This window comes from Xanthomonas arboricola pv. populi, assembly GCF_002939945.1.
Taxonomy (GTDB): Bacteria; Pseudomonadota; Gammaproteobacteria; order Xanthomonadales; family Xanthomonadaceae; genus Xanthomonas; species Xanthomonas arboricola_A.
The window spans coordinates 57,672-170,518 of record NZ_MDEB01000001.1 but is presented as its reverse complement, the minus strand read 5'-3'; the positions used below and the strand labels follow the sequence as shown (position 1 = coordinate 170,518).

The 112,847-nt window shown below is 66.1% G+C and carries 97 protein-coding genes, 1 tRNA gene and 1 other RNA gene (1 of these 99 only partly in view); 57 read left to right on the top strand and 42 right to left on the bottom strand.

The features are described 5' to 3' along the window. Positions 1-154: 154 nt before the first annotated feature. The 5 genes from rpsF (at position 155) to zipA (ending at position 5,981) form a co-directional block, all read left to right on the top strand. The gene (rpsF, locus tag XaplCFBP3123_RS00775) at positions 155-589 is read left to right on the top strand and encodes a 30S ribosomal protein S6 (RefSeq protein WP_006451585.1); all 435 of its coding nucleotides are present in this window, start codon (positions 155-157) and stop codon (positions 587-589) included. Between the two features lie 11 nt (positions 590-600). After that, complete coding sequence (gene rpsR, locus XaplCFBP3123_RS00770) at positions 601-831, top strand: 30S ribosomal protein S18 (protein ID WP_005991243.1); 231 nt, start codon at positions 601-603, stop codon at positions 829-831. Positions 832-1,031: 200 nt separating this feature from the next. After that, positions 1,032-1,481, top strand: a complete 450-nt coding sequence (gene rplI, locus XaplCFBP3123_RS00765; protein ID WP_016904199.1) for a 50S ribosomal protein L9 — start codon at positions 1,032-1,034, stop codon at positions 1,479-1,481. Between the two features lie 208 nt (positions 1,482-1,689). Continuing rightward, positions 1,690-5,193, top strand: a complete 3,504-nt coding sequence (smc, locus tag XaplCFBP3123_RS00760; protein ID WP_104532386.1) for a chromosome segregation protein SMC — start codon at positions 1,690-1,692, stop codon at positions 5,191-5,193. Between the two features lie 56 nt (positions 5,194-5,249). Beyond that, positions 5,250-5,981 carry a cell division protein ZipA gene (gene zipA, locus XaplCFBP3123_RS00755; protein ID WP_104532385.1) on the top strand — a complete coding sequence of 244 codons (732 nt, stop codon included), beginning with the start codon at positions 5,250-5,252 and terminating at the stop codon, positions 5,979-5,981. A 181-nt stretch (positions 5,982-6,162) separates the two neighbouring features. Here zipA and XaplCFBP3123_RS00750 read toward each other — a convergent pair whose 3' ends face one another. Further along, entirely contained in the window at positions 6,163-7,287 is a 1,125-nt protein-coding gene (locus tag XaplCFBP3123_RS00750; RefSeq protein WP_104532384.1) for a pyridoxal phosphate-dependent aminotransferase, read from the bottom strand. Positions 7,288-7,464: 177 nt separating this feature from the next. Between XaplCFBP3123_RS00750 and ligA the strand changes: the two genes are divergently transcribed. The 6 genes from ligA (at position 7,465) to XaplCFBP3123_RS00715 (ending at position 19,195) form a co-directional block, all read left to right on the top strand. Further along, positions 7,465-9,966 (top strand): NAD-dependent DNA ligase LigA, encoded by a 2,502-nt coding sequence (ligA, locus tag XaplCFBP3123_RS00745; protein WP_104532383.1) that lies wholly within the window; start codon positions 7,465-7,467, stop codon positions 9,964-9,966. Beyond that, on the top strand, positions 9,963-10,925 hold the full coding sequence (epmA, locus tag XaplCFBP3123_RS00740; RefSeq protein WP_104532382.1) for an EF-P lysine aminoacylase EpmA: 963 nt from the start codon (positions 9,963-9,965) through the stop codon (positions 10,923-10,925). Before ligA ends, epmA begins: the two co-directional genes overlap by 4 nt. Positions 10,926-11,093: 168 nt before the next feature. Next, positions 11,094-11,780: a DUF3011 domain-containing protein gene (locus tag XaplCFBP3123_RS00735; RefSeq protein WP_104532381.1), complete on the top strand. Its 687-nt coding sequence runs from the start codon at positions 11,094-11,096 to the stop codon at positions 11,778-11,780. 757 nt (positions 11,781-12,537) lie between these two features. After that, positions 12,538-13,602 (top strand): S-methyl-5-thioribose-1-phosphate isomerase, encoded by a 1,065-nt coding sequence (gene mtnA, locus XaplCFBP3123_RS00725; protein WP_104532380.1) that lies wholly within the window; start codon positions 12,538-12,540, stop codon positions 13,600-13,602. A gap of 209 nt (positions 13,603-13,811) precedes the next feature. Then, on the top strand, positions 13,812-16,523 hold the full coding sequence (gene gyrA, locus XaplCFBP3123_RS00720; protein WP_104532379.1) for a DNA gyrase subunit A: 2,712 nt from the start codon (positions 13,812-13,814) through the stop codon (positions 16,521-16,523). A gap of 194 nt (positions 16,524-16,717) precedes the next feature. After that, on the top strand, positions 16,718-19,195 hold the full coding sequence (locus tag XaplCFBP3123_RS00715) for a membrane-bound PQQ-dependent dehydrogenase, glucose/quinate/shikimate family (RefSeq protein WP_104532378.1): 2,478 nt from the start codon (positions 16,718-16,720) through the stop codon (positions 19,193-19,195). Positions 19,196-19,385: 190 nt separating this feature from the next. On the opposite strand, the gene XaplCFBP3123_RS00710 is transcribed toward XaplCFBP3123_RS00715, so the two are convergent. Then, complete coding sequence (locus XaplCFBP3123_RS00710; RefSeq protein WP_104532377.1) at positions 19,386-20,114, bottom strand: hypothetical protein; 729 nt, start codon at positions 20,112-20,114, stop codon at positions 19,386-19,388. Positions 20,115-20,311: 197 nt separating this feature from the next. On the opposite strand from XaplCFBP3123_RS00710, the gene XaplCFBP3123_RS00705 reads away from it, so the two are divergent. Then, a complete protein-coding gene (locus XaplCFBP3123_RS00705) occupies positions 20,312-21,400 on the top strand; it encodes a hypothetical protein (protein WP_104532376.1) in 1,089 nt (362 codons plus the stop codon). A 150-nt stretch (positions 21,401-21,550) separates the two neighbouring features. On the opposite strand, the gene hutU is transcribed toward XaplCFBP3123_RS00705, so the two are convergent. From hutU to hutI, 4 genes are read right to left on the bottom strand one after another with little or no spacing between them, the layout of a single operon-like run. After that, on the bottom strand, positions 21,551-23,218 hold the full coding sequence (gene hutU / locus XaplCFBP3123_RS00700) for a urocanate hydratase (protein ID WP_104532375.1): 1,668 nt from the start codon (positions 23,216-23,218) through the stop codon (positions 21,551-21,553). Positions 23,219-23,234: 16 nt separating this feature from the next. Further along, the gene (gene hutG, locus XaplCFBP3123_RS00695; RefSeq protein WP_104532374.1) at positions 23,235-24,095 is read right to left on the bottom strand and encodes an N-formylglutamate deformylase; all 861 of its coding nucleotides are present in this window, start codon (positions 24,093-24,095) and stop codon (positions 23,235-23,237) included. A 13-nt stretch (positions 24,096-24,108) separates the two neighbouring features. Then, complete coding sequence (gene hutH / locus XaplCFBP3123_RS00690) at positions 24,109-25,650, bottom strand: histidine ammonia-lyase (protein ID WP_104532373.1); 1,542 nt, start codon at positions 25,648-25,650, stop codon at positions 24,109-24,111. Positions 25,651-25,663: 13 nt separating this feature from the next. Continuing rightward, on the bottom strand, positions 25,664-26,869 hold the full coding sequence (gene hutI / locus XaplCFBP3123_RS00685; protein WP_104532372.1) for an imidazolonepropionase: 1,206 nt from the start codon (positions 26,867-26,869) through the stop codon (positions 25,664-25,666). 60 nt (positions 26,870-26,929) lie between these two features. On the opposite strand from hutI, the gene XaplCFBP3123_RS00680 reads away from it, so the two are divergent. Next, entirely contained in the window at positions 26,930-28,300 is a 1,371-nt protein-coding gene (locus tag XaplCFBP3123_RS00680) for a formimidoylglutamate deiminase (RefSeq protein ID WP_104532371.1), read from the top strand. Between the two features lie 4 nt (positions 28,301-28,304). Beyond that, complete coding sequence (gene hutC, locus XaplCFBP3123_RS00675) at positions 28,305-29,078, top strand: histidine utilization repressor (protein WP_343125480.1); 774 nt, start codon at positions 28,305-28,307, stop codon at positions 29,076-29,078. 40 nt (positions 29,079-29,118) lie between these two features. Here the strand turns inward: hutC and XaplCFBP3123_RS00670 are convergent, their stop codons facing one another. From XaplCFBP3123_RS00670 to XaplCFBP3123_RS00660, 3 genes are all read right to left on the bottom strand, one after another. Further along, complete coding sequence (locus XaplCFBP3123_RS00670; protein ID WP_172453028.1) at positions 29,119-30,126, bottom strand: restriction endonuclease; 1,008 nt, start codon at positions 30,124-30,126, stop codon at positions 29,119-29,121. Between the two features lie 232 nt (positions 30,127-30,358). Next, positions 30,359-30,913, bottom strand: a complete 555-nt coding sequence (locus XaplCFBP3123_RS00665; protein ID WP_104532369.1) for a phasin family protein — start codon at positions 30,911-30,913, stop codon at positions 30,359-30,361. Positions 30,914-31,096: 183 nt separating this feature from the next. Beyond that, entirely contained in the window at positions 31,097-31,372 is a 276-nt protein-coding gene (locus tag XaplCFBP3123_RS00660) for a polyhydroxyalkanoic acid system family protein (protein ID WP_102596972.1), read from the bottom strand. Between the two features lie 174 nt (positions 31,373-31,546). Between XaplCFBP3123_RS00660 and XaplCFBP3123_RS00655 the strand changes: the two genes are divergently transcribed. Beyond that, positions 31,547-32,356, top strand: coding sequence for an FHA domain-containing protein (locus XaplCFBP3123_RS00655; RefSeq protein ID WP_104532368.1), 810 nt, complete (start codon positions 31,547-31,549; stop codon positions 32,354-32,356). On the opposite strand, the gene msrQ is transcribed toward XaplCFBP3123_RS00655, so the two are convergent. Beyond that, on the bottom strand, positions 32,298-32,954 hold the full coding sequence (gene msrQ, locus XaplCFBP3123_RS00650) for a protein-methionine-sulfoxide reductase heme-binding subunit MsrQ (protein WP_104532367.1): 657 nt from the start codon (positions 32,952-32,954) through the stop codon (positions 32,298-32,300). The genes XaplCFBP3123_RS00655 and msrQ overlap by 59 nt on opposite strands. A 152-nt stretch (positions 32,955-33,106) precedes the next feature. Further along, positions 33,107-34,075, bottom strand: a complete 969-nt coding sequence (gene msrP / locus XaplCFBP3123_RS00645) for a protein-methionine-sulfoxide reductase catalytic subunit MsrP (protein ID WP_104532366.1) — start codon at positions 34,073-34,075, stop codon at positions 33,107-33,109. 178 nt (positions 34,076-34,253) lie between these two features. Here msrP and serC point away from each other — a divergent pair, with 178 nt between their 5' ends. From serC to aroA, 3 genes are all read left to right on the top strand, one after another. After that, positions 34,254-35,339: a phosphoserine transaminase gene (serC, locus tag XaplCFBP3123_RS00640; RefSeq protein WP_104532365.1), complete on the top strand. Its 1,086-nt coding sequence runs from the start codon at positions 34,254-34,256 to the stop codon at positions 35,337-35,339. 66 nt (positions 35,340-35,405) lie between these two features. Continuing rightward, positions 35,406-36,608, top strand: coding sequence for a prephenate dehydratase (gene pheA, locus XaplCFBP3123_RS00635; protein ID WP_104533218.1), 1,203 nt, complete (start codon positions 35,406-35,408; stop codon positions 36,606-36,608). 127 nt (positions 36,609-36,735) lie between these two features. Next, a complete protein-coding gene (aroA, locus tag XaplCFBP3123_RS00630) occupies positions 36,736-38,049 on the top strand; it encodes a 3-phosphoshikimate 1-carboxyvinyltransferase (protein ID WP_104532364.1) in 1,314 nt (437 codons plus the stop codon). Positions 38,050-38,211: 162 nt separating this feature from the next. Here the strand turns inward: aroA and XaplCFBP3123_RS00625 are convergent, their stop codons facing one another. Further along, the gene (locus tag XaplCFBP3123_RS00625) at positions 38,212-38,790 is read right to left on the bottom strand and encodes an energy transducer TonB (RefSeq protein WP_104532363.1); all 579 of its coding nucleotides are present in this window, start codon (positions 38,788-38,790) and stop codon (positions 38,212-38,214) included. A 239-nt stretch (positions 38,791-39,029) separates the two neighbouring features. Next, positions 39,030-39,680, bottom strand: coding sequence for an energy transducer TonB (locus XaplCFBP3123_RS00620; RefSeq protein WP_172453027.1), 651 nt, complete (start codon positions 39,678-39,680; stop codon positions 39,030-39,032). 110 nt (positions 39,681-39,790) lie between these two features. Between XaplCFBP3123_RS00620 and serS the strand changes: the two genes are divergently transcribed. The 5 genes from serS (at position 39,791) to XaplCFBP3123_RS00595 (ending at position 46,185) form a co-directional block, all read left to right on the top strand. After that, on the top strand, positions 39,791-41,071 hold the full coding sequence (serS, locus tag XaplCFBP3123_RS00615; protein ID WP_104532361.1) for a serine--tRNA ligase: 1,281 nt from the start codon (positions 39,791-39,793) through the stop codon (positions 41,069-41,071). A 449-nt stretch (positions 41,072-41,520) separates the two neighbouring features. Next, positions 41,521-42,537 (top strand): LysR family transcriptional regulator, encoded by a 1,017-nt coding sequence (locus XaplCFBP3123_RS00610; RefSeq protein WP_016903391.1) that lies wholly within the window; start codon positions 41,521-41,523, stop codon positions 42,535-42,537. Between the two features lie 293 nt (positions 42,538-42,830). Next, a tRNA-Ser gene (locus XaplCFBP3123_RS00605) sits at positions 42,831-42,920 on the top strand. Positions 42,921-43,078: 158 nt separating this feature from the next. Further along, positions 43,079-44,155 carry a catalase family protein gene (locus XaplCFBP3123_RS00600; RefSeq protein WP_104532360.1) on the top strand — a complete coding sequence of 359 codons (1,077 nt, stop codon included), beginning with the start codon at positions 43,079-43,081 and terminating at the stop codon, positions 44,153-44,155. Between the two features lie 236 nt (positions 44,156-44,391). Next, a complete protein-coding gene (locus tag XaplCFBP3123_RS00595) occupies positions 44,392-46,185 on the top strand; it encodes a methyl-accepting chemotaxis protein (protein ID WP_104532359.1) in 1,794 nt (597 codons plus the stop codon). Between the two features lie 128 nt (positions 46,186-46,313). On the opposite strand, the gene XaplCFBP3123_RS00590 is transcribed toward XaplCFBP3123_RS00595, so the two are convergent. Together XaplCFBP3123_RS00590 and XaplCFBP3123_RS00585 are read right to left on the bottom strand one after the other, a co-directional pair. Next, positions 46,314-46,688: a nuclear transport factor 2 family protein gene (locus XaplCFBP3123_RS00590; protein ID WP_104532358.1), complete on the bottom strand. Its 375-nt coding sequence runs from the start codon at positions 46,686-46,688 to the stop codon at positions 46,314-46,316. A 124-nt stretch (positions 46,689-46,812) separates the two neighbouring features. Next, positions 46,813-47,364, bottom strand: coding sequence for a CPBP family intramembrane glutamic endopeptidase (locus XaplCFBP3123_RS00585; protein ID WP_104533217.1), 552 nt, complete (start codon positions 47,362-47,364; stop codon positions 46,813-46,815). Between the two features lie 281 nt (positions 47,365-47,645). Between XaplCFBP3123_RS00585 and XaplCFBP3123_RS21620 the strand changes: the two genes are divergently transcribed. Then, the gene (locus tag XaplCFBP3123_RS21620) at positions 47,646-47,843 is read left to right on the top strand and encodes a transposase (protein ID WP_301182387.1); all 198 of its coding nucleotides are present in this window, start codon (positions 47,646-47,648) and stop codon (positions 47,841-47,843) included. Between the two features lie 62 nt (positions 47,844-47,905). Here the strand turns inward: XaplCFBP3123_RS21620 and XaplCFBP3123_RS00575 are convergent, their stop codons facing one another. From XaplCFBP3123_RS00575 to XaplCFBP3123_RS00555, 4 genes are all read right to left on the bottom strand, one after another. Beyond that, positions 47,906-48,322, bottom strand: coding sequence for a hypothetical protein (locus tag XaplCFBP3123_RS00575; RefSeq protein WP_104532357.1), 417 nt, complete (start codon positions 48,320-48,322; stop codon positions 47,906-47,908). 400 nt (positions 48,323-48,722) lie between these two features. Continuing rightward, positions 48,723-50,834, bottom strand: coding sequence for a methyl-accepting chemotaxis protein (locus tag XaplCFBP3123_RS00565; protein WP_104532355.1), 2,112 nt, complete (start codon positions 50,832-50,834; stop codon positions 48,723-48,725). 403 nt (positions 50,835-51,237) lie between these two features. Next, positions 51,238-52,422, bottom strand: a complete 1,185-nt coding sequence (locus XaplCFBP3123_RS00560; protein WP_104532354.1) for an FAD-dependent monooxygenase — start codon at positions 52,420-52,422, stop codon at positions 51,238-51,240. Positions 52,423-52,459: 37 nt separating this feature from the next. Then, positions 52,460-52,924, bottom strand: a complete 465-nt coding sequence (locus XaplCFBP3123_RS00555; RefSeq protein WP_104533216.1) for a MarR family winged helix-turn-helix transcriptional regulator — start codon at positions 52,922-52,924, stop codon at positions 52,460-52,462. Between the two features lie 414 nt (positions 52,925-53,338). Between XaplCFBP3123_RS00555 and XaplCFBP3123_RS00550 the strand changes: the two genes are divergently transcribed. Continuing rightward, positions 53,339-56,197 carry a hybrid sensor histidine kinase/response regulator gene (locus XaplCFBP3123_RS00550; RefSeq protein ID WP_104532353.1) on the top strand — a complete coding sequence of 953 codons (2,859 nt, stop codon included), beginning with the start codon at positions 53,339-53,341 and terminating at the stop codon, positions 56,195-56,197. Between the two features lie 39 nt (positions 56,198-56,236). Here XaplCFBP3123_RS00550 and XaplCFBP3123_RS00545 read toward each other — a convergent pair whose 3' ends face one another. Then, positions 56,237-56,581: a response regulator gene (locus tag XaplCFBP3123_RS00545; RefSeq protein WP_104532352.1), complete on the bottom strand. Its 345-nt coding sequence runs from the start codon at positions 56,579-56,581 to the stop codon at positions 56,237-56,239. A 237-nt stretch (positions 56,582-56,818) separates the two neighbouring features. Between XaplCFBP3123_RS00545 and XaplCFBP3123_RS00540 the strand changes: the two genes are divergently transcribed. Both XaplCFBP3123_RS00540 and XaplCFBP3123_RS00535 read left to right on the top strand, forming a co-directional pair. Continuing rightward, entirely contained in the window at positions 56,819-58,333 is a 1,515-nt protein-coding gene (locus XaplCFBP3123_RS00540) for an ATPase domain-containing protein (protein WP_104532351.1), read from the top strand. Then, complete coding sequence (locus XaplCFBP3123_RS00535; RefSeq protein WP_104532350.1) at positions 58,320-60,392, top strand: PAS domain-containing sensor histidine kinase; 2,073 nt, start codon at positions 58,320-58,322, stop codon at positions 60,390-60,392. The genes XaplCFBP3123_RS00540 and XaplCFBP3123_RS00535 overlap by 14 nt, the downstream gene beginning before the upstream one ends. Before the next feature lie 103 nt (positions 60,393-60,495). On the opposite strand, the gene XaplCFBP3123_RS00530 is transcribed toward XaplCFBP3123_RS00535, so the two are convergent. The 14 genes from XaplCFBP3123_RS00530 to XaplCFBP3123_RS00465 form a co-directional block, all read right to left on the bottom strand. After that, positions 60,496-61,212, bottom strand: coding sequence for a tetratricopeptide repeat protein (locus XaplCFBP3123_RS00530; protein ID WP_104532349.1), 717 nt, complete (start codon positions 61,210-61,212; stop codon positions 60,496-60,498). After that, on the bottom strand, positions 61,206-61,688 hold the full coding sequence (locus tag XaplCFBP3123_RS00525; RefSeq protein WP_104532348.1) for a cytochrome c-type biogenesis protein: 483 nt from the start codon (positions 61,686-61,688) through the stop codon (positions 61,206-61,208). Before XaplCFBP3123_RS00525 ends, XaplCFBP3123_RS00530 begins: the two co-directional genes overlap by 7 nt. Then, positions 61,688-62,230: a DsbE family thiol:disulfide interchange protein gene (locus tag XaplCFBP3123_RS00520; RefSeq protein ID WP_104532347.1), complete on the bottom strand. Its 543-nt coding sequence runs from the start codon at positions 62,228-62,230 to the stop codon at positions 61,688-61,690. The genes XaplCFBP3123_RS00525 and XaplCFBP3123_RS00520 overlap by 1 nt, the downstream gene beginning before the upstream one ends. Further along, positions 62,227-64,215 carry a heme lyase CcmF/NrfE family subunit gene (locus XaplCFBP3123_RS00515; RefSeq protein ID WP_104532346.1) on the bottom strand — a complete coding sequence of 663 codons (1,989 nt, stop codon included), beginning with the start codon at positions 64,213-64,215 and terminating at the stop codon, positions 62,227-62,229. The genes XaplCFBP3123_RS00520 and XaplCFBP3123_RS00515 overlap by 4 nt, the downstream gene beginning before the upstream one ends. A 63-nt stretch (positions 64,216-64,278) precedes the next feature. Continuing rightward, entirely contained in the window at positions 64,279-64,749 is a 471-nt protein-coding gene (gene ccmE, locus XaplCFBP3123_RS00510; protein WP_104532345.1) for a cytochrome c maturation protein CcmE, read from the bottom strand. Then, positions 64,746-64,955: a heme exporter protein CcmD gene (gene ccmD, locus XaplCFBP3123_RS00505; protein ID WP_104532344.1), complete on the bottom strand. Its 210-nt coding sequence runs from the start codon at positions 64,953-64,955 to the stop codon at positions 64,746-64,748. The genes ccmE and ccmD overlap by 4 nt, the downstream gene beginning before the upstream one ends. Continuing rightward, positions 64,952-65,710: a heme ABC transporter permease CcmC gene (ccmC, locus tag XaplCFBP3123_RS00500; RefSeq protein WP_104532343.1), complete on the bottom strand. Its 759-nt coding sequence runs from the start codon at positions 65,708-65,710 to the stop codon at positions 64,952-64,954. Before ccmC ends, ccmD begins: the two co-directional genes overlap by 4 nt. Positions 65,711-65,720: 10 nt before the next feature. After that, positions 65,721-67,043 carry a S8 family serine peptidase gene (locus XaplCFBP3123_RS00495; RefSeq protein ID WP_104532342.1) on the bottom strand — a complete coding sequence of 441 codons (1,323 nt, stop codon included), beginning with the start codon at positions 67,041-67,043 and terminating at the stop codon, positions 65,721-65,723. Next, a complete protein-coding gene (locus XaplCFBP3123_RS00490; protein ID WP_172453026.1) occupies positions 67,040-67,693 on the bottom strand; it encodes a zf-HC2 domain-containing protein in 654 nt (217 codons plus the stop codon). The genes XaplCFBP3123_RS00495 and XaplCFBP3123_RS00490 overlap by 4 nt, the downstream gene beginning before the upstream one ends. After that, a complete protein-coding gene (locus tag XaplCFBP3123_RS00485; protein ID WP_104532340.1) occupies positions 67,690-68,271 on the bottom strand; it encodes a sigma-70 family RNA polymerase sigma factor in 582 nt (193 codons plus the stop codon). The genes XaplCFBP3123_RS00490 and XaplCFBP3123_RS00485 overlap by 4 nt, the downstream gene beginning before the upstream one ends. Before the next feature lie 63 nt (positions 68,272-68,334). Continuing rightward, positions 68,335-69,024 (bottom strand): hypothetical protein, encoded by a 690-nt coding sequence (locus XaplCFBP3123_RS00480; RefSeq protein ID WP_253254108.1) that lies wholly within the window; start codon positions 69,022-69,024, stop codon positions 68,335-68,337. 337 nt (positions 69,025-69,361) lie between these two features. After that, positions 69,362-69,751: a c-type cytochrome gene (locus tag XaplCFBP3123_RS00475; RefSeq protein WP_172453025.1), complete on the bottom strand. Its 390-nt coding sequence runs from the start codon at positions 69,749-69,751 to the stop codon at positions 69,362-69,364. A 25-nt stretch (positions 69,752-69,776) separates the two neighbouring features. Continuing rightward, positions 69,777-71,129, bottom strand: a complete 1,353-nt coding sequence (locus XaplCFBP3123_RS00470; RefSeq protein ID WP_104532339.1) for a cytochrome C — start codon at positions 71,127-71,129, stop codon at positions 69,777-69,779. 71 nt (positions 71,130-71,200) lie between these two features. Next, positions 71,201-71,815, bottom strand: a complete 615-nt coding sequence (locus XaplCFBP3123_RS00465; protein ID WP_016902089.1) for a cytochrome b — start codon at positions 71,813-71,815, stop codon at positions 71,201-71,203. Between the two features lie 297 nt (positions 71,816-72,112). Here XaplCFBP3123_RS00465 and XaplCFBP3123_RS00460 point away from each other — a divergent pair, with 297 nt between their 5' ends. The 14 genes from XaplCFBP3123_RS00460 (at position 72,113) to XaplCFBP3123_RS00395 (ending at position 85,745) form a co-directional block, all read left to right on the top strand. Beyond that, entirely contained in the window at positions 72,113-72,550 is a 438-nt protein-coding gene (locus tag XaplCFBP3123_RS00460; protein ID WP_016902088.1) for a sugar 3,4-ketoisomerase, read from the top strand. Beyond that, complete coding sequence (locus XaplCFBP3123_RS00455; protein ID WP_104532338.1) at positions 72,547-73,218, top strand: acetyltransferase; 672 nt, start codon at positions 72,547-72,549, stop codon at positions 73,216-73,218. The genes XaplCFBP3123_RS00460 and XaplCFBP3123_RS00455 overlap by 4 nt, the downstream gene beginning before the upstream one ends. 2 nt (positions 73,219-73,220) lie before the next feature. Continuing rightward, positions 73,221-74,174 (top strand): hypothetical protein, encoded by a 954-nt coding sequence (locus XaplCFBP3123_RS00450; protein ID WP_104532337.1) that lies wholly within the window; start codon positions 73,221-73,223, stop codon positions 74,172-74,174. Positions 74,175-74,181: 7 nt separating this feature from the next. Continuing rightward, positions 74,182-75,093 carry a GNAT family N-acetyltransferase gene (locus tag XaplCFBP3123_RS00445; RefSeq protein WP_104533213.1) on the top strand — a complete coding sequence of 304 codons (912 nt, stop codon included), beginning with the start codon at positions 74,182-74,184 and terminating at the stop codon, positions 75,091-75,093. Then, positions 75,093-76,205: a DegT/DnrJ/EryC1/StrS family aminotransferase gene (locus XaplCFBP3123_RS00440; RefSeq protein ID WP_104532336.1), complete on the top strand. Its 1,113-nt coding sequence runs from the start codon at positions 75,093-75,095 to the stop codon at positions 76,203-76,205. Before XaplCFBP3123_RS00445 ends, XaplCFBP3123_RS00440 begins: the two co-directional genes overlap by 1 nt. Beyond that, a complete protein-coding gene (locus XaplCFBP3123_RS00435; RefSeq protein ID WP_104532335.1) occupies positions 76,202-77,455 on the top strand; it encodes an O-antigen translocase in 1,254 nt (417 codons plus the stop codon). The genes XaplCFBP3123_RS00440 and XaplCFBP3123_RS00435 overlap by 4 nt, the downstream gene beginning before the upstream one ends. After that, on the top strand, positions 77,452-78,402 hold the full coding sequence (locus XaplCFBP3123_RS00430; RefSeq protein WP_104532334.1) for a glycosyltransferase: 951 nt from the start codon (positions 77,452-77,454) through the stop codon (positions 78,400-78,402). Before XaplCFBP3123_RS00435 ends, XaplCFBP3123_RS00430 begins: the two co-directional genes overlap by 4 nt. Further along, entirely contained in the window at positions 78,399-79,532 is a 1,134-nt protein-coding gene (locus tag XaplCFBP3123_RS00425) for a hypothetical protein (RefSeq protein WP_104532333.1), read from the top strand. Before XaplCFBP3123_RS00430 ends, XaplCFBP3123_RS00425 begins: the two co-directional genes overlap by 4 nt. Positions 79,533-79,576: 44 nt before the next feature. Further along, the gene (locus tag XaplCFBP3123_RS00420; protein ID WP_104532332.1) at positions 79,577-80,428 is read left to right on the top strand and encodes a Wzz/FepE/Etk N-terminal domain-containing protein; all 852 of its coding nucleotides are present in this window, start codon (positions 79,577-79,579) and stop codon (positions 80,426-80,428) included. A gap of 158 nt (positions 80,429-80,586) precedes the next feature. Next, complete coding sequence (locus XaplCFBP3123_RS00415) at positions 80,587-81,429, top strand: class I SAM-dependent methyltransferase (RefSeq protein ID WP_104532331.1); 843 nt, start codon at positions 80,587-80,589, stop codon at positions 81,427-81,429. Positions 81,430-81,441: 12 nt separating this feature from the next. Beyond that, complete coding sequence (locus tag XaplCFBP3123_RS00410) at positions 81,442-82,674, top strand: amidohydrolase family protein (RefSeq protein WP_104533212.1); 1,233 nt, start codon at positions 81,442-81,444, stop codon at positions 82,672-82,674. Beyond that, the gene (locus XaplCFBP3123_RS00405; protein ID WP_104532330.1) at positions 82,671-83,369 is read left to right on the top strand and encodes a class I SAM-dependent methyltransferase; all 699 of its coding nucleotides are present in this window, start codon (positions 82,671-82,673) and stop codon (positions 83,367-83,369) included. The genes XaplCFBP3123_RS00410 and XaplCFBP3123_RS00405 overlap by 4 nt, the downstream gene beginning before the upstream one ends. Before the next feature lie 136 nt (positions 83,370-83,505). Further along, positions 83,506-84,636 carry a glycosyltransferase family 4 protein gene (locus XaplCFBP3123_RS00400; protein ID WP_104533211.1) on the top strand — a complete coding sequence of 377 codons (1,131 nt, stop codon included), beginning with the start codon at positions 83,506-83,508 and terminating at the stop codon, positions 84,634-84,636. Next, positions 84,633-85,745, top strand: coding sequence for a glycosyltransferase family 4 protein (locus tag XaplCFBP3123_RS00395; protein ID WP_104532329.1), 1,113 nt, complete (start codon positions 84,633-84,635; stop codon positions 85,743-85,745). Before XaplCFBP3123_RS00400 ends, XaplCFBP3123_RS00395 begins: the two co-directional genes overlap by 4 nt. A 290-nt stretch (positions 85,746-86,035) precedes the next feature. On the opposite strand, the gene XaplCFBP3123_RS00390 is transcribed toward XaplCFBP3123_RS00395, so the two are convergent. Both XaplCFBP3123_RS00390 and XaplCFBP3123_RS00385 read right to left on the bottom strand, forming a co-directional pair. Beyond that, positions 86,036-87,250 carry a nucleotidyltransferase family protein gene (locus XaplCFBP3123_RS00390; RefSeq protein ID WP_104532328.1) on the bottom strand — a complete coding sequence of 405 codons (1,215 nt, stop codon included), beginning with the start codon at positions 87,248-87,250 and terminating at the stop codon, positions 86,036-86,038. 57 nt (positions 87,251-87,307) lie between these two features. Next, positions 87,308-88,861, bottom strand: coding sequence for a B12-binding domain-containing radical SAM protein (locus tag XaplCFBP3123_RS00385; RefSeq protein WP_104532327.1), 1,554 nt, complete (start codon positions 88,859-88,861; stop codon positions 87,308-87,310). A gap of 156 nt (positions 88,862-89,017) precedes the next feature. On the opposite strand from XaplCFBP3123_RS00385, the gene XaplCFBP3123_RS00380 reads away from it, so the two are divergent. Further along, entirely contained in the window at positions 89,018-90,079 is a 1,062-nt protein-coding gene (locus XaplCFBP3123_RS00380; protein ID WP_104532326.1) for a serine kinase, read from the top strand. Between the two features lie 111 nt (positions 90,080-90,190). Continuing rightward, positions 90,191-91,888: an ABC transporter ATP-binding protein gene (locus XaplCFBP3123_RS00375; RefSeq protein WP_104533210.1), complete on the top strand. Its 1,698-nt coding sequence runs from the start codon at positions 90,191-90,193 to the stop codon at positions 91,886-91,888. Positions 91,889-91,920: 32 nt separating this feature from the next. On the opposite strand, the gene XaplCFBP3123_RS00370 is transcribed toward XaplCFBP3123_RS00375, so the two are convergent. After that, positions 91,921-93,324 (bottom strand): MFS transporter, encoded by a 1,404-nt coding sequence (locus XaplCFBP3123_RS00370; RefSeq protein WP_429001610.1) that lies wholly within the window; start codon positions 93,322-93,324, stop codon positions 91,921-91,923. Positions 93,325-93,707: 383 nt separating this feature from the next. Here XaplCFBP3123_RS00370 and XaplCFBP3123_RS00365 point away from each other — a divergent pair, with 383 nt between their 5' ends. The 3 genes from XaplCFBP3123_RS00365 (at position 93,708) to XaplCFBP3123_RS00355 (ending at position 95,421) form a co-directional block, all read left to right on the top strand. Then, complete coding sequence (locus XaplCFBP3123_RS00365) at positions 93,708-94,709, top strand: LLM class flavin-dependent oxidoreductase (protein WP_104532325.1); 1,002 nt, start codon at positions 93,708-93,710, stop codon at positions 94,707-94,709. 60 nt (positions 94,710-94,769) lie between these two features. After that, on the top strand, positions 94,770-95,270 hold the full coding sequence (locus XaplCFBP3123_RS00360; protein WP_104532324.1) for a pyridoxamine 5'-phosphate oxidase family protein: 501 nt from the start codon (positions 94,770-94,772) through the stop codon (positions 95,268-95,270). A 75-nt stretch (positions 95,271-95,345) separates the two neighbouring features. Beyond that, positions 95,346-95,421: non-coding RNA, sX9 sRNA (locus XaplCFBP3123_RS00355), on the top strand. 26 nt (positions 95,422-95,447) lie between these two features. Here XaplCFBP3123_RS00355 and XaplCFBP3123_RS00350 read toward each other — a convergent pair. Next, on the bottom strand, positions 95,448-96,119 hold the full coding sequence (locus tag XaplCFBP3123_RS00350; protein ID WP_172453024.1) for an exopolysaccharide biosynthesis protein: 672 nt from the start codon (positions 96,117-96,119) through the stop codon (positions 95,448-95,450). Then, positions 96,103-97,443 (bottom strand): hemolysin family protein, encoded by a 1,341-nt coding sequence (locus tag XaplCFBP3123_RS00345; protein WP_104532322.1) that lies wholly within the window; start codon positions 97,441-97,443, stop codon positions 96,103-96,105. Before XaplCFBP3123_RS00345 ends, XaplCFBP3123_RS00350 begins: the two co-directional genes overlap by 17 nt. 274 nt (positions 97,444-97,717) lie before the next feature. Here XaplCFBP3123_RS00345 and XaplCFBP3123_RS00335 point away from each other — a divergent pair, with 274 nt between their 5' ends. The 3 genes from XaplCFBP3123_RS00335 to XaplCFBP3123_RS00325 all read left to right on the top strand — a co-directional run bounded on the left by XaplCFBP3123_RS00335 (position 97,718) and on the right by XaplCFBP3123_RS00325 (position 100,364). Further along, entirely contained in the window at positions 97,718-98,344 is a 627-nt protein-coding gene (locus tag XaplCFBP3123_RS00335; protein ID WP_104532321.1) for a DUF47 domain-containing protein, read from the top strand. A 9-nt stretch (positions 98,345-98,353) separates the two neighbouring features. After that, positions 98,354-99,481, top strand: coding sequence for an inorganic phosphate transporter (locus XaplCFBP3123_RS00330; protein WP_104532320.1), 1,128 nt, complete (start codon positions 98,354-98,356; stop codon positions 99,479-99,481). A 121-nt stretch (positions 99,482-99,602) separates the two neighbouring features. Next, on the top strand, positions 99,603-100,364 hold the full coding sequence (locus tag XaplCFBP3123_RS00325) for a YdcF family protein (RefSeq protein ID WP_104532319.1): 762 nt from the start codon (positions 99,603-99,605) through the stop codon (positions 100,362-100,364). Positions 100,365-100,590: 226 nt separating this feature from the next. On the opposite strand, the gene XaplCFBP3123_RS00320 is transcribed toward XaplCFBP3123_RS00325, so the two are convergent. Further along, on the bottom strand, positions 100,591-102,093 hold the full coding sequence (locus tag XaplCFBP3123_RS00320; protein ID WP_104533208.1) for a S10 family peptidase: 1,503 nt from the start codon (positions 102,091-102,093) through the stop codon (positions 100,591-100,593). A gap of 403 nt (positions 102,094-102,496) precedes the next feature. Then, positions 102,497-104,386 carry a DNA topoisomerase IV subunit B gene (parE, locus tag XaplCFBP3123_RS00315; RefSeq protein ID WP_104532318.1) on the bottom strand — a complete coding sequence of 630 codons (1,890 nt, stop codon included), beginning with the start codon at positions 104,384-104,386 and terminating at the stop codon, positions 102,497-102,499. Between the two features lie 162 nt (positions 104,387-104,548). On the opposite strand from parE, the gene XaplCFBP3123_RS00310 reads away from it, so the two are divergent. From XaplCFBP3123_RS00310 to truD, 8 genes are all read left to right on the top strand, one after another. Continuing rightward, complete coding sequence (locus XaplCFBP3123_RS00310) at positions 104,549-104,797, top strand: hypothetical protein (protein WP_172453023.1); 249 nt, start codon at positions 104,549-104,551, stop codon at positions 104,795-104,797. 176 nt (positions 104,798-104,973) lie between these two features. Continuing rightward, positions 104,974-106,638 carry a CTP synthase gene (locus XaplCFBP3123_RS00305; RefSeq protein ID WP_104532317.1) on the top strand — a complete coding sequence of 555 codons (1,665 nt, stop codon included), beginning with the start codon at positions 104,974-104,976 and terminating at the stop codon, positions 106,636-106,638. A gap of 295 nt (positions 106,639-106,933) precedes the next feature. Then, complete coding sequence (gene kdsA, locus XaplCFBP3123_RS00300; RefSeq protein ID WP_104532316.1) at positions 106,934-107,767, top strand: 3-deoxy-8-phosphooctulonate synthase; 834 nt, start codon at positions 106,934-106,936, stop codon at positions 107,765-107,767. Between the two features lie 287 nt (positions 107,768-108,054). Continuing rightward, on the top strand, positions 108,055-109,347 hold the full coding sequence (gene eno, locus XaplCFBP3123_RS00295; RefSeq protein WP_104532315.1) for a phosphopyruvate hydratase: 1,293 nt from the start codon (positions 108,055-108,057) through the stop codon (positions 109,345-109,347). Positions 109,348-109,350: 3 nt separating this feature from the next. Beyond that, a complete protein-coding gene (ftsB, locus tag XaplCFBP3123_RS00290) occupies positions 109,351-109,707 on the top strand; it encodes a cell division protein FtsB (protein ID WP_016904016.1) in 357 nt (118 codons plus the stop codon). Beyond that, on the top strand, positions 109,704-110,477 hold the full coding sequence (gene ispD / locus XaplCFBP3123_RS00285; RefSeq protein ID WP_104532314.1) for a 2-C-methyl-D-erythritol 4-phosphate cytidylyltransferase: 774 nt from the start codon (positions 109,704-109,706) through the stop codon (positions 110,475-110,477). The genes ftsB and ispD overlap by 4 nt, the downstream gene beginning before the upstream one ends. A gap of 146 nt (positions 110,478-110,623) precedes the next feature. Further along, positions 110,624-111,115: a 2-C-methyl-D-erythritol 2,4-cyclodiphosphate synthase gene (gene ispF / locus XaplCFBP3123_RS00280; protein WP_104532313.1), complete on the top strand. Its 492-nt coding sequence runs from the start codon at positions 110,624-110,626 to the stop codon at positions 111,113-111,115. Between the two features lie 241 nt (positions 111,116-111,356). Continuing rightward, positions 111,357-112,466, top strand: a complete 1,110-nt coding sequence (truD, locus tag XaplCFBP3123_RS00275) for a tRNA pseudouridine(13) synthase TruD (RefSeq protein ID WP_104532312.1) — start codon at positions 111,357-111,359, stop codon at positions 112,464-112,466. A 142-nt stretch (positions 112,467-112,608) separates the two neighbouring features. Here truD and XaplCFBP3123_RS00270 read toward each other — a convergent pair whose 3' ends face one another. Then, positions 112,609-112,847 carry the final stretch of a Smr/MutS family protein gene (locus tag XaplCFBP3123_RS00270; protein ID WP_172453022.1) on the bottom strand. It continues 301 nt past the right edge of the window, so the window shows 239 of its 540 coding nt (coding positions 302-540); its start codon lies off the right edge, out of view — the gene reads right to left on this strand; the stop codon is at positions 112,609-112,611.

Below are 112,847 nucleotides of genomic sequence, written 5' to 3'. Positions count from 1 at the left end.
GGCAGTACGCCCGGTTGCGGCTAAGCGCCTGAACTGCCATACTTTCCTGCTTCCTGCCAGGTTCCGGGCGGGAATCCTTGCTCCACCGGCCGCCTCGCGCGGTTCACCGGGGAGCTGTCCGGCCCACGTGGCCACATCCGAAAGGTAATACAACATGAGTCGTCATTACGAAGTCGTGTTCCTGGTCCACCCGGATCAGAGCGAACAGGTCCCGGCCATGATCGAGCGCTACAAGTCGCTGATCGAGGGCGGTAACGGCACCATCCACCGTCTGGAAGACTGGGGCCGTCGTCAGCTGGCCTACCCGATCCAGAACCTGGTGAAGGCGCACTACGTGCTGCTCAATATCGAAGTCGACCAGGCCGTGCTGAGCGAGCTGGTGGAAAGCTTCCGCTTCAACGATGCGGTGCTGCGTCACCTGGTCGTCAAGCGCGATGGCCCTGACACCGAGCAGTCGCTGATCATGAAGAGCAAGGACGAGAAGGGCGACAAGCCCGAGCGTAGCGAGCGTCGTCGTCGTGATGACGATGAGGGCGATGCTGCACCTGCCGCCACCGATACCGACGGCGACAACGCCGAAGCCGCTTAAGGAGCGCTGTCATGTCCAAGTTCTTCCGTCGTCGCAAGTTCTGCAAGTTCACCGCCGAGGGCGTCAAGGAGATCGATTACAAGGATCTCAACACCCTGCGTCAGTACCTCACCGAGAACGGCAAGATCGTGCCGAGCCGCGTGACCGGTACCAAGTCCAAGTACCAGCGTCAGCTGGCTACGGCCGTCAAGCGCTCGCGTTTCCTGGCGCTGATCCCGTACACGGACAACCACGACGTTTAATCCGAGTCGTTGATGTGAGTCCCTCACAAAAGCCCGCACATCCGTGTGCGGGTTATTAAAATATAGAGGCCGGTCATTCGAGATGCGGTGTTGATCGTGCTTTTGCGATTCCCAAATCCCGATTCCCGAATCCCGTCTTTTCGGACAGCAAACGTTGCGTCGGCCAAAGCGCCGGCGCTAACGAATAACGGAGCACCACCATGGATCTGATTCTTCTGCAGAAAGTGACCAACCTCGGCGGCCTGGGCGACAAGGTCAGCGTCAAGCCGGGTTACGGCCGCAACTTCCTCGTGCCGCAGGGCAAGGCCGTTCCGGCCACCGCCGCCAACGTCGAAGCGTTCGAAGCCAAGCGTGCCGATTACGAAGCCAAGGCCAACACCATCCTGGCCGATGCACAGAGCCGCGCCGGCAAGTTCGAAGGCGCCAGCGTCACCATCGGCGCGCATGCGTCGACCGAGGGCAAGCTGTACGGCTCGGTCGGTCCGCGCGACATCGCCGAGGCGTTCACCGCCGCCGGCCTGCCGCTGGAAAAGAGCGAAGTGATCCTGGGCGAAGGCGCATTCCGCAATGTCGGCGAGTACGACGTTGTGCTGCACCTGCACGCCGATGTGGAAACCTCGGTCAAGGTCATCGTCGAATCCGACGCCTGATCCACGCTGTACGCTGTACCCGAAGGGCGCCTGGTTAGGCGCCCTTCGTCTTTCTGCGGCCACGCCAGCGATGGCAGGCCCGCTATACTCGTGCTCCATTGCCGGTTCCACGGCCCACAGATCTTGTGGATCAAGGGCTTAGGTGCCGGCTTCACAGGAAAAAGCGCCTGCCGGCCTCGCCCGTGCGGTGCCCGGAACCTTCAGCCCCATGCGCCTGTCCACGATCAAACTGTCCGGTTTCAAGTCGTTCGTCGACCCGACCACGTTGCACCTGCCCACCAACATGACCGGCATCGTCGGTCCCAATGGCTGCGGCAAGTCCAACATCATCGATGCGGTGCGCTGGGTGATGGGCGAAAGTTCGGCCAGCCGCCTGCGCGGCGACTCGTTGACCGACGTGATCTTCTCCGGTTCCTCGGCGCGCAAGCCGGTGTCGCAGGCGACGGTGGAGCTGATCTTCGACAACTCCGATCACACCATCAGCGGCGAGTTCGCCTCGTTCAACGAGATCTCGGTCAAGCGCCTGGTCAGCCGCGACGGCAACAGTGCCTACTATCTCAACGGCACCAAGTGCCGGCGCCGCGACATCACCGACCTGTTCCTGGGCACCGGCCTGGGGCCGCGCAGCTACTCGATCATCGAGCAGGGCATGATCAGCCAGATCATCGAGGCGCGCCCGGAAGACCTGCGCGTGTACCTGGAAGAAGCCGCCGGCATTTCCAAGTACAAGGAGCGCCGCAAGGAAACCGAGACGCGTATCCGGCATACCCGCGAGAACCTCGATCGCCTGGGCGACCTGCGCGAGGAGATCACCAAGCAACTGGCGCATTTGCAGCGCCAGGCGCGCCAGGCCGAGCAGTATCAGGCCTTGCAGGAAGAGCGCCGGATCAAGGATGCCGAGTGGAAGGCGCTGGAATACCGCGGCCTGGATGGCCGGTTGCAGGGTCTGCGCGAAAAATTGAATCAGGAAGAGACCCGGCTGCAGCAGCTGATCGCCGAACAGCGCGATGCCGAGGCGCGGATCGAAACCGGGCGCGCGCGTCGCGAGGAAGCCGCCGAAGCGGTGGCCAAGGCGCAGGCCGATGTGTATCAGGTCGGTGGTGCGTTGGCGCGCATCGAGCAGCAGATCCAGCATCAGCGCGAACTCTCGCATCGCCTGCACAAGGCGCGCGATGAGGCGCAGAGCCAGTTGCAGGAGCTGACCCAGCACATCAGCGGCGATTCGGCCAGGTTGGCGGTGCTGCGCGAGGCGGTGGACGCGGCCGAACCGCAACTGGAACAACTGCGCGACGACCACGAATTCCGTCAGGAGTCGCTACGCGAGGCCGAGGCGCGCCTGGCCGACTGGCAGCAGCGTTGGGAAACCCATAACCGCGACACCGGCGAAGCCTCGCGTGCCGGCGAGGTGGAGCGCACGCGCGTCGATTATCTCGACCGCCAGTCGCTGGAAGCCGAACGCCGCCGCGAAGCACTGGTCAACGAGCGCGCCGGGCTGGATCTGGACGCGCTGGCCGAGGCGTTCGAGCAGATCGAGCTGCGCCACGAAACCCAGAAGACCTCGCTGGACGGGCTGACCGAGCAGGTCGAAGCGCGCAAGCACGCGCTCGGCGGGTTGCAGGAACAACAGCGCGCAAGCCAGGGTGAACTGGCCGAGGTGCGCAAGCAGGCGCAGGCCGCGCGTGGCCGGCTGTCGTCGCTGGAAACCCTGCAGCAGGCCGCACTCGGCCAGGAGCAGGGCGCGGCGGTGGCGTGGCTGACCTCGCGCGGGCTGGATTCTGCGGCACGTGTCGGCGAACGCATCACGGTCGAAAGCGGCTGGGAAAACGCGGTCGAAGGCGCATTGGGGCAGTTGATCGAAGGCGTGCTGGTGGATGCGCCCGAACAACTGGTCGATGCGCTGGGCGAATTGGGCGATGGCCGCATCGCGCTGGTGTCCAGTGTCGGCGACAGCGCGAGCTTCGCGCCGACCTCGCTGGCGGCCAAGGTGCAGGGGCCGATCGCGATCCGTCGCCTGCTCGCGCGCCTGCACGCGGCCGAGGATCTGGAGGCGGCACGCACGCTGCAGCGCAGCCTGCCCGAGGGCGATTCGGTCATCACCCGCAGCGGCGAGCGGCTGGGCGAGGGCTGGGTGCGGGTATCGCGTTCCGGCGCCGCCAAGCAGGGCGCATTGCTGCGCGAGCGCGAGATCCAGGAGCTGCGCGCGCAGATCGAAACGCTGCAGGAGCGCGAAGCCGAACTTGAGCAGCGCCTGGGCAGCTTCCGCGAGCAGCTGCTGGCGGCCGAACAACAACGCGAAGATGCGCAGCGCCAGTTGTACATGGCGCATCGCAGCGTGTCCGAACTGGCCGGTCAGCTGCAGAGCCAGCAAGGCAAGGTCGATGCCGCGCGCACGCGCATCGAACGCATCGAAAACGAATTGTCGCAGTTGCTGGAAACGCTGGACGCCAGCCGCGAGCAGGCACGCGAAGCGCGCGCCAAGCTCGAAGACGCGGTGACCCTGATGGGCGATCTGCAAGGCACCCGTGAGGCCCTGGAGAGCGAACGTCGTCAGCTCACCGATGCGCGCGATCAGGCCCGCGATGCCGCACGTGGCGTGCGCGATGCGATGCACGCATTGGCGCTCACGCTGGAATCGCAACGCACCCAGATCACCTCCCTGAGCCAGACGCTGGAGCGCATGGACAGCCAGCGCGGCCAGCTCGACACGCGCCTGGAGGATCTGGTCGCCCAGCTCAGCGACGGCGACTCGCCGGTGGAAACGCTGGAGCACGAGCATCAGGCCGCCTTGAGCGAGCGTGTGCGTACCGAGCGCGTCCTGAGCGAAGCGCGCACCATGCTGGAGAGCATCGATGGTGAGCTGCGCAGCTACGAGCAGACCCGCCAGCAGCGCGACGAACAGGCGCTGGGCCAGCGCGAGCGCATCTCGCAGCGCAAGCTCGACCAGCAGGCGCTGGTGCTCAGTGCCGAACAGCTGTCGGCCGCCGTGGTGAAAGCCGGCTTCGTGCTCGAAGACGTCGTCAACGGCCTGCCCGAGGCGGCGAATGTGGCCGAGTGGGAAGCGGCGGTCGGCCAGATCGACGGGCGCATGCGGCGGCTGGAACCGGTCAACCTGGCCGCGATCCAGGAGTATGGCGAAGCTGCGCAACGTTCGGAATATCTGGACGCACAGAACCTGGATCTCAACACCGCACTGGAGACGCTGGAAGAAGCGATCCGCAAGATCGATCGCGAAACCCGCGGCCGCTTCAAGGACACCTTCGACCGGGTCAATTCCGGCGTCCAGGCGCTGTATCCACGCCTGTTCGGCGGTGGTCATGCGTACTTGGAACTCACCGGCGAAGACCTGCTCGACACCGGCGTGACCATCATGGCGCGCCCGCCGGGCAAGCGCGTGTCCAGCATCTCGCTGCTGTCCGGTGGCGAGAAGGCGATGACCGCGGTGGCGCTGGTGTTTGCGATCTTCCAGCTCAATCCCGCGCCGTTCTGCCTGCTCGACGAGGTGGACGCGCCGCTGGACGAAGCCAATGTCGGCCGCCTGGCCAACATGGTGCGGGAAATGAGTGAGAAGGTGCAGTTCCTGTTCGTCAGTCACAACAAGGCGACGATGGAGGCCGCGCGTCAGCTCTCCGGCGTGACCATGCGCGAGCCGGGCGTCAGTCGCCTGGTCAGCGTGGACCTGGAAGAAGCCGCACGTTTGGCGGGTGCGGCATGACGTGCCATGCTTGTCGGAATATCGACACCTGTCACTCTTATACGGAGGCACGCTGAATGTCCGACATGGCCATGATCCGGATCGGGATCCTGATCGCTGGACTGCTGCTGGTCGCGGCCATTTTCCTGTTCGGTCGCCCGAAAAAATCGCCGCAAGGGCGCCGGGTCGACAAGGACGACGGGCAGCCGCGCGAGCGTCGCGAGCCGGTGATTTCCGGCGAACCTGGCGTGGACGGCGACCCGTTCGAGCGCAATGAAGGCGCCGAGCAGAGCGAACTCAACCTGGACGGTGCCGATGCGGCCGGCGGCAGCGATGTCGGCAAGCGGCCGAACCAGGATTTCGACAAGATCGTGTCGCTGTTCGTGGCCGCCAAGGCCGGCCAGGTCCTGCGCGGCGAAGACGTTGTCGTCGCTGCCGAGAAGACCGGGCTGGTGTTCGGTCACATGAATGTCTTTCACCGTCTGGTGGAAGGGCATCCGGAGCGCGGGCCGATCTTCAGCATGGCCAGCATCCTCAAGCCCGGCAGCTTCGACATGGCCAACATCCGCGAGATGCAGACCCCGGCGATTGCGTTCTTCCTCACCTTGCCGGCGCCGATGACCGCGCTGGATGCCTGGGAAAAGATGCTGCCGACCGTGCAGCGCATGGCCGAACTGCTCGACGGTGTGGTGCTGGACGACAGCCGCAATGCGCTGGGCCGTCAACGCGTGGCGCATATCCGCGACGAGCTGCGCGCCTACGATCGCCAGCACCAGGCGCCGCCGCTGACCAAGTCGCCGCGCTGGTGATTTCCCTCTCCCGCAGGAGAGGGAATCAACGCCACGCTCCTGCGGGAGAGGGGTTGCGGTGAGGGTCCGGGGCGAAGCCCTGGCGTAGTTGGACGGCACGCGGCTTCGCTCGCACCCTCATCCGGCGCTGCGCGCCACCTTCTCTCGAGGGGAGAAGGGATTATCACTCAGTGCTTAGTGCTCAACGCTTCGCCTTGGCAAACGCCTCGCGAAACCGCAGCATCTCCGCCTCGGTGCCGACGCTCACGCGCACGCGTTTGGGCCAGATCGGCCAACTGCGGCCGACGATGACGCCTTGTTTCTGCATCGAATCGGCGAACACGCCGGCGTCGCGCTTGACGTCGAGCAGGAAGCAGTTGGCCTGTGTGGGCAGGCAGGTGTAGCCCTTGGTCTTGAGCCAGGCGATGGTGTCGTCGCGCACGCGAGCATTTTCTGTGCGACGGGTCTGCACCAGTTGCGGGTCGCGCAGGCTGGCGATGCCGGCAGCCATTGCCGGGACCGACAACGGATTGCTGCCCAGGCTGGCGAGCTTGGTCTGCAACCCCGGCGGCGCCAGCGCCGCGCCCAGGCGCAGGCCGGCCATACCGTAGAGCTTGGAGAAGCTGCGCAGCACGATCAGGTCCTGGCGCTGACGCACCAGGTCCGCCACGGACGGCTCGTTGCTGTAGTGGATATACGCTTCGTCGATCACCAGCACCGCGCTGGCCGGCTTGTTGGCCAGCAGCCACTCGATGTCGGCGCGCGGGGTGATGGCGCCGCTGGCGTTGCCAGGATTGCACAGATAGATCAGGCCGGCGGTCGCATCGGCCTTGGCCATCGCCTTGACGTCGTGCGCGCCATCGGCCCGTAGCGGCACCTTGCGCACCGGCACGCCGCGGGCGGCGGCGCTGTCGACGATCGGGTCGAAGCTCGGGTCGGCCACCACCAGCCCGGCACGTGCCGAGGTGAACAGGCTGCCGGCACGATGCAATGCGTCCCTGGAACCGGGAAAGAACGCCAGATGGTCGCCGGGCAGTTGCAGCTCGCCGGTCATCAGATTGCGCAGGTCCTGCTCCATCTCGACCAGATAGCGGCCCGCGCGTGCCAGCGAGCGGGTTGCGGCATCCAATGCGGCCGGTGCGGGGCCAAGCGGATGCTCGTTGAGATTGAGAAACACAGCGCCCGCTGCCGGCGCCACACCGGGCTTGGCCGGCGCAGCCGCGCGCTTGCGGGCTGCCTCGGCCGCAGGGGCCAGGCCCAGTGCGGAAACTGCCACGCCAACGCTGGCGAGGCTGAGAAACGAACGACGCGAGACGGGCAACGGCACGGGTGAGCTCCAGGCGAGCAGGCAAAGAGGGCGCCACGCTAGCGGGTTTGTGCCTGTCTGCCTATCGGAAAATCGCTGCCGGGCTCGCTGTCGCGCGGTTTGGTCGGCTGTCGGGCGGCACTTGCACATCGGCACGGCCCGTTAGAATGGGCGGCCCAGAGCCAGCCCAGCGATCGTATGACTGTCAGCCCGGATCCCGCTCAGCGCATCGACGCCCTGCGTCACCGTATCGAGGACGCCAACTACCGCTATCACGTGCTCGACGAGCCGCAGATGGCCGACGTCGACTACGACCGCCTGATGCGCGAACTGGAGGCCCTGGAGGCTGCGCACCCGGAGCTGGCCAGCGCCGATTCGCCGACCCAGCGCGTCGGCCATCTGGCCGCGTCGCGCTTTGCCGAAGTGCGGCATGCCATGCCGATGCTGTCGTTGGGCAATGCCTTCAGGGACGAGGAGGTGGCCGAGTTCGTGCGGCGTATCAGCGAGCGGCTGGAGGTAAGACAGCCGCTGTTCTCGGCCGAGCCCAAGCTCGATGGCCTGGCGATCAGCCTGCGCTACGAAAACGGCGAGTTCGTGCAGGGCGCAACGCGGGGCGACGGCGCCACCGGTGAGGATGTCAGCGCCAATCTGCGTACCGTCAAGGCGATTCCGCTGCGCCTGCGTGGCGAAGGCTGGCCGCAGGTACTTGAGGTGCGCGGCGAGGTGTACATGCCGCGCGCCGCCTTCGAAACCTACAACGCGCAGATGCGTCTGCATGGCGGCAAGGTGCTGGCCAATCCGCGCAATGGCGCCGCCGGCTCGCTGCGTCAGCTGGATGCGCGCATCACTGCGCAGCGGCCGCTGAGTTTCTTCGCATACGGCGTGGGCGAAGTGAGCGAAGGTACGTTGCCACAGACGCATTCGGCGATCCTGGCGCAGTTGCGCGCGTGGGGTTTCCCGGTCAGCGCCCTGGTCCAGGTGGTGCAGGGCAGCGACGGCCTGTTGGGGTACTACCAACGCATCGGTGAAGCGCGCGACGGCTTGCGCTTCGATATCGATGGCGTGGTCTACAAGCTCGACGATCTGGCCGGGCAGCGCGAGATGGGCTTTGTCGCGCGCGCGCCGCGCTGGGCGATCGCGCATAAATTCCCGGCGCAGGAGCAGTCCACCACGGTGGAGGCGATCGAGATCCAGATCGGCCGCACCGGTGCGGCCACGCCGGTGGCGCGATTGAAGCCGGTGCACGTGGCCGGGGTGATCGTCACCAACGCCACGCTGCACAACGCCGACCAGATCGCGCGGCTGGATGTGCGCGTGGGCGATACGGTAATCGTGCGACGTGCCGGCGATGTGATTCCGGAAGTGGCCGGCGTGGTCGCCGACCAGCGGCCGCCCGGCACCCAGCCATGGCTGATGCCCACGCAATGCCCGGTATGCGGGTCGGAGATCGTGCGCGAGGAAGGCGAGGCGGTGTGGCGCTGCTCCGGCGAGCTGACCTGCCCTGCACAGCGCAAGGAAGCGTTCCGGCATTTCGTCTCGCGCCGCGCGATGGATGTCGACGGCCTGGGCGAAAAATTCATCGAGGTGCTGGTCGACAGCGGTGTGGTGCAGGGCGTGGCAGATCTGTATCTGCTCAACGTGGACCAGCTGCTGCAACTGCGCCTGATCAGTACCGCCGAGAGCCCGCATGCGTTTTTGCGCGAGGCGCGCGAGCATCTGGCCAGCGGTGCGCACGGTCAGCTGGAAACCACCGTGGTCGGCATCGGTGTGGATCTGGCCGGCGCGCGCGAGGCGCCGCACACCTGGCAGGCGGATCTGTTGCGCGCCGGCCTGCCGACGTTCGACTGGAACCGCAAGAAGATCGCCACCAAGTGGGCGGAAAACCTGATCGCGGCGATCGCGCAATCGCGCGATACCACGCTGGAGCGTTTCCTATTCGCGCTGGGCATCGAGCATGTCGGCGAGAGCACCGCCAAGGCCTTGGCGGCGTGGTTCGGCGATCTGGAACTGATCCGCCATCTGCCGTGGCCGCTGTTCAAGCGCGTGCCGGACATCGGCGGCGAGGTGGCGCGCTCGCTCGGGCACTTCCTCGACCAGCCCGGCAATCAGCAGGCCATCGACGACCTGCTGCAGCGTGGCGTGCGCATCGGCGATGCGCATCCGCCATCGCCCAAGCTGCGCGAGGCGCTGAGCTTTGCCAGCGTGCTGGAAGACATGGACATTCCCAAGGTGACCCCGGTGCGTGCGCAGCAACTGGCGGCCGCGGTGGCCTCGTTCGATGCGCTGCGCAACGCAGGGTCCGATGCCTTGTTGCAGGCCGGCGTTCCCGCGCCGGTGGTGGCGTCGCTGCTGCAATGGCTGCAGCGGCCGGAAAATGCGGCCTTGGCAAGCGCCGCGCAGCAGGCGATGGAAACGGTGCTGTCGCGTCTGCCCGCAGCCGATGCGCTGCAGGCCGGCCCGCTCGACGGCCAGACCGTGGTGATCACCGGGACCCTGGCCGCGCTCACCCGCGATGCGGCCAAGCAGCGCCTGGAGGCGCTGGGCGCCAAGGTCGCTGGCAGCGTCTCCAAGAAAACCGCGTTTCTGGTGGCCGGCGAGGAAGCCGGGTCCAAGCTGGACAAGGCGCAGTCGCTGGGTGTGGAGATCTGGGATGAGGCGCGTCTGCTGGCCTTCCTCGGCGAGCACGGCCAGCAGCCATGAGCACAGTGCAGGTCGATCTGGACGCGCTGCGGCTGCGCGCGCGGCTCAATGCGCTGATCCGCGATTTCTTCGCAGAGCGCGACGTGCTGGAAGTGGAGACGCCGGTGCTGTCGGAGGCCGGCAATACCGAGCCGAACATCGACAGTTTCAGCACGCGCTTCAGCGGCCATGTGGATGCCGGCGCGCCGGTGCGCTGGTTGCGCACCTCGCCGGAATATCCGCTCAAGCGCCTGCTGGCGGCCGGGGTGGGCGATTGCTATGAGCTGGGGCGGGTGTTCCGCAATGGCGAAGCCGGCGGCCGCCACAATCCCGAGTTCAGCATGCTCGAGTGGTACCGGGTGGGCTGGGACGATCGCGCCCTGGCGCAGGAGACCGTTGCGCTGGTGCGCCGCGCGCTTGCGCTGGTCGGGCGCCAGGCGCAGGTGCGGGTGCTGAGCTATCGCGCGCTGTTCGTGCAGGCGCTGGGCATCGATCCGTTGCGCGATCCGATCGCAACGCTGCGCGCACCGCTGCACGATATCGCGATCGATCCAGAGGGCCTGACCCGCGACGATTGGCTGGACCTGCTGATGACCCATCGTCTCCAGCCGGGCTTTGCCAGCGACACGCTGACCGTGGTGCACGACTGGCCGGCCAGCCAATGCGCGTTGGCGCGCATCCGCCGCGACGACCCGCCGGTGGCCGAGCGCTTCGAGCTGTATCTGGGCGCCTACGAGGTGGCCAACGGGTATCACGAGCTCAACGATGCGCAGGAGCAGCGTGCGCGTTTCATGCGCGACAACGCGGTGCGTGCGGCGCGCGGATTGCCGCAGCTGCCGGTGGATGAGCGCCTGCTGGCGGTGTTGTCGCAACTGCCCGATTGTGCCGGGGTGGCAGTCGGTGTGGACCGGCTGTTGATGGCCATGCGCGGCACCACGCAGATTGCCGATGTGCTGGCATTCGCGTTCGCCTGCGCCTGACCTTTGCAAAACCTGCAGCGACCCATACGTGACGTCGTCGCGCATGGCGCGTGTCCGCTGCCATCCCGCTGTCATCGCCACCGTATTGCTATCTTCACATCGATGATGCTCTCATCGTGGCGTCCACGGGGGCGCGGCGCAGAGTGTGTTTGGGTGAGGATTGTCGGCATGAAGTGGCTGATCAGCTTATGCGGTTTGTGGTGCTTGCCGCTGCTGATGCTCGCCGATGCGCGTGCGGCGGATCGCGCCTCCGGCGTGGTGCCCTGCGAATCCAAGGAGATGGCGCGCGTGCATTGTGCGATGGATACCGAACATGGCGTACAGCTGGTACGCCAGCTGTCCGAGACCAGCTGCATCCGCGGTAGCGAGTGGGGTATCGAACGCGATGGCGTGTGGGTCGAACAGGGATGCCGTGCCGAGTTCGCGACCGCGCGGGCGCTGAGCGCTCCGCAGATGCGCCGCGTGGTGCGCTGCGATTCCAACGGCGGCAAGGTGGTATGCCCGGTGGTGCTGCGTGGTGCGCCGGTGCGCTTGCTGCGCCAGCGCTCGGTGTGGCCGTGCAGGGAAGGCCGCAGCTGGGGCACGCGCCGCAACGAAATATGGGTCTCGCGCGGCTGCGATGGCGAATTCGAAGTCGCTGCCGAGGACGGTTCCGGCTTCGTGGCCATGCCACGAATGGTGACCTGCGAATCGAAGAAGGGCGCACGCCGCACCTGCGGGATCTCGGTGGAGCGCCAGGTGCGTGTGGGCCGGCAGATCTCCAAAAAGGAATGCGTGGAAGGCCAGACCTGGGGCTGGAGCCGCGACGGCGTGTGGGTCAACGACGGCTGCCGCGCGGAGTTCATCGTCGACTGAGAGCGGCTGAAGAAACTGCTGCTCTCCATCGCATAGGTGGGCGTAGCCGGCTTTGTGGTTCCCGTCAGCATGCGACCAAGTTGGTGCGGGTGTCGCGCACTCGAGCAGCTCGGCTTGAGACATCCAAACGACGCTGAAGCTCAAGCTCTCGGTTGTCTTGAGAAGTGATTGAACGGTTGCGGATGCGTCGGTTGTAGAGCGGACGATCTGCGGTTTTGCTGCAGGCCCTTGCCCGCCCACCATCGCGGGACACGTCGCAAGGACGTCCTTGTAGACTCTTACGCGGCATCCATGCCGCGTAAGGTCCCGCGGCGGTGGGCGGGCAAGGACCAATCGAGATGGTCGGTGTGCATGGTAAGAGCAGTGCTGGATGCGCCTGGTTCCATCCTGAAGCATCGGCTCCACGTCTGATGCACACCGCACGACAGACAGCTTTTCAGATGAGCGCCGGCCAACTGTCTGGTGCGGTGTCCTCGCCGGTTGCGGGACCGTGTGGCGGCATGGATGCCGCCACCGAGCCCCCAGGGACGGGTTCACGGCGTGTCCCGCAAGCGGTGAGGGCACCGCGCCCTCGGCGCTGTGAGTTTTTGCTGCAGGGCCCGCCCGCCCACCATCGCAGGACACTCCGCAAATACGTCCGTGTGGGATTCTTGCGCGGCATCCATGCCGAGTACGGTCCCGCGACGATGAGTGGCAAGGATCAGTCACGACGGTCGGCGTGCGTGGTTGCAGGCAGGGCATGACTTACAATGTCAGCATGAACGACAGCGCCCATATCGATTACGCCCGCTACGACCATATCCGCCCGCTGCTGTGGACCGGCGATGCCCTGGAGCTGCTCGACCAACGCAAGCTGCCCTTCGTGGTCGAGCATGTGCGTTGCGACAGCAGCGATGCGGTGGCCGAGGCGATCCATTCGCTGGCCGTGCGCGGGGCGCCAGCGATCGGTATTGCGGCCGGATGGGGCGTTGTGCTGGCGGCGCGCGACATCGCTGCCGATGACGGCAGTGCGGCCTTGCAGAAACTCGAACCGGCACTGTTGCGGCTCAATGCCGCGCGTCCGACCGCGGTCAACCTGGCCTGGGCGCTGATGCGCATGCGTCGCGTGCTCGGCGCTGCCGGCGCCGACTGGCGCGAGGTGATCGCGCACGAGGCGCAGGCCATCGCCGACGAAGACCTGGCGGCCAACCGGCAGATGGGCGCGCTCGGCGCGTCGTTGATCGATGCCGGCAGCAGCGTGCTGACCCACTGCAATACCGGTTCGCTGGCCACCGCCGGCTTCGGTACCGCGCTGGGCGTGATCCGCGCCGGGGTGGCGCAGCAGCGTATCGCCAAGGTGTTTGCCGGCGAGACCCGGCCGTGGTTGCAGGGCGCGCGCCTGACCGTGTGGGAACTGCAGCAGGATGGCATCGACGCGACCCTGATCGCCGATTCGGCCGCCTCGCATCTGATGAAGTCCGGGCTGGTGCAGTGGGTCATCGTCGGCGCAGATCGCATTTGCGCCAACGGCGATACCGCCAACAAGATCGGCACCTATCAGCTGGCGATCGCCGCGCGCCACCACGGCGTCAGGTTCATGGTGGTGGCGCCGTCGTCCACGGTGGACATGGACACCGCCAGCGGCGATCAGATCGAGATAGAGCAGCGCGATCCGGGCGAATTGTTCGGGGTCGGCGGCGTGCGCACGGTGGCCGATGGCATCCATGCCTGGAACCCGGTGTTCGACGTTACCCCTGGCAGCCTGATCGATGCGATCGTCACCGAACGCGGGGTGATCGCGCAGCCGGACCTGGCGCGCATGCAGGCGGCGTTCGGCGGCTGAGGCCAGTGCGGCGCGTTATCGCCGCATCGCCCCGCCAAAATCCTGCAAGTGCTTGTTTCTGGCCGGTAAACCGGCGGCATCGTGGTGCCCCTTCGTGATACAATCCAAGGCTTGAATCGATCGGCGGGAGCGTGGGGTCGGCAGCCTGTTGCCAGTGCGCCCCCGACGCGGCTTTCCGGCTCGCCCGCCACCTCACTTACGGAACCCGAATGGCAGAAACCGCCAAGGAAATCATCCAGGTCAATCTGGAAGACGAGATGCGCAAGAGCTATCTCGATTACGCGATGAGCGTGATCGTGGGCCGCGCACTACCCGATGCCCGTGATGGCCTCAAGCCTGTGCATCGCCGCGTGCTGTTTGCGATGCACGAGCTGGGCGCACACAGCAACAAGGCCTACTTCAAGTCGGCGCGTATCGTCGGCGACGTCATCGGTAAATACCACCCGCACGGCGACCAGTCGGTGTACGACACCCTGGTGCGCATGGCGCAGCCGTTCTCGCTGCGCTACATGATGGTGGACGGCCAGGGTAACTTCGGTTCGGTCGATGGCGACTCCGCCGCGGCGATGCGTTACACCGAGTCGCGCATGTCGCGGCTGGCGCATGAGCTGATGGCCGACATCGACAAGGAAACCGTCGATTTCCAGCCCAATTACGACGAAAAGGAACTGGAACCGACGGTGATGCCGACCCGGTTCCCGAGCCTGCTGGTCAACGGCTCGGCCGGTATCGCGGTGGGCATGGCCACCAATATCCCGCCGCACAATCTGACCGAGGCGATCAACGCCTGCATCGCCTTGATCGACACGCCGGAGCTGGATGTCGAAGGCCTGATGGAGTACATCCCCGGCCCGGATTTCCCCACCGCCGGCATCATCAACGGCACCGCCGGCATCGCTGCCGGTTACCGCACCGGCCGTGGCCGCGTGCGCATGCGCGCCAAGGCAGACGTGGAAGTGGCCGACAACGGCCGTGAAGCGATCATCGTCACCGAGATCCCGTACCAGGTGAACAAGGCGCGGCTGATCGAGAAGATCGCCGAGCTGGTCAAGGAAAAGAAGCTCGAAGGCATCAGCGAGCTGCGCGACGAGTCCGACAAGGACGGCATGCGCATCTACATCGAGGTCAAGCGCGGCGAGTCGGCCGAGGTTGTGCTCAATAACCTGTATCAGCAGACCCAGATGGAGTCGGTATTCGGCATCAACATGGTGGCGCTGATCGACGGCCGCCCGCAGTTGATGAACCTCAAGCAGATGCTGCAGGCGTTCATCCGCCACCGCCGCGAAGTGGTGACCCGCCGCACCATCTATGAACTGCGCAAGGCGCGTGCGCGTGCGCATGTGCTGGAAGGTCTGACCGTCGCGTTGGCCAACATCGACGAGATGATCGAGCTGATCAAGACCTCGGCCAACCCGCAGGAAGCGCGCGAGCGCATGCTGGCCAAGACCTGGGAACCGGGTCTGGTCGGCGCGTTGCTGGGCGCCGCCGGTGCCGAAGCCTCCAAGCCGGAGGACCTGGCGCCGGGCGTGGGCCTGGCCAACGGCTTCTACCAGCTCAGTGAAGTGCAGGCCTCGCAGATCCTGGAAATGCGCCTGCATCGCCTGACCGGGTTGGAGCAGGAAAAGCTGACCGACGAGTACAAGCAGTTGCTCGAGGTGATCCAAGGCCTGATCCGCATCTTGGAAAACCCCGACGTGCTGCTGCAGGTGATCCGCGACGAGCTGATCAATATCCGCGAAGAGTACGGCGACGAACGCCGCACCGAGATCCGTCACAGCGAAGAAGATCTGGACATCCTGGACCTGATTTCGCCGGAAGACGTGGTGGTGACGCTCTCGCATGCCGGCTATGCCAAGCGCCAGCCGGTGAGCGCGTATCGCGCGCAGCGCCGTGGCGGCCGTGGCCGGTCTGCGGCGGCGACCAAGGAAGAGGACTTCATCGATCAGTTGTGGCTGGTCAACACGCACGACACATTGCTGACCTTCACCAGCAGCGGCAAGGTGTTCTGGCTGCCGGTGTACCAGTTGCCGGAAGCCGGATCCAATGCGCGTGGCCGTCCGATCATCAACTGGATTCCGCTGGAACCCGGCGAGCGTGTGCAGGCGGTGCTGCCGGTGCGCGAATATGCCGACAACCGCTATGTGTTCTTCGCCACGCGCAACGGCACGGTCAAGAAGACCCCGCTGAGCGAATTCGCGTTCCGTCTGGCACGCGGCAAGATCGCCATCAACCTCGACGAGGGCGATGCGTTGGTCGGTGTGGCCTTGACCGACGGCGACCGCGACGTGTTGTTGTTCGCCTCCAACGGCAAGACCGTGCGCTTCGGCGAATCCACTGTGCGTTCGATGGGCCGTACCGCCACCGGTGTGCGCGGCATCCGTCTGACCAAGGGCGAAGAGGTGGTCAGCCTGATCGTGGCCGAGCGTGCGGGCGGCATCGAAGGCGATGTCGAGGACGAGGGTGTCGAGGATGTGTTGGAGAGCACGGACGGCGTCGAGGCGGAGGTGATCGACGTCGCCGAGAGCGACGACATGGCCTACATCCTCACCGCCACCGAGAACGGCTACGGCAAGCGTACCCCGCTGACCGAGTATCCGCGCAAGGGTCGCGGCACGCAGGGCGTGATCGGCATCCAGACCACCGAGCGCAACGGCAAGCTGGTGCGTGCGGTGCTGCTGGGCGCCACCGACGAAGTGTTGCTGATTTCTGATGGCGGTACGCTGGTGCGTACCCGCGGTTCGGAGATCTCGCGCGTGGGTCGCAATACCCAGGGCGTGACCCTGATCCGCTTGTCCAAGGGCGAAAAGCTGCAAGCGGTCGAACGCCTGGATGCATCGCTGGATGAAGCCGAGGACGTGCCGGACGATGCAGCGGCCGCACCGGCAGCAAGCACGGGTCAGCTGCCACCGACCGAAGCGTGATCGCGCCTGGCGTGCAACGCAGTTGAAGAAAAACGCCGGCGCACAGCCGGCGTTTTTTATTGCACGCAGTGACATCTGCAACGCAGTGTTTTTCGACGGCGGTCGCAAAGAACGCGGTTTTTTCACCGCAGCGGGTCGAAGGTTGTTGGTGGTGCGGCGGCGTTGCGTCGCCGCAGATCGAAGAGGAACAACTGATGACGACATTGCATCGTCCTTCCCGTCGCGGCCATTGGGCGCTGGCGACGTTGGGAGGCGTGATTGGAGTGCTGGGCGCCGTATTGCTGGCAGGCGGCGTGTGGCTGGACGCGCTGGGCGGCTCCTGGTATTACGCGCCTGCGGGTGCGGCGTTGCTGATCGCCGGCGTGCTGCTGTTTCGCGGTCGCAATGCGGGCGCGTGGTGGTTTGCCGCAGTGGTGGCAGCGTCGTTGCTGTGGACATGGTGGGAGTCGGGCAGCGACTACTGGCGTTGGGTGCCGCGGCTGGGCTTGATCGTCGGCCTGGCGTTCGTGCTGGCGCTGCTGCTGCCGAAGTTGGAGCGCCCGGTGTCGCGTGCGGTATCGCGCAGCGTGGCCGGCGTCTTGGCAGCGGTGTTCGTGGTGGCCTTCGCGCTCGCCTTCGTGCCGTTTGGGGTGACCGAGGCCGATGGTGCGTTGGCACACGCCGCCGGCATGGCCGCGAGTCTGGTCAAGCGCAGCGCGTCTGCAGCGCCGGCCACCTCCGATGGACAGCCGGGCAATGCGCCTGCCGACGACGATTGGGCCGCGTATGGACGCAGCCAGGCGGGGCTGCGCTATTCGCCGCTGCAGCAGATCAACCGCGATAACGTTGCGCAATTGAAGCAGGCCTGGGTCTTCCACACCGGCGACCTGCCGAGCAAGCGCTGGGGTGCGGAAACCACGCCGCTGAAAGTAGGCGATAGCCTGTATCTGTGCACTGCGCGCAATCAGGTGATCGCGCTGGATGCATCCAGTGGCAAGGAGCGTTGGCGCTACGATCCCAAGGTCAAGGACGAGGCGATTCCGTATACGGCCGCCTGCCGTGGCGTGTCTTACTACCAGGTGCCGGCGGCAGCCAACGACGCCGCAGCGGCGGTGGCAGCGGAGGGGGCGCCGCTGTGCCGCACGCGCATCATCGAAGGCACGCTGGATGGCCGCCTGATCGCATTGGATGCGCGTAGCGGCAAGCCGTGCACGGACTTCGGCAACAACGGCCAGGTCGATATCACCGTCGGCATGGGGCAGACGCCGCCGGGCTATGTGTCGATCAATTCGCCGCCCGCCATCGTGCGGGGGGTGGTGGTCACCGGTCATCAGGTGCTGGATGGGCAGCAGCGTTACGAGCCGTCCGGCGTGATCGAAGGCTTCGATGCGGTGACCGGCCAATTGCGCTGGGCCTGGGACATGACCCACCCGGACTGGAACGGCGCACCGCCGCCTGGCCAGACCTGGACGCGTGGCACGCCAAACATGTGGACCACCGCCGCGGCCGACGAACAGCTGGGCTATGTGTATCTGCCGATGGGCAACTCCACCGCCGATTACTGGAGCAGCTCGCGCACGCTGCAGGAGAATCGTTATGCGACCTCGCTGGTGGCGCTGGATGTCACCACCGGCAAGCCGGTATGGAATTTCCAGACGACCCATATCGATGCCTGGGATTACGATCTGGGCTCGCAGCCGAGCCTGATCGACTTCCCCAAGGACGGCGTCAACGTGCCGGCGGTGTTGTTGCCGAGCAAGCAGGGCGAGTTGTACGTGCTGGATCGGCGTACCGGCAAGCCGCTGGTGGGCGTGGAAGAACGGGCAGTGCCAGGCGGTGGTGTGGAGCCGCAGATGCGTGCCAAGACGCAGCCGTTCTCGCTGTATCACAGCTTGCGCAAGCCGGATCTGACCGAGCGCGACATGTGGGGGATGACGCCGATCGATCAGCTGGTGTGCCGCATCCAGTTCCGCAAGGCCAGCTACAAGGGCATCTACACGCCGCCGGAAGCCGACCGCCATTCGATCGAATATCCCGGCTACAACGGCGGTTCGGATTGGGGCAGCGTGTCGGTGGATCCGCAGCGCGGCGTGATCGTGGCCAACTACAACGACATGCCCAACTACAACCTGCTGGTGCCGCGCGCCAAGGCCGACAAACTGGGCTGGGCGCCGCGCGATGAGGTGCGTGGCGATGCGGGTGGCGCAGAAGGTGCGGGCGATCCGCAGACCGGCACGCCATATGCGATCAACGTCAACGCCGGCTGGCGTTTGCCGTTCACCAAGCTGCTGTGCAAGCAGCCGCCGTATGGCGGCATCCGTGCAATCGATCTGGCCAGCGGCAAGACGCTATGGGACCGCCCGTTCGGCAGCGCGCGCGGCAATGGGCCGTTTGGCATCCACTCGGGTCTGCCGATCGAGATCGGCACGCCCAACAACGGCGGTTCGGTGGTGACGGCCAGTGGATTGATCTTTATTGCCGCAGCCACCGACGACCTGATCCGCGCCATCGATCTGGCCACCGGCAAGGAGCTGTGGCATGCCAAGCTGCCGGCCGGCGGCCAGGCCAACCCGATGGTCTACGCCTACGGCGGCCGCGAGTATCTGGTGATCATGGCCGGCGGCCACCATTTCATGGAGACGCCCGCAGGCGATGCCGTGGTGGCCTACGCGCTGCCGCAGAAGGCACCATGACGCACGCAGCGAGCGAACGGCTAGCTGAGGCTTGTTAGCCGTTCCCGACGCCTGAAACAAGAAAGCGCACCGCAAGCGGTGCGCTTTTTTTATGGGCAATTGCATCGTCGCCAGACAACGTACATCCACCTGTTGACCCAACAGAACCCCGCACCCGCGCTCTTACGATTCCCGATTCCCGATTCCCGAATCACCCGACCTTCGCGACGACCGCATCCTCCATCACGGCATCCCGCACATCCTGCGCCAGCGTCGCCTTGACGATGATCGAGCGGATGGCATCGGTGGCATCCGAGAGCGGCACATCGCTGCTTAGGCGCTGGAAGGTATCGCGGCTGTTGTAACCGGACCCGTCCTTCAGATAATGGTCGTACATCGACAGCAGGTCCTGGCAGGCGGTGATCAGCGCTGCGACGTTGCCGCGCAGCAAGGCATAACCGATCTGGTCGAAGCTGTGCAGGCAATCGGCCAGCCAGTGCAGGTCGTAGCGGGCCGTAGCCGGTTCCGGCGCAGTGTGGCCGCGGCTGTAGGCGCTGTAGCGGCGCAGGCTGCGTGCCACCCGTGCGACGTGCGCGAACAACGTACCGATCTCGTTGGCGATATCCAGCCGCTGCACCATCACCATCGGAATCACCTGGCTGTCAGCGGCAGGCGTCTGTTCGGCTGCCGTCTGTTCCTGCTGCTCCAGCGTTTGCTTGAGAACGGTGTAACTGCGCTGCAGCGACTCCAGTTCCAGCGCAATGGCGGCCGCGCGCGCCTTCGCCTGCGAGAGCGCGGCCCGGTAGCGGGCAAGACTGTCCTGCGTGCTGGCGAGCTGGCCGGATTCGGCGCGCAGCTGCCGGCCACGCACGAACGCCAGCACCGTGGCAATCAGTGCCCAGAGCGCGAATGCAGGCACCAGGTAGATCAAGATGCCCATGGAAATTCCTCGAAACGTTGCATACCTTGTCGGCCTGCACGCCGCGGACTTGAGGGCACTCGTCGAGAATGAGATGGGCGGCGACGTCCTCGCTTGCAACCTGAAGCCGGAAGGTTTCGCGCCCCCTGACGAAAGGCACGTGGCGAGCGATGTCCCGGCATGCTCAAATCAGCTCACTCGCCAGCCCGGAGCCTTGCATGCGCAGATGGATCGATCGCTGGCCGCCAACGCTGCGTAGCGTCCGCTCAGTCGGACTGATCTGGTCGTTGATGTGTGCCACTGTGCATGCCGCGCCCTCCATGCCGCCATCGACACCCGTGCAGGTGGCTTACAGCGAAGCCACGGATCTGTTCAACCTGTTGGATAACCTGTCGGACTGGTTGCCGGGCTTTACCGTGCCCGTGTATCGCAGTTATTTCGAAACCCATGGAGGGCTGGACCAGGCCGATCGTGCAGCACTTGTGGCCTATGCAGATTTCCGCCGCCGCACGTCGGGGCTGGCAAAGGACGACGATCTGGAGGTGCTCGACCGTGTGTTTGCGCCAGACGCCACCCGTGATGTGGATCCTTTCGCCCGGCATTTCCTCGGGAATGCGGGATTTGAGGCATCAGCGACTGCCGCCATTGCGGAGCAGGCGGCAGACGACCAGGCGATGTTGCGCGCGTATTTTGGCCGCTTCGTTCCGCGCGCCAGGCGGTTGGTCACCGTTGCACCGCGTTTCGAGCAGCAGGCGCGCGTGCTGAGCGAGGAGCTGTCCAACCCCGCCGTTTCGCGGTTGGCAGCGCAGATGCGGGATTTCTTTGCGGTGCCGGAGCCTGCGGTGTTCCAGGCAAGATTCGTCTGGTGGCCGGAACCGGACACCACCCAGGCCAAGGTACGCGGACGCACCATGCTGCTCTATTCGCAGCATGATGCGCTTGCCGGCACGGCCTCGATGGACTGGGCGCCGATCGTGTTGCACGAATTGAGTCACTACCTGTCTGCGGGGCAAGCATCTGCGCGTAAACGCATGCTCGCTGCAGACTTCGTGCGGCTGTGTCCGGGTGCGGCCAGCTTGCGTAACCCGCTCAACGCGCTGGAAGAGCCATTGGCGATCTATTGGGGACAGTATCGATTCGAGCAGGCGGTGCGCGGGCGTTCGCTGCCGTTTTCGTCGCAGTGGTATATCCAGGCCGACGGCGATCGCGCGGCGAAGGCGATCGCGGCGGCCTATCCCGCAAGCGGGGCAGCGCCGGTGCTCGATGACAGCGCATTGCTGGCTGCTGCTGCGTCGGCCTGCAGGTAGACAGTCATGGAACTGGAAGCCGCTGACGGACCGTAGCGGACAGTCGTCGCCTGCTGCGGACGATGCGCCCGAGACCGGTGATGTCCGCCTGCTAGATGCCGACAGCGTGCGGCGTGCACGCTGTCGGCGAGAGAGCTCGGCCGGGAATCCTCAGCCGAGAATGCCCGGCAAATCCAGGCCTTTTTCCCTCGCGCAGTCGGTGGCGATGGTGTAGCCGGCATCGGCGTGGCGCATCACGCCGGTGGCCGGGTCGTTCCAGAGCACGCGCTCCAGGCGCTTGTCGGCCGCCTCGCTGCCGTCGCAGACGATGACCATGCCGGCGTGCTGCGAGAAGCCCATGCCGACCCCGCCGCCGTGGTGTAGCGACACCCAGGTGGCACCGGAGGCGGTGTTGAGCAGCGCATTGAGCAGCGGCCAGTCGGAGACCGCATCCGAGCCATCGGCCATGGCTTCGGTTTCGCGGTTGGGCGAGGCCACGCTGCCCGAATCCAGGTGGTCGCGGCCGATCACCACCGGGGCCTTGAGCTCGCCGCTGCGCACCATCGCATTGAAGGCCAGGCCGAGCCGGTGGCGGTCGCCCAGGCCGACCCAGCAGATCCGCGCCGGCAAACCCTGGAAGGCGATCTTGTCGGCGGCCATGTCGAGCCAGCGGTGCAGATGCGCATCGTCGGGAATGAGTTCCTTGACCTTGGCATCGGTCCTGGCGATGTCGTCCGGATCGCCGCTGAGCGCGACCCAGCGGAACGGCCCGATCCCGCGGCAGAACAGCGGCCGGATGTAGGCGGGCACGAAGCCGGGAAAGTCGAACGCGTTGTCGACGCCTGCTTCCAGCGCCATCTGCCGCAGGTTGTTGCCGTAGTCGACGGTGGGCACGCCCAGGGCGTGGAAGGTGAGCATGGCGCGGACGTGGTTGGCCATCGCCTCGTGCGCAGCCGCTTCCACCTCCTTGGGTGCGGACACGCGCTTGGCGTCCCATTGCTCCACCGTCCAGCCCTGCGGCAGGTAGCCGTTGATCGGGTCGTGCGCGGAGGTCTGGTCGGTCAACAGGTCCGGCTTGACCCCACGTAGCAGCAGTTCGTCCAGCACGTCTGCGACATTGCCGAGCAGGCCGACCGATAGCGGTTTCTTCGCGCTGCACGATTCCTCGATCAGGCGCAGCGCTTCGTCCAGGTCGTCGGTCCAGGTGTCCAGATAGCCGGTGCGCAGGCGCATGTCGATGCTGGAACGGCGGCATTCCACCGCCAGGCACGAAGCGCCGGCCATCACCGCGGCCAGCGGCTGCGCGCCGCCCATGCCGCCCAGGCCTCCGGTGAACAACCAGCGCCCGGACAGATTGCCGCCGTAATGCTGGCGGCCCATCTCCACGAAGGTTTCGTAGGTGCCTTGCACGATGCCTTGCGCGCCGATGTAGATCCAGCTGCCCGCGGTCATCTGGCCGTACATCGCCAGACCCTTCTGATCGAGTTCGTTGAAGTGGTCCCAGTTGGCCCAGCGTGGCACCAGGTTGGAATTTGCGATCAGCACCCGTGGTGCATCGGCATGGGTGCGGAACACCCCGACCGGCTTGCCGGATTGCACCAGCAAGGTCTGGTCGTCGTCCAGGCGGGTGAGCGCGGCGACGATCGCATCGAAGGATTCCCAGTCGCGCGCGGCGCGGCCGATGCCGCCGTAGACCACCAGTTCCTGCGGACGCTCGGCCACATCCGGGTCCAGATTGTTCATCAGCATGCGCAGCGGCGCTTCGGTGAGCCAGCTCCTGGCGGTGAGCGTGGTGCCGGTGGCGGCGCGGATGACGCGGGTTGCATCGTGACGGGTCATGCCGGTTTCCTTGCAATCAACGGTGCGCCGCAGGCGGCGTGGTGTCGGAGGAGTGATCGGTGGCGTTGGCAAACCGCAGGCAGGCCAGCAGCACGTGACGCAGGACCGCACGCAGCGCGACCGCATGTGCGGGGAGCCATGGCGTGGGCCAGTTCTGCGGGGTGATCGCGTCCGGCTCGCGCATATAGCCGCGGCACGCCAGCTCCATCTGCAGCGCATGCACGCCATGCTCGGGCTGCGCGTAATGGCGGGTGATCCAGCCGCCCTTGAAGCGCCCGTTGCGCACGGTGCTCGAGCCGCTGCTGCGGCACAGCTGCTCCACGGCATCGGCCAGCGCCGGATCGCAACTGCGATCGTCGTTGCTGCCGATGTTGAACTGCGGTAGCTCGCCATCGAACAGATGCGGAATCTGCGAGCGGATCGAATGCGCGTCGTAGACCACGATCCTGGCGTGCTGCTCGCGCAGGCGTGCGATCTCGGCAGCGAGCGCAGCGTGATACGGGTCGAACCAGCGCGTGCGGCGCCAGGCGATCTGCGCCGGGTCCGGTTCGGCGCCGTCGGCATACAGCGGCTGGTTGTCGAAGGTGGTCAGCGGACACAGCCCGGTGGTGTTCTGGCCCGGATACAAGGACGCACCGCTGGGGTCGCGGTTGACGTCGACCACCGAGCGCGAGATCGCGGTGCGCACGGTGGTGACGCCCAGCGATTGCGCGAAGTCGTACAGCTGATGCACCCACCAATCGGCATCGCGGCGTGCCAGCCAGGGCGAGACGAACTGACCGACCACCTCGTCGGGCAGCTCGGTGCCGGTATGCGGGAAGCTGAGGATCAACGGCGCATCGCCGCGGTGGATGTCGAGCCAGGGCAGGGTGCTCATGCGGCGTCTCGCGTCATGCGTGCTGCTCCACACCTGGCAATGCCATGGCGACCGCCTGCGCGAGTGCGCCCGAACGCACCAACGCGCTGGCAGCCAGCATGTCGGGATGGAAATAGCGGTCGTCCTGCAAGGTGGACACCTGCGCGCGCAGCAACGCGCGTGCGGCTTCCAGCGCTGCGCTGGAGCGCAGCGGTGCATGGAAATCGCAGCCTTGCACGGCCGCCAGCAGTTCGATGCCGATCACGTGCGCGGCGTTTTCGGCCATCGCCAGCAAACGCCGCGCGCCATGCGCTGCCATCGACACGTGATCTTCCTGATTGGCCGAGGTCGGAATCGAATCGACACTGGCCGGATACGCGCGCTGTTTGTTCTCCGACACCAGCGCCGCAGCGGTGACCTGCGGAATCATGAAGCCGGAATTCAGACCCGGGCGCGGGGTGAGAAACGCCGGCAGGCCCGACAAGGCCGGGTCGACCAGCATTGCGGTGCGGCGTTCGCTGATCGAGCCGATTTCGCAGACTGCCATCGCCAGCATGTCGGCCGCGAAGGCCACCGGCTCGGCATGGAAGTTACCGCCGGACAAGGCCTCGCCGGTGTCGCTGAACACCAGTGGGTTATCCGAGACCCCATTGGCTTCGATCTCCAGGGTGCGTGCGGCCTGACGCATGATGTCCAGTGCCGCGCCCATCACCTGCGGCTGGCAGCGCAGACAGTACGGATCCTGCACGCGCACATCGCCCAGCCGGTGCGATTCGCGGATGCCCGAATCGGCCATCAGCGCGCGCAGTGCGGCAGCGGTGGCGATCTGCCCAGGCTGGCCGCGCAAGGCATGGATGCGCGCATCGAATGGCGTGTCCGAGCCCTTGGCCGCTTCCACCGACAGGGCGCCAGTGACCAGCGCGGCCTGCAGCACGGTTTCGATCTCGAACAAACCGGCCAATGCGCAGGCGGTGGAGAACTGGGTGCCGTTGAGCAGCGCCAGGCCTTCCTTGGCGCCCAGCACGCGCGGCTGCAACTGCGCCTGCGCAAGCGCGTCGGCCGCAGGCAGGCGTTGCCCGCCGACGAAGGCTTCGCCGACACCGATCATCGCCGCGGCCAGATGCGACAGCGGTGCCAGGTCGCCGGAGGCACCGACCGAGCCCTGGCAGGGCACCACCGGCGTGATGCCCAGGCGCAGCATCGCGTCCAGCAGTGCCAGCGTCTGCGGCTGCACGCCGGAGGCGCCCTGGGCCAGGCTGACGAGCTTGAGCGCCATCATCAGCCGCACCACCGGCACCGGCGTGGGCTCGCCGACGCCGGCGGCGTGCGATAGCACGATATTGCGCTGCAGGGTCTGCAGGTCGTCGCGCTCGATGCGCACGCTGGCCAGCTTGCCGAAGCCGGTATTGACACCATAGACCGGCTCGCCGCGCGCCACGATGGTCTCCACCGTCTGCGCGCTGCGCAGCACCGCGGCCGTGCAGGCCTTGTCCAGCACGACCTCGGCGCCGCGATACAGCGCACGCCACTGCGCCAGCGTGACCTGGCCGGGCTGCAAGACGATAGATGCACTCATGACGACTCCGGATTCAGCAGGAATGCCCGCGCCAGACGCGGGCATGAAGAGGATTGAAGCCCATGCGGTAGACCAGGTCGGCCGGCGCATCGATGTTCCAGATCGCCAGGTCGCAGTGCATGCCGACGCGCAGCCGGCCGAGTCGTTCGCTGCGCCCGAGCGCGCGTGCGGCTTCGCGGGTGAAACCGGCGATGCACTCGTCCACGGTCATGCGGAACAGCGTGGCGGCCATGTTCATCGCCAGCAATGGACTGGTCAGCGGCGAGGTGCCCGGATTGCAGTCGGTAGCCAGGGCCAGCGGCACGCCGGCGGCGCGCAACGCCGCGATCGGCGGCAGCTGGGTATCGCGGGTGAAATAGAACGCGCCCGGCAATAGCACCGCGACCGTGCCGGCGCCGGCCATCGCGGCAACGCCGGCGTGATCCAGATATTCGACGTGATCGGCCGACAATGCGCCATGGCGTGCGGCCAGTTGTGCCCCATGCCGGTTGCTCAGTTGCTCGGCGTGGATCTTGATGTCCAGGCCGTGTGCCTGCGCGGCGATGAAGACCTGTTCGGCCTGCGCGGGCGAGAACGCCAGATGCTCGCAGAACACGTCCACCGCCTCGGCCAGGCCTTGCGCGGCGATCGCCGGAATCATCTGCGTGCAGACGGCGTCGATATAGGTCTGCGCATCGCCGCCCGGCGGAACCGCATGCGCACCGAGGAAGGTCGGCACCACTTCGACCTTGCGCAGCGCAGCGAGCTGACGTGCCACGCGCAACTGCTTGGTTTCGTCCTCCAGCGTCAGCCCGTAACCGGATTTGATTTCCAGCGTGGTCACGCCCTCGGCGAGCATGGCGTCCAGGCGCGGCAGGCTGGCGGCCAGCAGCGCTGTGTCATCGGCGGCGCGGGTGGCACGCACCGTGGCCAGGATGCCGCCGCCGGCTGCGGCAATCTCGGCATAACTGGCACCGCGCAGGCGTTGCTCGAACTCGTTGGCGCGGTTGCCTGCGTACACAAGATGGGTATGGCAATCGATCAGGCCGGGGCCGATCCAGCGGCGCCGGCAATCGTGCGCAACGTCCGGCTTCAGTGCCGGGGCTTGCGTGGCCGGGCCGGCATAGACGATGCGGCCGTCCTGGCAGGCCAGAACGCCATCGTCCACGATGCCCAGGCCGCCATCGGGCGCGTCCAGGGTCATCAGCTGTGCGTTGTGCCAGAGGACGTCGCAATGCATGGCGCAGGCTCGTGGTGTCTGATATGTATATACAATAGAACCGGCAATCGAGGGTGTCCAGTGGCAGACCAACAGGTGCAGGCGTTGTGGGCAGCGCGGGCTCTCTTGCCCGATGGCTGGGCTGGTGATGTGCGGATCACGCTGGCGCAAGGGCGCATCGCCACGGTGCAGGCCGATCGCGCACGCGCTGCCACCGATACCCCGGTCGAGCTGCTGCTGCCTGGGCTGGGCAACCTGCATAGCCACGCGTTCCAGCGCGGCATGGCCGGCCTGTCTGAAGTGGGTGGGCGCAGCGGCGACAGTTTCTGGAGCTGGCGCGAGTTGATGTACCGCTTCGTCGACCGGCTCGATCCGGACAGCCTGCAGGCGATCGCCGAACAGGCCTATGTGGAGATGCTCGAAAGCGGCTTCACCCGCGTCGGCGAATTCCATTACCTGCACCACAGCCCCGGCGGCGCGGCGTATGCGCATGCCGGCGAAATGTCCGAGCGCATCGCCGCTGCCGCCGCCAACACCGGCATCGGGTTGACGCTGTTGCCGGTGTTCTATGCGCATTCGGATTTCGGTGGCGTCGCGCCCAGCGCAGCGCAGCGTCGCCTGATCCACGACATCGACGGTTTCGCGCGGTTGCTGGACGACTGCACGCGCAGCCTGAAAACATTGCCCGATGCCGTGCTTGGACTGGCGCCGCACAGCCTGCGCGCGGTCACGCCGGAGCAGCTGGCTGCGCTGGTGCCGCTCACCGATGGCCCGATCCATATCCATATCGCCGAGCAGCAGCGTGAGGTCGATGCCTGCCTGGCCTGGTCGGGCCAGCGCCCGGTGCAGTGGTTGCAGGCCAACGCGTCGGTGGATGCGCGCTGGTGCCTGGTGCATGCCACGCATGTGGACGCGAGCGAGCTGCAGGCCATCGCCGACAGCGGCGCGGCGGTCGGGCTGTGCCCGATCACCGAGGCGAATCTGGGCGATGGCGTGTTCCCGATGCAGGCATTTGCCGCTGCGGGCGGGCGCTTTGGCGTGGGCTCGGATTCGAATGTGTTGATCGACGCAGCCGAAGAACTGCGCTTGCTCGAATACGGCCAGCGTCTGCGGCTGCAGGCGCGCAATGTGCTGGCGCAGGCGGGCACCTCCAGCGGACGTTGGTTGTTCGACCGGGCGGGCGAGGGCGCGGCGCAGGCCTTGGGTATTGCCCGCAGCGGCATCCGTGTCGGTGCATCGGCCGACCTGCTGGAGCTGGACCCAGCCCATCCGGCGCTGCTGACGCGCAACGACGATGCGCTGCTGGATAGTTGGCTGTTCGCCGCGCGCGGCGGTGCCGTGCGCACCGTCTGGCGCGCCGGGCAACCGGTGGTGCGCGACGGGCGCCATGTGGATCGCGCGCGGATTGCCGCACGTTTTGCCGGTGTTCTGCGATCGCTGCTGAGTAAATGAGCGGATGCGCGCACAATGCGGGTCTGACCGGAGACCTGCTTTGACCGCCCCCCCCATCGCCGCGCCCGGCACCCTGCACCAACGCATCCGGCAGGATCTGGAACGCCGCATCCACAGTGGCGACTGGCCGCCCGGTCACCGCGTGCCGCCCGAACACGAACTGATGGCGCAATACGGCTGCTCGCGCATGACCGTGAACAAGGTGCTCGGCCTGCTCGCCGACGCCGGCATGATCGAACGCCGCCGCCGCACCGGCTCGTTCGTGGCGCGGCCGCATCCGCATCTGGAGCAGGCCGCGTTGTCGATTCCCGACATCGAAGTGGAAATGACCACGCGCGGCCACGTCTATCAGTTCTCGTTGTTGTCGCGGCGACTGCGCAACCTGCGCCTGCGCGTGCCACAGGAGCGTGTGCTGGGCAGCAGCGGCAAGGTGCTGGCGCTGGAAAGCGTGCACCTGGCAGACGGCAGTCCGTTCGCGCTGGAACAGCGGGTGATCGACATCACCACCGTGCCCGAGGCACTGCTGCAGCCGTTCACCGACGTGTCACCGGGCAGTTGGTTGTTGCGCAACGTGCCGTGGACGCGCGCCGAGCACCGCATCAGCGCCGTCAGTGCGGACGCCGCGCAAGCCGAACGCCTGCGGGTGGACGATGGCGCGGCCTGTCTGGTCATCGATCGCCACACCTGGCGCGGCGACCAGCCGGTTACCTACGTGCGTCAGTTGTTCCTGGGCGGATCCTACGACCTGGTGGCGCGGTTCGCGCCGGGAATGCGCTGACTCTCAAACGCCGCGCGCAGCGCATGGGGCGATGCGTGAATCAGATCGTCGTGCACTGCCGCCAGTGCACCGGTTCGTCCACGCCGGGGCGTGGATTGAGTTGCACACGCACGGTGCGCAGGTACGGGTAGCGCTGCAGTTCGCGGCAGATCAACGGCCACGCCGCAGCATCGTCAACCGAGCGATCCACCGCCAGCGTTGCCTGGGTGATCCAGATGCCGCGCACCAGGCCGGGCGTCTGTGCCAGTGCCTTTGAAACCTCGCGTTGAAAGCCCTGCATGGTCGCGGCATCCGGTTCGGCACCGCCTGTCAGTGGCATCGATGCGGGTGGCGCGGCTGTCGGCCGCGCCGCCTGCTGCGAAGTTGTGCCCTGCGCTGCCGGTGTCACAGCGACCGCTGCGGCAACGCGCGACGTTGCCACTACGGCAGCTGGTTGCTGCATTGGCGAAGGCGGCTCCGCCGGCTGCAATGCCAGCACAGCAACCAGCGCCAGGGTCGCCAGCGCTGCACCGGCAATGACGCTGTGACGGATGGCGCGACGGCGTGCCATGCCGACCACGCCGGTTTCCACATCGCCCGGCAGATACGGTTTGAGCAAGGGCCACAGGCGCACGCCATCCAGCACTTCGATGGACTGCCTCTTGGCGGCCGCCAAGCCTTCGCGCTCCATGCGGCCCTCGGTCACCATCACGCCGCCGCCTGCGCCGGCCAGCCGCGCCATTGCGCCCAGCTCGTTCACCGCTGCCACGCCGATGCGGTACCCGCGCCCGTGCTTGCAGGCCACCAGGCGCGTGCCTTGCTCGGTCTGCATCATGAAGTCGGTCGTCGGCAGGCCGTCCTGCGGCAGCTGGGTGGGGTGCCAGCCGCGTTGATCCTGCAGCATGCGCAGCACCACGGCGGAAAAGTCGCGCCAGTGCATGCCCGCCAACGCACTTATGCCTTCGCTGGCTTCGTTGGCACGGCGGCGCACCAGCCACACATAGACGCACACCGCCAGCCAGAGCAGCAGGGAAGCCACAAGCGCCACGATCCAGGAAGGCATGAGCATCGAGCGAAGGGATGGCGCGTATGACGAAGCGGTGCGCCTAGAAGAATCCTTCGCGGCAGATCCGTCAATGGATCGCGGGCGGCGATAACACGAGCCGTGATCCAGATAGCGAAAGACCCGCCAGTCCGAAGCCGTGAGGGGAGGGGAGCAAACGGACTTCGTATTACAGGACTGGCGGGTCCTTCCCGATTGTCTATAAAATCATGTTGCTTTGCAACATTACCCGGCTGGTTTATTCACCATCGAACGCGGTGCTGCTTGGACTGGAGCTGCTGCCGGCCGAGCCTGCGCCGGTGGTGTCACTGCTGGCGGCCTGCGCTGCCTGATTGGCGGTGCGGTTGGCGCGCTTGGTCGCGGCGGTATTGGCGCGCACCTGGGCCTTCAGCGATTCCACCTCGCGACGCAGGTTCTCCAGTTCGTCCTGCTCGGGGATGTTGAGCGTACGCAGCACGCCCTTGACGCGTTCGTCGAAGGCCTTGCCCAGCTTGTCCCAGCCGCGAACTGCAGTGTCGCGTGCCTGCTCGAATTGCGTTTCCACCTCCTCGCGCAGCTCATCGACACTTTCGGCCGCCTTGCGCTGGCCGCTGCGCTCGTAGGCTGCGCCTTCGCGCACCAGCGAATCGAACAACTTGCCACCCTCGCTCTGCACCCGTCCCAGTGCACCGAGCCCGGCCAGCCACACCGTCTGCGCCGATTCGCCGAGCCGGCGCGAAATCTGTTCCGCCTGCGCCTGGAAGCCGTGTGCTGCATCGTCGCGCTTGCCGTTCTGATCGTATCCGGTCGTCATGGAATGCTCCTGTGGGTTGCCAAAGTGACGTGGCCTTCACCCTAGTCCCGGCACTGCATCGAGCAGGTGAAGCACCCCCAGAGCATCCCCCTGCGATGAGCCACGCGGGTGACTTGTGGCTGAAGCACTGGCGCGGTCAAATCCAAACCGCGCGATCAGGCCCGCACCAACGACACCGCAGGCTCAGGCGAGTTTTTCGGCCAGCAGGCGACGGATCTCCGATTCCACCATCGGCTGCATCGCCGACAACAGGAAGCCGAGCTCGGCGGTGACATGGACCTGCTGCGGCAGCAGGGCGATCGCCCCATCCACGCCGGCACGTGCGATGCGCAAGGTATCGCCTTCCCAATGCGAGGCGACGCCGTAGCGATCGGTCAACTTGCGCGCCGCCGCGTCGATCGCTGCGCGGGCCTGGGCCGGCGACAAGGCATGGTCGTGGCGGATATCGATGCTGGACATGGGTTCCATGGGAAAGACGAAAGGAGCGCGCATTGTGCGCATGCGCGGGCCAGGCTCCAAGTGCGGCGCGCGCATGGCCGCGCAGCAACGACGCGTCGGCACTGTGCATGCGTCGGCTGGACGCCGGTCACGTTGTTGGCCGCTGCGCGGGACAAACCTGCTAGGCTGCGGCGGGTGCGCGATCTGCAAGTTCATTTCACCCACCGGCAGCAGCCGGATCATTCCCTCAAACCCGGCGTCCACCGGATCGTCCGTCATGCCTCCGGCAGCGTGCGGGTGGTTGCCGATGCGCAGGGTGCGCTGCTGTTGGCGCAGTTCTGCCTGGACCAGCGCGGGCTGTGGCTGCAGGTGGCCAACGGGATCCGCGGCATCCACGTCAACGGACGTCCGGTGCGGCGCATGGCGCTGCTGCGCCCCGGCGATGCGATCTACGCCGACGGCGTGGAGATGCTGCTGCGCAGTGCGCCGTCGAGCGCGCCGGCCAACGATGTTCCAGACGACGATGCCGGCCTGAGCGAGGTCTGCCTGCTGTTGCGCGGGCTGGGCGGCCGCCATCACGGGCGCAGCTTCACATTGGACCGCTCACGCCTGGTCGGCAGCGACCCGGCTGCGGACATCGTCATCGACGACCCGGCCTTCGCGGCGCAGCATGCGCGTCTGGAACGTCACGGCGACCGCGTGCTGATCCGCGATCTGGGCTCGGAAGAAGGCAGCTGGATCAACGGCGTGCAGGTGCGCGACGGTTGGCTGCAGGCCGGCGACCAGGTCGTGTTCGATGCGCGCCACCGCTTTGTCGTCGAAGTGCCGCGCACCCATCACGGCACCACCTGGGACATCCCCGAATCGGAGCCGTTGCCGCCACCACGCCCGCCCGGCGAACCGGCGCGTGTGCCGGTCAAGGTCGCGCGCTGGCCATGGCTGCTGCTCAGCGCGGTGTTGCTGGCGGCGGCGTTGAGCGCCTTGCTGTGGTTCGGCGCGCGCTGAGTTTTTTCCAGATCCGCCAGCCCAGCAGCACTGCCAGAATGCCGGCATACAGCGCCGGTTCGCGGATGTCGGATTTCACCAGCCACCAGAAGTGCAGCACCGCCAGCAGCCCGATCGGGTAGATCAGCATGTGCAGCCGGCCCCAGTTGCGCTTGAGTCGACGCATCCAGCCCTGGGTGGAGGTGATCGCCAGCGGCACCAGCAGCAGCCATGCCGCAAAGCCGACCGTGATGTAGGGACGCTTGAGGATCTCCTCGAAGATCTGCGTCCAGAAGCCGCGCAGATCCAGGCTCAGGTACGCCGCCAGATGCACGCTGGCGTAGAAGAACGCATACAGCCCGAGCATGCGCCGGAAGCGGATCAGCGTCGCCTGGCCGGTGAGCTGGCGCAGCGGCGTGATCGCCAGGGTGATCAACAGCAAGCGCAGCGCCCACAGCCCGGTGCGGTGCTCGATCTCGGCCACCGGATCGGCGCCCAGCGCGTCGCTGCCGGTTTGCCATACCTGCCAGAACTGCCAGCCGAGCAATGCGATCGGCGTCAGCGCGGCGACATGCACCAGGGTCTTGGCGGCGATCAGGGATGCGGACGTCTTGGCCATGCGATCTCGAAGAAGGAAGCGATGCCGCGCGGGCATGAAGCGCGCGCGGACATGAAACATAGGAGCGCACCCGGGCGCGACGGGCTTTGCTGGTAATGCCCGTCGCGCCCGGGTGCGCTCCTACGACAGGGCGATATCAGAGTGTTTGCGGCCTAGAACCACTTCTTCAGATCCATCCCCGCGTACAGCGAGGCGACCTGATCCGCGTAGCCGTTGAACGGCTTGGTCGCGATGCGCTCGGCGAACAGCTTGCTGGCGGTGCCGGCGATCCGGCGCTCGGTCTTCTGGCTCCAGCGTGGGTGATCCACCGCCGGATTGACGTTGGAAAAGAAGCCGTACTCGGAGGGCTGCAGATCGTGCCACGCGGTCTCGGGCATCTTCTCGACAAAGCGGATTTCCACGATCGACTTGATGCTCTTGAAGCCGTACTTCCATGGCACCACCAGCCGCAGCGGCGCGCCGTTCTGCTGCGGCAGCGGCTTGCCGTACAGGCCGGTGGCCAGCAGGGTCAGCGGATGCATCGCTTCGTCGATGCGCAGGCCCTCCCGATACGGCCAGTTGATCGAGCGGTAGCGCACACCCGGCATCTGCTGCGGATCGGCCAGCGTGGTGAACGCCACGTACTTGGCCTTGGAGGTCGGCGCGAAGCGCTTGAGCACCTCGCCCAGCGGCACGCCCGTCCACGGGATCACCATCGACCAGCCTTCCACGCAGCGCAGCCGGTAGATGCGTTCTTCTGCGCTGACGCCCTTGAGCAACTCGTCCAGCGACAGGCTACCGGGCTTTTCGCACTCGCCGCCGACCTTCACCGACCACGGCGACAGCTTCAGGGTCTTGGCGGCCTTGGACGGGTCGGTCTTGTCGGTGCCGAATTCGTAGAAATTGTTGTAGCTGGTGACGTCTTCCAGCCGGGTCAGTTCCTCGGCGGTACGGAAGCCGCTGCGCGCCTGCGCCGGCGTCACCACGGTCTTGGGCGGAGGCGGCGGATCGGCCTCGGCGCAGCCGGCCACGCCCAGCGCCGGGGTCAGCGCAAACAGCTGCAGCAGCCGGCGTCGGTCGCGGTAGACGGCCTCATCGGTGATCTCGCCGGACGGCGTCTTCAAGGCATCGCGAAGGGACATGGCTCGCTCCTGACAGTTGCTGCTGATGAGAATAACGGACCACGGTGATGGCGCTGCCGATGGCCTACGCGAACCATACGTCGATGCGGGTGAGAAGGATGCACATGCAACTTTTCTGCAGCGCTGCCAAGGCCGGTGCGCTGCGGCATACTAGAAGGCTAGCTCGACAAGGTGTGCCATGACACGCGCGTTCAATTTCAGTGCCGGCCCTGCGACATTGCCGGAATCGGTCCTGCGCCAGGCGCAGGAAGAGATGATCGAATGGAACGGCGTCGGCGCCTCGATCGTGGAAATCAGCCACCGCAGCGCCGATTTCATGGCCGTGGCGGCCGCGGCGGAAGCCGATCTGCGCACCCTGTTGTCGATTCCCGACGAGTACGCGGTGCTGTTCACCGCCGGTGGCGCCACGACCATCCAGGCGCTGCTGCCGCTGAATTTCGCCGCACCCGGCCAGGCCGCCGACTACGTGATCACCGGCCACTGGGGCAAGACCGCGATCAAGCAGGCGGCCACCTATGTGGATGCGCGCATCGCCGCAGACGGCCAGGCGGGCGGCTTCACCGACATTCCGCCGGTGGCCAGCTGGACCTTGTCACCGCACTCGGCCTACGTACACATCACCGCCAACGAGACCATCCACGGCGTCGAATTCCGCGATACGCCGGCGGTGGGCACGTTGCCGCTGTTTGCCGATTTCAGTTCGTCGATCGCCTCCGAACCGCTGGATGTGTCCCGCTACGGGCTGATCTATGCCGGCGCGCAGAAGAATCTGGGCCCGGTCGGTATCTCGGTACTGATCGTGCGGCGCGACCTGCTCGAACGCACCGGTCAGCCGCGCGCGGACATCTTCAATTACGCCTCGCATGCTGCCCGCGATTCGATGCTCAACACACCGCCGACCTGGAACTGGTATCTGCTTGGACTCACTGTGAAGTGGATGCTGGAGCAGGGCGGGGTGGAAGAGTTCGCCCGCCGCAACGCCGAAAAGGCCGCGCTGGTGTATGGCGCGATCGATGGCTCCGGCGGGTTCTACCGCAATCTGGTCACCCCTGCGGTGCGCTCGCGCATGAACATCCCGTTCTTCCTGGCCGATGAGCAGCTGGATGCCTTGTTCGTCAGCGAATCCAGGGCGGCCGGCCTGCTGGCGTTGAAGGGGCACAAGGCGGTCGGCGGTATCCGCGCTTCGCTCTACAACGCGATGCCGGTGGCGGGTGCGCAGGCGCTGGCGAGCTTCATGCACGACTTCCAGCAGCGTCACGGCTGAGTCTTCATTCGACCGCGGCGCATGCCGCGCAGGCGCACGCGCCGCAATTTCAAGGAATGCCGAGCGATGGCTCCCAAGTCCAACAAGCCCAGTGCCGCCACCGGCGGAAAGACCAAACCGGCAGGCAGGTCCGCCGCCAAGGCTGCGGCCAACGCTGCAGACAAGCGCGCGATCAAGCCGGCCACGGCGGCGCCGGTGCTGGCCGATGTGCGCGCCAAGATCGACGAGATCGACCGCACCATCCAGGCGTTGATCGCCGAACGCGCCAACTTCGCCCATCAGGTCGGCAAGGCCAAGGGCAAGCTCGCCGCGGCGGTGGATTACTACCGGCCCGAGCGCGAGGCGCAGGTGCTGCGCATGGTGGTGGACCGCAACGAAGGCCCGCTCAGCGATGAAGTGCTGGTGCACGTGTATCGCGAAATCATGTCCGCGTGCCTGGCCCAGCAGGAGCCGTTGAAGATCGGCTATCTCGGCCCGGAAGGCACCTTCAGCCAGCAGGCGGTACTCAAGCACTTCGGCCGTTCGGCAGTCGGCCTGCCGATGGCCACCATCGAGGAAGTCTTCCAGGAAGTGGAAGCCGGCAATGCCGATTTCGGCGTGGTGCCGGTGGAAAATTCCGGCCAGGGCACCATCCAGGTCACCCTGGACATGTTCCTGACCTCCAATCTGAAAATCTGCGGCGAAGTCGAGCTGCGCGTGCACCAGTACCTGCTCTCGCGCAACGGCCGGCTGGAAGACATCGAGCGCATCTATGCGCATTCGCAGTCGTTTGCGCAGACCGCCGGTTGGCTGCGTTCGCACCTGCCCAAGGTCGAGAAGATCGCTGTCTCCAGCAATGCCGAAGGCGCACGCCGCGCCCGCAATGCCGAAGATGCCGCGGCAATCGGCGGCGAGAGCGCCGCGCATGTGTACGGCTTGAAGAAAGTCATCATGAAGTCGATCGAAGACGACGACGACAACACCACGCGTTTTCTGGTGATCGGCCGGCAGATCTTCCCCACCTCCGGGCATGACCGCACCTCGGTGCTGGTGTTCATCCACGACAAACCGGGTGCGTTGTTCGACGTGCTCAGCCCGTTCGCGCGGCATGGCATCAGCATGAACCGCATCGAGTCGCGTCCCTCGCATCAGGCCAAGTGGGAATACGGCTTCTTCATCGACCTGGCCGGCCACGTGGAAGACGAGGCGATGAAGCAGGCGCTGGCCGAACTGGAAGCGCACTCGGCGCAGATCAAGGTGCTGGGCTCGTACCCGGTCGCTATTCCCTGAGCGCCGGGCGTCCCGCAAGCGCAGTCCTGACTGGCGCGCCGTCACCGGCCGAGGTGACTGCGGCGCCACGACACTCTCCAACGCGCACCGCCCAACAGGGCGATGCCGCAGCAATCGGATCACACGCATGAGCAGCAGCACGCACCACTGGATCGCCCGGCAGGGCAACGCATTGCAGGGCAGCCTGGCCATTCCCGGCGACAAATCGGTCTCGCATCGCGCAGTGATGTTTGCGGCATTGGCCGATGGCGTCTCGCAGATCGACGGCTTTCTCGAAGGCGAAGACACGCGTTCCACCGCGGCCATTTTCGCCCAGCTCGGTGTGCGTATCGACACGCCGTCGGCGTCGCAGCGCATCGTGCACGGCGTCGGGGTGGATGGTCTTCAGCCGCCCAGCCAGGCGCTGGATTGTGGCAACGCCGGCACCGGCATGCGCCTGCTCGCCGGCCTGCTGGCGGCGCAACGCTTCGATAGCACGTTGGTCGGCGATGCGTCGCTGTCCAATCGCCCGATGCGGCGCGTGACCGGCCCGCTGGCACAGATGGGCGCGCGCATCGACACCGAAGACGACGGCACCCCGCCGCTGCGTGTGCACGGCGGTCAGGCCTTGCACGGTATCGACTTCGTTTCGCCGGTCGCCAGCGCGCAGGTCAAATCCGCCGTGTTGCTGGCAGGTCTGTATGCGCAGGGCGAAACCTCGGTTACCGAGCCGCATCCCACCCGCGATTACACCGAGCGCATGCTGTCCGCGTTCGGCGTGGAGATCGATTTCTCGCCCGGCAATGCACGGCTGCGCGGCGGTCAGCGCCTGCGCGCCACCGATATCGCGGTGCCTGCAGATTTCTCCTCGGCGGCGTTTTTCATCGTGGCAGCCAGCATCATTCCCGGCTCGCACGTGCTGTTGCGCGCGGTGGGCCTGAACCCACGTCGCACCGGGCTGCTTGCGGCACTCCGGCTGATGGGCGCGGATATCGCCGAAGAACAGCATGCCGAGCATGGCGGCGAGCCGGTGGCCGATCTGCGCGTGCGCTATGCGCCGCTGCAGGGCGCGCAGATTCCCGAAGCGCTGGTGCCGGACATGATCGACGAGTTCCCGGCCCTGTTTGTGGCCGCTGCTGCCGCAACTGGACAGACCGTGGTCACCGGCGCTGCCGAGTTGCGGGTCAAGGAATCCGATCGCCTTGCAGCGATGGCCATCGGCCTGCGCGCGCTGGGCGTGCAGGTGGACGAAACCCCGGATGGCGCCACCATTCATGGCGGCAGCATCGGCAGCGGCGTGATCGAAAGCCATGGCGACCACCGCATCGCGATGGCGTTTGCCATTGCCGGGCAGCTGTCCACCGGCAGCGTGCGGGTCAACGATGTGGCCAATGTCGCAACCTCGTTCCCGGGCTTCGACAACCTGGCGCGGGGTGCCGGTTTCGGGCTCGAAACGGCCTGAGTAGCGAAACGGCTTCGGTAGGAAAGGCGGGCAGTTCTCTTACCGGTTGAGGACTGCTCGATCGAAAGCGTCGTGAGTGGATAACGCCTGTCAGTCGACGCTCGGATGCCGCATCGCAGCTAGCACGGCGCTACTGCGATCCAACTTTGTCGATGATCCCACTCAGCGCTCTGCGGTGAACTCCACCGGCACCTGCACGCTACTGACGACTGCATGGCCATCGCGGGTGGCTGGCTCGAAACGCCACTGACGCAAGCTGTCCATCACCGCTGCGTCCAGACGCGGGTCGTTGCTGCCGCTGCGATCGACAATGGTCACAGCGCTCACCTGGCCTTGCACATCCAGCTGCAGGCGCGCGGTGCGGCTAGCTTCGATCCCGGCGTGCGCGATGTCTGATGGATAGCTCGGCATCGCATTGCCCGGCAGCGGAATCGCTGCTTCGGTGCTGATCGGCGCGCGCACGGGTGGGTGCGCGATCATGGTCATTGCACGCGGGCCCTCCGATGTCGGCAGGATCTGGCGACTGGCCACCGGCGCGGGGCGCGTGTCGGTCGCAAACGATTCGTCGCTGTGTCGGGCCCACCACCAGGTCGGCACTACCACCAGCACCGCCAGCAGGGTCGCCCACAGCCATGGCGAAGCGCCATCGACAGTGTCGTCGCGCACCTGGTCGTCAGCGTGCACGGGCCGATGCGGCAATGCCTGCGTGGGGTGTGACGAGGGATCGGTGATGAAGGACATGGCCGGCCTCCTGGCACATCTTTGGGATGACGTGGCCAGTCTGGTCGGCCCTGCCTGAGGCCCAGCTAAGGCAGGGCACCCAGGAAGGTTTAAACGGCGGCAGACATTCAGCTTGGTCAAGCCGACGCCGGGTCTGGTTCGACCCGCTTTGTCCGGTTAACGCGCAGTGATGTTCGTCGATTGCGGCAGTCCGGCCGTCGTCGGTTTGCGGTGCGCACGACGCGGCTTATCGTCCGCGCTTACTGCGCCGGCTTGAACTCGAACGGGATATCCAGGCTGCCGGCAATCGGCTGGCCGTTGCGCTGGGCCGGATGGAAGCGCCAGTGACGCACCGCTTCCATCGCGGCGCGGTCCAGATCGCGCGAACCGCTGCGTTGAACCAGCGTCACCCCGCCCGGGTTTCCTGCTGCGTCCACGTCCACCCGCACCACCACATCGCCGGCATCGCCGCGACGCAGGGCAGCCGAGGGATAGCGCGGCGGCGGCATCTGGCCCTGCATCGGCACCGGGCGATCTCCGCCTGCGGCTGCCGAGGCGTTTGCCGGTGCTGCGCCCGGCGCGCCGGGAACCGCGTCTGTCGGCGCGGGCGGGGCTAGCGGCGCGGTTTCCACCAGCGTTGGGGCTTCTTCCTGCGGTTTGGCCTGCGGCATGTCGCTGGCGCCGTCCTGGGCCGGCAGCGGCGCGGGCAACGGCTGGATGCTGTCGTCGGCTTGCGCACCTGCAGCCGGTTGGGCCGGCGAGGCCTTGTAGAAGTCGTCCTTGCGGCCGGTGGCCCACACCAGCAGGAACAACAACAGGCCGGCAACGAAGGCGATACCGGCAATTTTCAGTGTGTGGCGGGGCAAACGCAGGACGATCTGACGATCGGACGCAGGGCGGGGCGCGGGCATAGGGCTCACCTGAAGGATCGGGCCAATTCTGGCATAGCGGCGGTGAATCGATCGCAGCAGGTGGCGGAACAGGCGATAATCTCGCGCTCCCACTGACTCACAGACTCCCGATGCTAGATCCGGCCCTGCTTCGCCAACATCCCGCCGACCTTGCCGAGCGCCTGCGCAGCACGCGCAGTTTCTCCCTGGACACTGCGGAACTGGAGTCGCTGGAAAGCGAGCGCAAGCGCATCCAGGTGCGTACGCAGGAGCTGCAGAGTCAGCGCAATTCCAAATCCAAGGCGATCGGGCAGGCCAAGGCCAAAGGCGAGGATGTCAGCGCGCTGATGGCCGAAGTGGCCGGTTTCGGCGATGAGCTCAAGGCCTCCGAAGACGCGCTGGAAGTGATCCGCGCCAAGCTGGAGACCATCGCGCTGGGCCTGCCCAATCTGCCTGCCGACGATGTGCCGCAGGGCAAGGACGAGAGCGAGAATGTCGAGCAGTCGCGCTGGGGCACGCCGCGCCAGTTCGATTTCCCGGTCAAGGACCATGTGGAACTCGGCGCGCCGCACGGCTGGCTGGACGGCGAAACCGCCGCCAAGCTGTCGGGCGCGCGCTTCACCGTGTTGCGCGGGCCGGTCGCGCGGCTGCACCGCGCGCTGGCGCAATTCATGCTCGACCTGCATGTCGGCGAGCATGGCTACGAAGAAACCAACGTGCCGCTGCTGGTCAATGCCGAGTCGATGCGTGGCACCGGGCAGTTGCCCAAGTTCGAGGACGATCTGTTTCAGACCGAGGTGGGCGAATCGCGCCGCTATCTGATACCTACCTCCGAGGTGCCGCTGACCAATATCGTGCGCGAGGAGATCGTCGATGCCGAGCGTCTGCCGCTGCGCATGACCGCCCACTCGATGTGCTTCCGTGCCGAAGCCGGCAGCGGCGGCCGCGACACGCGCGGCATGATCCGCCAGCACCAGTTCGAAAAAGTGGAGCTGGTCACCGCCTGCGCGCCGGAATACAGCGATGCCGAACATCAGCGCATGACGCGTTGCGCCGAAGTGGTGTTGGAAAAACTCGGCCTGCCGTACCGCAAGGTGCTGCTGTGCACCGGCGACATGGGCTTTTCTGCGATCAAGACCTACGATCTGGAAGTGTGGCTACCCTCGCAGGACACCTATCGCGAGATTTCGTCGTGCTCGAATTGCGGCGATTTCCAGGCGCGGCGCATGCAGGCGCGCTGGCGTAACCCGGCCAGCGGCAAGCCGGAGCTGCTGCACACGCTCAACGGCTCCGGCACCGCGGTGGGCCGTGCAATGATCGCGGTGATGGAGAACTACCAGAACGCCGATGGCTCGATCGATGTACCCGAGGCGCTGCGTCCGTACATGGGCGGGATCGAACGGATCGGGTAGGAGAGGTCAGCGAGCTTGTCGCGCTGCCGCCAGGCGGGCGCGGCCGATGCGTGGAATTTGCGTGCATCTTTCATGTTCGATTCTGAGCGCGTAGGCAATCTCGACTGGCGAACGCTGGCGACGTTGGTCAGCCACTTTAAGCACTGTCGCCAACGCGGCTGCGTGGTTGCCAGATGTGCGGTGGCGTGATTGACAAAACATTGAACGGAAACGGGGCCATTACTGGCCCCGTTTGCATTCCCGAGGTGGACGGCTTGTTGCATCGTTTGGACGACCCTGGCGGATCTTACGAGCGCTACCTGCGCTGGTTGCCGCGCGTTGCCGGGGCAAAACGATGGAGCTGCGTGCGCAGGAGTTCGATATCTGGCTGCACGGAACTACATTTCTGGTGTATCGGGTCGTTGCTCTGTTGGGATAAAGGTGATTAAATGTCACTTATCGTTCTATCCATGGATGCATGCGCCATGCACGACCTGAATGACCTGTATTACTTCGCGATGGTGGTGGACCACGGCGGCTTTGCCGCAGCCGAGCGTGCGCTCGGGATCCCCAAGTCGCGCCTGAGCCGCCGTATCAGCCAGCTCGAGACCGACCTGGGCGTGCGCCTGCTGCAGCGCTCCACGCGCCGCTTCGCGGTCACCGACGTCGGTACCAGCGTGCATCGGCACGCGCAGACCATGCTGGCCGAAGCCCAGGCCGCGCGCGAGGTGGTGGACCGTCTCAGCGCCGAGCCGCGCGGTCTCGTGCGCGTGAGCGTTCCGGTTTCGCTGGCACAGATCCAGTTGCCCAAGCTGTTGCCGGAATTCCTGGCCAAGTATCCCAAGGTGCGGCTGCAGCTCAACATCAGCAATCGCCGCGTCGACGTCATCAACGAAGGCTACGACATCGCGCTGCGCGTGCGCTCGCGCCTGGACGACGACGGCAGCCTGGTGATGCGCAGCTTCGGCCAGGTGCAGGAGTTGCTGGTGGCCAGCCCCAAATATCTGGACCGTGCCGGGCGCCCCAAGGACCCGAGCGAGCTGGCCAACCACACCACCATGAGCACCAGCGAAGACGAAGCGCACCAGCGCTGGGAGCTGCACGGCCCCAACGGCGAGATGCGCCGCGTTGACCTGCAGCCGCGTCTGGCCGGTTTCGATTTCCCGCTGCTGCAGTCGATGGCACGCGATGGCTTCGGCATCACCATGCTGCCGGAAACCGTGTGCGCCCAGGCAGTGCGCAGCGGCGAGCTGGAAGTGGTGCTGCCGCACTGGTCGCTGCCGCAGGGCATCTGCCACGCGGTATTCGCCTCGCGCCGCGGCCTGCTGCCGGCGGTGCGGGTGTTCATCGACTTCCTGGCCGAACACCTGCCGCAGGAAATCGAACGCTCGCGTCTGGATTGCGGCGGCAACTGCGCCGAGCTGGCCGAAAAGCTCAAGCGTGCGGCTGCAACTGCACCGCGTCTGGCCGTGGCCGAAGCCGGCTGAGCGCTGTGCTTGGTCGTCGATGTCGGCGCAGCAGCGCGACGTCGCTTCAGCAGCGCTGTGTGATGCAGTAAAGCCGAGCCGCTTGGCAGAGATTTGCAACCCAGCAAGGCAGCAGCGCTTAGCAAAGCGCGCCCGGGCATGCGAGAATGCGCGCCCGGGAGCAATCCTGGGTCGATGGCACCGCGCAAGGCAGCATCTGTCGAAACGCAGCGTCTATCGACATACGTCACCCGCACCGCGCGTGGCGCAAGCGTGATCACCCGATGCCTTCGGTGATCACGCAAGGCAGCATCGGAGAGATGGCCGAGCGGTTTAAGGCACCGGTCTTGAAAACCGGCGAAGGGTCAAACCTTCCGTGGGTTCGAATCCCACTCTCTCCGCCATATGTCTTGAGCTGGATCGCCTGCCTGTTAGCTGTTGCCGTTGCAAGGGCAGGGCGGAGTAGGCGTGCGGCCTCGACAGCTGAGTCTCCTCGGCTTCGACGTAGCGTAAACAGCGGGCGTAGCACATTGGCCTCACCAGCCATCACGCCAGGAAACGCATGAACGCGCCCGTCGAATACCGCCCCGATCTGGAAACGCCCAGCGTCAGTGAGCAGGAAACCATTCGTTCCCTGGAATCGTTGTTCGTTGACATGGCAACGACCGTGGCTGAGAAGGAGGGGCATGCGCACCGCGCAGTCCACGCGAAAGGGCAGGGCCTGTTTACCGCCAGACTCACCGTATTCAACGATCTTCCTGAAGAGCTACGACAAGGCTTGTTCGCAGGGCCCGGGCAATACGATGCGTATATCCGTCTGTCATCGCCACCTGCCGAACAATTGAGCGATGCTGTCTCAACTCCGCGTGCCTTGGCGTTGAAGGTGTTGGGTGTGATTGGTGAGCGCGTCGAGGGGGGAGACGAAAAGCACAGTCAGGATTTCTTGATGGTCAACGGCCCTTCCTTCACCACTCCGGGCCCTGAAGGGTTTTTGCGTAATTTCCGCATTCTTGCGACCACCACTGAAAAGGCGCCACGTGCCAAGGCGGCACTTTCGAAAGTGCTCCGGGGGGTGGAGAACAGCCTTGAAAAGATCGGCGGGGGAAGCGGCAGCATCAAGCAGATGGGCGGACAGCCGCAAATTCATCCACTGGGCGAGACGTTTTTCTCGCAGGTACCGTTTCTCTACGGGCGTTACATCGCCAAGTTCTCGCTTGCGCCTGTATCCAGCAATCTTGTTGAACTGGATGGGCAGGACGTTGGCGACTCCCAGGACGCGCAGCGCGAGGCCGTTCATCATGCCATCAGCACCCTCGACAGCCCGGCCGAGTGGGAGCTGCGCGTGCAACTGTGTCGAGATGTGGAAAAGATGCCGGTTGAGGATGCGTCGATAGAGTGGCCGCAATCCATCAGCCCCTTTGTGGCGGTCGCGCGTGTGGTCGTCGAGCGCCAGGCCGGCTGGGACGGAAAGAACTCGCAGCAGTTGGAAGACCGCATCGCTTTCTCGCCGTGGCATGCGTTAGCGGCCCACCGGCCGCTAGGCGCCCTCAACCGGGCGCGCCGTATCGTGATGGCAGCTTCGCGCCGGTTCCGCGCCGAGTTCAACCGCTGCCCGATCCACGAGCCGGCCGGCGTGTAGCCGTCCTCGCTGCTTGCCCGTGTCGTGCAGCATGTCTGTCTCCGCGGGCCGCAGTGCCCCCGGAGCCGCCCCGTTTGGCAAGGAGTAGCAGACGGCAGGCCCGATCCACCAGGACTGCTGCTCGTGTCCAGCTGAATGCTCGACTCACCCAGACTGTTGGATCGACAAGGGACTATCAAGAAAGGCAGATCGCCGCCGTTAGGGACGCATCCCCAACGCAAGCAGCAGAGGTCGCTATGTTCTTCTCCGACAGCCACAAGGTGGACACGCTGACCAAAGCGGTTGATGCCACGTTGAATGGCGGCACTGCGCAGTGGCCGAACAACGGGCCGGCGCTGCTTCTCAAGAAGCTGGCCGAGTCCTTGTACGCGGCGCAACAGGAGCGCGATCTGGCCAAGGCCCGGGCGGAAGACGCAACGATCGCGTTACGCCATCTGGAGGGCCGCTTCGAGCTGGTCGCCAGCGGTACGACTGACGGTCTTTGGGATATTGGTGTCATTGCCGGTGATCCCAGTCATCCCGACAGCCCTGTGTGGTGGTCGCCGCAGATGCGTCGGCTGCTGGGCTTTGCCTCTGAACAGGATTTTCCCAACGTCCTGGACAGTTGGGTCGCGTGCCTGCACCCGGACGACAAGCAGCCGACGCTGGATGCCTTTGCGGCACACCTTGCCGATCGCAGTGGTCGGACTCCCTACGACGTGGAAAATCGCTTGCGTTTGAAGTCCGGTGAGTACCGCTGGTTCCGGGCATTCGGCACGACCGAGCGCGATGCGCAAGGCTTACCGCTCCGTGTGGCGGGTTCGCTCACCGATATCACCGAGCGCCGTGAACGGGACCAGTTCCTCGATATCACCCTGACCCGCTTCGAACTCGGCTCACAGATGCTCAGCGATGGCTTGTGGGACATGAGCGTGATCGCGGGTGACCCGATCAATCCGAACAACGAGTTCTGGTGGTCCCAGCAGTTCCGCCACCTGCTTGGCTTCGAATCCGAGCAGGAGTTTCCCAATGTGCTGGATAGCTGGGCGTCGCGGCTTCACCCGGAAGACAAGGAGCGTTCTCTGAATGCGTTCGCAGCGCATTTGAACGACCGCAGTGGCCGCACCAACTTCGATATCGAGTATCGCCTGCAGCTCAAGAACGGCCAGTACCGATGGTTCCGCGCACGCGGTCTGACCAAGCGGGCCGCAGATGGCACGCCATTGCGTGCGGTTGGAGCATTGATGGACGTGGAAGCCGGACGTCAGCTGGGCGAGGTGGCAAACACGCTCAGCCATGCGGCAGGCGATATTGTGCGCAGCAACGATGACCTGTCGCGGCGCACGGAACAGCAGGCGGCCGCCCTCGAGGAGACTGCAAGTTCCATGGAAGAAATGACCAGCATCGTTCGCAAGAACGCTGAGGGTGCGCGTCAGGCCAACTCTCTGGCGAGCAAGGCCGCAGAAACCGCATTGCACGGCGGCGAGCTGGTCAATGGTGTCGTCAGCACAATGGCGGCGATCCAGGCGTCATCGCGGAAGATCGGCGAAATCATCACCGTCATCGACGGCATCGCGTTTCAAACCAATATCCTCGCGCTGAACGCGGCTGTGGAAGCGGCGCGGGCCGGCGAGCAGGGGCGTGGCTTTGCGGTCGTTGCTTCCGAGGTGCGTAGCCTTGCTCAGCGCTGCACCATGGCCGCCAAGGAGATCCGCGACCTGATCGCCGATTCGGGTGCGAAGGTGGGCCAGGGAGCGGAGCAGGTCAACGTGGCGGGCAAGGCCATGGAAGAGCTGCTTTCCTCGGTGAGGCAGGTCAACGACATCATGAGTGGCATCGCGGCGGCCAGTCACGAGCAGAGCGCCGGCATCGAGCAGATCAATCAGACCATTTCCCAGATGGATGCAGCGACACAGCAAAATTCCGCGCTCGTTGACACCATGGCATCGTCGGCCCGTGCACTCGAAGATCAGGCGACCGCGCTGGTGGAGAGTGTTGCCAGCAGCTCACGCAGCGTCGGTGTCAAAGCGAAGCTCGCATTGGCTGCATAACGCTGCGCCACCCTGCAACTTGGTGTTGCCGAGAAGCAGGGTGGTGCGCTGGAAACCAGAATGCGTTCAATGGCTTTTCCGCGCTCAGCCGGAAAGGTGCTCGGCACGCACCGAGCACCTGGGACGTTTCATGGAGTAGATGCGTTGCCAATGCGTGAGCCCGTAGCGAATGAGGCTTTTTGGATTTTTCCATCGACCACTTCGTAGATGCAGAGCATCTCAACAAGGCTGATCCCGTCAGGAAAGTTGCGGGTGATGAGCTCCGAGTCGGCGACGATGCTGCCGACGACGATTCGCGACACGAGCCGCGCATGCAGGTCCGGCTCTTGAAAACGGGCGAGAAACCGCTCGCGAAGCATGGCATGCCCCTTTGCCAGCCGTGGCCCGTGCAAGGTGTAATGCTCGGCATCGTCAGCATAGGTAGCCAGCAACGCATCCATATCTTTGGCGTTGTAGGCCTCCAGCTGTGCTTGAACGATTGAGAGCACGCTATCAGTGGTCATGTCTGGACTATCTGGTCATGTAGGGTAGGGAGGGCAAGTCGTTATCCCACAGCATCCGCGGACAACGTGCCAGGCATGTCCTGGCAGTCAGGCACCGGAGCAAGCGGATCATGGTGGGTACTTGCTAGTACCAACCCAGATACAACGTCGCAATGCCCCAGGTATCGACCAAGCCATGCGCCAGGATCATCGCCCAGAGGTTACGTCCTGATCGCAGATAGACATAGCCAAACAACGCGCCGACAAGCCCGGTCAGCAGCACCCCCGAGATGCCTTGGCTAAGGTGCATCGCGCCAAATAGTGCTCCCCCTGCCACTGCCGCCATCACGTTTCCTCCACGATAGCGGCCCAGCAAGTGATCTAGGTGGTGCATCAAGAAGGCACGGAAGACCAGTTCCTCGCCAAGCGCGGCGCTGAGCCAGGCGCCGCCTGCCAGGTGGGCGGCAGCGTTGAAGTTGCCAAGCAGTGCACCGTAGCCGCTGTAGTCGGCCTTGGTCCCGGTCAGAGCATCCAGCAGCGGTTGCACGAACGGGTTGATGAAGCCGATGACGAGCGCGAGCAGCAGCAGCGTCCAGCCGAACCAGGCGCGAACTCGCTGGCGCTGCAGTCCGCAGGCACTAAGCGAGCGTGTTTCGAGCCAAACCAACGCGATCCCTAATGCGCCGACCAGCGGCATACGCCAGGGAAACTGCAACCAGCGGAAGTGCACCAGCGCGAGGATGACTGCGATCGCTACGATGCGTGCCAAGGGATGTCCCAGTGCAGAAATGCCTGGGCGGGGATGTGCGCTTGAGTGGCCTTGTTGAAACATGCTGGACGAAGGATCGAGTAAGTCCTCGAACGGTAACAACACGAGCGACAAGCGTCCTGTGCCATAGGGCATGTTGAACCTGTCCCGCTGAAACGGGCGCCAGGAAGCGATAGTTTGATCGCCCCCTGTAGGTTTCCACGCAACGTATTACCCGTCGTCGCTACACGGACGACCTCAAGGCCCAGGCGATTGCCCTGGCCGAGCCCATCGGTCGGGCCAAGGCCGCCCGGCAGTTGGACATGTCGGTCAAGACCCTGGGCAACTGGGTGGACGCTTCGCATGCCGGCGTTGCAACTCGAAGAAGCTTACGCCTCGGTTCAACGGCTACGCGCAGCGCTGGATGAGGTGTTGGCGCCTGTAGTGCCTCGTGCTCGTACTGCATCGTCTCGGGTCTGAAGTACTTTGATTAACGGCCGCCCTGGAAGTTGAAGGTGAAGCGGATGTCGGATGCGGGGGCCGGTGCTGAGTCTGCTGCTGGGGGAGTGGCGGCGACCAAGGTCAATTGGCCATCGGCCACAGGCACCGGAACGCCAAACGTGAGATCGATCTGTTTGGACCAGCCGCCGCCGAGCACGGTTGCCCTGACGATCAACCAGCCCGCCACGACGCATTGCACATCGGCCGGGCAACGGCTGTCTTCGATGACGCGGTCGGGACGTACCTTGGGGCCATCGACCGCTGCGATTTCTCCCAGCCGCACAGGGCCTTCGATGGGCTGGCTGGTGACGGGGCCTGCCGCCGCGCACGCGGCAAGCGAGACGACCCAAAGCGCTGCAAGCGCTTGCGTACGGAAGGGGCGGATACGGTCCATGGCGGCGGTCATGCTCGTGTGTTGTAGAGATGCTAGCTGATGTCCCCGGCGCTCTGCGCGGATGTGGTGAGTACGTCAATGTAATGCAGCGTCTCAATGTGACGTAGCGTCACTTCGCCATGGTGCGCGCGCGCAAGCGCCAGCAGTGCGCGAGCGCTGGCAGCGATAAGGCGAGTCAACTGATCTGTGCACCTGGGAACGACACTGCGTGACCAGGCGAACCAGGCTTTCGTGAACCAGCGCATCAGTGGCTGATCCACCTCGTCCAGGAATCCCAACGCGACCGCTGCCACTGTGTTCTCCCTCACTCGAGCGGGAATCCGGAGCCAGGCAACGCAGGTTGGCGGATCACCGATCGCCCCAAGTCAGTCCTGGTCCGAATCACCGGAAGGTGGTCGCGCTACCCGGTCAGTCAGATCACCGACGCGTTGACCTTGAACACCTCGACCGCCCGCGTCAGTTGCATCGAATGCGCTTCGAGCGAACGTGCGGCGGTGCTTGCCGCTTCGACAAGGCTGACGTTTTGTTGGGTGGTTTCGTCCATCTGGGCGATGGTCCGATTGACCTGTTCGATGCCGCCGGCCTGTTCCAGCGAGGCGGCGGAGATGTGGCCCATGATGTCGGTGACGTGCTGGACGCTGGTGACGACGTCGCCCATGGTGGTGCCGGCCTTGTGCACCAGCGTTGCACCGTCGGCGACGCGTTGCACGGAGTCGTCGATCAGGTGTTTGATTTCCTTGGCGGCGTCCGATGAGCGATGCGAGAGGGTGCGCACTTCCGAGGCGACCACGGCGAAACCGCGGCCTTGTTCGCCGGCGCGTGCGGCCTCGACGGCGGCATTGAGGGCCAGGATATTGGTCTGGAAGGCGATGCCGTCGATGACCGAGATGATGTCGGCGATACGCCTGGATGAAGCCTCGATGCCGGACATCTGTTCGATGACCTGGCCGACCGCATCGCGTCCTTCCGAGGCGATGGCGGCGGCGCCCAGCGCGAGCTGATTGGCGCGGCCGGCGTGCTCGGCATTCTGTTTGACGGTGGAGGTCAGCTCTTCCATCGAGGCGGCGGTTTCTTCCAGGCTGGCGGCCTGCTGTTCGCTGCGGCGGGCCAGTTCCTGGTTGCCGCTGGCGATGTCTTCGGCGGCAAAACCGATGCTGTTGGAGGTGGTCTGGATATGCGTGACGATGTCGGTCAGGCGATGCACGGTGCTGTTGGCATCGTCGCGCATGGAGGCGAACACACCGTGGAAGTTGCCGGTCATGCGCACCGTCAGATCGCCATCGGCGATGCAACGCAGCAGGTCGGAAAACCTGGCCAGGTTGGCATCGGATGTGGCCATCATGGTGTTGAGGTTTTCGACCATCAGGCGGAAGTCGTGTTCGAACTTTTCCGGCTGGCCGCGCAGCGCGAAGTTGCCGGCGCACGCAGCCTGGGTGAGCTGCTGGATCTGCGTGTTGATGGCGCTCAGGTTCTGCTTGACCTGCTGCATGGTGGCGGTGATGGCGGCCTTTTCGCCAGGGTATTGCTCGATTTCGGGGGCCAGGTCGCCGACGGCATAGCTGCCCATGACCTCGGTCATGCGCAGCTGGGTCTGCACGTGCGCATGCACCAGTGCGTTGGTGTCCTGCACCATGTGCCCGTATTCCCCGGGAAACTGCTGGGCATCGGTGCGATAGCTGATCTCGCCGGCATCGTGGCGGGCCGCCATGCTGCGTTGGGCGGAGATCACGTCCTGCAGGCGCCGCTGCATCTGCTGCATGGCGCGCAGCAGCTGGCCGGATTCGTCCTTGCTGGTGGGCTGGTCCTGGCTGCGCAGATCGCCGTCGTTGATGCGCTCTGCCAGCCGCAGCGACTGCCGCAAGGGCAGTACCACGCTACGGGTCAGCAACAACGCAATCGTTGCACCCAGCAGCAAGGCGATGACGGTGGAGACCACCATCAGCATCGCAAAGCCACGCGCGGTGGTCACCGCATCTTTGGCAGCCGCGCGGTTCTTGGCTTCCTGCAGATCGATGAAGGCGTTGATGCTGGCCAGCCAGGCGACGAAGGCGGGGCGCGCCTGCTGTAGCAGGCGTTGTTCGGCATGCGGCTTGTCGTCGCCACCGCGGAACGCGCGCACCTGCGCGATCAACGGCATGGTGCGCTGCTCGATGGCCTTGATCCGCTGGAGGATGGCCTTTTCTTCTGCGTCGGTTGAGGCCGCGATCATGTCGTCCAGCGGCTGTGCGGAGCGTGCGTAGTCCGCGGCGAGCTTGTCGATCGACTGTTCTGCCGTGTGCCGGTCTGCCGGGTCGTTCACCAGCACGACATCGCGCAGGGCGATCGCGCGGTCGTGCACGCTGCCGCGGAAGTTGATCGCATAGCGTTGCTTGACGCTGTTGACCTCGTTGATGGCGGTGAGCTGCTGGTCGATGCTGCGCACGCGCTGGATGCCGACGATGGTGAGGATCACCATCAGGACAATGATCGCGAGGAAGCCGAGGGCCAGGCGCTGACCGATACGCAGATTCGAAAGCAGGGGCATAGGGAGTTCGATCGGTGATCAGAGCGGGGAGAATCCCAGCAAAAGCTGGGAGGCGATGCGCCCGGGACACCGATGGCGTCAGCAGCGTGACCGCTGCACGAAGGATGTCTCGACGTGTTCGTTAGCGGCTTCGGTCATCGGAAATGAAACCACCTGCCCGGAGCGATTCATCCACGGTTGGCTTCGCGCTGGCGCCAGGCCAGAGTGGTCGAAGTTGCAAGCCACCGGGTACGGCTGCAGAGCCGCGCTGTGGTGCCCATCAGCGCCCGGAGATAAGCCGATTCAGCTCGGTGGGTTCTCGGGCGGGGAGACGGCCGCTGCAAGGGAGCTGCGGCCCTTTGCGGGCGTCGATGCCAGCACGCATCGTGCCGCCACCGCAGTACAGCCGCCGATCTCTTTGAGTTCAGTCATAGCGCGACAGGTCCGGCGCCTTCATCGACGGCGTCATCAGCTTGGCGGCGATGTTCTGGATGCTGGGTTGGCTGGCGAATTTCAGTGCGCCGTGCAGCAGCTGGATGCCGAGCCGGCTGTGCGGATTCATCAGCCGTGGGCCGATCTTCGGCACGCCCTGGCCTTGTTCGACCATCGGCCGCATGGCGTCGGCGTAGGCGGCAAAGGCCTGTTCCAGCGTCTCGGCGCGTGCGATCTCGTTGGCCAGAACATGGCCGCCGGTGACCGCCAGGGTGGCGCCGATACCGGCCAACGGCGTTGCGCACCAGGCGGCGTCGCCGGTCAGCACGACGCGGCCGGCGTGCCAGCGCGGCATGCGCACCTGGCGCAAGGCGTCGAAATAGAAATCGTCGGTGCTGTCCATGCCGTCCAGCACCCGCGCAGCCTGCCAGCCTGCATCGGCGAAGCGTTCGCGCAGATAGGCCTTCTGGGTCGCCACGTCCCAGTCTTGCTCGCCCTCGGAGGCTTTCTGCAGCGAGAGCATGGCGCGTGTGGTGCCGTGCCGGTCCGGACGCAACGAGATGCTGCGCCCGCCGGTGGTGTGATACCAGCGCCACAGGCGGTCATCGTCGGCGGTGCGTGCGATGGTGAAGTAGGCGATGGTCAGATCCATCCAGCGCGGGTCGTTCTCGTCGGGGAACACCAGCTCGCGTGTGGCCGAGCCGACCCCTTCGGCGACGATGACGGCATCGAAGCGGTCGCTGTGTCCGCTCTGGAAGCGGACGGTGGCAGCATTGCCGTCGTCGTCGATGCTGGCAATGCGGTCGCCGAACCGATACTCGGCTTTCTGGCGGGCCGCCTCGTAGAGCAGGCGGGCGAGGTCGCCGCGCAGGATTTCCAGTTCGGCGGTCGGGCCATCGCCGTCGATGTCGTCGGTCTTGAAGGTCGCCACCGCATGGCCGTCTTCGTCGACCCAGGCGGTGCCTTCCTCGCCGGTGCCGTGATCGAGTGCGGCCTGCTCCAGCCCCATGCGCTGCAGGACCGCGCGGCCGACGCCGCGCACGTCGATGTTCTGACCGCCATCGCGAAATTGTTCAGCCTGCTCGACGATGGTCACGTCGAACCCCTGCTGGGCGAGCGCCCAGGCCACGGTGTTGCCGGCGACGCTTGCGCCGGTGATGAGGATGCGACGCGGCATGACAGATCACCCGAAAGAATAAATATCAGGAGTGATATTACATGTCCTGGTCGCGCTGCTCCAGGTTGGCGATCAGGCGCTGCATGAACGCGACAGTCTGCTGCGCCTCCTCGGAGGAGAAGTCTTTCAGCGCATCGGCATTCAGATCGATCAGTATCTTGCCGCCGATCTCGGCGATCCTGCGCCCGCGGGGCGTGAGCGAGACCACCGCGGCGCGGCGGTCCTGCGGCGTCGGGGAGCGCTTGATCAGCTTCAGGCCCTCCAGCTTGTCCAGCAGCGCCACCATTGCCGGCTGCTTCACTGCCGAGGCGATCACCAGGTCGCGTTGCAGCATCGGCCCTTTCCAGGACAGCAGCATGATCGGCCCGATCAGTGCCAGCGACATGCCATGCGGCCGCAGTTGCGCATCCACCAGACGATTGAAGACCCGCGCGGCATGGTTGGCCAGATACCCCGGTGCCAGCGCAGCCAGAGGGTGAATGAGTACGTCGCGATCCTGCATCTGCATCACCGTGCCACGCCTTTCGGCCAGCTGGCGATTTTATCCGGGCGCGCCCACCACAGGTATCGCCTGCGCGCCGCGGCGAGGGGTCCATGCCGGCTGCCGTGCAGCAACGCGCGCCGTGGTGGGGCGGCGCGCAGTGCGCAGGCATCGTCACGTGAGTGTTGTAACGTAGGCGGGCGCTGCACGCCGCGCAGGGCGCCAACGGCGACGCCGGATGGCGTTGGTGGCAGGTCAGGCCGGCATGGCGGCATGTGCGATCCTGTCAACAGCGATGCGCGGCGTTGGCCCCTGGTTTCTCTTCAATGGTTCGTCAAAGATGCTTGGTTGGGTGATTGGTAGGTTGGCCGCGCACCATGTCGCGCATTGGACGCATGACGACTGCCGCTGGACGGCAGCGTGCCCGGGCGCCGCATGAACGCGCCGTTTCCTTATGGCGACAGCGCCATGGCGCAGGCCGTGCGTGTATACGACTGGGCCGCAACATCGCTGGGGCCGAGTGCGCAGTGGCCGTCGCCGCTGCGCAATGCCGTCAGCCTGATGCTCGGCTCGCCGGAAAGCATGTATGTGGTGTGGGGCGATGCGCTGACCTTTTTCTACAACGATGCATATGCGCCGATTCTAGGGCCGCGGCAGCCGCATGCGCTGGGTGCGCCGCTGCAGGAACTGTGGGCCGATGCGTGGGAGGCGGTGCGCGCGCCGATCGAGGCCGCGTTCGCGGGGAGCGCCTCGCGCTTCGAGGAAGTGCCGATCGGCATGAACCGCTATGGCACGCCTGAAGACACTTGGTGGACGTTCTCGTTCTCGCCGATTTATCTGGACGATGGGCGTGTGGGAGGCGCGTTCTGCGTCACCAACGAAGTCACAGACCGCAAGGTGGCGCAAAACCGTCTTGCCGATGAGCACGAGCGGCTGATCCGGTTGTTCGAGCAGGCGCCGATGTTCATGGCGTTCCTGAGCGGTCCGCAGCATCGATTGGAATTTGCCAACCCGTGCTATTCGCGCCTGATCGGCCACCGCGACGTGATCGGCAAGCCACTGGCCGAGGCCTTGCCCGATCTGGTCGAGCAGGGGCATCTGCGTCGCCTGGACGAGGTGTATCAGTCCGGGCGCGCCTATGCGGCCAATGCGCTGGCGTACAACGTGCAGGTCGAGCCGGGCGGCGCGGTGGAGCGGCGCCTGCTGGATCTGGTCTACCAGCCGATCGCCGGCGCCGACGGCACCGTCTCCGGCATCTTCGTGCAGGGCCTGGACATCACCGATCGCATTGGCCTGGAACGCGCGGTGCGCGAGGCGGAGGTGCGCAACCGGCAGATCCTGGACAGCGTGATGGACTACGCGATCATCGCCACCGATCTGCACGGGTTGGTGACGTCCTGGAACGAGGGCGCACAGCGCATTCTGGGCTGGAGCGAGGCCGAGATGCTGGGCCAGTCGCTGGAGCGCACCTTCACGCCGGAAGATGTAGAGCGCCGGCAGATCCTGATCGAGGCGGCAGCGGCGCTGGAAAGCGGCAGCGGCATGGACGAGCGCTGGCATGTGCGCAAGTCCGGTCAACGTTTCTGGGCGAATGGTTCGCTGATGGTGCTGCGCGACGAAACCGGTGCGGCGATCGGCTTTGTCAAGGTGTTGCGCGACCGTACCGCCGAGCGGCTGGCCAGCGAAGCCTTGCGCAAGAGCGAGCGCCGGCTGGATGCGTTGGTGCGCGCGTCCTCGCAATCGATCTTTTCGGCCACGGCCGATTGGCGCGAGCTTCGCCAACTGGTTGGCGAGGGGGCGCTGAGCGATGCGCTCTCGTCGAGCTTGAACTGGCAGCAGGAGATGGTGCACCCGGACGATCGCGCGCGGCTGTCCGAAGCCATTGCGCATTCGATCATCAACAAGACCGGGCTGGATCTGGAATATCGCGTGCTGGATGCCGATCAGCGGGTGGGCTGGACCCTGATGCGCGCGATCCCCTTGCTGGACGAGCGCGAGCAGATCGTGGAGTGGTTCGGCACGGCTGCCGACATCACCGACAAGCGGCTGGCCGAACAACAGCTGCGCCAGCTGACCGAAACGCTGGAAGAGCGCGTGCGCGAACGCAGCGCGGCCCTGTTGCTGGCCGAAGAGAAGCTGCGCCAGAGTCAGAAGATGGAGGCGGTCGGCCAGCTGACCGGTGGGTTGGCGCACGACTTCAACAATCTGCTGACGGCGATCAGCGTCGGCCTGGAGCTGTTGCAGACGCGGATCGAACAGGGCAAGTACGACCGTCTGGAACGCTATGTGGAGATGGCCCAATCCAGCGCCGCGCGTGCCACCGCGTTGACCCAGCGGCTGCTGGCGTTTTCGCGCAGGCAGACACTGGCGCCCACCGCGCTTGAGGTGCAGGCGCTGGTGCATGGCATGCACGACATCATCGCGCGCACGCTGGGGCCGTCGATTGCCTTGCAGCTGCGTGATGCAACCGACGCCTGGAAAGTGCTGGTGGACGCGCCACAGCTGGAAAATGCGCTGCTGAACCTGTGTATCAATGCGCGCGATGCGATGCCCGATGGCGGCGAGCTGACGATCGGTATCGCCAACCGGGTGGTGGAGGCCGGCGCCGCCCAGCAGCTGGATCTGCCGATCGGCGAGTACGTGTGCCTGAGCGTGCAGGACACCGGCACCGGCATGAGCGCCGATGTGATGTCCAAGGTCTTCGAGCCGTTTTTCACCACCAAGCCGATCGGGCAGGGCACCGGTCTGGGGCTGTCGATGATCTACGGATTCACCCGCCAGTCGGGCGGGCACGTGCGGATCGACTCGGAGGTGGGCGTTGGCACCACCATGGCGTTGTACCTGCCGCGCTTCCATGGCGTGCTGGCACAGGACGAGGTGGTGCCGGCGACCGAGCAACCGCAGCGCTCGGCGGCGCAGAGCTGCACGGTGCTGCTGGTGGAAGATGAAACCGCGATCCGCGTGCTGATGTCCGAAGTGCTGGGCGAAGCGGGCTACCGCGTCATCGAGACCGCCGAAGGCAGCGCAGCGGTGGAACGCCTGCGCTCGCAGGAGGCGATCGATCTGCTGGTGACCGACGTCGGCCTGACCGGCGGGTTGAACGGACGTCAGGTCGCCGACGCGGGCCGGCAGTACCGGCCGGCGCTGCCGGTGCTGTTCGTCACCGGTTACGCGGCAACCGCTGCCGTGGGCGCCGGGCAACTGGAGGAGGGCATGGAGGTGCTGACCAAGCCTTTTCTGGCAGTGGACCTGGAGCGCCGCGTCGCGCAATTGCTCGAGCGCAAATCGCACTGAAGCGTGCGTGCAGGCGTCGCGGCGGCTCGGTCGGGGTACTTACAGCGCGGTCTGCACGATGCCCAGCAGATCGCGTAGCGAAAACGGCTTGGTCAACAGGCGCATGCCGGTATCCAGAAAGTCCGCGCGCCTGGCAATGGAGCCGGCGTAGCCGGTCATGAACACAATCGGCAGCGCGGGATACAACCGGCGTGCGTTGTCTGCAAGGTCGCGCCCGTTCATGCCCGGCAGGCAGATATCGGAGAGCAGCAGATCGAACGGGCTGGCCTGATTGAGATGTTGCAGTGCCTGCTCGGCATCCGACGACGCGGTGACCTGGTAGCCCTCGTCACCCAGGATATCTGCTGTCATCGCACGAATGGCATCGTCGTCTTCGACCAACAAGATACGGGCGTTGCATGATGCGTGATTCACCGCTGTCCTCGATCGATCGCAACCATGCGATGCACTTCGAGTGCGACGCTACGCCCGCGCGCGTGACGAATGTGTCGGAACTGCCATAAAGCGCGGCATCGGTCACGACACGGCGCCGGTATCGCGGGCGCTCAGGTCGCGCCAAGCAAGCTGATCGATTCACGGACGCGCAGCGGTGCATGACGCGCCCGTGATAAATTTGGGTCTATGGGGAATCTGAAGCCGATGATCGCGAACCGTATTACGACTGGTACGACAGGGCTTGATACCATCCTGCGCGGCGGCCTGCCGCCCAATCGCCTCTACTTGCTGGAAGGCCAGCCGGGTTCGGGCAAGACTACCGCGTCGCTGCAGTTCCTGCTCGATGGCGCTGCCAGGGGCGAGAGCTGCCTGTATGTGACCTTGTCGGAGACCATCGACGAGCTCAACGAAGTGGCCACCTCGCACGACTGGTCGCTGGAGGCGCTGCATATCTTCGAGCTGGCATCGGCCGAGGCGTTTCTGGGCGATGGACGCCAGCAGTCCATTCTGCACCCTTGGGAAATGGAGCTGGACGGCACCATCAAGCTGATCCAGGCCGAGGTGGATCGGGTCAAGCCGACGCGTGTGGTGTTCGACTCGTTATCCGAGTTGCGGCTGCTGGCACAGGATTCGCTGCGCTACCGGCGTCAGGTGCTGTCGCTCAAGCAGTTCTTTGCGCCGCGCAACATCACCGTGTTTCTGGTCGATGACCTCACCGGCGAGAACGGCGAACGCGATGCGCATCTGCACAGCCTGTGCCATGGAGTGATTTCTCTGGAACGCATGACGCTGGATTTTGGTGCGGCGCGTCGGCGCATGCAGGTGCAGAAACTGCGCGGCGTGGATTTCATCGCCGGCTATCACGACATCACCATCACCACCGGCGGCATGCGGATCTATCCGCGTCTGATCGCCTCCGATCACCACGTGCCGTTCATTGGCGATGCGGTGTCCAGTGGCGTGGAGCGCATCGATGCGCTGTTGCACGGTGGGCCGCTGCGCGGTACCAGTACGCTGTTGACCGGGCCCGCCGGTTCGGGCAAGACCAATATCGCGCTGCAGTACGTGACCGCCGCCTGCGCGCGCGGCGAACATTGCTGCATCCTGGAGTTCGACGAGCGCACCGGCACCTTGCTGACGCGTGCCGAGAGTCTGGGCATGGATCTGCGCAAGTATCTGGACGCGGGCCTGCTGGAACTGCATCAGATGGATCCGGCCGAACTGACCCCGGGCGAGTTCGCCTGGGCGGTGCGCGCCAGTGTGGAAGAGCGCGACTGCCGCGTGCTGGTGATCGACAGCCTCAACGGCTATCTCACCTCGATGCCGCAGGAAAAGCAGTTGATGCTGCAGATGCACGAGCTGCTCTCATACCTCAACCAGAGCGGCGTGACCACTTTCCTGGTCAATCCGCAGCACGGTCTGGTCGGTACGATGTCCACCGGCAACCTCAACATCTCCTACATGGCCGATACCGTCATCCTGTTCCGCTTCTTCGAAGCGCAAGGGCGCATCCGCAAGGCCTTGTCGGTGATCAAGAACCGCAGTGGCGCGCATGAGGATTCGATCCGCGAGTTGCGCATCGGAACGAGCGGTATTCATCTGAGCGAGCCGCTGGAGAAATTCCACGGCGTGTTGACCGGGACGCCGCATTTCGTTGGGGACGACACGCCATTGCTGGATCGTCCACTTGACTACCTGTGACCCGGATGGATCCATCGTCCACATCATCGCCCCGTTCGGCCGCGATGCGGAGAGCATTGCCGGCATCGTCGGACAGCGCGGACTGACGCGCCGGGTGTATGGTTCGCTGGCTGCGCTGGCGGACGACCTGCTCGATGCCTCGGGTGTGGTGGTGCTGACCGAGGAGGCGGTCGGCGGCGATCTGCAGCGGCTCTCGCAGATCCTACGGAGCCAGGCCGCATGGTCGGATATTCCGTTCGTGCTGCTGCGTGCACCACGCGGCACCCACGGCGGGCGCCAGGCCACGCTGCCGCCGGACGTGACCAATGTCATCGAGCTGGAACGGCCGCTGAGTTCGTCGTCGTTGCTGAGCGCGATTTCCACCGCATTGCGATCGCGACAGAAGCAGTTCGTGATCCGTGACCAGATGGCGCAGTTGGCCGAAAGCAAGACGGCACTGATGTCGAGCGAGGCCGAACTGCGCCGCGTCACCGACGCGTTGCCGGTGCTGATCGCCTTCATCGACAAGGATCTGGTGTACCGCTTTGCCAACCGCTCGTATGAAGACTGGATTGGCATCCCGCCTGCCGAGGTGATCGGACAGCCATTGGTGGACGTGGTGGGGCCTGCGGTGGTGCAGGAGCGTCGCGCCTGGATCGAAGCCGTGTTGGCCGGGCAGGCATTGACGGTGGAGGCGAGTTGGCCGCATGCCGATGGGCGCCGGCGGGATGCCGAGATCCGCTACATGCCGCGCCTGGATGCGGACGGCAAGGTGGACGGCTTTCATGTGTTTGCCACCGACATCACCGCGCGCGCGCTGGCGCTGGAATCGATCCAGCAGCAGGCCAGCCTGCTCGAGGTCAAGGTGGCCGAGCGTACCGCCGAGCTGCAGCAGCAGATGCTGGCGCGCGAGTCCAGCGAAGCGGCATTGCGCCAGGCGCAGAAAATGGAAGCGGTGGGACAGCTGACCGGCGGCATCGCACACGACTTCAACAACATGCTGACCGGCATCCTGTCGGCGCTGGATCTGGCGCGCCTGCGCATCGATCAGGGCCGCACCGAAGGCCTGGGCCGCTTTCTGGATGTGGCGTCGGCATCGGCCCTGCGCGCGGCCGCACTGACGCAACGGCTGCTGGCGTTTTCGCGCCGGCAATCGCTGGAAGCGCGGCACCTGCATCTGAACGATCTGGTGGTATCGCTGCAGGAGTTGCTGGCGCGCACGCTGGGCGAGTCGGTGCATCTGCAAACCGATCTGCAGGCCGACCTGCCGCAGGCGTATGTCGACGAAAACCAGCTGGAAAGTGCGCTGCTCAATTTGGCGATCAATGCCCGCGATGCGATGCCCGCTGGTGGGCAGTTGCGCATCGCCACCCGGCAGTTGCAGGTCGAAGGACAGCCGCTGGAACTCGGGCGCGGGGTGACGCTGGCGCCGGGCAATTACGCGGTGGTGTCGGTGACCGACAGCGGCGTCGGCATGCCCGCCGATGTGCTGGAGCGTGTGTTCGAGCCGTTCTACACCACCAAGCCGATCGGGCAGGGCACCGGCCTGGGCATGTCGATGATCTACGGCTTCATGCAGCAGTCCAACGGGCAGGTGTGGGTGGAGTCCGCGTTGGGAAAGGGCACCACGGTGAGCCTGTATCTGCCCGCCGGCCTCCATCCGCAGGCGCTGTCGCCGCAACCGCAAGCCGGTGCGGTGGTGGCCGGGCGCGGCCAGCAGGTGCTGGTGGTGGAAGACGACGAACAGGTGCGGCTGCTGGTGACCGAGCTGCTCAACGAGTTGGGCTATGAGGCCGACGTGGTCGCCGACGCCGATGCGGCGCTGCCGATCCTGGCCTCACAGCGGCGCATCGATCTGCTGGTGACCGACGTCGGCCTGCCCGGACTCAACGGGCGCCAGCTGGCAGAGATCGCGCGGCAGTCGCGGGGGGATCTGCCGGTGATCTTCATGACCGGCTATGCGGAAACCGCGCGCGATCGCGGCGAGTTTCTTGCCGAAGGCATGAGCATGATCGCCAAGCCGTTCACGCTGGGCGAGTTCAGCGCAAAGCTGCACGAGGTGCTGGGGCCGTCGGCCTGAGTGCGTTACGCGGTCGATCGCACCGCACCCGCCGCCAGGGCGGCGCTGCCGTTGGCTGGCGTCGTGGTGTCTTTGAATACGGATGCAGCCTGCGCGGTTGGCTTCAGGGCGCTGCGCGCCCGGATTGCCGCGCGCTTGCCAGCGCTTCGGCCACGGCGATCTTGTCGGCCACCGCTTTCTGCATCGGCGAGCCGGCGTCGAGCAAGCCATGCAGATGGCGCCAGTGCGCGCTGGCGGCGCGGTAGTCCTGCTGCTGAAAGTCGCTGATGCCCAGCAGCCACAGGCCGCGTTGATGATCCGGCTCGCGTGCGACCACCCGTTGCAGGCGGGCGCGTGAGGCGGCGTCGATGGCGAAATCACTGCGCGTGGCCATGTCCGCAGCCACCCAGCCGACGATGGCGGCGCTGAGGTCTGGCGCGATTTTGAGCGCTTGCGCATAGGCCTCGCGCGCGTCGGCCGGGCGGTTGTCCTGCTCGTGCGTTTTAGCTTGCTGCATCCACGCTTCCAGTGCCTGCTCCTGCGCAGTGTCGGCGCCGTTGGCGGACCCGGCGTGCTCACCCGCGGCGGTGGATGGAGGCGCGGCTGCCGGTTGCGCCAGGGGCTGCGCCGTTGCGTACACACGCCGTGCGATCGCATCCGGCGCGCCGACCAGCCGATACAGAGCGGCCGTGGCGATCGGCAGGCCGAGCACCAGCAGAATCGGCAAGGTGTAGCGTGCGTTGCCATTACGCGTCGGCTGGCGCAGCAACGGCACCAGCAACGACAGCAAGGCGACGCCCACCAGCGCGGCGCTTGCGAGATAGAAACCCGTCATCACCATTCTTCCCCGGCCTGCGGCGCCACCGGTGTGCCGGCGCGCGCGCGTTTGCGCACCGTATGGATCACCACGCCCGCACCGGCACCCAGCAGCAGCAACGGACCGAACCACAGCAGCCAGGTGCCGCGCTTGACCGGCGGGTCGTACAGCACGAAATCCGAATAGCGATCGACCATGTACTGCTTGATCTGCGCATCGCTCCTGCCGGCCTGCAGTTGCGCGAATACCTGGTGGCGCAGGTCGCGCGCCAGCGTGGCGTTGGAGTCGGCCAGGTTCTCGTTCTGGCAGACCAGGCAGCGCAGCTGCGCGGTCAGGCGCTGATAACGCGCTTCGTCGCTGCGGTTCTTGAACGGCAAGGGGTCCACTGCCTGCGCTGCCAGCGGCGGCGCAAGCAGCACGCCAAGCAGCAGCACCAGCAGCAGACGCAGTTGCCGGCCCTGCATGCGCCAGTACCAGCGCCACGCGCCGCGCGCCGCCATCACCGCATGCCCTTGGGCAGTGCGGCGATGGCGGGCAGCAGCTCGTCGTCGATGACCTCGGGCGTGAGCACGCCGATGTGCTTGTAGCGGACCACGCCTTGCGCATCGATCAGGAAACTTTCCGGCGCGCCGTAGACGCCGAAATCGATCGCGGTCTGGCCGGCTTCATCGGCGATCACCAACGCATACGGATTGCCATGTTGCGCAAGCCAGGCCCTGGCCTCGGTGGGTGCGTCCTTGTAGTTGTAGCCGATCAACGGCACCCCGAGCCGGCTGGCGCGGGCCATCAGCAGCGGATGTTCGTGCACGCACTCGGCGCACCAGCTGCCGAATACATTGAGCACGTAGGGCCTGCCCAGCAGCTGATCGCGGTTGACGCGTTGCTCGGGCCGATCCAGCCGCGGCAGCGAGAACGCCGGCGCCGGCCTGCCGATCAACGGCGAGGGCACCTCGCGCGGGTTGTGCTGCATCGTCCAGTAGATGCCGAAGCCGAACAGCGCCGCCAGCAACAGGAAACCCAGCAAGGGCAGCAGACGGTTCATGCGTGCGATTCCTGTGCAGTGACACTGGTGCCGTGTAGCGGTGCCATGGCCGCCGTCGTGGCGAGAGCCGGCGCCCGGAAACGGCGGGCACAGGCGCTGACGAATCCGCCCAGCATCATCAGCAGGCCGCCGGCCCAGATCCAGCGGATGAAGGGTTTGTAGTACAGCCGCAGCGTCCAGTCGTATTCGATGTGCTCATCGTCCAGCGGCTCGCCGAGCGCGACATACAGGTCGCGGGTGATGCCGGGGTCGATCGCCGATTCGGTCTGGATGCGCTCGCTGCTGTACAGGCGCTTTTGCGGATGCAGTTGCGCAACCACCTGGCCGTCGCGGCTGACCTGCACGCTGCCTTGTTCGGCCTTCCAGTTCGGCCCGTCGATCAGTTGCACGCCATCGAAGCGGAAGGCGTAACCGGCGATCTCGGCGGTCTGCCCGGGCGACAGCCGCACGTCGCGTTCGACCGACAGGCTTTCGGACACCAGCACGCCGGCCACGAACACCGCCACGCCCGCATGCGCGAGCAGCATGCCGGCCATTTCCGCCGGAAAACGCCGGCCGCGCGGCATCTCGCGCCAGCGCTTGTGCATGTACAGCGCGGTGCCGGCCGCCACCCATGCGGCGACGCCGATCCCTGCAATCGCCTTGGGTTGGCCATCGGCAAACAGGCTGCCGACCACCGCACAGGCGATCGCGGCGATGCCGGCGCGCGTGCCCAGTGCCTGCAACGGCGCCGCCTCGGCCTTGCCCCAACGCAGGTATGCGCCGAACGGCAGCAACAGCATCACCGGCAACATCAGCAGCGGGAACAGCAAGCCGAAGTAGGGCGGCCCCACCGACACCTTGCCCAGGCCGAAGGCATCGGCCACCAGTGGAAACAAGGTGCCCAGCAATACCATCGCGGCGGCCACGGTGAGCAGCAGATTGCCGATCAACATTGCGGTCTCGCGCGAGGCGGCGGCAAACGGTTTGCCACTGGCGATCTTCGGTGCGCGCAAGGCGTACAGCAGCAATGAGCCGCCGACCACGGCGATCAGGAAGATCAGGATGTACAGGCCGCGGCGCGGGTCGGCGGCGAACGCATGCACCGAGGTCAGCACGCCCGAGCGCACCAGGAAGGTGCCCAGCAACGACAGCGAGAACGCCAGGATCGACAACAGGATGGTCCAGGCGCGCAGGCTGCCGCGTTTTTCGGTGACCGCCTGGGTGTGGATCAGCGCGGTGCCGACCAGCCACGGCATGAAACTGGCGTTTTCCACCGGGTCCCAGAACCACCAGCCGCCCCAGCCCAGTTCCGCGTATGCCCACCAGCTGCCGGCGACGATGCCGGCGGTGAGGCAGGCCCAGGCCACATTGGTCCACGGCCGTGCCCAGCGCACCCAGGCCTGTTCCAGTTCGCCGCCCAGCAATGCCGCCACCGCAAACGCGAACGCCACCGAGAAGCCGACATAGCCGGTGTACAGCACCGGCGGGTGAAAGGTCATGCCCGGGTCCTGCAGCACCGGATTGAGTTCGTTGCCATCCAGCGGAATCGGCGACAGCCGCCCGAACGGATTGGAGGTCAGCAGGATGAAGGCCAGAAAGCCCACCGAAACCAGCCCCAAGACCGCCAGCACGCGCGCGGCGAAATGCTGCGGCAGATGCCGGCTGAAGGCGGCCAGCAACACCGTCCAGGTCGACAGGATCGCGATCCACAGCAGCAACGAACCTTCGTGCGCTCCCCACACTGCGGCGAAGCGGTAGTACCAGGGCAGGGCGATATTGGCGTTGTCGGCGACATAGCGCACCGAAAAATCCAGCGACAGCAGCGACCAGGCGAGCAGGCCGAACGCCATCCACACGAACAGCGCCTGACCGATCGCGGCAGGCCGCGCAATGCCCATCAACGCGCTACTGCGGCGCCATGCGCCGATCAACGGCAGTACGCCCTGGGCAAGCGAGAGCAGTAACGCCAGGATCAGTGCGATCTGGCCGAGTTCAGGCGTCATGGGCGAATCGCATCGTTGCAGCGAAGAAGGACCATCGAGGGGAAGAACAGCGTGCGCGCCGCATCAGCGCGGCGCAGACAGCGGCGCTGCGGCGGCGGGAATCGGCTTGCCGACATGGCCTTCGGCCATCGCGTCCTTCAATTCTTTCGGCATGTAGGTTTCGTCGTGCTTGGCCAGCACTTCGTTGGCGACGAAGCGCCCGCCCTGCATGCGTCCGTTGGCGATCACCGATTGGTTGTCGCGAAACAGGTCCGGAAGAATGCCGGTGTATTCGACCTGCGTCGCGGCATGCTTGTCGATCACGGTGAAGTTGACTTTCAGGCTATCGGTTGCGCGCTGGATCGAGCCGGCCTTGACCATGCCGCCGAGGCGGAATTGCCGGTAGCTGGCCGCTGCGCCGGCATGCACCTGGCTGGGTGTGAACAGGTAGCTCATGTTCCGCTGCAGCGCAAGCACGATCAGCGTGACCGCCAATGCGGCGGCGGCGAGTGCGCCGAGCACCAGCCACAAGCGTTGTTTGCGGGTAGCATTCATGGGGCGTCACGCTCCAGCGGCGCGGTTGCCGACAACTCGCGTGTGCGCCGCGGCGTTTGCCGTTGCAGCTGGCCGCGCAGCTCGCGCGGCAGGCGGCGACGACGCAACCAAGGCGATGCCAGATCGGCCAGCAGCACCAGCACGAACACGGCGTACGCGGTCCACACGTATTGCCCGTAACCGCCCATCGCCAGCAGGGTCCTCATGCGGTGCGCTCCGTCAACACGATGCGGCGCGCCCAGTCCTTGCCGCTTTCCAGTGCGAGCAGGTCCACACGCACGCGGCCGAACAGGCTGGCCATGTAGTAGCACTTGGTGGCCAGCGTCATCGTCAGCAGCGGCCACAGCATGTCCGCGCTCATCGTGGAGGGGCCGAGCAGGCGCACGGTGGAGCCCTGGTGCAGCGTGTTCCACCACACCACCGAGTAATGCACGATCGGCAGATTCACCAGGCCTACCAGCGCCAGCAACCCGGCCGCACGCATCGCCTGACGGCGCTCTTCCACTGCGTGGTACAGGCCGAGCACGCCCAGATACAGAAACAGCAGCAGCAACTCGGAGGTCAGCCGCGCATCCCAGGTCCACCAGGTGCCCCACATCGGCTTGCCCCACAGCGCGCCGGTGCACAAGGTGATGAAAGTGAAGGCCGCGCCGATCGGCGCCGAGGCCATGGTCACCACCTCGGCCAGCTTGATCCGCCATACCAGCGCGATGAACGCCGCCACGCCCATCGTCGCGTAGATGAAAAGGCTCATCCAGGCGCTGGGGACGTGGATGAAGATGATGCGGTAGGCGTCGTGCTGCTGATAATCCGGCGGCGCCAGCACCAGCCCACCGTAGGCGGCCACCGCGGCAAGCAGTAGCGCCAGGCCCAACACCCACGGACGCACGCGTCCGGCGAAGCGATAAAAAGTAGGTGGCGAGCTGAGTTGATGCAGCCACAAGGGAATCCACTTGGCCATGCCGGTGTCGTCAGTTGGAATGTCTGGCGGGAGGCGCCAGTGCCTGCACGGCGGCACCGGCGTTGACCTGCAACTGGCCGTCGGAGATCTTGCTGGTGCGCTGCATCAGCTCGCGCAATGCCGTGGCGTCCAGCGAGGGCGACAGCGACAACAGCAACGCGACCATGCCGCTGACATGCGCGGTGGCCATCGACGAGCCGGAGGTAAAGTCGTAGCGGCCGTTCGGCTGGGTGGTCAGGATGTCCTTGCCGGGGGCGCTGAGCACGCCGGGCATGGCCGCGGTGGGGCTGCTGCTGCGCACCACCAGCACGCCCGGCACATCGTTGGGAAAGCCGTCCAGCCGCCCGTTGGGCGGCATCGCGGCCACCACGATGCGGCCTTGCTGCACTAGGTGCTGCAGCATCTTGTTCAGCAGCGGGTCGGCCGGGCCGCCCAGGCTCAGGTTGATCACGCGCGCGGAGCTGTTGTTGATCGCCGCCAGCGCCTTGGCCAGGGTGAAGGTGTTGCAGCGTGCGGTGGCGCCGACGGTGGGCGCATACCAGCACGCCTTGTAGATGCTCAACATGGCCTTGGGCGCCATGCCGACGATGCCTTGATGGTTGTTGCTGCCGGCGGCGATGATGCCGGCCACTTCGGTGCCGTGCGAGTCGCTGCTGGTCATTACCGGCGAGTCGTCGACCAGATCGTGCACATCGCGGATGCGCGCCTTCAGGTCGGCATGCGTGGTGTCCACACCGGTATCCACCACCGCCACCACCACGCCGCGGCCCTGGGTGACGGTCTGCGCGCTGGCCGCATCGGTGGCGATGAAGCCGCGCTGCAGATCCACGTACGGGTCGTTGTAGCCGGACAGTGCGGTGGTCTTTTCCGATGCGTCGGCGGAAAACACCGAGAAATCCTGCACCGGTTGCACCAGTTCCACGCCTTCGTCGTCGGCCAGCGCGCTGACCAGCTCGTCGCGCGAGACGCCCGGCGGTGGCTGCAACACGGCACAGTACAAACCCAGCGAGGTAATCGGCCAGCCGGCCACTTCGCGCAGCTTGTAGCGCTGCTTGATGGCTTCCATACGCACGGCGGCCTTTTGACCGGCGCCGTAATAGCTGGAGGCGTAGCCGATCAGGCTGGAACCGGCGCGGGCCGGCGGCGCGCTGAGCGGGTTGGCCACTGCCAGCAGGATGTCGCGGCTGCTGTCGGGTGTATGCCCATCGGCTGGCGGCGGCGTACTGCCGCTGGCGGCGGCATGCGCCGGCTCCTGCGCTGCGGCCTGCACGCTGGCGTGCGTGCCAAGGCCGAGGCACGCGGCGATGATGCCGATGGCGAGCATGCGCTTCATGGGGCGGACACGATCTCGGCCATGCGGATGCCCGGGTTGGCGCGCAGCTGTTGCACGGTCTGATGCGGCTGGGCCGGCGGTTGCGGTGCGGTCGGCACCACGGTGTAGGCGCCCATGTCGTTGGGCCCGCCGATCACCTGCAACTGCTGCGCATGCAGCAGGCGGTCCCAGTCGGCCACGGTCATCTTGGCGTCCGGCACCACCCGGATGGCGCCTTGCGGCACCGGCAGGGCGGCGGCGCTGCTGAGCGTGCGGTAGTCGTGCGAGGGCGCCGGCGAGGCCAGCCTGACGCCCATGACGCCCAGGCCGATCGCCTGCACCAGCGCGGCGGCGGCCAGGGCGCGCACCGTCCAGCTACCGGAGCGGCGTGCTGCAGGCGGCGCTGGCGCGCTGGCCTGCTCCGGCGCATCCAGGCGGCCGAGCAGGCGCTGCAGGCCGGCATCGGCGTCCAGCTTCACCGCCGACGGCAGCGCCAGTGCCTGGCGCAGGCGGTTCTGCTGGGCAAACTCGGCACTGCACGAGGCGCACCTGGCCACGTGCGCGATCAGCCAGGTGTTCTCTTCCTCGGTGGCGCTGTCGAGCAGGACCGCGGGCATCAATTCCCAGGCGTGCGAGCATTCCTTGCCAGGCGCGATGAAAAACGTCTTCATTGCATGGTCTCCGTATAGGGGGCGCCGCCGGCCAGGCCGGGCAGCACATTGCGTAATTTGACCCGTGCATGGAACAGCCGGGCTTTGATGGTGCCCACCGGGCACTGCATGATCTCGGCGACTTCTTCCAGCTTGTGGCCGACGCCATAGACCAGTTCGATCACCAGGCGCTGGTCCGGCGACAGCCGTTGCATGCCCTTGTCGAGCCAGTCGCGCAGCTCGCGGTCGTCGTTGTCGTCGGCGCTGGGGGCGTGGTCTTCCACCACCGCGGTATCGTCGATGGCGTCGCCGTCATGCTGGCGCAGGCATTTGAGGCCGCAGCGATAGGCAATGCCCATGATCCAGGTCGAGACCTGCGAATCGCCGCGGAAGTCGCCGGCCTTTTGCCAGGCGATCCAGAAACAGTCGTTGATGGCTTCCTCGATGATGTCCGGGCGCCGGGTCAGGCGCGACAGGAAGCGGCACAGCCGGCCGTGATAGCTGGTGTACATGGTGGACAACGCGGCGCGATCGCCCGCCGCCATGCGGCGCAGCAGCATGCGATCGGTGGCATCACCCAGGGTGTCGGAATCATTCATCAAGGCAGGCACGGCTTAGGACGCATGTCAGTGCCCGCTGGCGGGCGAAAGGTTGCGTGGGAATCAGAACGTGACCGACGCGGTGCCCAGCCAGGGCGTTTCGCCGGGGCCGCCCTGCAGGCGTGGGGTGGTGTCGCTGGTGACGATGCGTTCCAGCTTCAGCGTCCATCGGTCCCGACTCCAGCGCAGGCCGAATTGCCCGTACTGATAACGGCCGGACCGGGCGGCACCGTAGGCCATCGCCGGAAAGCGCGACGAGCCGGCGCCGACCGTCAGGCTGAGGTCGGCGCGCAGCGGGATGTTGGCGGTGACGTCGATGGCGATATTCCACGGCGACTGGTCGACACGCGGAAAATTGAAGGTCGACACCGAAAAGGTCAGGACGTCGCGATAGGACCAGGCCAGGCTGGCCTCCCGACGGTCGAAGGTGCGCGTGGCCTGGTTGGTCGGGTAGCCGTAATACAGCGCGCTGGCCTGCATCTGCCAGCGGTCGCCCAGCATCCAGGCGCGTGCGGCCTGGGCGGTCACCGCCACCGGCTTGCTCAGCGAGGGCGATTGCAGCGCGACCGATGTGGAGACCGACCAGCCGGGCGCGGGCAGCCAGTAGCCGGCGGTCTGCAGGGTGGCCTTGTTGGGGGCGATCGAGATGCCGCGGTCGATCAATTGCGAGGTCACCGCCACCGCGCCGCCGACCGTGCCGGCCATGGCATTGCATGTGACCAGGACCAGCGCCAGCAGCAGGCAGTGGCGCAATGCGGGGTGGCGTCGGCTGGCCCGGGCCTGCCTGCAGCGTCGCCTGCCCGCCCAGTAGCCGCTCGCGATCCACGGCTGCCCGTTGCAGGCGCAGCTGCGTCGCGTCCTGAGCGGGTAAGGCCTGGCAGTCAAGGCATTCGGCAATGGGGTGAGCGTCTACATGGAACGGGGGCGCGATAGTGACCGATCGCGCCAGGCGAGACCGCTGCGACGGCGGCTGTTCCGTTCGTATACGCGAAGGAACCGGCACAGGCAACGCGCACCTGCGCCGGTCTGGGTCGGCGATCGCGCTCCCGGATGCCGACCGGCAGCGCTGGCGCCAGCGCGCCGGTGGCGATCAGTGCAGGGTGTTGAGGTAGGCGATCAGCGCGTCGAGCTCCTTTGGATCCTCCAGCCCTTCGTACTTCATCTTGGTGCCCGGCAAGGCCTTGGAGGAGGACTGCGACAGATAGGTCTTGAGCTGGGCCGGCGTCCACTGCCACTTGCTGGCCTTGAGCGCATCGGAGTAATTGCTGTAGTCGGCCAGGCTGGCGGCCGGGCGCCCGGCCACGCCGAACATGGACGGGCCCTTCTTGTTCTTGCCCTGGGCGGCGCTGTGGCATTCGGCGCATTCGGTCATGAAAACGCCTTTGCCGTCGGCCGCGCGCGCGGGTGAGGCAAACAATGCGCCGGCCAGCAGCAGGCCGGCCAGCGGTGCGCACAACAGGGTCTTGTGGAATGACTTCATGGGGGTCCTTACGCGTGCGGAGGAATCAGAACGAGACATTGACCGACAGCGCGAAACTGTCGAGATCGCGCGGGTTGGTGATCGGAATGCCGCCACCGAACACATTGGTGGTGCTGCCGTTGAACTTGTCGAAACGGAACCAGGTGGCCGCGAACCGCACGTTTGCGTTGGTGGTGTAGGTGCCTTCCTTGCCGAACGGGGTCCAGTACAGCAGGATCAGATTGGCGGTGGTGTCGGGGATGCCGTAGGGCTGATAACGCGCCACGTCGAACGAGCCGCTGTTGATCAGATGCGCCGCCAGCACGCCGTAGGTCTGCTTGAACGCGTAGTTCATGCTGATGTTCTGATCGCGCACGCTGCCGCGATCGCGCGGGGACATGCTGGGGTCGGTCGGCAGCAGCGGGCTGCCGTATTTGCGGCGCTCGTAGATGTTGACGTAGGCCAGCGACAGCACGTGCTCGCGGGTGCCGAGGAACTGATAGGTCAGGTCGTAGCCCAGATCGGTGAGGTCATCGCTGGGGCCGCCGCTGCGCAGCCGCTGGCGGCGGGTGGTCATGGCGGTCAGGCCGGCCGAGAAGAACTGCCGCTTCATGTCCTTCATATAGGCAAGGCGCGCATAGCCGGTGTCGCTGAGCTTGCCCGGGTCGCCGTTGGGGTTCCAGCCCAGGTGGTCCTGCGCGTCGGTGGACAGTGCGCTGTAGCTGCCGACTTCGCCGTACCAGTTGCGGTCGAACAGGCCATACACGGTGGCGCCGATCACGCGGTTGGACAGCGCCGACGAGCTGAGCATGCTGGCCGAGCCGGCATTGGACACCGGGCTCAACGTCGATGCATTGGGCAGCACCTGGATCGGATCGGACACGCCGGGATTGTTGTTGACGCTGACGCCGACCATCGCGTCCTTGCCGGCCAGCTGGAACGGCTTGCTGACAAAGCGCAGATCCACATCGTCCAGCTGGGTACTGAAGGTGTCGTTGCCGCCGTTGTTGGAGCGGATCTTGGAGTAACCGCCGACGTGGTCGTTGACCCGTCCGGCCAGATACAGGTCCGCTTCGTTGATGCGTGCGCTGCTGTCGCCGCGGCTGGGATTGCGCCGGGTCCAGGTGACCTGACCGGAGGCCGGGATCTTGGTGCCGTTGCCGTCGGTGTCGGTGAAGCCGCCGAGCTTGAAGCGCATGCCGTACGGCGTTAGCGACGGACCGTAGGAGCCGACATGACAGTCCGCGCACGACGAACCGGTCTGGCGTGCGAACGAGGGAATCGCCTGCGCCTGGGTGCTGGCCAGCAGCAACAATGGGCCGGACACGCACAACAAGGAGGTCAGGGAGGCGGTGCGCGTGGCAGTGGTGCGACGCGGAGCGGGCTGGGGAGTAGGCATGGAAAGTCCTTGTTCGACGGTACGGAGGTCGGAGCTGCGGGAGCGGGGGACAGCGGGCAACACGGCGGAGCTCATCGGCGTTTTCCCGGCAGCACGCGGTGCAGCAGGCCATCGCGCAACACCAGGTGGTGCCAGAGGGCGGCGCCGATATGCGCGATCACCAAGGCCAGCAACACCCAGGCGGCATTCAAGTGCCAGGTGCTCAGGGTGTCGGCCAGGTCTTCATCCGGCGCAACCAGATTGGGCAGCGTCAGTCCGAACAGATAGACCGGTTTGGCGTAGGCGTTGCTCAACGACCAGCCGATCAGTGGCAACGCGACCATCAAGCCGTACAGCGCGAGGTGGGTGGCGCCTGCAGCCAGCCGCATCGGCAGCGGCGATGGCGGGCCAGGCGGCAACGCGCGCAGGCGGATGCGCAGGCCCACCCGCAGGACGAACAGCAGCAGCACCATCAAACCGAAGTGGCGATGGCCTTCCATCAGCCACTGCCGCAGGGCGCGTCCTTCCAGCTCGGCGCGCAGCAGGATCAGCGTGGCTGCCATGGCCAGGCAGAACACCGTCAGCCAGTGCAATACGCGCATCGGTCTGGGCAGCGGAATGACGCGCGCCGGCAGTGCGGCCTGCTCCGGCAGCGCACTGGCACTGTCGGCTGCAACCGCATCGGGCGCGTGGGGGGATGAACTCATCGATCGGTGTCCTGCGCTGGTGTCGTTGGATCCGGCAGTGCGCGATGCGCTGCCAGGCCTGGCTCCCCACGCCGGCCGAGCTGCGGCCACGTGAACGTGCACCGATATGTGCGGTGCGGCCGCTGAAAGGTTGCATCGCCGTGCAGTGATGACGTGCCTGGGCACGGTGTTGGCGGCAGCGACTGCGCTTGCGCGCACCTGGGTTCGCAGCGCCGTGACGCCGCGCAACCTTTCGCGCATGCCGGCGCACTCAGGCATGTCGCACTACGTGCAGTCAGCGGTTACGCCCTTCCGATCATGGCCATCGAACGCATCCAGTTGCATACCCACGGCGACGATCGCGGGCTGCTCATCTCATTGGAGCAGCAGCGCAACGTCCCGTTCGAGATACGTCGTGTGTATTACCTGTTCGGCACCCGCAACGGCGTCCATCGTGGACAGCATGCACACCGGCGGCTCAACCAGCTGGCCGTGGCATTGCATGGCTCGGTGACGATCCTGCTGGATCAGGGCGACGGCCACGGCCAGCAGGAAGTGGTGCTGGACGATCCATCGCAGGGCCTGCTGCTCGGCCGCATGGTGTGGCGCGACCTGCATCGCTTCAGCCCCGACTGCGTACTGATGGTGCTGGCCGACCAGTTCTACGATCCCGCCGACTACATTCTCGATTACGACCAGTTCCTCAGCGAAGTGCGCGCTGGCAGCGGTCTGGACGCACGCAGGTTGGAAGCATGAGCGTGCACAAGCCCCTGGTGATCGTGGGCGCAGGCGAATTTGCGCAGATCGCCTGCGAGTATTTTCAGCACGACAGCGACTACACCGTGGTGGCCTTCAGCGTGGAGCGCGACTTCCTGTTGCGGCCCACGCTGGCCGAACTGCCAGTGGTGGCCTACGAGGAGCTCGAACAGCGCTATCCGCCCGAGCAGTACGAGGTCTTCGTCGCCATCCCCGCCACGCAGCTCAATCGCCTGCGGACGCGCTTTTTCCAGGACATGCTGCGGCGTGGCTATCGCTGCGCCAGCTATGTCAGCTCGCGTGCGTTCGTCTGGCGCAATGCGCAGATCGGCGCCAACTGTTTCCTGTTCGAAGGCAACGTGATCCAGCCGTTCACCCGCATCGGCGACAACTGCATCCTGTGGAGCGGCAACCATATCGGCCACCGCACCGTGGTGCAGGACAATGTCTTCATCGCCTCGCACGCGGTGATTTCCGGCTATTGCGAGATCGGGCGCGGCAGCTTCATCGGTGTCAACGCCACGCTCAGCGACAAGGTGCGCATCGCCGCCGACAACATCATCGGCGCCGGTGCGCTGGTGACCCGGCATACCGATGCCGAGCGTGTCTACGTCGGCTCGCCGGCGCGCGCGGTGGCCAGCAGATCCAGCTTCGACGTGGAGCTGTGAGCATGTTTGCCTGGACCAAGCGCGGCCTGGTGTTCGACGTCGCACGCGATGGCGTGGGCGGCTGGATGCAGCACGCCGCGCTGACGCCGACGCCCTATCGGTTGTCTGCGCAGGTGCTGCGTGTCTATGCGGGCTTTCGCGATGCGCAGGGCGTGAGCCGGATCGGCTATGTGGACGTGCGCGCCGACGCACCGACGCAGATCGTCGGTGTCAGCTCGCAGCCGGTGCTGGACATCGGCCGCGCTGGCTGTTTCGACGACAACGGCATGATTCTCGGCGATGTGGTGGCCGGGCCGGATGGGCTGTACATGTTCTATGTCGGCTTCCAGCGCGTGGCCAAGGCCAAGTTCCTGGCCTTCACCGGGCTTGCGCTGTCCCGCGATGGTGGCGAGCGTTTCCAACGCGTGCAGGACACACCGCTGCTGGATCGCGCGCCCGGGCGCAGCACGATTGCCGCGGTGCATTCGGCACGTTTCGAGGATGGGCGGTGGCGGCTGTGGTACGCGGTGGGCGACGATTGGGAAAGCATCGGCGGCCAGCCGTATCCGCGCTACCACATTCGCTATGCGGAGACCGACGATCTGCGTTGCATCCCTGCCGACGACGCGGTGTGCCTGCGTCCGCAGGGCGACGAATACCGCATCGGCCGTCCACGCGTGTATCGCCTGGGCGATCGCTATCTGATGTATTTCACCCGCGGCGATACGCACGGCGGTTATTTCCCGGGTTTCGCATCCAGTCGCGACGGTGTGCAGTGGCAGCGCGATGACAGTCAGCTGGGGCTGCAGCTGTCCGAGCAGGGCTGGGATGCGCAGACACTCTGTTACCCGGCCTTGATCCAGCAGCATGATCGGGTGTTGATGTTCTACAACGGCAATGCGATGGGGCAGGCCGGCTTCGGCCTGGCCGATGCCGCGTTGCCGCCGGATCTGCAGGGGCGCCATGTTTTCGGTTAGGCCGTATCTGCCCAGCGATGCGCCTGCCTGGGATGCGTTGGTGGCGTCCTCGCGCAATGGCAATGTGTTGCATCGGCGCGGCTACATGGACTATCACGCCGACCGCTTCGTGGATGCGTCGTTGCTGATCGAGCGCGGTGGTGAGGTGGTGGCGGTGTTGCCGGCGAGCGTGGACGGCGACTGCGTCAGCAGCCACGCCGGTCTGACCTATGCGGGCCTGCTGTCGTCCAGGGCCTTGCGCGCGGGCGCCACCTTGCAGGTCTTCGAACAGATCGCCGCGCACTATCGCGCGCATGGGGTACGCGAGCTCGTGTACAAGCCGGTGCCGCATATCTTTCATGCGTATCCGGCCGAAGAAGATCTCTATGCCTTGCATCGCGTGGGCGCGCAGCTGTACCGGCGCGATCTGTCGTCGGCGATTGCATTGCGCGAGCCGTTTGCGTTCAGCGCCGAACGTCGACGGTCGCTGGTCAAGGCGCGCAAGGCCGGTGTGCAGATTCAGGTCGGTACCGGGCTCGACGAATTTCATGCCCTGCTGACCCAGGTATTGCAGCGCCATCACGTGGCGCCAACCCATCGGCTGGACGAGCTGCAATTGCTGCAACGCCGGTTTCCGCAGCAGATCGTGCTGCATGAGGCGCGTGCCGAAGGCGAGCTGTTGGCGGCAGCGCTGGTGCTGGATTTCGGTCGCAGCGTGCATACCCAGTATCTGGCGGTCTCCGCGCGCGGTCGCCAGCTGGATGCGCTGAGCCTGCTGTTGGCCGAACTGATCACCCAGGTGTATGCGCAGCGCCATTACTTCAGCTTCGGTATTTCGACCGAACAGGCTGGCCAGGTACTCAATGACGGTCTGGTCGAACAAAAGGAACGCTTCGGCGCGCGCGCCGTGGTACAGGATTTTTATCGGTGGATGCTGTAATGGATGTGCCGTTCTTGGATTTACGCGCGGTCAACGCGCGCTATGCGGATGAGCTGAAGGTCGCTGCGGCGCGGGTGATCGATGCCGGCTGGTATGTGCTTGGACAAGAGCTGGCCGCCTTCGAGGAGGAATTCGCCAGCTACTGCGGCGCCGCGCAGACGGTGGGTGTGGGCAACGGGCTGGATGCGTTGTCGCTGATCCTGCGCGGCTATCGCGAGCTGGGCGTGTTGCGCGAGGGCGACGAAATCATCGTGCCCGCCAATACCTTCATCGCCACCTTTCTTGCGATCAGTCAGAACCACCTGGTGCTGGTGCCGGTGGAGCCGGACCCTGCGACCTTCAACATCGACCCGGCCAGTGTGGAGAAGGCGATCGGCCCGCGCACGCGCGCCATCATGGCGGTGCATCTGTACGGGCAGTTGGTGGATGTGGCGGCGCTACAGACGCTGGCGCATCGCTACGGGCTGCTGCTGATCGAAGATGCCGCGCAGGCGCATGGTGCCAGTGCGAACGGGCGACGTGCCGGCGCCTTTGGCGACGCGGCAGCGTTCAGTTTTTTCCCGACCAAGAACCTGGGCGCACTCGGCGACGGCGGCGCAGTGGTGACCTCGGATGCGCGCCTGGCCGAGCGCATCCGTGCGCTGCGCAACTACGGTTCGCAGGTGAAGTATCACCACCTCTGCCAGGGCGTGAATTCGCGGCTGGACGAGATGCAGGCGGCGTTCCTGCGGGTCAAGCTGGGCTATCTGGACGATGAGATCGCCCGTCGCCGCGCAGTGGCGCAGCGCTACCTGCACGGCATCGACAACCCCCTGATCACCTTGCCGACGGTGGTAGCTGAAGCGCAGCACGTCTGGCATCTGTTCGTGGTGCGCAGCGCCCAGCGCGATGCCTTGCAGGCGCATCTGCTGCGCTCGGGCATCCATACCCAGATCCATTACCCGGTGCCGCCGCACCGGCAGCCGGCTTACACCACCTTGGGCGATGCCTGCCTGCCGGTAAGCGAGCGGCTGCACCGCGAGGTACTGAGCCTGCCGATGGGGCCTGCGCTGGACGATGCGTCGGTTGCGCGCGTGATTGCCGCATGCCAGTCGTTTGGCACCCCCGCATGAATGTCGTGCGCAGCAGCGTCTACACCGGCGTTGCGACGCTGGCCAAGCTGCTGGCCGCGCTGGTGGTGGTGAAAGTGGTGGCGGTCTACGCCGGCCCGCAAGGGGTCGGCCGGCTGGGCCAGTTCCTCAATCTGATGTCGGTGCTGGCGGTGCTGGCAGGCGGCGGCATCAGTGCCGGCATCGTCAAGTACGTGGCCGAGTATCGCGACGATACGGCTGCGCTGGCACGTCTGCTCAGCGCGGCGCTGTGGTACGCGTTCTGCGCGGCCTGCGTGATGGCGGTGCTGGTGTTGCTGTTCAGTGGCGCCATCGCCGAGCGCCTGCTTGGCGATGCGGCGTACCGGCCGCTGATCTGTGTGGTGGCGGTGGCGCAGGTGGGCATCGCACCGGTCAACTACATCCTGGCGGTGATCAACGGCTTCATGGACGTGCGCCGCCTGGCATTCGTGCAGGTCAGCGGTGCGGTGCTGAGCACGGCACTGGTGGCATGGCTGTCCAGCCGGGCACAGCTGCAGGGCGCCTTGCTGGCGCTGGTACTGGGTCAGGTGCTGTGGTTGCTGGCCGGCGTGCCGGCGCTGCGGCGCAGCGGTTATTTTCGACGCGAGATGTTGCGCATGCGCTTCGATGCGCAGATGACGCGCAGGCTGGCGACGTTCTCGGTGATGACACTGACCTCCACGCTGGTGCCGCAGCTGGTGGCCATGCTGGTGCGCGACCATTTGGCGCTGCAGTTCGGCTGGCAGCAGGTGGGGTACTGGCAGGCGGTGAGCCGGGTGTCGGATGCGTATCTGCTGTTCTTCACGACTGCGATCAACGTGTATTACCTGCCCAAGCTGGCATCGCTGCAGGAGCGCGCAGCACTCGGGCGCGAGCTGCGGGCCGCGTATCGCCATGTGCTGCCGGCGGTGATCGTGATGGCGCTGGGCGTCTACCTGTGTCGCGATTGGCTGACCTGGCTGTTGTTTGACGCCCGGTTTGCCCAGGCCACCCCGCTGTATGCCCCCCAACTGCTGGGCGATGTGATCAAGATCGCCGCCTTCGTGCTGTCGTACGTGATGCTGGCCAAGGCGATGACGCGGCTGTTCGTGATCTCCGAATGCGTGTTTGCCGCCAGCTATCTGGCGCTGGTGTATCTGTTCACCGCGCAATGGGGGCTGATCGGTGCGATGTATGCCTTCGTCGCCAACTACGTGCTGTATCTGCTGTTCAACATCGTGGTGGTGCGGCGCTATCTGGTGCAGCCGGCATGAGCGATTCCACCCAACCCCTCGGGCGCGCACGCTGGCCGCTAGTGTCGGTGCTGATTCCGGCCTTCAACCACGAGCGTTTCGTGCAACGCTGCCTGGACAGCGTGCTGGAGGACCCGTACCCGTGCAAGGAGCTGGTCATCATCGACGATGGCTCCAGCGACGCGACCGGCGAGAAGATTGCGCAGTGGATCGCCAGCCATGGCCATCGGCTGCCGGTGCAGTTCGTACAGCGCGCCAATCGTGGGGTGGCGGCCACGCTCAACGAGCTGGCGCTGCGTGCGCGCGGCGAGTACCTGCGGCTGGGCGCAAGCGATGATTATCTGCTGGCCGGCGGGCTGGATGCGCAGGTGCGCTACCTGCGTGCGCATCCGCAGAAACTGGCGGTGATCGGCGATGCCTGCGTGGTCGATCAGCATGGGCGACTGCTGCATGGCAGCGCCATGCGCGACCTGCATCGGGTGGATGTGGATCTGTACCGCTCTGAGTCCGGCATCTGCCGCGCGGTGATCCAGCAGTGGGCAGTCAGTGGCGCAGTGGCGTTGCTGCGCCGCAGTGCCTTCGATGCGCGCGCCGGCTGGGACGAGTCGCTGCGGATCGAAGACTGGGACTTTTTTCTGCGCCTGGCCGCGCGTGATGCGCTGGGCTTTGTCGACGTGCCGGTGTGCGCGTATCGGTTGCATGGCAGCAATCTCAGCAAGACCGTGGACGTGCGGGCGCGGATTGCCAATTTGAGCGAGTCGCGTCAGGTGGCGATGCGCTGTGCGGCGTTGTTTGACGCGCCCGAGCGCAGCTTGCTGCACGCGCAGTCGCACTACATCGCGGCCAAGGTGGCGTTCCTGCAGCGCCGGCCGCACAGGGTGATCGGGCATCTGCTCGCCTATGCCTGGTCGTCGCTGCCAGCCAGGTGGCGGCCCGGGCAGGCGCGCGGCGCAGTAAAACCGGCATGAGCACGCTGCTACGCCGGCCGGCGACCTATCTGGCACTGCCGATGCTGCTCAGTTGCGCGCTGACGCTGCTGACCTACAGCTTGCCCGGCGGCTATGCGGACGGCATCGCGCTGCTGGCCGTCGCCGCCGCCGCGACCTGTGTGCTGGACGCCGTGCTGCGCGTGCAGCTGCCTGCGGTGGAGCGCTTTCGCGCCTACCGTTACGCCGGCACCCGCGACGCCTTCCTTGTGATGGCGCTGGCGGCGGCGGTGACGCTGTTCTGCATCGTGGATGTGGTGCTGTTTCCGATTCCGCTGTTCAGCGATCCGTCCTCGTATGCCACTTTGAGCCCGCTGCGCGCGCATGTGCGGCACATCTCCAACATGTGCTGGATCCTGCCGCCGATCGCGCTGCTGTGCGTGCGTCATCGCGGGCTGCGCGTGGCGATGGTGACGCTGGGATTCGTGTTTCCGATCGTGGTGATCGACCGCAACCGCATCTTTGCCGGCCTGTTTTCGTTCGTGCTGGTGATGCTGTTGCGCCGCGACCCGGCACGTCGACTGCCATGGAAGACCATCGGCCTGCTGGTGCTGGCTGGCGGCGGGGTGTTTTCCATCCTCGGCGCACTGCGTTCCGGCTCGCTGGCCACGGTCGCCCTGCCGTTCAGTGCCTTGTATCGCGCCATGCCGCAGGGCGTGCAGTGGTTATTGCTGTACATCAGCGCCGGGCCGTACAACTTCGGCGCGATCCTGGCCAAGGGTTACGTCAATGCCAGCTTCCTGGTCAATCAGCTGGTGCCGTTCAGTGGCTCGATCGCCACCGCCGGCACCAGCATCCCGCTGGATGCGCCCAACATCAATGTGGGGACCGAGTTCTTTCCGTTCCTGATGGCCTGGGGCGCACCCGGTGCGTTGCTGGCGCTGCTGGCGTTGTATGCCGGCCTGTTGTGGAGCGTGCGCTTGCTCAACAGCTGCCTGTCGATCTTCCATGTGTTGATCTTCCTGCGCATCGCCTATGCCTGCCTGATGTCGCCGTTCGCGCCGCAGGCCTTCACCTGGACCAACTTCGGCTTCATCGCGCTGTGCCTGGTGTTGCATGCCTGCACGGTGTTGTTGCCCACCCGCAATGCCGCTCCCAACGCTGCTGCGTAATACGCGGCAGCTTCGTTTTCACCCTGTTCCAGAGCCGGTGCACCATGACTCAACACGACGACATCTATCTGATCGACCTGTGGCGCATCCTGCGTCGCGAATGGCGCTGGGCGCTGGCTGCGCTGGTGGTGGTGCTTGCACTGACGTTCGCCTTCACCCGCCTGGCCAGGCCGCAGTGGGAAGCCACCGCCTGGATCCAGGTCGGCGAAATCGGCCCCACGCCGGCCGGGCGCGATCCCAAGGTCGAACCGTTCCAGCGCGTGATCGACCGCATGAAGACGCGGTTGTTCCAGGATGCGGTGCTGCGCCAGGCCGGCGTACCGCTGAAAAGCCGCGGCGCGCAGTTGTATCGCGGCAGCCTCAAGCCGGACCCTGACCCGTATGCCAATCTGATCGGCGTGACCATCCGGGCCGAATCGTCCGCGCAGGCGCGCAGTCTGGCGTTGGCGACGGTGAGCGCATTGCAGGGCCTGCACGGCGACACCAATGCGGTTGCGCTTGAACTGGCGCGTACGCGCCTGCAAGGCCTGACCGACGATCTGCGCGCGGCAACCCGCAACCGCGATCAACTGCAGCAGCAGGTGCAGGCCGGGCAGGGCGCCGCTGCGGCCACGCCCGCCCAGGTTCTGGCAGGCGTGCTGCTGACCGACAGCAACACCACCGTGCGCGCATTGAAGAGCGAGCGCGACGATCTCATTGCCCGGCTGACCACGCGCTACACCTATCAGACCTCGCTGGCATGGCCGTTGTACGTGCCCGAGCAGCAGGCGTTTCCCAGTGCCGTCACCGCCTGGGCCGCCGGTCTGCTCGGTGGGGCGGGGCTGGCGGTGCTGGCTGCCGTGTTGCGCAATGCATGGCGGCGTCGCACAGGCGCCGCGCCGCACGCTGCCGGCTGATCCGCGCCGCGTCGTGCGGCACGGTGGACATCGCTGCGCAACGCTGCAACCAAACCGCCAGCGCGTGGCACTCACCGGTCAATCAAGCGATGCCGCGTTGGCGGTGTCGCGCCTGGAGAGTGTCGTGAGAACAGCTGGATCGGTGTGGGAGGCTGCGCATGTCGGTGGTCAATGAGCATGCGGCGCGCGGTGGCACGGTGGCCCCGGAGCGCTTGCTGGAGACGCAACGCGCGTTCGACAGCGTGGCGCCGGACTACGACGGCCCACGCGGCAACAACGCGCTGATCCAGCGCATGCGCACCACGTTGTGGGACACGGTCGCGGCCGAGTTGCCGGTGGGCTCGCGGCTGGTGGACCTGGGCTGCGGTACCGGCCTGGATGCCGGCGAATTCGCACGTCGCGGTTACCGCGTGCTGGCCACCGACTGGTCGCCGGCGATGGTCGAGCGCACCCGCCATCGCGCGGCCACGCAGGGCCTGGAAGAGCGCCTGAGCGCCGCCCATGTCGGCATCCAGCAGCTCGACCAGCTGGAGGGCAGCTTCGACGGCATGTATTCCAACTTCGGCCCGCTCAATTGCGCGCCGGATCTGCCGGCGGTGGCGGCCGAGTGCGCGCGTCTGCTGCGCGCCGATGGTTGCCTGGTGTTCTCGGTAATCGGGCGCATCTGCCCGTGGGAAATCGGCCATTACACTGTGCGCGGGCGGTTCAAGCGCGCCGCGGTGCGCGCCGCGCGCGGGGTGACTGCCGTGGGCATGAACGGCCATACCATCTGGACCTGGTACCACCTGCCGCGCGAGTTCTATCGCGCCTTCGACAAGCACTTCGTACTGGACCGCTATCGCGCGTTGAGCCTGTTCCTGCCGCCGCCGTATCTGGTGGATTTTTGCGAACGGCATCCGCGCCTGTCCGCGCGTCTGGGCCGGTGCGACGACCGGCTGGGCGGCCTGCCGCTGCTGCGCGACATGGGCGATCACTTCCTGATCGTGATGCGCAAGCGCTGAGTGGAGATGCCGATGTCCATGGCCGATGTGTGTCTGCAGGGCGCGCGCTCGATCACCCTGGCCGGCCCCTCGCGCGCGCCGCTGACCATCCGCGCGGGGCGCTTCGGCGGCACGCTCGGCACGCGCAGCCTGCGCCTGGACCTGCAGGGGCATGTGCTGGCGCCGGGCCTGATCAACGCGCACGATCATCTGCAGGTCAACTGCGTGCCGCCGCTGCCGCAGTGCGCGGCGTTTCCCAACAGCTATGCATGGATCGAGGCATTCCAGGCGCATTTCCGGCATCCCGATGTGGCGGTCGCCCTGCGTGTGCCCAAGGCGGTGCGTCTGCGTCACGGCGGATTGAAGAATCTGCTGGCGGGCGTCACCTGCGTGGCGCAGCACGACCCGTGGCACGCCACGCTGGACGAAACCAGCTTTCCGGTCAGCCTATTGCGTGCGTTCGGCTGGAGCTATGCGCTGGGGTGGACCGGCTATGGCCCACCGGTGCAGGGCAGCTTCGCCGCGACCTCGCCCGAGCATCCCTGGATGATCCATCTGGCCGAAGGCACCGACGCGGTGGCGGCCGCCGAGCTGGAGGAACTGGACCGGCTCGGTTGCCTGGCCGCCAACAGCGTGCTGATTCATGGCGTGGGCATGGGCGAGCGCGATATCGAGCGGGTGATCGCACGCGGCGCAGCGGTGGTGTGGTGCCCATCGAGCAATCTTGCGCTGCTGGGTCGCACGCTCGACCCCTGGCGCCTGTGCATGGCGGGCCGGCTCGCGTTGGGCAACGATTCCCGCGTCAGCGGCGCGCGCGATCTGCTCGAAGAACTGCGCATCGCTACCAGCAGCGGGTTGGCTGCGGATCTGTTGCTCGGCCTGGTCACCCATCAATCGGCGCGCATCCTGCGCATGGCCACGCGTGGACGCCTGGCGCCGGAGGCGGCGGCGGATCTGGTGATCGTGCGCGACCGCGGTGGCGACCCGGCCAACAGCGTGGTGGGCTGCGCACGCAGCGATCTGCGTGCGGTGATACGCGATGGCGCCCCGCGCATCGCCGACCCGGATTTTGCCGACTGGTTCGATGCGGCCGGCATCCGGACCGTACCGGTGCTGCTGGACGGCCGCCCCAAGTTGCTCGACGCCACGCTGGCCGATCCGGCGGTACTGGCACTGGAACCCGGCCTGCAGCGCGTGCCCCGGCCTGCACACCAGCCTGTGCGCCAGCCCGGCGTTGCCATGGCCGCCAGCGGTGCGGTGTCGTGAGCGCAGTACCGATCCTCGAGCCGGCAGCGGCGTATGCGTTGTGGGCGCAGGCGTATCCGCCGCACGCGCACAACCCGGTGATGCTGGCCGAAGAGCGCGCCATGCTCGCGCTGATGCCGAACGTGTTGCAGGGCCAGCACGTGCTCGACGCCGGCTGCGGCAGCGGCCGCTACATGCTGCATGCTTTGCGGCGTGGCGCGCTGCAGGTCACCGGCGTGGATCTGTCGCCGCAGATGCTGCAGCGTGCGCGCGCCGAGCTGGCGCAGGACTGGCCATCGGCGCGCATGCGCCTGCAGCAGGGCAGCCTGGAGCAGCTGCCGCTGGGCGACGCAGTGGCCGATCTCAGCGTCTGCGGTCTGGTGGTCGGCCATCTGCAGCAGCTATGGACGGCGCTGGAAGAACTGCACCGCGTCACCCGCGTCGGCGGCATCGTGCTGTGCAGCGACGTGCATCCGATCGGCCATGCGCTGGGCTGGCGACGCGACTTCAAGGCCGATGGCCGGCAGTACGCGGTGCGGCATACGCAGCATCTCTACAGCCATTGGCATGCGGCCTGCGTTGCGTTGGGCATGGAGATCGAAGCGGTGGCCGAGCCGATGCTGGACCCGGCCGACATCGCGCCCGGTGCGCGCTTTGATCAGGCCGCGCTGCGGGTGCCGGTTGCGCTGGTGCTGCGGCTGCGGCGCATCGCGTGACCAACGTACTGTCCATGGTGGCGTGTGCATGCAGCACTCCAGTCGCGGACAAACCGTGCTGGTGGCGCGCGGTGCAGTGCGCGGCACGTGGCCTGGTCGCCATTGCAGGGCGTGCAATCCGGGCGCGGTCGGTGCCATGAGCCTGCAGGTGGCGCAGCTCAATCTGGTGCCGACTCCCGCCGGCCTGACTGCCGAGCAAGTGTTCGCGCAATGGCCATCGCTGGCCGACATCGCCGAGGCCGTCGCCAGCGCCGGGGTCCGCGTGTCGGTGGTCCAGGCCTCTGCACTGAAGTTGCGGCTCAGCCGCCAGGGCGTGAATTACCGCTTCGTCGAGCTGGGCGCGCGCGACAGTGCGCAGCGCGCAGCGCTGCTTGCGGCGACGCTGCGCGAGATCGGCGCCGATGTGATCCATGTCCACGGTCTGGAATTTGCCGGCGATGCACGCCGTCTCGCCCGCCTGCTCCCGCACACGCCGATCCTGCTGCAGGATCACGCCAACCGCCCGCCGCGCTGGTGGAGCCGGAGTGTGTGGCGGGTTCGCTACGCCGCTGCCGCCGGGATCGCGTTCACCTCGCAGGAGATGGCGCAGCCGTTTGTACGGGCGCGCCTGTTCAAGGCCAGGACGCAGCTGTTTGCGATTCCCGAATCTAGCAGCCGCTTTTCGCCGGGCGATCGCCTGCAGGCACGCGAGCAGACGCGTCTGCATGGCGATCCCTGCATATTGTGGGTCGGGCATCTGAGCGCGGCCAAGGATCCGCTGTGCGTGCTCGATGCCGTCGCCCTGGCCGCACGCGTGTTGCCCGGGCTGCGGCTGTGGTGCGTGTTCGACCAGGCGCCGTTGCTGGAGCGGGTACAGCAGCGTCTGCGCGCCGATCCGTCGCTGGCGCGCTGCGTGCAGCTACTGGGCAAGGTGCCGCACGCACGCGTGGAAACCCTGTTGCGTGCCTGCGACCTGTTCGTCTCCGCCAGTCATGCAGAGAGCTGCGGTTACGCCGCAGTGGAAGCGTATGCCTGCGGCACCTTGCCGCTATTGACCGATATCCCGTCTTTCCGTGCGCTCAGCGATGGCGGGGCGGTCGGCGCGTTGTGGCCGGTCGGCGATGCCTCGGCCTTGGCGGAACTGCTGTTGCGTGTCTTCCGGCAACGCCCCGATCGCACACAGGTGCGCGCGCATTTCGATGCACGGCTGTCGTTCGCCGCAGTGGGGCAACGCTGGGCAAGTGCGTACACCCAGTTACTGGCGACCGCGCCGAGGCGAACCGCATGAAACTGGCCCTGGTGGTCCCGGGCGGCGTGGATCGCAGCGGCGAGGTCCGCGTGATCCCGGTGTTCCTGACCCTGATCGAATGGCTGGCGCGCCATCACCAGGTGCACGTGTTCGTGCTGCACCAGGAGCCGCTGCCCGGCACCTGGGCATTGCGCGGCGCCACCGTGCACAACATCGGCGCCAGGCGCACCCGCACGCGCGCGATCGCCGCCATTGCCGACGAACATCGTCGGGCTCCGTTCGATGTGATCCAGGCCATCTTTTCCGGCTATTGCAGTCTGATCGCTGTCATAGCGGCAAGACTGTTGCGACGCCCAAGCGTGGTGCATATCGCCGGTGGCGAGCTGGTCGCGTTGCATGGCATCGGCTACGGCGGCCGGCGGCGTTGGCGCGGACGTCTGCGCGAAGCGGTGATCCTGCGCCTGGCCGATCGCGTCACCGCGGCCAGCGCGCCCATCCTCGCGTCGCTGACGGCGCTCGGCATTCACGCACAGCGGGTGCCGTTGGGCGTGGATCTGCGTGCCTGGCCGCCGACCGCGCCACGCGCACGCACGGGTGGCATCGCCCGCTTGCTGCATGTGGCCAGCCTCAATCCGGTCAAGGACCAGACCACCTTGCTGCAGGCGATGGCGGCGCTCAAACGCGCCGGTGTCGCCTTTACCCTGGACATGGTCGGCGTCGATACCCTGGATGGCGCCATGCAGCGCCTGGTGCAACAACTGGATCTGGGCGGGCAGGTGCGTTTTCTCGGTTTCAAGAGCCAGCACCAGTTGCGCCCGATCATGCAATCGTCCGACCTGCTGGTGCTGTCGTCCTTGCACGAAGCCGGCCCGCTGGTACTGCTGGAAGCGGCGGTCGCCGGTGTGCCCACCGTTGGCACCGCAGTCGGGCATCTGGTCGAGTGGGCACCGGCGTGCGCACTTGCGGTGCCGCCGGGCGATTGGGCCGGGCTGGCAGAAGTCGTCCGTCAGGTATTGGCCGATGACGAGCTGCGCTTGCGCCTGGCCTGGGCAGCGCAGTGCCGTGCGCTCCGCGAAGACGCGGCGCTGACCACGCGGTTGTTCGAGCAGCTGTATCGGCAACTGTGCGAGGCGCGGCCGCTGCGCTGAGTGCGCCTGCAAAGGACGCAGATTGCATCAGCCGCCAGGCCACACGCGTGGTGCATCAACGGGATTGTAAAGCCAGGCGTGGGGAGCTGATCGCAAGGGTAATCCGCTCAAAAAGCCGGCAGCTTGCGCACGCCTGTTGCCGGCCTGGGATGGCCAGCAAGGCGCGGCGAGCAGCCGATAGATGGGTGCGGACGGCGCTCCCAGAATCGGATTTTGCGGCTGACACACGCCGACCTCAAGCGCCGGCCGCGCCGGCCTGACGGTAAGCGCGGCAGTGGTGTCAGCCGCGCTCAGGCTGGCTGCAGGTAGCCGTCCAGCGCCGCACGCACCACATACAGCATGTCGGTGCGCGGCACCGGCCGGGTCAGGCGCGTCATCACCCGGCGCAACTGGGTCTGCCGCACCCATGGCTGGCCCTGGAGCCACAACTGGGTCTGCAGCATGTCCGCACGTTCCTTGCGGCTCTCGGCCGTCGGGACCACCCGGTTGCGCAGGTATTCCCGCGCATCGCCCAGCGAGCGTGACCATTCGATGCCGGGCAGGGCCGACAACCACAGGTTGGAGCACGAGGCACTGGTCAGGGTCTGGCGGGCCGCACGCATGCGCAGCACGTGCGGGCAATCGGCCTGCAGCCGCGCCATCACCGCCGGTGGCACCACGCTGCGGTAATAGCGTTGCAGCAGCAGCAGCGGCGGCAGCGCCCACCACGGCGCCACGGCCGGGTCGTCCCACAACTGTTCCCAGTCACGCGGCCCCATGCGCGTGGCCAGCAGTGCGAGGTCATGCAGATGCATCAGGCGGATGCTGCGGTGGCAGATGCCGCCGGCCGCATGCAGCAGCAGGTGGCACATCAGCGCGCCGACCGACGGGTAAGGGTTCAATCCCGGCTGCGGACGCTCCGGCAGGATGCGCGCGGTGATGTCCACGCTGCGCAGCGGCAGGCGTTCCTGGATGCGGGTATGCAGCTCGAGATTGATCGGCGCATCGCGATGCTCGCCCAGTCCCGCGACCGCCTCGCCATGCAGCGGCTTGAACACCTGGTGCTTCCATTGTTCGAAGCAGGCCACGTAACCGAGTTCGCACAACAGCGCCGCCGCCGCGGGCGCATCCTCCGGCGCCACCAGCAGATCGATATCGGCCATCGGCCGATCGCCGGGCAGATAGACGCCGAGCCGATGCAAGGCGGTGCCCTTGAGACCGACCAGGGCGATGCCGGCCGCACGCGCTGCCGCGTCGATGCGTGCCAGCAACAGCGCGATGCGCCGATGGCGGTCTTCGACATGGCTGCGTTGCTCACTCAGAAACGCGGTCCAGTCGGCGTTCTGCCACAACGAGCGGCGTTGCAGCAGCGGCGACACGCCATGCGCTGCCGCCGTTGCCGCGGCCAGTTGCCATTGCAGCCGGTCCCACTGCGGCACCGCTTCACCGGGCTGCGCCAATTCCCGGGCCAGCCGTTCGGTGGCCGTGCGCAGGCCGTACTTGATGGTGCGAAGGGAAGGCTGCATGCGGCTGTGATCCGAAAGGCGAGGTGAGGGTGGGAAGCGAGATCGGCGCGTTGCGCGCTAGCCGACCAGCACGCTGCCCAACTGGCGCGGCTGCCGTGCGGCAGCGCTGACCAGCGGCTCGGTGCGATGCTGCCGTTCGCTGGCGATCAAGGCGGACCAGCGCGCTTCCAGCGTGTACGAGCCCTGCGCAAACGCATCGGCGCCCAGCGTGGCGCGCGCCTGTTGCAGGTCGACCTGCGTATGTAGCAGGTCGCGCACGCTGCGGTAGAACTCCGAGTCGTAGGCGCCATGGAACATCATCGCCAGGTCGTCGCTGTCCTGCCAATGGGTCTTGCCGCCCAGCTGGTTCTTCACTTCCTCGTAGAACTTGGTGCCGGGCAGGGGATAGGACACGCTGACGCCGATGATGTCCGGGTTGGCCTGCGTCACCAGTGCGCGCGTGGCCAGGATGTCCTCGAGTTCTTCGCCCAGGTAGCCGAGTTGAATGAACAAGCCCACGCGGATGCCGTGCGCACCCAGGCGCTGGCGTGCGGCGATCACCTCGCCAACCTCGGTGCCCTTGGTCATCTTGTCCAGGATGCGCTGGCTGCCGCTTTCGGCGCCCAGCCAGGCCTCGGCGCAGCCGGCGCGCGCAAGCGCAGCGGCCATGCGTTCGCTGGCCAGGTCGGCACGGGTCTGGATGGTGAACGGGATCGCGCCATCGGCCTCGCTCAGGCGTTGCGCAAAGGTTTCCACCCAATCGATATGGAAGCCGAAGATGTCATCGGCCATCCAGAGGTGATCGGGCTGGAAGCTGCGCTTGAGATGGATCATTTCGGCAGCCACGTCTTCTGCATCGCGGCGCTTGTAGTGATTGCCCCAGATTGGTTTGGCGCACCAGTTGCAGCGAAACGGGCAACCGCGCGAGGCGGCCATGTTCAGGCTGAAATAGCCGTGCCGTTGCTGCCAGAAACGCTGATAGCGCGGCATATCGACCAGGTCCCAGGCCGGCAGACCGCTCAGGCGCGCATCCGGCGGCTGCGCGCCGGGATGCACGCGCGTTGCGGCAGGCTGTGCGGTGGCGATACGTGCCACGCCTGCCAGCCAGGCGTCGACGTCGATATCCGGCGTCGCTTCCAGTCGCTCGATCAGTTCGATCAGCGGTGCGATCCCTTCGCCGACCAGCACCGCATGCGCGCCGGCGTCCAGGAATACGTCCGGGTTGTCGGACGCATCGGAGCCGGCGACCAGCACGCGGCAACCGGCAGCACGCGCCTGCGCGATCATGCGGCAGGCGGCCTCGCGCATCCGGCTCAGGCACATCTTGGTGAGAAAGTTGAAGTTGTCTTCGTAGAACACCACCACATCCGGCTGCGCCTGGTGCAAGGCGCCGGTGTAGTCCTGCACGTCGTCGGCCAGCATCGCGTCGAACAGACTCAGTGCATGGCCACGTTCGCGCAGCAATGCCGCGACCTGCAGCGTCGCCAGCGGTGGATATGGCTTGCCGCGCTCCCATTGCTTGGGATCGTAACGCAGGAAATACGAATGACTGACCTGGATCTTTAGCATCTGCACAAGGCTCTCGTTCTGTCGCCAGGTGGGCGCAGCGGCGGCGTGCGCAGACACCGGCATTCGGCTCGGCAGTAGGTGCGGATGCGGGCGGCTTTGGTTGCGCCGATTCGCGCCCGGTCGTTGGCTTGCATTGGGCATGCGTGCCGATGCGCGCGGGGCAACCTTTCTCTTGCCGATCGGCACATACCGGCTGATCGATGCAATGGATGGAAAGGCATGCCGCAGTCGGCTGCGTTGGCGCAATTGATGCCGGTGGGCAATGACGCACGCTCCGGCGCGCCGGATGCGGCGGCAGCGGCAGCAGATCCCTTCGGCGAACATCGGCCGCGTCGGCATTGCGTGCGCCGGCAGATCCTCGGCGCGCTGTTTCACTTCGAAAGCGACAGCGAGGCGCTACTGGCGTTGGTGGACCTTGCCTACGCAGGCCTGCCCGCACATCGCCTGCCGGGTGCGCCGGAGTTCCATGTCACGCTGGATCTGCTGTCGCGTGGGCATGCGCCACCCAGCGCAGAACCGCCACCGGTGCGCACCCACGCCAGCGGCGGCCTGCTGTGCGGCGTCATGGATGCCTGCAATTACCTAATGCTGTCGGTGCCCGCGCGCCGCGCCATGCTGGTGGTCTCCGACGACATGCTCGCCCACGCCTATCACGTGCGTTATGAGCTGATCGAATTTGCCGTGTTCCTGCTGGCCGCACGCGGCATGGGCCTGGTGCCGTTGCATGGCGCCTGCGTGGGCCGACAGGGACGCAGCGTGCTGTTGCTCGGCGCCAGTGGCGCCGGCAAATCGACCCTGGCGCTGCACAGCCTGTTGCATGGCCTGGACTTCATCGCCGAAGACGGCGTGTTCGTGGCGCCGGAGAGCCTGCTCACCACCGGCGTCGCCAATTTCCTGCATCTGCGCGCCGGCGCGCTGGGCCTGGTCGACGCGCAGACCCGCGCGTGGATCAGCGCCTCGCCGACCATCCGCCGCCGCAGCGGCGTGGAAAAGTTCGAGATCGATATCCGCCACGGCCGCGCGCAGCTGGCGCGCGCGCCCCTGCAGTTGTGTGCGGTGGTGATGCTGTCCGCAACGCCGGCGAGCGATCCCGCACAGCCGTTGCTGGCGGTGCCGGCCGAACGCATCGCCGATTGCCTGGCAGGCGACCAGCCATATGCGGCCGGCCAACCGGGCTGGCAGCGCTTTGTCGAACAGGTACAGCGCATCGGCATGTTCACCCTGCGCCGCGGGGCACATCCGCAGGCCTCGGTGGACGCGCTGTTGCAGGTGTTGCGGTGAGCGCACACGCAACGCGGCAGCGGAGCGTCGCCTGCCGGGTCAACGCCATGCCGCATCCCACAGTGCGCGTCAGGCGTGACTGAGATGCGCGCCGCTGCGGATCTCAAGCCCATGCGCGCGATGTGGCGCGATTTCGTCGGCACGCTGGTGCCGGCGGATGTGTCGACCATCGCGCTCTACGTCGGCCTGTCGCTGCTTGCGGCTCTGGCCGGCAGCATCGTTGCGGTCAGCCTGGTGCCGCTGGTGCAGCCTGGGCACGCCGTCCGCCTGACCGGCTACGCGCTGGCGTTACCGGATGGTCTGGCGATGCCGGTGGCGCTGTTCGTCGCTGTCAGCCTGGTGTTTGCCGCATTGCGTTGGCATAGCGCAGGGCTGGCCGCGCGGCTGACCAGCCGCTACGCGATCGGGCTGCGGCAGCGTGTGCATGCCGCCTTGATCGATGCGCCGCTGCCGGCCTTGTCCGGCGCCAGCTCGGCGGAAATCGCCAATGTGCTGACCTACAACATCGAAATCGCCACCCAGGGGTTCAGTGCGGCCTTGCAGCTGCTGGTGGCCGGCACGACCGCCCTGGTGAGCATCTGCATCGCGGTCATGATCGCTCCTGCGTTGCTGATGGCGGCGCCGCTGCTACTGGGGCTGGCGTGGCTGGGCTTGCGCATCTCCAGCAGCGACAAACAGGCGCGCATCAGCCGCGATTACGTGGCCGACATGACCCGGCTGTTCTGGTTGAGCGAAGACTTTCCGCGTCGCCTGCGGCATGTGCGCTCGTTCCAGCGCGAAGCGCTGGAAACCCGCCATTACGAGCGCATTTCCGCTCGGCTGGGGCAGGGCTATGCGCAGCAGCAGGCGCTGGTGGCGGGCAGCCGGCTGCTGCTCGAAGCCACTGCGGTGGCTGCAATCGCCTGCATCCTGGTGCTGGCCAATCTGTGGCAGGGCGCGGACCGCGCTGCGCTGATCACCGTCAGCCTGCTGCTCGGGCGCCTGCTGCCGTATCTGGTCAGTACCCGCCAGAGCGTGCAGCAACTGCGCTCGGCCTGGCCGGCGCTGCAGTTGTGGCGGCGCTATGTGGAGCTGGGCACGACGCGTACGCACACGTCGGCCGCGCCGGCACAACCGTTGCCGGCAGCCGTGCATCTGGAACATATCGGCCTGGCACCGCCATTGCCCAGGCTCGATTTCGAGCCGATGCTGCTGCTGCCCGGCGAACTGACCTTGGTCGTCGGGCCCTCCGGCATCGGCAAGAGCAGTCTGATGGACGTGCTCTCGGGTCAGACCCCGCCCGCGCAGTTCACCGCGCACATGGCCGGGCGCCGGCTGGATTTTGCCTCTTATCGCGCCCTGGTACGGCATAGTGCCTACCTCGGCCAGGGGGTGCGGCCGTGGCAGCGCACGGTCCGCGCGTGCCTGGACTGGGCGTTGCCCGGCACCCCCGATGCGCGCATGTGGGAGGTGCTCGGAGACGTCGGCTTGAGCACGCGTCTGCGGCGCGACGGGCAAGGCCTGGACAGCTTGATCAACGGCCCGGACGGGCGGCTGTCCGGCGGCGAAGCGCAGCGCCTGCTGCTGGCCCAGGTGCTGTTGCGCCAGCCGACCCTGGCGGTGCTGGACGAGGCCACCAGCGCACTGGATGCGGAGGCCGAACACCAGGTGTTGTGCATGCTGCGGCAACGCCTGCCGCAGACCGCGCTGGTGGTGGTCTCGCATCGCACCAGCCTGGCTGCGGTGGCCGATCGCACGGTTGTCTTGGGCATTGCGCTAGGCGCGCAGACCGCTGTCCGCGCCGATGCGGGTGCAAGCTCAGGCGCGTGATGCCACGTGGCGTGGTCGCGTCGGCACCGCGATCAACCGGCAATCTCCTCCAGCGCCCGATTGCGCGTGCGCGGGCCCAGCAGCGCAATTACGCTGGCCACGATCGACATGCTGATCACGATAAAGGCCAGCACACCATGGCTGCCGACCTGTGCGAGCAGCCAGCCGATCAGCACGCTGCTCACCGCGGTGGAAAGACGGCTGAAGGAATAGCAAAAGCCCACCGCCCGCGCGCGCAGCCCGGTGGGGAACAGCTCGGCCTGATAGCCGTGATAGGCAAAGCTCATCCAGGCATTGCAGAACGCGATCGTCGCCCCGCACACCACCATGCCGATCGCCTGATGCTGTTGCGAAAACAGCACGCCGAACAGCACTGCGCCCAGGGCCGATGCGGTGATCTGCCATTTGTTTTCCCAGCGCTGCGCAAAGCGCAGCAACAGCAGCGGTGCCAGTGGGTAGGCCAGCGAAATCGCAAAGGAATAGCCCAGGCTCTTGGTCACGCCGGTGCCTTGCGCCGAGATCAGTGCCGGCAGCCAGTTGCCGAAGCCGAAAAAGCCGATCGCCTGAAAGATGTGGAACACCACCAGCATGCCGATGCGCCCGCGATACGGCGTACGCCACAGCACTGCTGTCTGCATGTCGCCGGCCGGCGAGGGGGCAAGCAACTGCGGTGCGGCCAGGGGCGCGCCCAGATCGCGCGCGCAGCGCGCTTCGAGCTGGCTCAGCACCGCATCGGCGTCGGCATGGCGTCCTTGCGCCGCCAGCCAACGGGCGGATTCCGGCAAACGGCTGCGCAGCCACCAGATCGCCAGCGCAAACACCCCGCTCAGCAACACCACCCAGCGCCATCCGCTCACCCCCAGCGGTGCGTGCGGCACCAGCAACCAGGCGGTCAGCGCCACCGCAGGCACCGCCAGAAACTGCACGAAGAACGCGAACGCGAAGGCCGCGCTGCGCATATGCCGCGGTGCCAGCTCAGACAGATAGGTGTCGATGGTGACCAGCTCGATGCCCAGGCCGATCCCGACCACCAGGCGCAGCACGATGACGCCGGTGGCGGTGTCCTGCAGGCCCATCGCCACGGTCGCGGCGGTGTACCAGATCAAGGCGAAGGTGAACACCGGCCGGCGCCCGAAGCGGTCGGCGAGCGGACTCAACAGGGCGGCGCCGACGAACAGGCCCAGAAACGTCGCCGCCGCGAACGCGGCCTGGTCGGACATGCCGAACGCGCCATCGGTACCGCTGGCGAAGATGCCGTCGCGGATCAGCCCGGGGCTGATGTAGGCGGTCTGGAACAGATCGTACAACTCGAAAAATCCGCCCAGCGCGAGCAGGCCGACCAGCCGCCACAGCGTGGCGCTGGCCGGCAGCCGATCGATCCGCGCGGCGATGTGCAGGGTGTCGGAAGCGGAGTCAAGCGAAGCGGTCGAAGCCATCGTCATGCGGGCGCTGCCAGTGCGATGTCCATCATAGCTAGCCATCTGATCGGTCAGCAGCTGTGCTTCGCGACGCGCTCGACGCATTCGCGCACCAGCAGCCACAGGCATCTAAAAGCCTCTCTCCTGCGGGAGAGGGATTGGGGTGAGGGTACGGGGGCAAAGCCGCATGTTTACTCAAACTCCCCCAAGCTTCGCACGTACCCTCATCCGCCCCTGCGGGGCACCTTCTCCCGGGGGGAGAAGGGAGTAACGCCTCCATAAACCATCCCCGTTGTTCGACCACTGGAATGCTGTAATCCCCCCAGCGCCGCCTGGGCAGGTGGCAAAGCCGCCAGGTCAGCCCCATCTGTTGCACATCATTCATTCCCCGGAGTCATCCGATGACGCCCATTTCCGTGCTCGACCTGGCGCCGGTCTGCGAAGGCAGCGACACCACCCACGCCTTCGCCAACATGCTCGACCTGGCCCAGCACGCCGAGCGCTGGGGCTACCAGCGTTACTGGCTGGCCGAGCACCACAACATGCCGGGCATCGCCAGCGCCGCCACCGCGGTGCTGATCGGCCACGTGGCCGGCGGCACCAAGACCATCCGCGTCGGTGCCGGCGGCATCATGCTGCCCAACCATGCGCCGCTGCAGGTAGCCGAACAGTTCGGCACGCTGGCCTCGCTATATCCGCAGCGCATCGACCTGGGCCTGGGCCGCGCACCCGGCACCGACCAGCCGACCGCGCGCGCCCTGCGTCGCTACTTCGACAGCGCCGACCATTTCCCGCAGGACGTCGCCGAGCTGTTGCGCTACTTCGCGCCGGTCGTGCCGGGGCAACTGGTGCAGGCGGTGCCGGGCGGCGGCCTCGACGTGCCGGTGTGGCTGCTGGGTTCCAGCCTGTTCAGTGCACGGCTGGCCGCAGCGATGGGCCTGTCGTTCGCGTTCGCCTCGCACTTTGCGCCCGATGCGATGGACGAGGCGGTGGCGATCTACCGCCGCGAGTTCCGCCCGTCCGCGCAGTTGGCCAAGCCACACGTGATGCTGGCCTTGAATGTGGTGGCCGCGGAGACCGAAGCACAGGCACGCCGTCTGTTCACTACCCAGCAGCAGAGCTTCGTCAACCTGCGGCGCGGCAAGCCGGGCAAGATTCCCGCGCCGATCGACGACATCGACAGCTTCTGGCAGCCGCACGAACGTGCCGGCGTGGAGCGTGCCTTGGCCTGCACGGTGCTGGGCGATGTCGAGCAGATCGCGCAAGGCGTGGCCGAGTTCATCGAGCGCCACACTCCGGACGAGCTACTGTTCACCGCCAACATCTACGACCATGCCGCGCGTTTGCGCTCGTTCGAAATCGCCGCCATGGCCTGCCGCGAGCTGGATGTGACCTCTGTGTGATTCACGTCGCTTTGCGCGGCGATCCGCTCAGATGCGTGCACCTCCATTGGGAAGACCAGCATGCAATTTCAGGAACGCAGCGAGAGCATCAAGCAGTTGGCGGAATTGATCCGTGGCGTGGACATCGCGATGTTCACGACCGTATCGGCCGACGGCAAGTTGGTGAGTCGGCCGTTGGGCACGCAGGAAGTCGAGTTCGATGGCGACCTGTGGTTCGCCACCGCTGCCGACAGCCCGAAGGTGGCAGAGATTGCCGCCGACCCGCGCGTCAATGTGGCATACGCCTCGGCGTCGAAGAACAGCTATGTGTCGGTCGCCGGTACCGCACGCGTGGTCAATGACCGCGCCAAGATCGAGCAGCTGTGGTCGCCGGCAATGAAGGTGTTTTTTCCAGGCGGCAAGGACGATGCGAACCTGCGTCTGATCCACGTGCGCGCCGAATCGGCCGAGTATTGGGATGGCCCGAGCGGGCTGCTGGGCAAGGCGCTGTATTTCGTGATGGCGGCAGTCACCGACGATACCGGCAGCCTGTCGGATAACCGCGTGGTCGATCTGAAGTAATTGCGCTCAACGAAGAGCGGTTAACAACACTACTGCGCAGCCGCCAGGCGGGCGCGGCCGATGCTCGGTATCCTCATGTACCACGCGTACACTGCGGTTCCTGTGCGTCGTCCGCACCCACCTGATGACCGCTCGCTACGTTTTGTCAGCCGCTCTAGTGCGCCGGTCGTTGTGCGCTCAGCGCCAGGCGACCGGCCACCAACCGCCGATCAGGTCCAGCAACTGATCCGAGGTGACGCCGAACACCGCCACCGAGATCAGCGCAGCGGCCCAGCCCACCAGCAGCAACGCGCCGTCGCGTTCGAGCAGGGCCAGCGCAAACAGCAGCAGGATCAGCCCGAAGATGTAGTTGGTGAACGGGATCGGCAGCGTCAGCAGGATGCCGACCAGCACCAGCAGCACGCCGGTGAACATCTGCGCCGGAATCCGGTCCAGCATGCCGTGCAGGCGTGGTTTGAGCAGCCGGTCCAGGCGCTGCAGCGTCGGCGCAAGCCGCGCGACGAAACGTTGGCTGGTGCTGCGGCGCGGCCCGCGGTCGCCGATGAAACGCGGCACCCACGGCTTGCGCAGGCAGCACATCATCTGCAGCCCGATCAGCACCGTCAGCGGGCCGCTGATACCGCCGGCGACGCCGGGAATGGGAATGAACGACGGCAGGATCGCCAGGAACAGAAATACCCCGAACGCGCTCTGCTGCAGATCGGCCAGGATCTCGCGCACCCGCAACACATGCGCCGGATCGCCCTCGCTGAAGGCCGCCAGCAGGCTGCGGATGCCTTCGTTGCGGTAGCGCATCTGCTCGCCGTCGGCCGCATCCGAAGGCGGTACGCCCTTATCCGACGATGTCATCGCTGCCCTCGTCGCCGACACGGCTCAGCAGCAGCTTGTCCACGCGCGCGCCATCCAGATCGACGATCTCGATGCGCCAGCCGGCCCAATCGAAGAATTCGCCCGCCTGCGGAATGCGCCCGAAGTAGTAGATGCACAGGCCGGCCAGCGTGTGATAGTCGCCTTCGTCGGCTTCCGGCAGTTCGGCGCCCAGCACTTCGCGCAGTTCCTCCACCGGCAGCGAGCCGTCGATCAGCAGCGAGCCGTCGGCACGCGTGACCACCAGCGCATCCTCGTCGGTGTTTTCCACCGCCTGCAGACGGCCGACCACCGCGCCCATCAAGTCGCTGATGGTCACCAATCCGCGGATTTCGCCGTATTCGTCGACCACCAGGGCCATCGACTGCTGTTCTTCGCGGAAGATTTCCAGCAGCTTCATCGCATGCGTGGATTCGGACACGAACAAGGTGTCGCGCAGCGCATGGAACAGGTGCGCGCCGTGTCCATCCATGCGCGTGACCAGCGATTTGACTTCCAGCACGCCGGCGATGTCCTGGTCGCTGCCGCGGTAGACCGGGTAGCGCGAGAATTCGTGTTCGCGCATCACCAGCAGATTGCGTTCCGGCTCGGCATTGGCGTCCAGCCAGGCGATGCGGTTGCGCGGGGTCATCAGGCTGTCGGCGGTGCGGTCGCCCAGCCGCATCACGCGGTTCATCATGTCGCGCTCGTGTGCATCGATCACGCCGGCCTCGTGGCTTTCGGCCACCAGCATGCGGATCTCCTCTTCGGTCACCGATGCCGATTCGTCCTTGCCCATGCCGAGCATGCGCAGCACCAGCCTTGTCGAGCGCGCCAGCACCCACACGCCGGGCGCGGCGATCCTGGCCAGCCACGCCATCGGCACCGCGACCACCCCGGCGATGTCCTCGGAGTTGCGCAGCGCCAGCCGCTTGGGTACCAGCTCGCCGAAGATCAGCGTCAGGAAGGTGATCAGGGCCACCGCCAGCGTGCTGCCGATCACCACCGAATATGGGCGCGGCTTGCCGACTAGTTCGAACGAGGCCGACAGGGCCGGGAACAGGCCCTGCAGCCAGCTGCTGATGGCCTCGCCGATCGCCTCGCCACCGAACACGCCGGTCAGGATGCCGATCAAGGTGATGCCGATCTGCACCGTGGACAGGAAGTTTTCCGGGCTTTCGGCCAGCGCCAGTGCGCGGGCGGCGCGCTTGCTGGAGCCGGCCATCTGCTTGAGGCGGCTCTTGCGCGAGGTCATCAAGGACATTTCCGACATCGCGAAGAAGCCGTTCAACAGGATCAGCGCGATGACGATCAGAAACTCAACCACGGGCGTCTTCCCCGGTCAGTGAAGGGGAGGGCGGGCGAGCACTGGGTTGGCCGGCGCACGCAGAGGCGGGGCGGCAACGGGGGAATATAGGGTCGTCTTCCATAGGGTGCACCCGGGGGCGCGGGAGCATGTTAGCAAACCACAGGGTGGTTCGAGCCGGCAAATGCCGATGTGAAGACCGCCTGCGCCGCCGAGATACCCAGACAGGTCATGGAACGGTCATAATTCGCGCTTGGCGTCCGTCTCTCCCTCGACGGCAGGAAGTTCTCCACCCATGTTCTCGTTGCAGACCATCTTCGGTTCCGGCAAGCAGTTCTATGCGCTCCTGAACGAAGCGGCGCAGGCCGCCTACGACAGCACCAAGGCCTTGCACGCCATGATGCGCACGTCCGACCGCCAACCCGCGCTGGACGCCTTCAAGCTGGCCCGCCTGCGCGAACGCGCCGCCTCCGACAAGATCGGCCAGGCGCTGGTGGACAGCTTCATGACCCCGATCGAGCGCGAGGACATCGAAGCGCTGGGCTCGGCGCTGTACAAGATTCCCAAGCAGGTCGAGAAGTTCGCCGACCGCTACTCGCTGGCCACCAAGCATCTGGAGCACATCGACTTCGCCCCGCGCGCGGCCATGCTGGAACAGGCAGCCGCCGTGGTGGTGGAGATGGTGACCGACCTGCCGCACATGAACATCGATCGCATGACCGCGCTCAACGACAAGCTGCGCATGCTGGAAAACGAAGCCGACCGGCTGATGCTCGAGCTGTATCGCGACATCTATTCCGGTCGCCTGGACACGCTGCAGATGTTCCTGCTCAAGGAATTCTTCGAGATCCTGGAAAAGGCCATCGACCGTTGCCGCGAGGCGGGGGTGGTGGTGTACCAGATCGTATTGAAGAACAGCTGAGGTCGCCGCGTGCTTACCCTAGTTATGGTGGTGATCCTGGCGGCGTTGGTGTTCGAGTTCATCAACGGCTTCCACGACACCGCCAACTCCATCGCCACCGTGGTCGCCACCAAGGTGCTGTCGCCGGGTTGGGCGGTGATGCTGGCCGCCGGCATGAACCTGATCGGCGCGCTCACCGGTACTGCGGTAGCGTTGACGATCGCCTCCGGCCTGCTCAACACCGACGTGGTCGAAGTCACCCCGCAGGTGATCCTGTGCGCGCTGCTGGGCGGCATCATCTGGAACCTGATCACCTGGTGGAAGGGCCTGCCGTCGTCGTCTTCGCACGCCTTGATCGGCGGGCTGTGCGGTGCCGGTCTGGCGGCCGCGCACAACAACTGGAACGCGTTGATCTGGTCGGAAAACATCGGCAACTGGGCCAAGAACAAGGGCCTGTTGTGGAAGGTGTTCGTGCCCATGATCACCTCGCCGATCGCAGGCTTCCTGCTCGGCATCGTGGTGATGCTGCTGCTGTGGGCGATCATCGCCGGCATGGCCCGGCTGGGCGGGCCGATCGGGCGGCTGGCGCGTCCGCGCTGGGTCAATGCGTTCTTCGGCAAGGCGCAGATCGCCTCGGCCGCCTACATGGGCTATGCCCACGGCCATAACGACGCGCAGAAGACCATGGGCATCATCGCCATGACCTTGATCGGCGCACAGTCGGCCGGTGCATTGGACGATCTGCCGAGCTGGCTGGCGTTCCTGCATCCGGGCACCGGGCTGGCCGCGGGCGCCGGCATTCCGATGTGGATCGTGCTGACCTGTGCGGTGGTGATGGCCGCCGGCACCGCCTCGGGCGGCTGGAAGATCATCAAGACGCTCGGCCACAAGATGGTCAAGCTGCATCCTATCCACGGCTTTGCCGCGGAAACCAGCTCGGCCACCGTGTTGACCGTGGCCGCGCACTTCGGCATGCCGGTGTCGACCACGCACAGCATTTCCACCGCCATTATGGGCGTGGGCTTTGCCAAGAACCCGCGCTCGCTGCGGCTGGGCGTGATCGAGCGCATCGTCTGGGCCTGGATTCTGACCATCCCGGCCGCCGGCGGCGTGGCGTATCTGATCCTGCGCTGCTTCGAATGGTTCGGCTGGACCTGAGCGATGTCGCGCGGTGGTCACCTCGGTGGGCGAGCATGCGCACCAGCTGCGGGCCGTCCTGTTGCAGGTCATCCCGTTCCACTCTGATGTATCAACGCGCCCTGCCTGAGGAAACGCGCCGATGATGCTTGCGCTGGTGTGCGTGCTGTTCCTGCTGTCCTGGTTGATCGGCTGCCGACGCTGGCTGCGCAGTGCGCGTGCGCTGGCGGCGGCCACGCTGGCGTTGCTGTTGCTGGTCGGCTGCGGCCCGTTGGCGAGCTGGATGCTGCACGGGCTGCAGCAGACCGGCGTCAACGATTTCAACGACTGGCGCGCGCGCAACATGATCGTACTGCTGGGCGCGGGCACGGTGCGGCCGGATGGCCCCGACGCCACCGCCGAGGCCAACATGTTCGCCTACGGCCGCATCGTCGAGTCGGCGCGGCTATACCGGCAGTGCCGTGCGCATGGCGGCGACTGCAAGATCGTGATCAGTGGCGGCGACGCGCGCGGGCTGGGCCTGTCCGAGGCGGTGGTGTATCGGAAGGTGCTGATCGGGCTTGGTATCGATCAGGCCGATCTGGTCATGGAGCCGTCCAGTATGAACACCTGGCAGAACGCGCAGTTCAGCCAGCCATTGCTGCGCAAGTACCGGCCCGACCGGGTCGTGCTGGTGTCCTCGGCCACGCATCTGCGGCGTGCCGGGCTGTATTTCCGCCATTTCGGCATCGATGCCACGCCGGTGCGATCTGACTGGTTGACTGCGTCCTGGGCGTGGTTGCCGCAGAGCTACAACTTCACCGTGGCCGATGTCGCCTTGCACGAGTATCTGGGCATCGCGCGCTATCGCATTTACGAGTGGATGGGCTGGAATGTGAAGGCTGCCGAGCCTGGGGCGTTGTGAATCGGGAATCGGGATTCGGGATTCGTGACAGCTGGTGTCCGTTCTGGTTTGTGCGGCTGATCAACTTCAACGGCACCTGTGCCGGTCTCAGGTTTGCGGAAGCGGGCGCATGCAACTGGCAGTAGGGCCAGTGCACGCGTTGTGTGGTGGCTTCGCGACGGGTTGATACGCACGCGCCGCTGGGTGCTGCATCGCCAGCCGCGTGTGCGGCAGGCGATGGCTGCGCTCAGCGGGTTTCGTACAGCGTCTTGACGTCGTTGCGGAACGCGGCCTGACTGTCGGGGCGGTTGTAGAACATGTGGCCACCCGAATATTCGCGGACCTGCACGCGCTTGGGGTCGCTTCCCATCGCCGGCATCTGGTCCACCGTCAACACCGAGCCCATGAACGGGCAGGAGAGGTCGTTCCAGCCATGCGCGATCAGCACGCGCAGCTTGGGGTCGATCGCCACCGACTGACGCAGCTGGGTGACCGCGCCCTTGCGCAATTCGTCGTTCCAGTCCCACAGCGTGTTGACGTCGTAATTGAGCGCCTGATAGCGCGCATCGACCTTCCAGCCGACCACGCGGGTGACGAAGTCCACCATCGCGGTGGTAGTCGGCGCGATGATGCTGTCCAGCAGCGGATCGTTGGCGCGCTGCTCGGGATCGTTGGGAAAGGGGTCGAACGCGGTGACGTTGGAGTCGTAGCGGCTGCCCAGCTCGCCCTTGTCGCGGAACACCTCGCGCAGGTATGCCTGGGTTTCCAGGCGTCCGCCGGAGCGCCGCACATAAGCCGGATCCAGCCCGGTCATGCGGGTGACCTGCTGCAGCATCGTTTCGGTCGCCTGCGGGTCGGTGCGGCCCTTCATCAGCGCCACCGCGTAGTCGCCGCGGGTGTAGTCGATCACCTGGCGCATTGCCGCGTCGCTGAGCCGGCCCTGGCGTTCCAGGTGCGCGGCGGCGATCGAGGGCAGCGTCATCATCCAGGCCAGTGGCGACACATCGCTGTTGTCGTCCAGGGTTGGGTTGAGGTACGGCGATACCAGCACCACGCCGTTCATCGCCACGCCGAGCCGGGTCTGCAGGTATTGGGTGATGCGCGGGCCGCGGAAGCCGCCGTAACTTTCGCCGACCAGGTATTTGCGCGCCTGCAGGCGGCGGTTCTTGAGCAGCCAGTCGTAGACCACGCGCGAGAGATATTCCACGTCGGCCTGCGGGTTGTAGAACTGCTTCTTGGCCTCGTCGTCGCCGATCAGGGCGCGGCTGAAGCCGGTGCCGACCGGGTCGATGAACACCAGATCGGTGAAGTCCAGCCAGGTGCCCGGATTGTCGCGCAGCGCCGCCGGTGCCGACGCGCTGTCGCCTTCGGCGCCGAAGGCGACCACCTTGGGCCCGATCGCGCCCATGTTCAGATACACCGATGACGCGCCGGGCCCGCCATTCAATGCGAAGGTCACCGGGCGGTCCTTGCTGTCGGCGGTGTAGGCGGTGAACACCACCTCGCCGGTGGTCTTGCCCTGCGCGTCGCGCACCGGCAGCGTGCCGACGGTGGCGGTGTAACTCAGCGTGCGCCCGGCCACGCGCGTGCTTTGCCGCACGCTCGCATCGGCCGGCAGTGGCGCGGGTTTGGCCGCGGGCGCGTCGGATTTGGCGTCGGTTTTTGCATCGTTCTTGTCGGGCGCATCGGCCAGCGCGGTCCCGCTGAGCAGGACGCAGGCCAGCAGGCTGGCGCGGAGGAAGGAGGGCATGAGCATCGGAGGTTCGGCAGGGGAGCGACGATGCTAGGCCCCGATGGCGCCCGATGGATGTGCACAAAGGCATGTGTGCCGCGTTGGCAGACGTGGCCTGCGGGGCAGATCAATGCGGTCTGCTTAAAGTAAGCCTCGACCGATAGCGCTCCCTTCTCCCCTCGGGAGAAAGTGCCCCGTAGGGGGCGGATGAGCGGCGCCTCAGGGAGATGTCACCGCCTGCGATGGCAAGCGTGTCGCCACGCGGCACCAGAGTGAATCACCGTCGTCACCCTCACCAATCCCCGTTTTGCGCCCCCGGCCCCTGCTAGCAGCGCGAGCGCTCCAAGGCACGCGCGCCAGTGGCGCGCAACCAGTGTCTTCTCGCCCCGGCGGGATAGGGGCTCTCAAGCTTCTTGTGCTTTTAAACCTCCAGCGACGCCAGATCGCCCTTGGTCTCCAGCCACTGCTTGCGATCGCCGGCGCGCTTTTTCGCCAGCAGCATGTCCATCAGCGAGCGGGTCTGTTCGCCGTCGTCGATGGTCAGCTGCACCAGACGGCGCGTGTCCGGGTGGATCGTCGATTCGCGCAGCTGCTGCGGATTCATCTCGCCCAGGCCCTTGAAGCGGGTGACGCTGACCTGGCCCTTGATTTTTTCGCGCGCGATCTTGTCCAGCAGCGTGGTCTTTTCCTCTTCGTCCAGCGCGTAGAACACCTGCTTGCCCACGTCTACGCGGAACAGCGGCGGCATCGCCACGAACACATGGCCGGCGGCAACCAGCGCCGGGAAATGCTGCAGGAACAGCGCGGTCAACAAGGTCGCGATATGCAGGCCGTCGGAGTCCGCGTCGGCCAGGATCACCACCTTGCCGTAACGCAGCCCGGTGATGTCGTCCTTGCCCGGGTCGCAGCCGATCGCGATCGCCAGGTTGTGCACTTCCTCGGAGGCCAGCACGCTGCCCGATGCCACTTCCCAGGTGTTGAGGATCTTGCCGCGCAACGGCAGGATCGCCTGGAAGTCCTTGTCGCGGGCCTGCTTGGCCGAGCCGCCGGCCGAGTCGCCCTCGACCAGGAACAATTCGGTACGCGACAGATCCTGGCTGATGCAGTCGGCCAGCTTGCCGGGCAGGGCCGGGCCCTGGGTGACCTTCTTGCGGACGATCTGCTTTTCGGTCTTCAGGCGCGCACTGGCGCGGTCGATGGCGATCTGCGCGATCTTCTCGCCGATCTCCACGTTCTGATTCAGATACAGGCTGAAGGCATCGTGCGCGGCGCCTTCGATGAAGCCGGCGGCCTGGCGCGAGGACAGGCGCTCCTTGGTCTGCCCGGAAAACTGCGGGTCGGTCATCTTCAGGCTGAGCACGAAGGTGACCCGGTCCCACACGTCTTCCGGCGCCAGCTTGACCCCGCGCGGCAGCAGGTTGCGGAAGTCGCAGAACTCGCGCAACGCATCGGTCAGGCCCGAACGCAGACCGTTGACATGGGTGCCGTGCTGCGCGGTCGGGATCAGGTTGACGTAGCTTTCCTGCACCAGCTCGCCTTCCGGCACCCAGGCCGCAGCCCAGTCGACGATCTCGGTGTCTTTCTTCAGGCTGCCTGCAAACAGGTCGGCCGGCAGCATCTCGTGCTCGGCCATCTCGCCCTTGAGGTAATCGCGCAGGCCGTTCTCGAAGTACCAGCTGTCCTGCTCGCCGGTGGCTTCGTCGTGCAGCTTGACGGTCAGGCCGGGACACAGCACCGCCTTGGCGCGCAGCAGATGGCGCAGCGCGCGCACGTTGAACTTGGGCGTATCGAAGTACTTCGGATCTGCCCAGAAGCGCAGTCGCGTGCCGGTGTTCTTCTTGCCGACGGTGCCCACCACTTCCAGCTTGGAAGCGGCGTGGCCGTCGCGAAACTCCATGCGGTGCTCGCTGCCTTCGCGCTTGATGAACAGCTCGACCTTGGTCGACAGCGCATTGACCACGCTCACGCCCACGCCATGCAGGCCGCCGGAGAAGGTGTAGTTGCGATTGTTGAACTTGCCGCCGGCATGCAGCCGGGTCAGGATCAGTTCGACACCGGGAATCTTTTCCTCCGGATGCAGGTCCACCGGCATGCCGCGGCCGTCGTCGGACACTTCGCAGCTGCCGTCCTTGTACAGGGTCACTTCGACCTGCCTGGCGTGACCGGCCAGCGCCTCGTCGACCGAGTTGTCGATCACTTCCTGCGCCAGATGATTCGGGCGCGCAGTGTCGGTATACATGCCAGGGCGGCGTTTGACCGGGTCCAGGCCGGACAGCACTTCAATATCGGCGGCGTTATAACGGGTGTTCATGCATCTCGTTGGCACGTGAAACGACGCGCAAGTGTGGGGGCTGAGACGATTTTTTGCACGCGACAGACGTTCAGTGCAGGGCGGGGTGCGGCTGGATACCCTGGCGTTGGAATCGGAACCAAACGTCCCCACCTGAGGATGTCACCGAACCCGGAGGACACCATGAAGTTCAAGCACATCCTGATGCTCACCCTCGGTGCTGCCGCAGTGGCCGCGCTTCCTGCCATGGCCCAGGCCGCTCCTCAGCAGACCGGACAGGGCGCCGGTGCCAGCGCGCAGAAGGCCGACGACGCCAAGGCCAAGACCGAAGCCGAGCGCAAGGCCGAACGCCGTGCCGCCGCCGCAGCGCATAAGCCCAAGGCCGATGAGGCCCCGCGCGAGGAAGAGGAAGAAGAAAAGCCGGCGCGCTGATGCCAGTGCGAATCGGCGCTCCGCCACGCAGACGCCCCGGCCTTGGCCGGGGCGTCTGCATTTGGGCGCCAGGCGCGGCGCCTCTTTCGCCGCTGTGACGACATGATCGTCACGCAACCCTTGGGCATTCGCCCGTCACCCGCTAAACTATGGCTTTCCGGGAGGCTTCAAGCCCCATGACCCCCCTGATTTTTGTTACCGGCGGCGTAGTGTCCTCGCTAGGCAAGGGCATTGCCGCCGCTTCGCTTGCCTCCATTCTGGAAGCGCGTGGCCTGAAGGTCACGATGATGAAGCTGGACCCGTATATCAACGTGGACCCGGGCACGATGAGCCCGTTCCAGCATGGTGAGGTCTACGTCACCGACGACGGCGCCGAGACCGACCTGGATCTGGGTCACTACGAGCGCTACGTGCGCACGCGGCTGTCGCGCAAGAACTCGGTCACCACCGGCCGGATCTACGAGAACGTGATCCGCAAGGAGCGTCGCGGCGATTATCTGGGCGCCACCGTGCAGGTGATCCCGCATATCACCGACGAGATCCGCCGTTGCATCGACGAGGCCACCGCCGGCTTCGATGTGGCGCTGATCGAGATCGGCGGCACCGTCGGCGATATCGAGTCGCTGCCGTTCCTGGAGGCGATCCGCCAGGTGCGCACCGAGCGGGGTGCCGAAAAGGCCATGTTCATGCACCTCACGCTGGTGCCATACATCGCCGCCGCTGGCGAGCTGAAGACCAAGCCGACCCAGCACTCGGTCAAGGAGCTGCGCTCGATCGGTATCCAGCCGGACGTGCTGCTGTGCCGTTCCGAGCAGGCGGTGCCGGATTCGGAGCGCCGCAAGATCGCGTTGTTCACCAACGTCTCCGAGCGCGCGGTGATCAGCTGCCCCGATATCGACGTGCTGTACGGCATGCCGCTGGAGCTGCGTCGCCAGGGCCTGGACGAGTTGGTCATCGATCAGTTCAAGCTGCGCGACAAGGTGGCTGCGCCCGACCTGTCCGAATGGGCGGCGGTAGTGGATGCGGTCAAGCACCCGCTGGACGAGGTCACCATTGCGGTGGTCGGCAAGTACGTCGATCACCAGGACGCCTACAAGTCGGTGGCCGAAGCGCTGCGTCACGGCGGTCTGCGCCAGCGCACCAAGGTCAACCTGAAGTGGCTGGAAGCGCAGGATCTGGAAGGCAGCGACATGGCGGCGCTGCAGGATATCGACGGCATTCTGGTACCGGGCGGCTTCGGCGACCGTGGTTTCGAAGGCAAGGTGCTCACCTCCAAGTACGCCCGCGAGCATAAGGTGCCGTACTTCGGTATCTGCTACGGCATGCAGGCCGCGGTGGTGGACTATGCCCGCCACGTGGCCGATCTGGATGCAGCCAACAGCACCGAGAACGATCGCCAGTCGCCGCACCCGGTGATCGGCCTGATCACCGAATGGCGTACCGCCACCGGCGAAGTCGAAAAGCGCGACGAGAAATCCGATCTGGGCGGCACCATGCGGCTGGGGCTGCAGGAGCAGCGGCTCAAGCCGGGCACGCTGGCGCGCGAGGTGTACGGCAAGGATGTGGTCGCCGAACGTCATCGCCACCGCTACGAGTTCAACAACCGCTACCGCACCCAGCTGGAAGACGCCGGTCTGGTGATTTCCGGCAAGTCGATGGACGACACGCTGGTGGAGATGGTGGAGCTGCCGCGCGACACGCATCCCTGGTTCCTGGCCTGCCAGGCGCATCCGGAGTTCCTCTCTACGCCGCGCGACGGGCATCCGCTGTTCATCGGCTTCGTGCGCGCCGCGCGCGAGAAGAAGGCGGGCGGAAAACTGCTGAAGCAAGCGCGTGGGTGAGGGCTTGCTTCTCCCATCGGGAGAAGGTGCCCCGCAGGGGCGGATGAGGAGCGCCGCTGGACACTGGAAGGCAAATCAAAGAAGCCTCGCGGATACTCCCTTCTCCTATCGGGGAAAGGTGGCGCGCAGTTCCGGATGAGGGTGCGCCGCAACACACTGAAAGAAGGCCGCCATGAGGAACGCGTCGCCACGCGCCAGCCAAGGCAAACCATCGGGCTTTACCGGTGCTTCGCAACCATACCCTCACCCCGACCCTCTCCCGACGGGAGAGGGGCTTTAATCAATAGGTGACCTGATGAAACTCTGTGACTTCGACGTTGGCCTGGATCAGCCGTTGTTCCTGATCGCCGGCCCCTGCGTGATCGAGTCGATGCAACTGCAGCTCGACGTGGCCGGCAAGCTCAAGGAGATCACCGGCAAGCTCGGGATCAACTTCATCTTCAAGTCGAGCTTCGACAAGGCCAACCGCACCTCCGGCACCAGCTTCCGAGGACCGGGCCTGGAAGAAGGCCTGAAGGTGCTGGAAGCGGTGAAACAGCAGATCGGCGTGTCGGTGCTGACCGATGTGCACGAATACACCCCGATGAACGAGGTCGCCGCCGTCGTCGACGTGCTGCAGACCCCGGCCTTCCTGGTGCGCCAGACCGACTTCATCAAGAACGTCTGCGCCGCCGGCAAGCCGGTCAACATCAAGAAGGGCCAGTTCCTGTCGCCGTGGGACATGAAGCCGGTAGTGGACAAGGCCAAGTCGACCGGCAACGAGCAGATCATGGTTTGCGAACGTGGCGCCTCGTTCGGCTACAACAATCTGGTCAGCGACATGCGCTCGCTGAGCGTCATGCGCGACACCGGCTGTCCGGTGGTGTTCGATGCCACCCATTCGGTGCAGTTGCCGGGCGGGCAGGGCAGCAGTTCCGGCGGCCAGCGCGAATTCGTGCCGGTGCTGGCGCGCGCCGCGGTGGCGGTGGGTATTTCCGGCCTGTTTGCCGAAACCCATCCGGACCCGTCCAAGGCCCTGTCGGACGGCCCCAACGCCTGGCCGCTGGACAAGATGGAGGCCTTGCTGGAAACGCTGCTGGCGCTGGACACCATCACCAAGCGTCACGGCTTTCTCGAACAAGGCGTCTGACTGAATTGCGCAATAGCGCGCGCGGCCGGTGCTGCGTGGTCCGTTATTGCTGCCGGTGCGCGTGCGCTGTGTGCCGGCGCTCGCAGATCGGTGCCGCGTGCGGCAGCTGCAGCTGACGTGGCTGCACTGCGCAGTCCGTACCGCCTGCCACGTGCGGCCCCGGCGTCCTGACGTGTCGCCATCGCGGCGGCCGCGCGATCACGCCATTTGGCAAGCCGCAGTCCTGCGGCGATAATCCGGCAGCTTGTTTCCGGTGTCCTTCCCCCTTACTGGTAACCGATCGACCTATGACCACTATCGCCAAGATCCTCGCCCGCGAAATCCTCGATTCCCGCGGCAATCCCACGCTGGAGGCCGAAGTCACGCTGGACGACGGCGCGTTCGGCCGTGCCGCCGTGCCCTCGGGCGCCTCGACCGGCACCAAGGAAGCGGTGGAACTGCGCGATGGCGACAAGACCCGTTACCTGGGCAAGGGCGTGCTGCACGCGGTGCAGAACGTCAACGGCACCATCGCCGAGACGCTGAAGGGCTTCGATGCCGCCGACCAGCAGGGGCTGGACCGCCGCCTGATCGACCTGGACGGCACCGAGAACAAGGGCCGCCTGGGCGCCAATGCGCTGCTGGGTGTTTCGCTGGCCGCCGCGCATGCCGTGGCCGCCTCGCGCAAGCAGCCGCTGTGGCAGTACCTGTCCACCATCACCGAATCGGACGTGGCGCTGCCGGTGCCGATGATGAACATCATCAACGGCGGCGCGCATGCCGACAACAACGTCGACTTCCAGGAGTTCATGGTGCTGCCGGTCGGCTGCAGCTCGTTCTCCGAAGCGCTGCGTGCCGGGACCGAAATCTTCCACGCGCTCAAGTCGGTGCTCAAGGGCCATGGCCTGAGTACGGCAGTGGGCGACGAAGGCGGCTTTGCGCCGGACTTCCGCAGCAATGTCGAAGCGCTGGACACCATCCTCGAGGCGATCGGCAAGGCCGGCTACACCGCGGGCGAAGACGTGCTGCTGGGCCTGGACGTGGCCTCCAGCGAGTTCTACGACAACGGCAAGTACAACCTGGTCGGCGAGAACAAGCGCCTGACCAGCGAGCAGTTCGTCGACTTCCTGGCCGACTGGGTTGCGCAGTACCCGATCATCAGCATCGAAGACGGCCTGGCCGAGGACGACTGGGCCGGCTGGAAGCTGCTCACCGATCGCGTCGGCAAGAAGGTGCAGCTGGTCGGCGACGATCTGTTCGTTACCAACCCGAAGATCTTCAAGCAGGGCATCGACTCGGGCACCGCCAACGCGATCCTGATCAAGGTCAACCAGATCGGCACGCTGACCGAGACGCTGGAAGCCATCGCGATGGCGCACGCGGCCAACTACGCCTCGATCGTCTCGCACCGTTCGGGCGAAACCGAAGACACCACCATCGCCGACATCGCCGTGGCCACCACCGCCACGCAGATCAAGACCGGCTCGCTGTGCCGCAGCGATCGCGTCGCCAAGTACAACCAGTTGCTGCGCATCGAGCAGGCGCTGGGCTCCGGCGCGCGTTACGCCGGCCGCGACGCGTTCGTTTCGATCAAGCGATAAGCCGTGCGCAACTGGCGCTGGCTACTGCTGGTGCTGGCGGTGCTGCTGGCTTGGCTGCAGTACCGCTTCTGGTTCGGGCCTGGGAATTCCGGCGAAGTCATGATGCTGGAAGCCCAGGTCGCGCATCAGACACAGGACAACGAAGGTCTGCGCCAACGCAACCAGGCGTTGGCAGCAGAGGTGAAGGATTTGAAGGACGGCGAGGCGGCAATCGAGGAACGCGCGCGCAGCGAGCTGGGCATGATCAAACCGGGCGAGACATTCTATCGCGTGGTCGAGGATGCGCCGCCGCTGCCGCCTGCAGTGGCCGCGCCGTCGGCCGCGCCCGTCGAGCCCGACGCTCCGGCGGAACAGCCATGACCGGTTCGATCTGGGCGATCGTGCCGGCCGCCGGGCGTGGCACGCGCTTTGGCGGGCAGACCCCCAAACAATATCTGCCCGCTGCCGGGCAACCGCTGATGGCCTACACGCTGGCGGCGCTTGCCGCGCATCCGGTGGTGGCCGGCATCGTGGTGGTCATCGCGCCCGACGATGCGGATTGGCCAGGCTGGACCGCGGTGCAGGACAAGCCGGTGCTGACCTGCGTCGGCGGCGTCACACGTGCGGCATCGGTGCTGGCCGGATTGCTGGCCTTGCCTGAAAGCGTGCGTGCCGATGACTTTGTGCTGGTGCACGACGCCGCGCGGCCCAATCTGGCCTTGGCCGATCTGGAGCGCCTGCTGGAAATCGGCCGCGGCGATCCGGTCGGCGCGATCCTGGCTGCGCCGGTGCGCGACACCCTCAAGCGTGCCGGCGACGATGGCGGCATCGATGCCACCGAGCCACGCGAGCGGTTGTGGCGTGCGCTGACCCCGCAGCTGTTCCGTCGCCATCAACTGATCCGCGGCCTCACCGAGGCGTCGGCGGCCGGGGTGGACGTGACCGACGAGGCGATGGCGATGGAGCGGCTGGGATTGCGTCCGTTGCTGGTGGAAGGTGCCGAAGACAACTTCAAGGTGACCACGCCGACGGATCTGGCGCGCTTCGAATTCGAACTCGCGCGCCGCGGCGTGGCAGTGGATGCCGAATTGGTGGCCACACGCAGCGATGCGGTGTGTGCCGGTGCCGATCACGACGTCAATACGCGTTAGAGCGGCTGTCGAACGATTGCGAGGCCGGTTTGCGGAACCGGCTGTGTAGGCCATTCGTACACTGCGGTCTCTTTGCAACGTCCATGCCGACCTAAACGACTGCTTGCTCCCTGTTGTTGGGCACTCTCACTCACCACGGATTTTCCATGTCTTTCAATTTTCGAATCGGTCAGGGCTACGACGTGCATGCGTTCGGTACGGGCGACCACGTGATGCTGGGCGGCATTCGCATCGCGCACAGCCATGGCGTGCTCGCGCACAGCGATGGCGACGTGGTGTTGCATGCGCTGTGCGATGCGATGCTGGGCGCCCTGGCGCTGGGCGATATCGGCCAGCATTTCCCGCCGTCCGACGCGCGCTGGAAGGATGCCGACAGCGCGCAGTTCCTGCAGCACTGCGATCATTTGCTGCGCGAGCGTGGCTGGCGTGTCGGCAATGCCGATGTCACCGTGATCTGCGAGCGTCCCAAGGTCGGCCCGCATGCGCTGGCGATGCGCGAACGGATCGCCGGCCTGCTGGCGATCGAACTCGATGCGGTCAGCGTCAAGGCCACCACCAGCGAAAAACTCGGCTTTACCGGCCGCAGCGAGGGCATCGCTGCGCAAGCGGCGGTGTTGCTCGGCAAGATCGCTGTCTAACGGCGACTAACAACTCACCGGCTGTCGGCGCGGACGGTGCCAGCCACCGCGATCATCACGCATACCCTGCAGTTCCGAGCGTGCCGTCCACACGCATCCGACCACCGCCGGCCAGGTCTTTTTAGCCGTTCCAGATCGCTGTTACCACGCCGAGCTGATCTTGGCGTTGCAACGCGACACCACCGCGCCGAGGCATTCGGCACATAGCGCACGACCTGTCGGCGCGAAGGTAAATCACAGCATGAGCGACACCTTTCTGCTGCCGCGCGCGCATGGCGCTGCAGTCCTCGGCGCGGCAATGCGCAGCACGCCCGAGGATTTTCAGGTCGATGAGCTGCCGGCCTTCGAGCCCTCCGGCGAGGGCGAGCACCTGTTGCTCACCATCCGCAAGCGTGGGCAGAACACCGCCTATATCGCGAAAAAACTCGCGCATTGGGCTGGGATCGCCGAGATGGGCGTCAGCTACGCCGGGCTGAAAGACCGCCATGCGGTGACCACGCAGCGCTTCAGCGTGCATCTGCCCAAGCGCATCGCGCCGGAGCTCGCCACGCTCGACGACGATGAAATGCAGGTCATCGCCAGCACCTGGCACAACCGCAAGCTGCAACGCGGCGCACTGCTGGGCAATCGTTTCATGTTGACGTTGCGCCAGGTCCAGGGCGAGCGCGCTGCGATCGAACAGCGCCTGCAGGCGATCGCCGCGCGCGGTATCCCGAACTGGTTTGGTGAGCAGCGTTTCGGCCACGATGGCGGCAACGTGGCCTCCGCGATGGCGATGTTCGGTTACCTGTCCAATGCCGACGGCACCTTGTCAGCGGCGCCGGCATCCAGGCGGCGGCTGCGCAACGATCAACGCTCGATGCTGCTGTCGGCGGCGCGCTCGGCGTTGTTCAACCGTGTGCTCACCGCACGCGTGAAGCAGGGTAGCTGGGATACCGCGCTGGAGGGCGAGGCGTGGACGCTGGATGGCTCGCGCAGCGTGTTCGGTCCCGAGCCGTTCAACGATGTACTGGCAGAGCGCCTGGCGCGCTTCGATATCCATCCCAGCGGGCCATTGTGGGGCGCCGGTGAGCTGCGTTCGACCGGGCAGGCTGCGATGGTGGAGCAGGGCGCGTTGTCCGATCCACAATCCGAAGTGCTGCGCCACGGCCTGGAGGCCGCAGGTTTGAAACAGGAGCGCCGCGCACTGCGCTTGCGTCCGCAACAGCTGCAGTACCGCTGGCTGGATGCGGACAGCCTGCAGATCGAATTCGCATTGCCGCCGGGCTGCTACGCCACCGCAGTGCTGTGGGAACTCGGCGAGGTCGGCGATGCCGGCCGTCTCAACACCGGCATGCGGTCCGACGCCTGAGCCTGGCGGGTTGTCGTTGGCCGCCCGGCAAACCCGTCACCGCCGTAGGAGCGGACCAGGCCGCGACGGGCCTGCCCCTCAGCCCGTCCCCCACGCAAGCGCGTGCCTGCAATCTATGTCGGTAACCCGTCACCCAATCGGCCTAACGCCGCGCCAGCAACACCAGCAACGCCCCGGTGCCACCCTGCGTGGCCGGCGCGGAATGAAACGCCAGCACGTCGTTGCGCTGACGCAGCAGGCGATCCATCAGGTTCTTCAACACCGGCGCGCCATTGTCCGACTGCAGCCCCTTGCCATGGATGATGCGCACGCAGCCATGGTCGTGCGCATGCGCCTCCAGCAGGAACTGCCGCAGCAGGGATTCGGCCTGCGTGGCGGTGG

Excerpts from the sequence above, each read along its gene's own strand:
- XaplCFBP3123_RS00715 (WP_104532378.1), top strand. The coding sequence starts at position 16,718 with ATGACGACATTGCATCGTCCTTCCCGTCGCGGCCATTGGGCGCTGGCG.
- XaplCFBP3123_RS00385 (WP_104532327.1), bottom strand. The coding sequence starts at position 88,861 with ATGCCGGTGTCTGCGCACGCCGCCGCTGCGCCCACCTGGCGACAGAAC.
- XaplCFBP3123_RS00530 (WP_104532349.1), bottom strand. The coding sequence starts at position 61,212 with ATGGTGATGACGGGTTTCTATCTCGCAAGCGCCGCGCTGGTGGGCGTC.
- XaplCFBP3123_RS00660 (WP_102596972.1), bottom strand. The coding sequence starts at position 31,372 with ATGTCCAGCATCGATATCCGCCACGACCATGCCTTGTCGCCGGCCCAG.
- XaplCFBP3123_RS00520 (WP_104532347.1), bottom strand. The coding sequence starts at position 62,230 with ATGAACCGTCTGCTGCCCTTGCTGGGTTTCCTGTTGCTGGCGGCGCTG.
- XaplCFBP3123_RS00425 (WP_104532333.1), top strand. The coding sequence starts at position 78,399 with ATGAGCACGCTGCTACGCCGGCCGGCGACCTATCTGGCACTGCCGATG.
- XaplCFBP3123_RS00590 (WP_104532358.1), bottom strand. The coding sequence starts at position 46,688 with ATGACCACTGATAGCGTGCTCTCAATCGTTCAAGCACAGCTGGAGGCC.
- rpsF (WP_006451585.1), top strand. The coding sequence starts at position 155 with ATGAGTCGTCATTACGAAGTCGTGTTCCTGGTCCACCCGGATCAGAGC.
- XaplCFBP3123_RS00595 (WP_104532359.1), top strand. The coding sequence starts at position 44,392 with ATGTTCTTCTCCGACAGCCACAAGGTGGACACGCTGACCAAAGCGGTT.
- ispF (WP_104532313.1), top strand. The coding sequence starts at position 110,624 with ATGTCTTTCAATTTTCGAATCGGTCAGGGCTACGACGTGCATGCGTTC.
- XaplCFBP3123_RS00485 (WP_104532340.1), bottom strand. The coding sequence starts at position 68,271 with ATGAATGATTCCGACACCCTGGGTGATGCCACCGATCGCATGCTGCTG.
- XaplCFBP3123_RS00620 (WP_172453027.1), bottom strand. The coding sequence starts at position 39,680 with ATGCCCGCGCCCCGCCCTGCGTCCGATCGTCAGATCGTCCTGCGTTTG.
- XaplCFBP3123_RS00550 (WP_104532353.1), top strand. The coding sequence starts at position 53,339 with ATGAACGCGCCGTTTCCTTATGGCGACAGCGCCATGGCGCAGGCCGTG.
- aroA (WP_104532364.1), top strand. The coding sequence starts at position 36,736 with ATGAGCAGCAGCACGCACCACTGGATCGCCCGGCAGGGCAACGCATTG.
- ispD (WP_104532314.1), top strand. The coding sequence starts at position 109,704 with ATGACCGGTTCGATCTGGGCGATCGTGCCGGCCGCCGGGCGTGGCACG.
- ligA (WP_104532383.1), top strand. The coding sequence starts at position 7,465 with ATGACTGTCAGCCCGGATCCCGCTCAGCGCATCGACGCCCTGCGTCAC.
- XaplCFBP3123_RS00560 (WP_104532354.1), bottom strand. The coding sequence starts at position 52,422 with ATGCCGCGTCGCATCCTCATCACCGGCGCAAGCGTCGCCGGCAACACC.
- ccmD (WP_104532344.1), bottom strand. The coding sequence starts at position 64,955 with ATGAGGACCCTGCTGGCGATGGGCGGTTACGGGCAATACGTGTGGACC.
- XaplCFBP3123_RS00410 (WP_104533212.1), top strand. The coding sequence starts at position 81,442 with ATGTCCATGGCCGATGTGTGTCTGCAGGGCGCGCGCTCGATCACCCTG.
- serC (WP_104532365.1), top strand. The coding sequence starts at position 34,254 with ATGACACGCGCGTTCAATTTCAGTGCCGGCCCTGCGACATTGCCGGAA.
- XaplCFBP3123_RS00440 (WP_104532336.1), top strand. The coding sequence starts at position 75,093 with ATGGATGTGCCGTTCTTGGATTTACGCGCGGTCAACGCGCGCTATGCG.
- XaplCFBP3123_RS00350 (WP_172453024.1), bottom strand. The coding sequence starts at position 96,119 with ATGACATCGTCGGATAAGGGCGTACCGCCTTCGGATGCGGCCGACGGC.
- XaplCFBP3123_RS00430 (WP_104532334.1), top strand. The coding sequence starts at position 77,452 with ATGAGCGATTCCACCCAACCCCTCGGGCGCGCACGCTGGCCGCTAGTG.
- XaplCFBP3123_RS00370 (WP_429001610.1), bottom strand. The coding sequence starts at position 93,324 with ATGGCTTCGACCGCTTCGCTTGACTCCGCTTCCGACACCCTGCACATC.
- hutC (WP_343125480.1), top strand. The coding sequence starts at position 28,305 with ATGCGCGCACAATGCGGGTCTGACCGGAGACCTGCTTTGACCGCCCCC.
- XaplCFBP3123_RS00325 (WP_104532319.1), top strand. The coding sequence starts at position 99,603 with ATGATGCTTGCGCTGGTGTGCGTGCTGTTCCTGCTGTCCTGGTTGATC.
- XaplCFBP3123_RS00375 (WP_104533210.1), top strand. The coding sequence starts at position 90,191 with ATGCGCGCGATGTGGCGCGATTTCGTCGGCACGCTGGTGCCGGCGGAT.
- hutU (WP_104532375.1), bottom strand. The coding sequence starts at position 23,218 with ATGACCCGTCACGATGCAACCCGCGTCATCCGCGCCGCCACCGGCACC.
- hutH (WP_104532373.1), bottom strand. The coding sequence starts at position 25,650 with ATGAGTGCATCTATCGTCTTGCAGCCCGGCCAGGTCACGCTGGCGCAG.
- XaplCFBP3123_RS00515 (WP_104532346.1), bottom strand. The coding sequence starts at position 64,215 with ATGACGCCTGAACTCGGCCAGATCGCACTGATCCTGGCGTTACTGCTC.
- XaplCFBP3123_RS00460 (WP_016902088.1), top strand. The coding sequence starts at position 72,113 with ATGGCCATCGAACGCATCCAGTTGCATACCCACGGCGACGATCGCGGG.
- XaplCFBP3123_RS00390 (WP_104532328.1), bottom strand. The coding sequence starts at position 87,250 with ATGCAGCCTTCCCTTCGCACCATCAAGTACGGCCTGCGCACGGCCACC.
- XaplCFBP3123_RS00600 (WP_104532360.1), top strand. The coding sequence starts at position 43,079 with ATGAACGCGCCCGTCGAATACCGCCCCGATCTGGAAACGCCCAGCGTC.
- XaplCFBP3123_RS00335 (WP_104532321.1), top strand. The coding sequence starts at position 97,718 with ATGTTCTCGTTGCAGACCATCTTCGGTTCCGGCAAGCAGTTCTATGCG.
- XaplCFBP3123_RS00565 (WP_104532355.1), bottom strand. The coding sequence starts at position 50,834 with ATGCCCCTGCTTTCGAATCTGCGTATCGGTCAGCGCCTGGCCCTCGGC.
- msrP (WP_104532366.1), bottom strand. The coding sequence starts at position 34,075 with ATGTCCCTTCGCGATGCCTTGAAGACGCCGTCCGGCGAGATCACCGAT.
- XaplCFBP3123_RS00610 (WP_016903391.1), top strand. The coding sequence starts at position 41,521 with ATGGATGCATGCGCCATGCACGACCTGAATGACCTGTATTACTTCGCG.
- XaplCFBP3123_RS00705 (WP_104532376.1), top strand. The coding sequence starts at position 20,312 with ATGCGCAGATGGATCGATCGCTGGCCGCCAACGCTGCGTAGCGTCCGC.
- XaplCFBP3123_RS00400 (WP_104533211.1), top strand. The coding sequence starts at position 83,506 with ATGAGCCTGCAGGTGGCGCAGCTCAATCTGGTGCCGACTCCCGCCGGC.
- parE (WP_104532318.1), bottom strand. The coding sequence starts at position 104,386 with ATGAACACCCGTTATAACGCCGCCGATATTGAAGTGCTGTCCGGCCTG.
- ccmC (WP_104532343.1), bottom strand. The coding sequence starts at position 65,710 with ATGGCCAAGTGGATTCCCTTGTGGCTGCATCAACTCAGCTCGCCACCT.
- rplI (WP_016904199.1), top strand. The coding sequence starts at position 1,032 with ATGGATCTGATTCTTCTGCAGAAAGTGACCAACCTCGGCGGCCTGGGC.
- XaplCFBP3123_RS00450 (WP_104532337.1), top strand. The coding sequence starts at position 73,221 with ATGTTTGCCTGGACCAAGCGCGGCCTGGTGTTCGACGTCGCACGCGAT.
- XaplCFBP3123_RS00470 (WP_104532339.1), bottom strand. The coding sequence starts at position 71,129 with ATGCCTACTCCCCAGCCCGCTCCGCGTCGCACCACTGCCACGCGCACC.
- gyrA (WP_104532379.1), top strand. The coding sequence starts at position 13,812 with ATGGCAGAAACCGCCAAGGAAATCATCCAGGTCAATCTGGAAGACGAG.
- XaplCFBP3123_RS00455 (WP_104532338.1), top strand. The coding sequence starts at position 72,547 with ATGAGCGTGCACAAGCCCCTGGTGATCGTGGGCGCAGGCGAATTTGCG.
- epmA (WP_104532382.1), top strand. The coding sequence starts at position 9,963 with ATGAGCACAGTGCAGGTCGATCTGGACGCGCTGCGGCTGCGCGCGCGG.
- XaplCFBP3123_RS00305 (WP_104532317.1), top strand. The coding sequence starts at position 104,974 with ATGACCCCCCTGATTTTTGTTACCGGCGGCGTAGTGTCCTCGCTAGGC.
- XaplCFBP3123_RS00495 (WP_104532342.1), bottom strand. The coding sequence starts at position 67,043 with ATGAAGCGCATGCTCGCCATCGGCATCATCGCCGCGTGCCTCGGCCTT.
- hutI (WP_104532372.1), bottom strand. The coding sequence starts at position 26,869 with ATGCATTGCGACGTCCTCTGGCACAACGCACAGCTGATGACCCTGGAC.
- hutG (WP_104532374.1), bottom strand. The coding sequence starts at position 24,095 with ATGAGCACCCTGCCCTGGCTCGACATCCACCGCGGCGATGCGCCGTTG.
- XaplCFBP3123_RS00525 (WP_104532348.1), bottom strand. The coding sequence starts at position 61,688 with ATGGCGGCGCGCGGCGCGTGGCGCTGGTACTGGCGCATGCAGGGCCGG.
- XaplCFBP3123_RS00475 (WP_172453025.1), bottom strand. The coding sequence starts at position 69,751 with ATGAAGTCATTCCACAAGACCCTGTTGTGCGCACCGCTGGCCGGCCTG.
- XaplCFBP3123_RS00360 (WP_104532324.1), top strand. The coding sequence starts at position 94,770 with ATGCAATTTCAGGAACGCAGCGAGAGCATCAAGCAGTTGGCGGAATTG.
- XaplCFBP3123_RS00435 (WP_104532335.1), top strand. The coding sequence starts at position 76,202 with ATGAATGTCGTGCGCAGCAGCGTCTACACCGGCGTTGCGACGCTGGCC.
- kdsA (WP_104532316.1), top strand. The coding sequence starts at position 106,934 with ATGAAACTCTGTGACTTCGACGTTGGCCTGGATCAGCCGTTGTTCCTG.
- XaplCFBP3123_RS00415 (WP_104532331.1), top strand. The coding sequence starts at position 80,587 with ATGTCGGTGGTCAATGAGCATGCGGCGCGCGGTGGCACGGTGGCCCCG.
- XaplCFBP3123_RS00395 (WP_104532329.1), top strand. The coding sequence starts at position 84,633 with ATGAAACTGGCCCTGGTGGTCCCGGGCGGCGTGGATCGCAGCGGCGAG.
- mtnA (WP_104532380.1), top strand. The coding sequence starts at position 12,538 with ATGAACGACAGCGCCCATATCGATTACGCCCGCTACGACCATATCCGC.
- XaplCFBP3123_RS00665 (WP_104532369.1), bottom strand. The coding sequence starts at position 30,913 with ATGACGACCGGATACGATCAGAACGGCAAGCGCGACGATGCAGCACAC.
- XaplCFBP3123_RS00585 (WP_104533217.1), bottom strand. The coding sequence starts at position 47,364 with ATGCCGCTGGTCGGCGCATTAGGGATCGCGTTGGTTTGGCTCGAAACA.
- XaplCFBP3123_RS00380 (WP_104532326.1), top strand. The coding sequence starts at position 89,018 with ATGCCGCAGTCGGCTGCGTTGGCGCAATTGATGCCGGTGGGCAATGAC.
- smc (WP_104532386.1), top strand. The coding sequence starts at position 1,690 with ATGCGCCTGTCCACGATCAAACTGTCCGGTTTCAAGTCGTTCGTCGAC.
- eno (WP_104532315.1), top strand. The coding sequence starts at position 108,055 with ATGACCACTATCGCCAAGATCCTCGCCCGCGAAATCCTCGATTCCCGC.
- XaplCFBP3123_RS00710 (WP_104532377.1), bottom strand. The coding sequence starts at position 20,114 with ATGGGCATCTTGATCTACCTGGTGCCTGCATTCGCGCTCTGGGCACTG.
- XaplCFBP3123_RS00365 (WP_104532325.1), top strand. The coding sequence starts at position 93,708 with ATGACGCCCATTTCCGTGCTCGACCTGGCGCCGGTCTGCGAAGGCAGC.
- pheA (WP_104533218.1), top strand. The coding sequence starts at position 35,406 with ATGGCTCCCAAGTCCAACAAGCCCAGTGCCGCCACCGGCGGAAAGACC.
- XaplCFBP3123_RS00575 (WP_104532357.1), bottom strand. The coding sequence starts at position 48,322 with ATGACCGCCGCCATGGACCGTATCCGCCCCTTCCGTACGCAAGCGCTT.
- XaplCFBP3123_RS00555 (WP_104533216.1), bottom strand. The coding sequence starts at position 52,924 with ATGCAGGATCGCGACGTACTCATTCACCCTCTGGCTGCGCTGGCACCG.
- XaplCFBP3123_RS00540 (WP_104532351.1), top strand. The coding sequence starts at position 56,819 with ATGGGGAATCTGAAGCCGATGATCGCGAACCGTATTACGACTGGTACG.
- zipA (WP_104532385.1), top strand. The coding sequence starts at position 5,250 with ATGTCCGACATGGCCATGATCCGGATCGGGATCCTGATCGCTGGACTG.
- rpsR (WP_005991243.1), top strand. The coding sequence starts at position 601 with ATGTCCAAGTTCTTCCGTCGTCGCAAGTTCTGCAAGTTCACCGCCGAG.
- truD (WP_104532312.1), top strand. The coding sequence starts at position 111,357 with ATGAGCGACACCTTTCTGCTGCCGCGCGCGCATGGCGCTGCAGTCCTC.
- XaplCFBP3123_RS00625 (WP_104532363.1), bottom strand. The coding sequence starts at position 38,790 with ATGTCCTTCATCACCGATCCCTCGTCACACCCCACGCAGGCATTGCCG.
- XaplCFBP3123_RS00420 (WP_104532332.1), top strand. The coding sequence starts at position 79,577 with ATGACTCAACACGACGACATCTATCTGATCGACCTGTGGCGCATCCTG.
- XaplCFBP3123_RS00490 (WP_172453026.1), bottom strand. The coding sequence starts at position 67,693 with ATGAAGACGTTTTTCATCGCGCCTGGCAAGGAATGCTCGCACGCCTGG.
- ccmE (WP_104532345.1), bottom strand. The coding sequence starts at position 64,749 with ATGAATGCTACCCGCAAACAACGCTTGTGGCTGGTGCTCGGCGCACTC.
- XaplCFBP3123_RS00735 (WP_104532381.1), top strand. The coding sequence starts at position 11,094 with ATGAAGTGGCTGATCAGCTTATGCGGTTTGTGGTGCTTGCCGCTGCTG.
- XaplCFBP3123_RS00310 (WP_172453023.1), top strand. The coding sequence starts at position 104,549 with ATGAAGTTCAAGCACATCCTGATGCTCACCCTCGGTGCTGCCGCAGTG.
- serS (WP_104532361.1), top strand. The coding sequence starts at position 39,791 with ATGCTAGATCCGGCCCTGCTTCGCCAACATCCCGCCGACCTTGCCGAG.
- XaplCFBP3123_RS00670 (WP_172453028.1), bottom strand. The coding sequence starts at position 30,126 with ATGCTCATGCCTTCCTGGATCGTGGCGCTTGTGGCTTCCCTGCTGCTC.
- XaplCFBP3123_RS00320 (WP_104533208.1), bottom strand. The coding sequence starts at position 102,093 with ATGCCCTCCTTCCTCCGCGCCAGCCTGCTGGCCTGCGTCCTGCTCAGC.
- XaplCFBP3123_RS00465 (WP_016902089.1), bottom strand. The coding sequence starts at position 71,815 with ATGAGTTCATCCCCCCACGCGCCCGATGCGGTTGCAGCCGACAGTGCC.
- msrQ (WP_104532367.1), bottom strand. The coding sequence starts at position 32,954 with ATGGCCAAGACGTCCGCATCCCTGATCGCCGCCAAGACCCTGGTGCAT.